This is a genomic window from Aquimarina sp. 433 (assembly GCF_054054605.1).
Map to the genome: position 1 here is coordinate 1 of NZ_JBSWZK010000012.1, position 115,343 is coordinate 115,343.

111 protein-coding genes and 2 pseudogenes (1 of these 113 running past the window's edge) are annotated in these 115,343 nt (G+C 31.8%); 87 read left to right on the top strand and 26 right to left on the bottom strand.

From position 1 onward, the window contains the following. The 4 genes and pseudogenes from ACWNT5_RS20510 to ACWNT5_RS20525 all read left to right on the top strand — a co-directional run. Positions 1-243 (top strand): annotated as a pseudogene (locus ACWNT5_RS20510) (integrase core domain-containing protein); the annotation flags it as partial. Positions 244-454: 211 nt separating this feature from the next. Beyond that, the gene (locus ACWNT5_RS20515) at positions 455-835 is read left to right on the top strand and encodes a hypothetical protein (protein ID WP_456518435.1); all 381 of its coding nucleotides are present in this window, start codon (positions 455-457) and stop codon (positions 833-835) included. A gap of 48 nt (positions 836-883) precedes the next feature. Further along, a complete protein-coding gene (locus ACWNT5_RS20520; RefSeq protein ID WP_456518436.1) occupies positions 884-1,711 on the top strand; it encodes a thioredoxin family protein in 828 nt (275 codons plus the stop codon). Positions 1,712-1,938: 227 nt separating this feature from the next. Beyond that, positions 1,939-4,065 (top strand): Tex family protein, encoded by a 2,127-nt coding sequence (locus tag ACWNT5_RS20525; RefSeq protein ID WP_456518437.1) that lies wholly within the window; start codon positions 1,939-1,941, stop codon positions 4,063-4,065. Between the two features lie 75 nt (positions 4,066-4,140). Here ACWNT5_RS20525 and ACWNT5_RS20530 read toward each other — a convergent pair whose 3' ends face one another. Together ACWNT5_RS20530 and ACWNT5_RS20535 are read right to left on the bottom strand one after the other, a co-directional pair. After that, positions 4,141-4,482 (bottom strand): hypothetical protein, encoded by a 342-nt coding sequence (locus tag ACWNT5_RS20530; protein ID WP_299609153.1) that lies wholly within the window; start codon positions 4,480-4,482, stop codon positions 4,141-4,143. Between the two features lie 498 nt (positions 4,483-4,980). Then, entirely contained in the window at positions 4,981-5,172 is a 192-nt protein-coding gene (locus ACWNT5_RS20535; RefSeq protein WP_299609150.1) for a twin-arginine translocase TatA/TatE family subunit, read from the bottom strand. A gap of 211 nt (positions 5,173-5,383) precedes the next feature. Between ACWNT5_RS20535 and ACWNT5_RS20540 the strand changes: the two genes are divergently transcribed. From ACWNT5_RS20540 to ACWNT5_RS20670, 27 genes are all read left to right on the top strand, one after another. Next, positions 5,384-6,253, top strand: a complete 870-nt coding sequence (locus ACWNT5_RS20540) for a M23 family metallopeptidase (RefSeq protein ID WP_299900374.1) — start codon at positions 5,384-5,386, stop codon at positions 6,251-6,253. A 9-nt stretch (positions 6,254-6,262) separates the two neighbouring features. Continuing rightward, a complete protein-coding gene (locus ACWNT5_RS20545) occupies positions 6,263-7,762 on the top strand; it encodes a GH3 auxin-responsive promoter family protein (protein WP_456518438.1) in 1,500 nt (499 codons plus the stop codon). Positions 7,763-7,788: 26 nt separating this feature from the next. Then, positions 7,789-9,483: a DUF6909 family protein gene (locus ACWNT5_RS20550; protein ID WP_456518439.1), complete on the top strand. Its 1,695-nt coding sequence runs from the start codon at positions 7,789-7,791 to the stop codon at positions 9,481-9,483. Then, positions 9,484-10,470, top strand: coding sequence for a hypothetical protein (locus ACWNT5_RS20555; RefSeq protein ID WP_299609139.1), 987 nt, complete (start codon positions 9,484-9,486; stop codon positions 10,468-10,470). A gap of 14 nt (positions 10,471-10,484) precedes the next feature. After that, positions 10,485-11,498 carry a dTDP-glucose 4,6-dehydratase gene (gene rfbB, locus ACWNT5_RS20560; protein WP_299609136.1) on the top strand — a complete coding sequence of 338 codons (1,014 nt, stop codon included), beginning with the start codon at positions 10,485-10,487 and terminating at the stop codon, positions 11,496-11,498. Between the two features lie 56 nt (positions 11,499-11,554). Continuing rightward, complete coding sequence (gene rfbA / locus ACWNT5_RS20565) at positions 11,555-12,412, top strand: glucose-1-phosphate thymidylyltransferase RfbA (protein WP_299609133.1); 858 nt, start codon at positions 11,555-11,557, stop codon at positions 12,410-12,412. 2 nt (positions 12,413-12,414) lie between these two features. After that, positions 12,415-12,957 (top strand): dTDP-4-dehydrorhamnose 3,5-epimerase, encoded by a 543-nt coding sequence (gene rfbC / locus ACWNT5_RS20570; protein WP_299609131.1) that lies wholly within the window; start codon positions 12,415-12,417, stop codon positions 12,955-12,957. 62 nt (positions 12,958-13,019) lie between these two features. Further along, entirely contained in the window at positions 13,020-14,066 is a 1,047-nt protein-coding gene (locus ACWNT5_RS20575) for a hypothetical protein (RefSeq protein WP_299609129.1), read from the top strand. 14 nt (positions 14,067-14,080) lie between these two features. After that, complete coding sequence (gene rfbD, locus ACWNT5_RS20580) at positions 14,081-14,926, top strand: dTDP-4-dehydrorhamnose reductase (protein ID WP_299609126.1); 846 nt, start codon at positions 14,081-14,083, stop codon at positions 14,924-14,926. A 294-nt stretch (positions 14,927-15,220) separates the two neighbouring features. After that, positions 15,221-16,408 carry a UDP-N-acetylglucosamine 4,6-dehydratase gene (locus tag ACWNT5_RS20585; protein WP_456518440.1) on the top strand — a complete coding sequence of 396 codons (1,188 nt, stop codon included), beginning with the start codon at positions 15,221-15,223 and terminating at the stop codon, positions 16,406-16,408. A gap of 4 nt (positions 16,409-16,412) precedes the next feature. Then, positions 16,413-17,552, top strand: coding sequence for a LegC family aminotransferase (locus ACWNT5_RS20590; RefSeq protein WP_299609120.1), 1,140 nt, complete (start codon positions 16,413-16,415; stop codon positions 17,550-17,552). Beyond that, a complete protein-coding gene (locus ACWNT5_RS20595) occupies positions 17,549-18,190 on the top strand; it encodes an acetyltransferase (RefSeq protein WP_299609117.1) in 642 nt (213 codons plus the stop codon). The genes ACWNT5_RS20590 and ACWNT5_RS20595 overlap by 4 nt, the downstream gene beginning before the upstream one ends. Next, complete coding sequence (gene neuB / locus ACWNT5_RS20600; protein ID WP_299609114.1) at positions 18,190-19,191, top strand: N-acetylneuraminate synthase; 1,002 nt, start codon at positions 18,190-18,192, stop codon at positions 19,189-19,191. Before ACWNT5_RS20595 ends, neuB begins: the two co-directional genes overlap by 1 nt. Before the next feature lie 50 nt (positions 19,192-19,241). Continuing rightward, entirely contained in the window at positions 19,242-20,414 is a 1,173-nt protein-coding gene (gene neuC / locus ACWNT5_RS20605; RefSeq protein WP_299609111.1) for a UDP-N-acetylglucosamine 2-epimerase, read from the top strand. Continuing rightward, a complete protein-coding gene (locus ACWNT5_RS20610) occupies positions 20,415-21,296 on the top strand; it encodes a methionyl-tRNA formyltransferase (RefSeq protein ID WP_299609108.1) in 882 nt (293 codons plus the stop codon). A 3-nt stretch (positions 21,297-21,299) separates the two neighbouring features. After that, positions 21,300-21,971 carry a PIG-L deacetylase family protein gene (locus ACWNT5_RS20615; protein ID WP_299609106.1) on the top strand — a complete coding sequence of 224 codons (672 nt, stop codon included), beginning with the start codon at positions 21,300-21,302 and terminating at the stop codon, positions 21,969-21,971. Between the two features lie 45 nt (positions 21,972-22,016). Next, positions 22,017-23,063, top strand: a complete 1,047-nt coding sequence (locus tag ACWNT5_RS20620) for a nucleotidyltransferase family protein (RefSeq protein ID WP_299609103.1) — start codon at positions 22,017-22,019, stop codon at positions 23,061-23,063. A 2-nt stretch (positions 23,064-23,065) separates the two neighbouring features. Then, positions 23,066-23,782, top strand: coding sequence for an acylneuraminate cytidylyltransferase family protein (locus ACWNT5_RS20625; protein ID WP_299609100.1), 717 nt, complete (start codon positions 23,066-23,068; stop codon positions 23,780-23,782). Then, the gene (locus ACWNT5_RS20630; RefSeq protein ID WP_299609097.1) at positions 23,779-24,696 is read left to right on the top strand and encodes a Gfo/Idh/MocA family protein; all 918 of its coding nucleotides are present in this window, start codon (positions 23,779-23,781) and stop codon (positions 24,694-24,696) included. Before ACWNT5_RS20625 ends, ACWNT5_RS20630 begins: the two co-directional genes overlap by 4 nt. Next, positions 24,678-25,424, top strand: a complete 747-nt coding sequence (locus tag ACWNT5_RS20635; RefSeq protein WP_299609095.1) for an oxidoreductase — start codon at positions 24,678-24,680, stop codon at positions 25,422-25,424. The genes ACWNT5_RS20630 and ACWNT5_RS20635 overlap by 19 nt, the downstream gene beginning before the upstream one ends. 111 nt (positions 25,425-25,535) lie before the next feature. Continuing rightward, positions 25,536-25,715: a hypothetical protein gene (locus tag ACWNT5_RS20640; protein ID WP_299609093.1), complete on the top strand. Its 180-nt coding sequence runs from the start codon at positions 25,536-25,538 to the stop codon at positions 25,713-25,715. A gap of 171 nt (positions 25,716-25,886) precedes the next feature. Further along, positions 25,887-26,444 carry a hypothetical protein gene (locus ACWNT5_RS20645; RefSeq protein WP_299609091.1) on the top strand — a complete coding sequence of 186 codons (558 nt, stop codon included), beginning with the start codon at positions 25,887-25,889 and terminating at the stop codon, positions 26,442-26,444. A 15-nt stretch (positions 26,445-26,459) separates the two neighbouring features. Beyond that, on the top strand, positions 26,460-27,017 hold the full coding sequence (locus ACWNT5_RS20650; RefSeq protein WP_299609089.1) for an acyltransferase: 558 nt from the start codon (positions 26,460-26,462) through the stop codon (positions 27,015-27,017). Beyond that, positions 27,010-28,260: an oligosaccharide flippase family protein gene (locus ACWNT5_RS20655; protein ID WP_299609086.1), complete on the top strand. Its 1,251-nt coding sequence runs from the start codon at positions 27,010-27,012 to the stop codon at positions 28,258-28,260. The genes ACWNT5_RS20650 and ACWNT5_RS20655 overlap by 8 nt, the downstream gene beginning before the upstream one ends. Then, positions 28,230-29,198, top strand: coding sequence for a polysialyltransferase family glycosyltransferase (locus ACWNT5_RS20660; RefSeq protein ID WP_299609083.1), 969 nt, complete (start codon positions 28,230-28,232; stop codon positions 29,196-29,198). Before ACWNT5_RS20655 ends, ACWNT5_RS20660 begins: the two co-directional genes overlap by 31 nt. A 16-nt stretch (positions 29,199-29,214) precedes the next feature. Next, the gene (locus ACWNT5_RS20665) at positions 29,215-30,375 is read left to right on the top strand and encodes an O-antigen ligase family protein (RefSeq protein WP_456518441.1); all 1,161 of its coding nucleotides are present in this window, start codon (positions 29,215-29,217) and stop codon (positions 30,373-30,375) included. A gap of 50 nt (positions 30,376-30,425) precedes the next feature. Beyond that, a complete protein-coding gene (locus tag ACWNT5_RS20670; RefSeq protein WP_299609077.1) occupies positions 30,426-31,664 on the top strand; it encodes an O-antigen ligase family protein in 1,239 nt (412 codons plus the stop codon). On the opposite strand, the gene ACWNT5_RS20675 is transcribed toward ACWNT5_RS20670, so the two are convergent. Continuing rightward, positions 31,661-32,479 carry an alpha/beta fold hydrolase gene (locus ACWNT5_RS20675; protein ID WP_299609074.1) on the bottom strand — a complete coding sequence of 273 codons (819 nt, stop codon included), beginning with the start codon at positions 32,477-32,479 and terminating at the stop codon, positions 31,661-31,663. The genes ACWNT5_RS20670 and ACWNT5_RS20675 overlap by 4 nt on opposite strands. A gap of 261 nt (positions 32,480-32,740) precedes the next feature. On the opposite strand from ACWNT5_RS20675, the gene ACWNT5_RS20680 reads away from it, so the two are divergent. The 5 genes from ACWNT5_RS20680 (at position 32,741) to ACWNT5_RS20700 (ending at position 38,259) form a co-directional block, all read left to right on the top strand. Beyond that, positions 32,741-33,739: an NAD-dependent epimerase/dehydratase family protein gene (locus ACWNT5_RS20680; protein ID WP_299609071.1), complete on the top strand. Its 999-nt coding sequence runs from the start codon at positions 32,741-32,743 to the stop codon at positions 33,737-33,739. Beyond that, positions 33,739-34,881, top strand: a complete 1,143-nt coding sequence (locus tag ACWNT5_RS20685) for a glycosyltransferase (protein ID WP_299609069.1) — start codon at positions 33,739-33,741, stop codon at positions 34,879-34,881. Before ACWNT5_RS20680 ends, ACWNT5_RS20685 begins: the two co-directional genes overlap by 1 nt. Continuing rightward, complete coding sequence (gene gmd / locus ACWNT5_RS20690; protein WP_299609066.1) at positions 34,878-35,912, top strand: GDP-mannose 4,6-dehydratase; 1,035 nt, start codon at positions 34,878-34,880, stop codon at positions 35,910-35,912. Before ACWNT5_RS20685 ends, gmd begins: the two co-directional genes overlap by 4 nt. Then, positions 35,896-36,795: an NAD-dependent epimerase/dehydratase family protein gene (locus ACWNT5_RS20695; protein WP_456518442.1), complete on the top strand. Its 900-nt coding sequence runs from the start codon at positions 35,896-35,898 to the stop codon at positions 36,793-36,795. The genes gmd and ACWNT5_RS20695 overlap by 17 nt, the downstream gene beginning before the upstream one ends. Positions 36,796-36,912: 117 nt before the next feature. Next, entirely contained in the window at positions 36,913-38,259 is a 1,347-nt protein-coding gene (locus tag ACWNT5_RS20700; RefSeq protein ID WP_299609062.1) for an exopolysaccharide biosynthesis polyprenyl glycosylphosphotransferase, read from the top strand. A 7-nt stretch (positions 38,260-38,266) separates the two neighbouring features. Here ACWNT5_RS20700 and ACWNT5_RS20705 read toward each other — a convergent pair whose 3' ends face one another. The 3 genes from ACWNT5_RS20705 to ACWNT5_RS20715 all read right to left on the bottom strand — a co-directional run bounded on the left by ACWNT5_RS20705 (position 38,267) and on the right by ACWNT5_RS20715 (position 41,427). Continuing rightward, positions 38,267-39,286 carry a glycosyltransferase family 2 protein gene (locus tag ACWNT5_RS20705; protein WP_299609059.1) on the bottom strand — a complete coding sequence of 340 codons (1,020 nt, stop codon included), beginning with the start codon at positions 39,284-39,286 and terminating at the stop codon, positions 38,267-38,269. Between the two features lie 109 nt (positions 39,287-39,395). After that, positions 39,396-40,100 carry a polyamine aminopropyltransferase gene (locus ACWNT5_RS20710; RefSeq protein WP_299609057.1) on the bottom strand — a complete coding sequence of 235 codons (705 nt, stop codon included), beginning with the start codon at positions 40,098-40,100 and terminating at the stop codon, positions 39,396-39,398. Further along, positions 40,093-41,427 (bottom strand): flippase, encoded by a 1,335-nt coding sequence (locus ACWNT5_RS20715; protein WP_299609055.1) that lies wholly within the window; start codon positions 41,425-41,427, stop codon positions 40,093-40,095. Before ACWNT5_RS20715 ends, ACWNT5_RS20710 begins: the two co-directional genes overlap by 8 nt. A gap of 795 nt (positions 41,428-42,222) precedes the next feature. Between ACWNT5_RS20715 and ACWNT5_RS20720 the strand changes: the two genes are divergently transcribed. From ACWNT5_RS20720 to purD, 10 genes and pseudogenes are all read left to right on the top strand, one after another. Next, positions 42,223-43,152 (top strand): O-antigen ligase family protein, encoded by a 930-nt coding sequence (locus tag ACWNT5_RS20720; RefSeq protein WP_299609053.1) that lies wholly within the window; start codon positions 42,223-42,225, stop codon positions 43,150-43,152. Next, complete coding sequence (locus ACWNT5_RS20725) at positions 43,142-43,942, top strand: glycosyltransferase (RefSeq protein ID WP_299609051.1); 801 nt, start codon at positions 43,142-43,144, stop codon at positions 43,940-43,942. Before ACWNT5_RS20720 ends, ACWNT5_RS20725 begins: the two co-directional genes overlap by 11 nt. Before the next feature lie 11 nt (positions 43,943-43,953). Continuing rightward, complete coding sequence (locus tag ACWNT5_RS20730; protein ID WP_299609049.1) at positions 43,954-45,132, top strand: O-antigen ligase family protein; 1,179 nt, start codon at positions 43,954-43,956, stop codon at positions 45,130-45,132. A 10-nt stretch (positions 45,133-45,142) separates the two neighbouring features. Next, the gene (locus tag ACWNT5_RS20735) at positions 45,143-46,276 is read left to right on the top strand and encodes a glycosyltransferase (protein ID WP_299609047.1); all 1,134 of its coding nucleotides are present in this window, start codon (positions 45,143-45,145) and stop codon (positions 46,274-46,276) included. A gap of 76 nt (positions 46,277-46,352) precedes the next feature. After that, on the top strand, positions 46,353-47,693 hold the full coding sequence (locus tag ACWNT5_RS20740) for an undecaprenyl-phosphate glucose phosphotransferase (protein ID WP_299609044.1): 1,341 nt from the start codon (positions 46,353-46,355) through the stop codon (positions 47,691-47,693). Positions 47,694-47,772: 79 nt separating this feature from the next. Continuing rightward, the gene (locus ACWNT5_RS20745; protein WP_456518443.1) at positions 47,773-49,089 is read left to right on the top strand and encodes a UDP-glucose dehydrogenase family protein; all 1,317 of its coding nucleotides are present in this window, start codon (positions 47,773-47,775) and stop codon (positions 49,087-49,089) included. Continuing rightward, positions 49,089-50,069 carry a UDP-glucuronic acid decarboxylase family protein gene (locus ACWNT5_RS20750; RefSeq protein WP_299609038.1) on the top strand — a complete coding sequence of 327 codons (981 nt, stop codon included), beginning with the start codon at positions 49,089-49,091 and terminating at the stop codon, positions 50,067-50,069. Before ACWNT5_RS20745 ends, ACWNT5_RS20750 begins: the two co-directional genes overlap by 1 nt. A 150-nt stretch (positions 50,070-50,219) precedes the next feature. Next, positions 50,220-50,360: pseudogene (locus tag ACWNT5_RS20755) on the top strand (sugar transferase); the annotation flags it as partial. Between the two features lie 80 nt (positions 50,361-50,440). Further along, positions 50,441-51,712, top strand: coding sequence for an O-antigen ligase family protein (locus tag ACWNT5_RS20760; RefSeq protein WP_456518444.1), 1,272 nt, complete (start codon positions 50,441-50,443; stop codon positions 51,710-51,712). A 95-nt stretch (positions 51,713-51,807) separates the two neighbouring features. Continuing rightward, positions 51,808-53,079: a phosphoribosylamine--glycine ligase gene (purD, locus tag ACWNT5_RS20765; protein WP_456518445.1), complete on the top strand. Its 1,272-nt coding sequence runs from the start codon at positions 51,808-51,810 to the stop codon at positions 53,077-53,079. Between the two features lie 76 nt (positions 53,080-53,155). On the opposite strand, the gene ACWNT5_RS20770 is transcribed toward purD, so the two are convergent. After that, entirely contained in the window at positions 53,156-53,386 is a 231-nt protein-coding gene (locus ACWNT5_RS20770) for a DUF6341 family protein (protein WP_456518446.1), read from the bottom strand. A gap of 113 nt (positions 53,387-53,499) precedes the next feature. Here ACWNT5_RS20770 and ACWNT5_RS20775 point away from each other — a divergent pair, with 113 nt between their 5' ends. The 4 genes from ACWNT5_RS20775 (at position 53,500) to ACWNT5_RS20790 (ending at position 56,632) form a co-directional block, all read left to right on the top strand. Then, the gene (locus tag ACWNT5_RS20775) at positions 53,500-54,420 is read left to right on the top strand and encodes a DUF6427 family protein (protein WP_456518447.1); all 921 of its coding nucleotides are present in this window, start codon (positions 53,500-53,502) and stop codon (positions 54,418-54,420) included. Positions 54,421-54,548: 128 nt separating this feature from the next. Continuing rightward, on the top strand, positions 54,549-54,731 hold the full coding sequence (locus tag ACWNT5_RS20780) for a DNA adenine methylase (protein WP_456518448.1): 183 nt from the start codon (positions 54,549-54,551) through the stop codon (positions 54,729-54,731). Between the two features lie 202 nt (positions 54,732-54,933). Continuing rightward, positions 54,934-55,542: a DUF4254 domain-containing protein gene (locus tag ACWNT5_RS20785; RefSeq protein ID WP_299900488.1), complete on the top strand. Its 609-nt coding sequence runs from the start codon at positions 54,934-54,936 to the stop codon at positions 55,540-55,542. Between the two features lie 10 nt (positions 55,543-55,552). Further along, the gene (locus ACWNT5_RS20790) at positions 55,553-56,632 is read left to right on the top strand and encodes a glycosyltransferase family 9 protein (RefSeq protein WP_456518449.1); all 1,080 of its coding nucleotides are present in this window, start codon (positions 55,553-55,555) and stop codon (positions 56,630-56,632) included. 16 nt (positions 56,633-56,648) lie between these two features. Here the strand turns inward: ACWNT5_RS20790 and ACWNT5_RS20795 are convergent, their stop codons facing one another. The 4 genes from ACWNT5_RS20795 to ACWNT5_RS20810 are packed head-to-tail and all read right to left on the bottom strand — an operon-like array spanning position 56,649 to position 60,380. Further along, positions 56,649-57,218, bottom strand: coding sequence for a biliverdin-producing heme oxygenase (locus tag ACWNT5_RS20795; RefSeq protein ID WP_456518450.1), 570 nt, complete (start codon positions 57,216-57,218; stop codon positions 56,649-56,651). After that, positions 57,218-57,757: a response regulator gene (locus ACWNT5_RS20800; protein WP_456518451.1), complete on the bottom strand. Its 540-nt coding sequence runs from the start codon at positions 57,755-57,757 to the stop codon at positions 57,218-57,220. Before ACWNT5_RS20800 ends, ACWNT5_RS20795 begins: the two co-directional genes overlap by 1 nt. A gap of 12 nt (positions 57,758-57,769) precedes the next feature. Then, positions 57,770-58,171, bottom strand: coding sequence for a response regulator (locus tag ACWNT5_RS20805; protein ID WP_456518452.1), 402 nt, complete (start codon positions 58,169-58,171; stop codon positions 57,770-57,772). After that, on the bottom strand, positions 58,164-60,380 hold the full coding sequence (locus tag ACWNT5_RS20810) for an ATP-binding protein (protein ID WP_456518453.1): 2,217 nt from the start codon (positions 60,378-60,380) through the stop codon (positions 58,164-58,166). Before ACWNT5_RS20810 ends, ACWNT5_RS20805 begins: the two co-directional genes overlap by 8 nt. 310 nt (positions 60,381-60,690) lie before the next feature. Here ACWNT5_RS20810 and ACWNT5_RS20815 point away from each other — a divergent pair, with 310 nt between their 5' ends. Together ACWNT5_RS20815 and ACWNT5_RS20820 are read left to right on the top strand one after the other, a co-directional pair. After that, positions 60,691-64,716, top strand: a complete 4,026-nt coding sequence (locus ACWNT5_RS20815) for a CheR family methyltransferase (protein ID WP_456518454.1) — start codon at positions 60,691-60,693, stop codon at positions 64,714-64,716. Further along, complete coding sequence (locus ACWNT5_RS20820; protein WP_456518455.1) at positions 64,688-65,128, top strand: response regulator; 441 nt, start codon at positions 64,688-64,690, stop codon at positions 65,126-65,128. Before ACWNT5_RS20815 ends, ACWNT5_RS20820 begins: the two co-directional genes overlap by 29 nt. A 4-nt stretch (positions 65,129-65,132) precedes the next feature. On the opposite strand, the gene ACWNT5_RS20825 is transcribed toward ACWNT5_RS20820, so the two are convergent. The 3 genes from ACWNT5_RS20825 to ACWNT5_RS20835 all read right to left on the bottom strand — a co-directional run bounded on the left by ACWNT5_RS20825 (position 65,133) and on the right by ACWNT5_RS20835 (position 67,233). Then, positions 65,133-65,540 carry a hypothetical protein gene (locus ACWNT5_RS20825; protein WP_456518456.1) on the bottom strand — a complete coding sequence of 136 codons (408 nt, stop codon included), beginning with the start codon at positions 65,538-65,540 and terminating at the stop codon, positions 65,133-65,135. 120 nt (positions 65,541-65,660) lie between these two features. Beyond that, the gene (locus ACWNT5_RS20830) at positions 65,661-66,110 is read right to left on the bottom strand and encodes a BLUF domain-containing protein (RefSeq protein WP_456518457.1); all 450 of its coding nucleotides are present in this window, start codon (positions 66,108-66,110) and stop codon (positions 65,661-65,663) included. Between the two features lie 70 nt (positions 66,111-66,180). Next, positions 66,181-67,233, bottom strand: coding sequence for a ferredoxin--NADP reductase (locus tag ACWNT5_RS20835; RefSeq protein ID WP_299609005.1), 1,053 nt, complete (start codon positions 67,231-67,233; stop codon positions 66,181-66,183). Positions 67,234-67,434: 201 nt separating this feature from the next. On the opposite strand from ACWNT5_RS20835, the gene ACWNT5_RS20840 reads away from it, so the two are divergent. The 6 genes from ACWNT5_RS20840 (at position 67,435) to ACWNT5_RS20865 (ending at position 72,129) form a co-directional block, all read left to right on the top strand. Further along, positions 67,435-67,773, top strand: a complete 339-nt coding sequence (locus ACWNT5_RS20840) for a PadR family transcriptional regulator (protein ID WP_456518458.1) — start codon at positions 67,435-67,437, stop codon at positions 67,771-67,773. Continuing rightward, positions 67,758-68,507, top strand: coding sequence for a hypothetical protein (locus tag ACWNT5_RS20845; RefSeq protein WP_456518459.1), 750 nt, complete (start codon positions 67,758-67,760; stop codon positions 68,505-68,507). The genes ACWNT5_RS20840 and ACWNT5_RS20845 overlap by 16 nt, the downstream gene beginning before the upstream one ends. Positions 68,508-68,545: 38 nt before the next feature. Next, positions 68,546-69,166 (top strand): hypothetical protein, encoded by a 621-nt coding sequence (locus ACWNT5_RS20850; protein WP_456518460.1) that lies wholly within the window; start codon positions 68,546-68,548, stop codon positions 69,164-69,166. Positions 69,167-69,194: 28 nt separating this feature from the next. Beyond that, positions 69,195-69,860, top strand: a complete 666-nt coding sequence (locus tag ACWNT5_RS20855; RefSeq protein ID WP_456518461.1) for a hypothetical protein — start codon at positions 69,195-69,197, stop codon at positions 69,858-69,860. Positions 69,861-69,952: 92 nt separating this feature from the next. Next, a complete protein-coding gene (locus ACWNT5_RS20860) occupies positions 69,953-71,428 on the top strand; it encodes a DUF5687 family protein (protein ID WP_456518462.1) in 1,476 nt (491 codons plus the stop codon). A gap of 5 nt (positions 71,429-71,433) precedes the next feature. Next, complete coding sequence (locus ACWNT5_RS20865; protein ID WP_456518463.1) at positions 71,434-72,129, top strand: ABC transporter ATP-binding protein; 696 nt, start codon at positions 71,434-71,436, stop codon at positions 72,127-72,129. 69 nt (positions 72,130-72,198) lie between these two features. On the opposite strand, the gene ACWNT5_RS20870 is transcribed toward ACWNT5_RS20865, so the two are convergent. Both ACWNT5_RS20870 and ACWNT5_RS20875 read right to left on the bottom strand, forming a co-directional pair. Continuing rightward, complete coding sequence (locus ACWNT5_RS20870) at positions 72,199-74,838, bottom strand: carbohydrate-binding protein (protein ID WP_456518464.1); 2,640 nt, start codon at positions 74,836-74,838, stop codon at positions 72,199-72,201. 163 nt (positions 74,839-75,001) lie between these two features. Beyond that, entirely contained in the window at positions 75,002-76,492 is a 1,491-nt protein-coding gene (locus ACWNT5_RS20875) for a T9SS type A sorting domain-containing protein (RefSeq protein ID WP_456518465.1), read from the bottom strand. Between the two features lie 261 nt (positions 76,493-76,753). On the opposite strand from ACWNT5_RS20875, the gene porW reads away from it, so the two are divergent. The 20 genes from porW (at position 76,754) to ACWNT5_RS20975 (ending at position 96,087) form a co-directional block, all read left to right on the top strand. Continuing rightward, a complete protein-coding gene (gene porW, locus ACWNT5_RS20880) occupies positions 76,754-79,393 on the top strand; it encodes a type IX secretion system periplasmic lipoprotein PorW/SprE (RefSeq protein WP_456518466.1) in 2,640 nt (879 codons plus the stop codon). A 25-nt stretch (positions 79,394-79,418) separates the two neighbouring features. Beyond that, positions 79,419-79,835 carry a bactofilin family protein gene (locus ACWNT5_RS20885; RefSeq protein ID WP_299608981.1) on the top strand — a complete coding sequence of 139 codons (417 nt, stop codon included), beginning with the start codon at positions 79,419-79,421 and terminating at the stop codon, positions 79,833-79,835. Beyond that, positions 79,807-80,034: an AtpZ/AtpI family protein gene (locus tag ACWNT5_RS20890; protein ID WP_299900514.1), complete on the top strand. Its 228-nt coding sequence runs from the start codon at positions 79,807-79,809 to the stop codon at positions 80,032-80,034. Before ACWNT5_RS20885 ends, ACWNT5_RS20890 begins: the two co-directional genes overlap by 29 nt. Positions 80,035-80,059: 25 nt before the next feature. Beyond that, positions 80,060-80,437 carry a DUF6168 family protein gene (locus ACWNT5_RS20895; protein ID WP_366141476.1) on the top strand — a complete coding sequence of 126 codons (378 nt, stop codon included), beginning with the start codon at positions 80,060-80,062 and terminating at the stop codon, positions 80,435-80,437. Between the two features lie 122 nt (positions 80,438-80,559). Further along, complete coding sequence (atpB, locus tag ACWNT5_RS20900; RefSeq protein ID WP_456518467.1) at positions 80,560-81,633, top strand: F0F1 ATP synthase subunit A; 1,074 nt, start codon at positions 80,560-80,562, stop codon at positions 81,631-81,633. 36 nt (positions 81,634-81,669) lie between these two features. Further along, entirely contained in the window at positions 81,670-81,858 is a 189-nt protein-coding gene (atpE, locus tag ACWNT5_RS20905) for an ATP synthase F0 subunit C (RefSeq protein WP_299608973.1), read from the top strand. Positions 81,859-81,949: 91 nt separating this feature from the next. After that, the gene (locus tag ACWNT5_RS20910) at positions 81,950-82,450 is read left to right on the top strand and encodes a F0F1 ATP synthase subunit B (RefSeq protein ID WP_299608969.1); all 501 of its coding nucleotides are present in this window, start codon (positions 81,950-81,952) and stop codon (positions 82,448-82,450) included. 8 nt (positions 82,451-82,458) lie between these two features. Further along, the gene (gene atpH / locus ACWNT5_RS20915; RefSeq protein WP_299608966.1) at positions 82,459-82,986 is read left to right on the top strand and encodes an ATP synthase F1 subunit delta; all 528 of its coding nucleotides are present in this window, start codon (positions 82,459-82,461) and stop codon (positions 82,984-82,986) included. A gap of 77 nt (positions 82,987-83,063) precedes the next feature. Then, positions 83,064-84,641: a F0F1 ATP synthase subunit alpha gene (gene atpA / locus ACWNT5_RS20920; protein WP_299608963.1), complete on the top strand. Its 1,578-nt coding sequence runs from the start codon at positions 83,064-83,066 to the stop codon at positions 84,639-84,641. Positions 84,642-84,678: 37 nt separating this feature from the next. Further along, entirely contained in the window at positions 84,679-85,539 is an 861-nt protein-coding gene (gene atpG, locus ACWNT5_RS20925) for an ATP synthase F1 subunit gamma (RefSeq protein WP_299608960.1), read from the top strand. Between the two features lie 188 nt (positions 85,540-85,727). Beyond that, on the top strand, positions 85,728-87,665 hold the full coding sequence (locus tag ACWNT5_RS20930; RefSeq protein ID WP_456518468.1) for a hypothetical protein: 1,938 nt from the start codon (positions 85,728-85,730) through the stop codon (positions 87,663-87,665). 105 nt (positions 87,666-87,770) lie between these two features. After that, positions 87,771-88,424 carry a hypothetical protein gene (locus tag ACWNT5_RS20935; protein ID WP_299608955.1) on the top strand — a complete coding sequence of 218 codons (654 nt, stop codon included), beginning with the start codon at positions 87,771-87,773 and terminating at the stop codon, positions 88,422-88,424. Positions 88,425-88,426: 2 nt separating this feature from the next. Beyond that, entirely contained in the window at positions 88,427-88,927 is a 501-nt protein-coding gene (locus ACWNT5_RS20940) for a hypothetical protein (protein ID WP_456518469.1), read from the top strand. A gap of 31 nt (positions 88,928-88,958) precedes the next feature. Then, positions 88,959-90,410, top strand: coding sequence for a lipopolysaccharide biosynthesis protein (locus tag ACWNT5_RS20945; protein ID WP_456518470.1), 1,452 nt, complete (start codon positions 88,959-88,961; stop codon positions 90,408-90,410). A 30-nt stretch (positions 90,411-90,440) separates the two neighbouring features. Further along, a complete protein-coding gene (gene dut, locus ACWNT5_RS20950) occupies positions 90,441-90,875 on the top strand; it encodes a dUTP diphosphatase (protein ID WP_456518471.1) in 435 nt (144 codons plus the stop codon). Positions 90,876-90,901: 26 nt separating this feature from the next. After that, on the top strand, positions 90,902-91,918 hold the full coding sequence (locus ACWNT5_RS20955; protein ID WP_456518472.1) for a sugar phosphate nucleotidyltransferase: 1,017 nt from the start codon (positions 90,902-90,904) through the stop codon (positions 91,916-91,918). Positions 91,919-91,923: 5 nt separating this feature from the next. Further along, positions 91,924-93,300, top strand: coding sequence for a tetratricopeptide repeat protein (locus tag ACWNT5_RS20960; RefSeq protein WP_456518473.1), 1,377 nt, complete (start codon positions 91,924-91,926; stop codon positions 93,298-93,300). Between the two features lie 6 nt (positions 93,301-93,306). Next, positions 93,307-94,080: a DUF4292 domain-containing protein gene (locus ACWNT5_RS20965; protein ID WP_456518474.1), complete on the top strand. Its 774-nt coding sequence runs from the start codon at positions 93,307-93,309 to the stop codon at positions 94,078-94,080. Beyond that, positions 94,077-95,306, top strand: coding sequence for a murein hydrolase activator EnvC family protein (locus tag ACWNT5_RS20970; RefSeq protein WP_299900544.1), 1,230 nt, complete (start codon positions 94,077-94,079; stop codon positions 95,304-95,306). The genes ACWNT5_RS20965 and ACWNT5_RS20970 overlap by 4 nt, the downstream gene beginning before the upstream one ends. Before the next feature lie 7 nt (positions 95,307-95,313). Beyond that, complete coding sequence (locus ACWNT5_RS20975; RefSeq protein ID WP_456518475.1) at positions 95,314-96,087, top strand: TSUP family transporter; 774 nt, start codon at positions 95,314-95,316, stop codon at positions 96,085-96,087. A 3-nt stretch (positions 96,088-96,090) separates the two neighbouring features. On the opposite strand, the gene ACWNT5_RS20980 is transcribed toward ACWNT5_RS20975, so the two are convergent. Both ACWNT5_RS20980 and ACWNT5_RS20985 read right to left on the bottom strand, forming a co-directional pair. After that, a complete protein-coding gene (locus tag ACWNT5_RS20980) occupies positions 96,091-96,600 on the bottom strand; it encodes an acyl-CoA thioesterase (protein ID WP_456518476.1) in 510 nt (169 codons plus the stop codon). A 204-nt stretch (positions 96,601-96,804) separates the two neighbouring features. Further along, on the bottom strand, positions 96,805-97,848 hold the full coding sequence (locus tag ACWNT5_RS20985) for an HU domain-containing protein (RefSeq protein WP_456518477.1): 1,044 nt from the start codon (positions 97,846-97,848) through the stop codon (positions 96,805-96,807). 197 nt (positions 97,849-98,045) lie between these two features. Between ACWNT5_RS20985 and dprA the strand changes: the two genes are divergently transcribed. Both dprA and ACWNT5_RS20995 read left to right on the top strand, forming a co-directional pair. After that, the gene (dprA, locus tag ACWNT5_RS20990) at positions 98,046-99,149 is read left to right on the top strand and encodes a DNA-processing protein DprA (protein WP_299900558.1); all 1,104 of its coding nucleotides are present in this window, start codon (positions 98,046-98,048) and stop codon (positions 99,147-99,149) included. A gap of 15 nt (positions 99,150-99,164) precedes the next feature. Then, positions 99,165-100,115 (top strand): hypothetical protein, encoded by a 951-nt coding sequence (locus ACWNT5_RS20995; RefSeq protein ID WP_456518478.1) that lies wholly within the window; start codon positions 99,165-99,167, stop codon positions 100,113-100,115. On the opposite strand, the gene ACWNT5_RS21000 is transcribed toward ACWNT5_RS20995, so the two are convergent. From ACWNT5_RS21000 to ACWNT5_RS21025, 6 genes are read right to left on the bottom strand one after another with little or no spacing between them, the layout of a single operon-like run. Further along, positions 100,112-100,822 carry an SGNH/GDSL hydrolase family protein gene (locus tag ACWNT5_RS21000; RefSeq protein ID WP_456518479.1) on the bottom strand — a complete coding sequence of 237 codons (711 nt, stop codon included), beginning with the start codon at positions 100,820-100,822 and terminating at the stop codon, positions 100,112-100,114. The genes ACWNT5_RS20995 and ACWNT5_RS21000 overlap by 4 nt on opposite strands. Before the next feature lie 60 nt (positions 100,823-100,882). After that, the gene (locus tag ACWNT5_RS21005; RefSeq protein ID WP_456518480.1) at positions 100,883-101,587 is read right to left on the bottom strand and encodes a hypothetical protein; all 705 of its coding nucleotides are present in this window, start codon (positions 101,585-101,587) and stop codon (positions 100,883-100,885) included. Between the two features lie 28 nt (positions 101,588-101,615). Then, positions 101,616-102,713, bottom strand: a complete 1,098-nt coding sequence (locus ACWNT5_RS21010; RefSeq protein ID WP_456518481.1) for a glycoside hydrolase family 3 N-terminal domain-containing protein — start codon at positions 102,711-102,713, stop codon at positions 101,616-101,618. 20 nt (positions 102,714-102,733) lie between these two features. Beyond that, positions 102,734-103,582 (bottom strand): sulfurtransferase, encoded by an 849-nt coding sequence (locus ACWNT5_RS21015; protein WP_456518482.1) that lies wholly within the window; start codon positions 103,580-103,582, stop codon positions 102,734-102,736. Between the two features lie 3 nt (positions 103,583-103,585). Continuing rightward, positions 103,586-104,047: a nuclear transport factor 2 family protein gene (locus tag ACWNT5_RS21020; RefSeq protein ID WP_299900572.1), complete on the bottom strand. Its 462-nt coding sequence runs from the start codon at positions 104,045-104,047 to the stop codon at positions 103,586-103,588. Positions 104,048-104,063: 16 nt separating this feature from the next. Beyond that, complete coding sequence (locus ACWNT5_RS21025) at positions 104,064-105,059, bottom strand: NAD(P)H-dependent glycerol-3-phosphate dehydrogenase (protein ID WP_299900575.1); 996 nt, start codon at positions 105,057-105,059, stop codon at positions 104,064-104,066. Positions 105,060-105,184: 125 nt separating this feature from the next. On the opposite strand from ACWNT5_RS21025, the gene ACWNT5_RS21030 reads away from it, so the two are divergent. From ACWNT5_RS21030 to ACWNT5_RS21060, 7 genes are all read left to right on the top strand, one after another. Further along, positions 105,185-106,108 (top strand): nicotinic acid mononucleotide adenyltransferase, encoded by a 924-nt coding sequence (locus ACWNT5_RS21030; protein WP_299900577.1) that lies wholly within the window; start codon positions 105,185-105,187, stop codon positions 106,106-106,108. Positions 106,109-106,449: 341 nt separating this feature from the next. Further along, positions 106,450-106,662: a hypothetical protein gene (locus tag ACWNT5_RS21035; RefSeq protein WP_456518483.1), complete on the top strand. Its 213-nt coding sequence runs from the start codon at positions 106,450-106,452 to the stop codon at positions 106,660-106,662. Positions 106,663-106,786: 124 nt separating this feature from the next. After that, positions 106,787-107,323, top strand: a complete 537-nt coding sequence (locus ACWNT5_RS21040; RefSeq protein ID WP_456518484.1) for a 3-hydroxyanthranilate 3,4-dioxygenase — start codon at positions 106,787-106,789, stop codon at positions 107,321-107,323. A 161-nt stretch (positions 107,324-107,484) separates the two neighbouring features. Continuing rightward, the gene (gene amaB / locus ACWNT5_RS21045; protein ID WP_456518485.1) at positions 107,485-109,038 is read left to right on the top strand and encodes an L-piperidine-6-carboxylate dehydrogenase; all 1,554 of its coding nucleotides are present in this window, start codon (positions 107,485-107,487) and stop codon (positions 109,036-109,038) included. 182 nt (positions 109,039-109,220) lie between these two features. After that, positions 109,221-109,595: a hypothetical protein gene (locus tag ACWNT5_RS21050; RefSeq protein WP_299608903.1), complete on the top strand. Its 375-nt coding sequence runs from the start codon at positions 109,221-109,223 to the stop codon at positions 109,593-109,595. Positions 109,596-109,683: 88 nt separating this feature from the next. Continuing rightward, entirely contained in the window at positions 109,684-113,370 is a 3,687-nt protein-coding gene (locus ACWNT5_RS21055; protein WP_456518486.1) for a T9SS type A sorting domain-containing protein, read from the top strand. 80 nt (positions 113,371-113,450) lie between these two features. Next, the gene (locus tag ACWNT5_RS21060; RefSeq protein WP_456518487.1) at positions 113,451-113,942 is read left to right on the top strand and encodes a hypothetical protein; all 492 of its coding nucleotides are present in this window, start codon (positions 113,451-113,453) and stop codon (positions 113,940-113,942) included. On the opposite strand, the gene ACWNT5_RS21065 is transcribed toward ACWNT5_RS21060, so the two are convergent. Further along, a complete protein-coding gene (locus ACWNT5_RS21065; protein WP_456518488.1) occupies positions 113,939-115,066 on the bottom strand; it encodes a DNA helicase PriA in 1,128 nt (375 codons plus the stop codon). The two genes, ACWNT5_RS21060 and ACWNT5_RS21065, sit on opposite strands and share 4 nt — an antisense overlap. Positions 115,067-115,158: 92 nt before the next feature. After that, a protein-coding gene (locus ACWNT5_RS21070; RefSeq protein ID WP_456518489.1) for an SPFH domain-containing protein crosses the window boundary here: on the bottom strand, positions 115,159-115,343 show its 3' end. Its footprint extends 952 nt past the window's final position; 185 of the gene's 1,137 nt are visible here — the last part of the coding sequence; its start codon lies beyond the right edge, outside the window; the stop codon is at positions 115,159-115,161.

Consider the following 115,343-nt stretch of genomic DNA (forward strand, 5'->3'; position numbering starts at 1 on the left):
ATGACTGATGGATATGATTGTTATCAAAATGCAATTGCTGAACGAATCAATGGCATATTGAAAGGTGAGTTTTTGATTAACATTTGCAATAATGGAAAAGAACTAACAAAATTAATTGAACAATCCATAGAAACTTAAAATAACAAAAGACCACACTGGAGTCTTAACTTAAAAACACCTAACTTTATACATAACAAAAAATCCCTTGAAGCTAGCTTCAAGGGATTAAATAAAATCTTGTAAAATTGTCAACCTATTTTAGGACGACTCACCTTATATCCTGTTTTAAAAATTAACAAAATATTGAGGGAAAATTACGTTTTTCCGTAAAACAACGGTTTTACTACGCTTTATTTTTGCTGAGTTTCATAATTACGGAAAAGAGATTTAAGAGAAACTACTATAAACATCATTAACAATCAATTAAATCTGTCATTATAAATATTAATATAAAATGAATACACTAATCAACATTGGTAAAGATAGAACTATATTGATTTCATTATTGGTACTAATTGTTTCAGTAATTTCGGTATACCTTTATTCCTTTGGGATGTTAGGTTTCGAGTCTACTCGATTTGTAGCAACTGCTTTTCTTTTAATTATGATCTATAAAGGAAAAAATTGGGCAAAAATAACTGCAATCATACTATTTTCTTTAACGATTTTAGGTATCCTTGTTGCTCTTAGTAGTTCACAAATGATAATAATCCCTCTTATAGATAAAATAGTATCCGGTATAATAGCTTTGGTGTACGCAATGGCTATTTATTATTTTGGTTTTGCAAAAAGTTTTAAAACTTTTGTTAGACACCAGAATAGTAAAGAAAGTTAATGACTCCTTTATTAAACATAAGAAAATACGTTGGCTGTATTAAAAACAATGAAAAATATAAACAAGGCAGGATCTAGTATCTTATTCATAATCCTATTGAATACTACAAAAACAACAGCTCAAGTTCACTGGCTTTATGACTTTGATCTTGCTCGTACCGTAGCCATGGAACAAAAAAAATGGATAGTCGTTGATTTTTGGGCTACGTGGTGTGTACCCTGTAAAAAAATGGATAGTAGACTTTGGCAAACAGCAGCTGTTAATCCAATAGAAAATAATTTTGTATTTGTAAAAGTAGATTTTGATAAAAAAAGAAAATTCGCACGAAAACTTAACGTTCGGTCTTTACCTAGCGTTTTGATAATGGATCCTAATCAAGGTGTGGTGGCTAGAAAAATAGGATATATTAATAATAAAAAATATATCAATTGGTTTAAAAAAATGTCTGACATCAATCTTAATGATTTATATAGTGCCATGACCCCAATAATTCAGGATAGAAAAGGTAGTATTGCATATCTTAAACTTGGTTTGGCGTACCAAAATCTAGCTATGGATCCAACAAATGTCATGATAAAAAATCCATTAATAAAGTATAGTAACCTGCAGTTAAATATGATTCTGAAAAACAGTAAAGATGAAACCTTATTACGAAAGGTTGAATTATATAAATTGCTTAACAAGGCGATTGTTGGTAAAACAAAAAGTGTTCTCAAAAAACTAAATCAAAAGCCTCTTGAGAATGATATACCAGAACTTATAGAATTAAGACATTTTATAAAAGGTTATTGTTACCTGAAAGAAGGAGATAAAAAAGCCCTTGCTATTGAAAGGCAATTGGTAAAAGATCCTGAAAAGTTAGTACTCTTGCAATGATTATCATTGGCAAACATACCAGATCTAATTTCAAATAAAATGTTTTGTAAAAGAAGTGTTATTATAGGTGTTTTAAAATGTAGTTTAGTTGATATTATGGATTTTAAAAGAGAATATTGTTTATAGTACGGTGTGATATGTTCGAGCTAGAAGCTATTATTAAGAGCATAAAATTTGAGTAGAAATAGGTAATTTTATAATATATTTAGCGGTTCAAAATGTAACCCATGAATATTGTTTCTTATATCTCTAAGCAGATACCTGTTTCTGAAAAGCAAATTTCTAAAACCATCGAATTATTAAATGATGGAGCTACAATTCCTTTTATTTCCAGATATCGTAAAGAGGCGACAGGAAATCTCGATGAGGTAGCGATTGGAGAAATTGTTAAGCATAAAACCGCATTTGAAGCGCTTCAAAAAAGAAAAGAAAGTGTTTTAGCATCTATAAAAGAACAAGATGCACTTACTGCAGAATTACAAAAAAGGATAGAAGTTGCCCAAACGCTTTCGGAATTAGAAGATTTATACCTTCCTTATAAGAAAAAGAGAAAGACAAAAGCTTCTGTGGCAAAGGAACAAGGGCTAGAACCTTTAGCAAAAGTGATCATGAAACAACGAGAAGAAGAAATCCTCTATGTTGCTTCACAATATCTAAATGATACTATTGTAAATGAAGAATTAGCCTTACAAGGAGCTAGGGATATTATAGCAGAATGGGTTAATGAAGATTCAACCGTGAGAAATAGATTAAGAAGACTATTTCAACGTAAAGCTACGATCTCTTCAGCGGTGATTAAAACAAAGAAAGAGGAGGAAGAGTCCCAAAAGTATCAGCAATATTTTGATTGGGAAGAACCTCTTCATAAATGCCCTTCGCATCGATTACTAGCAATATTAAGAGCCGAAAATGAAAAAATAGTAAGAGTAAAAATTACTGTTCCAGAGAATGATGCCTTGGATATTATCGATGATGTTATGATAAAATCTAATGTAGAAGCATGTACGGACCAGATGTTTTTGGCAATAGCAGATGCTTATAAAAGATTATTAACTCCTGCGATTTCTACAGAAGTATTGAATCAGTCTAAGGAAAAAGCAGACGACAATGCGATTAAAGTGTTTGCTCAAAACTTAAAGCAATTATTATTAGCTTCTCCATTAGGACAGAAAAGAATATTAGCGTTAGATCCTGGATTTAAGTCAGGATGTAAGGTGGTTTGCTTGGATCAGCAAGGTGATTTATTACACAATGAGAACATATATCCACATCCTCCACAACGAGAAACTACCAGTGCAATAAAGAAGATAAAATCACTGGTGAACGCTTATAAGGTTGAAGCAATTGCTATAGGAAATGGTACTGCAGCAAGAGAAACAGAGGCGTTTATTAAGAAAATACCTTTCGAAAACCAAATTCAGGTATTTATGGTAAATGAGAGTGGAGCTTCAGTATATTCAGCTTCTAAAATTGCCAGAGCAGAGTTTCCTAATTACGATGTTACTGTTAGAGGAGCAGTATCTATCGGAAGACGTTTAGCCGATCCACTAGCAGAATTGGTAAAGATTGATCCGAAGGCGATAGGAGTTGGGCAATATCAGCACGATGTAGATCAAACAAAACTCAAAAATGAATTGGATACTGTAGTTATGAGTTGTGTAAACAGTGTCGGGATCAATGTAAATACTGCTAGCGCACCCTTATTAAGTTACGTATCTGGAATAGGAGAGAAACTTGCTGAGAATATCGTGAGCTACCGATCAGAAAATGGAGCATTACAATCTAGGGAAGAATTAAAAAAAGTTCCTAGACTAGGAGGAAAGGCATATGAACAAGCAGCAGCTTTTTTAAGAATAACAGAACCGAGTCACCCATTAGATAATTCCGCTGTGCATCCAGAGCGATACAAGTTGGTTTCCAAAATGGCCAAAGATGTTGGAATACCGCTAAAAGAATTGATTGGTAATAAAACAGCAATTGCCAAAATTCAATTAAACAAATATACATCAGAAAATGTGGGTCTTCCAACATTAACCGATATTATTAAGGAATTAGAGAAACCTGGAGTGGATCCTCGAAAAAAGGCAACAATTTTTGAGTTTGATCCTAATGTAAAAACAATTAATGATCTCAAAACTGGAATGAAAGTACCTGGAATAGTAAATAACATTACTAATTTTGGATGTTTTGTAGATATTGGAATCAAGGAAAGTGGCTTAATTCATATTTCTAAATTGGCCAATGAATATATAAGTGATGTAAATGCCGTTGTACAGTTAAATCAGCAACTGATGGTAACTGTATTGGATGTGGACTTAAATAGAAAGAGAATTCAATTGTCACTGGTAGATTAAATGGATCTAGAATTAAAGCAAAAAAAACTCCTTTCGTTAAAAAGGAGTATCAACTATATTTTTTATATATCTTTATTATGGTAACAAGCCCACAGTTGCGTTAGTAACAGTGCTTCTTGTGTTTTGTTCTTTGTTGATTACGTTAGTTAATCTTGTTGTCTTTTTAGTATCAGTATTAAAACCGTTTTTTTCTAATAAAAGGTTATAAAATTCTGTCTTAGTAGTATTAGTAACTTCTTTTTTATCTTCTTTTATAGTAATGTCAAAGTTATTCGCTTTAATTAATGCTTTGTAAAAATCTGTTTTAGAAGATTTTACTGTTAAAGCAGTATTAGTAGTTTCTATTTGAGCAGTCTCTTGTGCAGAAACAGTAGCGAAAGAAAATAAAATTGCGATTGTAAAAAATATAGTTTTCATAGTTTGGGGCTTTATGAAGTTACTTGTTTGATATACTCAAAGTTAAGACGAAAAAACAGCGTCACAAAACATATGAGAAACTTTTAGATAAAGTGGTTTTTAAACTCGATGAAATACACAAATTTTATGGTTTTACCGTAAAAATAAAACACTTTTTGCCTTAATTTTCTGATTATCAAAGTACAATTATCTAATAAATAAGCACTTTTATTTCGCTAAAAAGCAGGTTATTATAGACATACCGTTTTTTTAGATAAAATTAAGAACTGTAATTTTTGGATTACTTAAAATATTTATAACTGCTTTAATTCTTAAATTGTAGATTCATCCTCAACTAAGAGGTAAAGGATTACAAAACTCAGTTCAAATGGTATATGTAATAAATGAATAAGAACAGATCAGGAAAGTTTGATTAGAACAGTTTATAAATTTAGAGCATAAAAAATGCCCAACTATTTTTTAGCTGGGCATTTCATATAATAGATAGTATGATACTATTTATTTCTTTTCTTCAATCTTGTTAGGATCTTCATCTTCTTTAGAAGCATCTTTAAATTCTTTAATACCGCTTCCCAGACCTCTCATCAATTCTGGAATCTTCTTTCCTCCAAATAAAAGTAAAACTGCAGCAACAATTAGCGCAATTTGCCAAGGACCTAACATTCCTAAAAATATACTTAATGACACCATGTTCTTTAATTTAGATTACAAAGTTAACAAGATTTACCTAAAAATGACCTTTTTAAAGCACGAAAAGATAGTTTTAAGATAATATTCACAGCTTATCTCAGTACTATTCGCTTCTTGATAACGTTTTAATATAAACTTTAGCATTTTTATCCGTTAAGAGAATATGTATATTTGCGTAACTAATGGAACTGCGGAGATAGCAGACTAATCTATGGCTAAAAAGAAAAAAGAACAAAAGAGAATTACCAAGAAGTTACTAAACAAATATAGATTAGTAATTCTTAATGAGGATACTTTTGAAGAACGAATATCTTTTAAACTTACCCGGTTAAATGTTTTTGTATTGTCGAGTATAACATCGATTATTTTAATTTCATGTACGACTATTTTGATTGCATTTACGCCATTAAGAGAATATATACCAGGATATTCTTCCACGTCTCTTAATCAAAAAGCCACCAGATTAGTATCTACAGCAGATTCCTTAGAAACGGTACTAGCGGTAAATCAAGAATACTACAATTCGATTAAGAAGGTACTAACAGGAGATGTAAAAACGGTTGAATTTGATATTGATTCTGCAGTACAATCACAAAAACTAAATCCTGATGAGGTAGATTTAAACCCTTCTGAACAGGATATGCAATTACGAGAAGAAGTTTCTAGAGAAGATAAATATAGTCTTTTTGAAAGTGAAAAATCTAGTACTGATTTTTCACTATTTCCTCCAGTAAAAGGTAGTGTGACATCTGGTTATAATGTAAACGAAAGACATTATGCAATTGATGTAGCTGTGCCAAAAGATACCCCGATCAAAGCTGCTGCTGCCGGAACTGTTATTTTTGCTGAATGGACTTCAGAAACGGGACACGTTATTATTTTAGAACATGGAAATGGTTTACTTACCGTTTATAAACATAATGCGTCATTAACGAAACAACAAGGTGAATTAGTAAAAGCTGGAGAGGTAATCGCAACAGCAGGGTCAACAGGAGAACTTACTACAGGTCCTCACCTGCATTTCGAATTATGGAGAGATGGATATCCTACAGATCCGTCGAAATTTATTGATTTTGAATAAAAACATACAATGTCTATTAAATCATTTGGGGCAAAGATTTTTGCAAAACGTATTCGTAAAAAGATAGATAAATGGGCTAATAATCCAGTAGAAACTCAAAAAAGAGTATTCGAAGAGTTATTAAAATCAGCAAGTAATACAGCTTTTGGTATAGATCATAACTTTACTAAAATTCATACACATGATGACTTCGTAAAAGAAGTCCCAATCAGAGATTATGAGCAGTTACGTCCTTATGTGGATAGAGTGGTAGCTGGTGAAGATGATATCTTATGGCCTGGAAAGCCTATTTATTTTGCAAAAACTTCGGGTACGACTAGTGGAGTAAAATATATTCCGTTGACTTCTGATTCCATGCCAACGCATATTAAGGCTGCACGGAATGCCATTTTATGTTATATCGCAGAAAGTGGAAAAGCTTCTTTTGTAGATGGAAAAATGATATTTCTTCAAGGAAGTCCTGAGTTGATAGAGAAAAACGGAATTAATTTAGGACGCCTATCAGGAATAGTAGCGCATTATGTTCCAAAATATCTTCAGAAGAATAGACTTCCAAGTTGGGAAACAAATTGTATTGATGATTGGGAATCAAAAGTTGATGCTATCGCAGAAGAGACAGCTAATGAGAATATGACAATCATTAGCGGAATTCCGCCTTGGGTACAGATGTATTTCGAAAAGTTGCAAAAGAAAACAGGAAAATCAATAGGAGAGCTGTTTAAAAACTTCGAATTGTTTATTTATGGAGGAGTTAATTTTGAGCCCTATAGAGCTACTTTTGAAAAATTAATAGGAAGAAAGGTGGCAAGTATCGAGTTATATCCTGCCTCAGAAGGTTTTTTTGCTTTTCAGGATGTTCAAGACGAGAAGGGAATGTTACTTCAATTAGATTCAGGAATGTTTTATGAGTTTGTAAAGGCAGATGAGTTTTTCGAAGATAATCCAAAAAGAATTACCATAGCAGATGTAGAGAAAGATATAAATTATGTGATGCTTATTTCTTCTAATGCAGGTTTATGGGCTTATAATATCGGCGATACAGTAATGTTTACTAGTACTTCACCGTACAGAGTTATCGTGTCTGGTAGAATTAAACATTTTATTTCGGCTTTTGGAGAACACGTGATCGGAAAAGAAGTAGAGCAAGCTATGAAAGAAGCTACTGAAGTTACAGGGGCTGTAATTAAAGAGTTTACGGTAGCGCCTCAGATTAATCCAAAGGATTCCGAATTACCTTATCATGAATGGTTTATAGAATTTCAGGAAAGTCCAAAAGACATAGCAGGGCTAGAAATCCAAATAGACAATGCTTTACGAAAACAAAATACCTATTATGATGATTTAATTACTGGAAATGTACTGAGAACATTAAAAGTTCGATCCGTACCAAAAGGTGGTTTTAATGAGTATATGAAATCTATTGGAAAACTTGGTGGTCAGAACAAGTTACCTAGACTTTCTAACGATAGAAAGATTGCGGATTCCTTGATGACGGGTATAGGTAAATAAATTATATATTTGTTAGGAAAAATTTTATGACAAATCTCAAATTAAAAGGAAGAACAAGAGCACAAGAAAGTTCAAGTGCCATAGAACGCATGTATATCACAATGCGACATCTATTTAATAGAGGTTTTTATAAACCAATGGGAGTTTCTGGTGATACCTTAAGAGAAGGACTACTAACACTTCGACCAGAAATTTACGGTTCAGTTGCCGAAGAAAAGGTAGAATTAGATGGATTATTATACGTTATTGATCGCTTACCTATAGGAATCGAAGAATGCCGCTACATTAACCTTACAAGTGAAGAAGGATATAAAAATTCTCATTTTAAACCAATTGTTCCACCAAAACGAAGAAGAAATTGCTACAGGATTGACGAGGAACAAATGAATATTGAGATCACTAGAGGAAGATCAGAAATTTATGATATTCTTACGCATCTTACTTTTCTATTCATAGAATCGCATAAAATCATGAATCGTGTAGTGATTAATGAAGAAGGAAATGTAACCAGAGATTGGGATAAATTAGAAAAAGCAGTTACTTCTAAAAAAGACCTTACGAAATCTGAACGTGAGGTAGTGCTCACCCATACAGCCAATATATTGGGAAGAACTTTTCAGGAAGTTACTTCGATATATGGTAGCTTTTCTTGTCCAGAAAACAAAGAAAGATTTATACACATTATTTACTGGTTAGGGAAGTTAGCTATTGAAGAATCAGTAAATGAAAACAAAAGATTGGTAACATTTAGTCCTGTTTTAAGAGAACGTTTAGGGCATCATATTCATGGAGAACGATGGGCGAATACCATAAAAGGTAAATTACAAGAACTAAACTTGATAGATCGCCCTATACATATTATAAGTGCGAACATGCATAGTGTTATGAATACTATGTACGCTCCTTTAGCACTTAAAACAGAATTAAAAAACAAAGACACTTTTGATATCTACGAATTATTAAGTCAGGATAAGAACCATAAGCTTAGAGCTAAGGTCGAAAAACTGGCACTTCAGAAAGGAATGACTTTTCTGGAAGACGAAAGTGGAACGAATATCGATGTGCAAATTTTCGATACTTCGAAATATACAAATGGTGTTTTTGAAACAAACGTTTCAGAAAAAGATATCAATAGTATGCCGGTTATCATTGTTATGGATTACGCATTTGGAGAACAAGCATATGAAACAATGGATGAGCTTCTAAAACCCTTTGAACAATCGGATAATAGAAGAAAATATTTAAATGTCAAATCCGTTTCCCTAATGGGTAAAGCTGGTATTTTGGAAGGTGGTAAAGGAGATATTATGATTCCATCTGCACATGTATTCGAAGGGACAGCTGACAATTATCCTTTTGACAATGGACTAAGAAAAGAAGATTTAGAAGGTCATGGTATAGATATCTACGAAGGAGCAATGATTACCGTTTTAGGAACCTCATTGCAAAATAGAGATATCCTGAAATTTTTCCATGAATCTACCTGGAACGTGATTGGTTTAGAAATGGAAGGGGCTCATTACCAAAAAGCCATACAATCTGCTTCCAAATTAAGAGGAAGTATCAGTTCTGATGTAAAAGTGAATTATGCATATTATGCATCTGATAATCCTTTAGAAACAGGAAGTACATTAGCATCTGGTGGATTAGGTACAACAGGAGTAAAACCTACATATCTAATTACCGAGAAAATTTTAGAGCAAATATTTAATAATCAATAAATGAATATAGAATCTACAGAGGAAGTTAATCTTAAATATATATTTAGGAAATTAGAGAAAGCCTTTAAAGCATTTCTAAGAATTTGTGTTTCTATTTTTCAGTTTTATAAAAAGAAATGGGCATTATTTCTGGGGATACTAATTATTGGTTTTATTAGTGGATATATTCTGGATAGCAAATACGGGTTTTCTAAAAAATATACCCAAGAAATTATAATAGAACCAAAATACGAATCGAAAAAATATATTTATGATTTTGTAAATTCTTTAAAAGACAATCTTAAAGAACCCTCTTTCCTGAAAAGGGTAAATTTAGACAGTAATTTGGTGAAAAATCTATATGATGTAAAAGTCAACCCCATAATAAAAGCAACGGATGTTTTAGATAATCTGCATCGCAAATATGGCAGTAAGGAGGATTTTCATGAAATTATCGAGAGTTACGATCCTAGGGTATTGGAAAAGGAAAAATATAGAGATTTTTATAGATATGATAGATTGGTTTTTGTCTATAGGACTAATCATACTGATAATCTCAAACTTTCAAAAAATATACTAGAACATATTGATTCTAATAGTTATTTTCAGAAGATTCTTGACCAGAATATTACTCAGACGGAGAAGAACCTGAAAGAAAATAAAAAAACATTAAAATATTTAGATGACTATCTGGAAAAATTAAATAAAGCCCCAATAGAAACAGATAAAGATCTTATTATGATCGGGGATGAATCTGAACTACCAACAATTTCGAGTTTATTGACTAGAAAACAAACGTTATTAAATACTATAACTAATCAAGAAAATATTTTAGTATTAAACAATAAGTTGTTCGATGTGGTGGATAGAGGTGAGATTGTTTTGTTAAGAACAGGTATATCAAAAAAGATGATAATAAAAATGCCTTTATTGTTATTCTTAATGGTATCCTTTCTTTTCGCAATCAAAAAAATGCCTAGTAGGATAATACGATATATTAATAGCTAAAATTCTCAATAAAATTGCTAAAAGAAGTCATTTTAATAACTGGAGGAGCAGGATTTATAGGCTCCAATTACTTAAATCATAAATCTAATGAAAATGATATTGAGGTTATCAATTTAGATAAACTAACATACGCAGCTGATTTGAATAATATCGATGTTGATGATAATTGTGACTATACCTTTATCAAAGGTGATATTTGTGATTTGAATTTGTTGGAGAGAATTTTCGAAGAATATAATATTAATAAGGTAGTTCATTTTGCTGCAGAATCTCATGTTGATAATTCGATTGCTAGTCCAGATGAATTCATACAAACAAATATTATAGGCACCTTCAATTTATTACAGGTAGCATTTAAGAACTGGATGCGCGCACCTAATGTTTTTAAAAAAGGAAAAGAAAGCTGTAGGTTTTTACACGTTTCTACGGATGAAGTATATGGAACTCTAGGAGAAACAGGTTTTTTTACCGAAAAAACCCCTTATGCTCCTAATAGTCCGTATAGTGCTTCAAAAGCATCTTCAGACATGTTAGTAAGAAGCTATTTTCATACCTATGGTTTGCCAGTTGTTACAACAAACTGTTCCAATAACTACGGACCTAGACAACATAAAGAAAAACTAATACCTACAATTATAAGAAAAGCATTAGCCGAGGAGAATATTCCAATATATGGGGACGGAAAGAATGTTAGAGATTGGTTATATGTTCTAGATCATTGTAAAGGAATTGATTTGGCCTTGGAAAAAGGTGAGTTAGGAGAAACCTATAATATAGGAGGAAAAAATGAACGAGAGAATATTTATATAGCAAAAACAATATGTAAAACTCTTGATAAGATAAAACCCCTAAAAAACAACAAGTCATATTTGGATCTTATAGCTTTTGTAAAAGATAGACCAGGACATGATTTTAGATATGCTATCGATGCATCAAAAATTGAAAATGAACTAGGTTGGAATGCAGAAGAAAATTTCGAATCTGGAATTGAAAAGACTATAAATTGGTATTTAGAAAAGTATAAATAGAAAAAACACTTCAAAACTTCTTTATTACTAAGTTTTTGAAAACAAATAGATTAAAGATGAAAGGAATTATATTAGCAGGAGGTTCTGGAACAAGGTTACATCCTCTTACATTAGCAATAAGCAAGCAGTTAATGCCAGTGTACGATAAACCTATGATCTATTATCCGCTTGCTACCTTGATGTCTGCTGGAATAAGAGAAATCCTCATTATCTCTACTCCGTTAGATCTACCTTTATTCAAGAAGTTATTAGGTGATGGTAAAAAATATGGGTGTGTTTTTGAGTACGCTGTACAGGAAAAGCCTAACGGATTAGCAGAAGCGTTCGTTATAGGTGAAAAGTTTATCGGTAATGAAAAGGTAGCCTTAATTTTAGGAGATAATATTTTTTATGGATCTGGTTTAGAAGAACTTTTAGAAAGTAATAATAATCCGGATGGAGGAATTATTTATGCTTATCACGTGCAAGACCCTGAAAGATATGGTGTCGTAGATTTTGATAAAGAAGGAAATGCAATTTCGATAGAAGAAAAACCAGAGATTCCAAAATCTAACTATGCCGTTCCTGGGATTTATTTTTATGATAATGATGTAGTATCTATTGCAAAAAAGATAAAACCAAGTGAACGAGGAGAATTGGAAATTACGGATGTCAATAATGCCTATTTGAAAAAAGGAAAGCTTAAAGTAAGTATTTTGGATAAAGGTACAGCTTGGTTAGACACAGGAACTTTTAACTCACTAATGCAGGCTTCTCAGTTTGTTCAAGTAATAGAAGAGCGGCAAGGGTTAAAAATAGGTGCTATAGAAGAAATAGCATACAATAAAGGATTCATAACCAAAGCTCAGTTAGAAAAGTTAGCGACGCCATTAATTAAGAGTGGTTACGGAAAACATTTATTACAATTAGATTAGTTATGGAGATTGAGAAGACCCCTTTGGAAGGATGTTTTGTCTTAAAACCAAAGGTTTTTAATGATGATAGAGGTTCTTTTTTCGAAAGTTTTAATTTAAAAACGTTTAAAAGGGTTACTGGGTTGGAGATAGATTTTGTTCAGGATAATCAATCAATTTCTTCAAAAGGAGTTCTAAGAGGGTTGCATTTTCAAAAAGGAGATTATGCACAAGCGAAGTTAGTTAGGGTAACAAAGGGTAGGGTTTTAGATGTTGCAGTGGATCTTAGAAAGGATTCTCCTAGTTTTGGAAATTATTTTTCTATAGAATTGAATGATCAAAACAATTATCAATTATTTATCCCTCGAGAATTTGCTCATGGATTTGTTGTTTTAAGTAATGAAGCAGTTTTTAACTATAAATGCGACAATTTCTACAATAAGGACTCTGAATCCGGAATTAGATACGATGATCCAGACTTAAATATTAATTGGAATTTAGATACCGAAAATATTCTTTTATCGGAAAAAGATATAATTTTACCATTTTTTAAAGATCTTTTTTAGATATAATTTTTACATAACATAAAAGCACTTACATTTGCTTGGATTTTATTTTTATACACTAGATGAGTACCAAAGAAAACCCTTCAGAAGAAATAGACTTAGGAAAATTATTTAAGTTAATTGGTAATGTGTTTAATAAATTATTTTTGTTGATAAAAAGGCTTTCTACTGAAATATTTCACATAACCATAAGGACTCTTTTATTTATTCAAAAACACTTTTTAAAAATTTTAATTGCAGGTGTTATAGGGGTAGTTGTTGGATGGATATTAGATACTACAGAAAAACCAATTTATCAATCTTCAATGATAGTTGAACCAATTTTTAATAGTACTCAGCAACTTTACAATAATATTGAATTTTACAATGAACTTGCGGAAGAAAAAGACTTTAATAACTTGGCGGCTGCTTTAAAAATTTCAAATCAGGAAGCAAGTAGCATTAAAAAAGTAATTATCGAAGCTTCAACAGATGAGAATCAAAAATTGAAACAGTTTAGTGATTTTGTTTCAACGCTTGACAGTATTTCAAGAGCTAATTTGAGTTATAAAGATTATTTAAGAAATTTTAATAACATCAATGCTAAATTTCATAAAATCACTATTAGAGCCCTTGATCCAAAAGTCGCTAAAAAGTCCCAAAATGCTATCGTGAGGTCTATATCAAATAATGAATATTTTAAATTACAAAAGAATACAAATGATCTAAATTTAAAATTAGATGATTCCATTATCCGTAAACAATTAGCAGAAGTTGATTCTCTGAAATCTTTCTACCAAAAATTAAAAATGTTAGATATTCAAAGGGAACCATCATCTTCCAATACAAGCATTAATTTAAGTTCGGAAAATAAGGAACTGGATAAATCAGAGATAACCTTACTAAAACAAGCAAAAAACTTAAGTAAAGAAATTTTAGAGATAAATAAAAGAAAGGCAAATACGAAAGAAATTATTAATGTTATTTCAAATTTTCCGGAAAGAGGAGCCTTATTAAATGATCTTTTGACTCAAAAAAAAGTATTATTGCCAATCATTCTCATTGGCTTAATGTTTGTAGTTTTAATTTTACTAGGATTGAATAGGTATTTGAAAAATTATAATCCGTAGATTTTGGTCGATTTATGAAAATTTTAGTAACAGGTTCAGATGGGCAGTTGGGGAGATGTATCCATTTGTTAGCAAAAAAAAAATCGAATATTGACTTTTTTTTTACCAATTCACTAACGTTAGATATTACCGATAAAAACAGTATAGAATATTATTTTCTAAAAAATAACATTGACTACGTTATTAATTGTGCGGCATATACAAACGTGGAAGAAGCGGAAAAAGAACCAAAAAAAGCTTTATTAGTTAATGCCGAAGGCGTCAAAAATATAGCTGAGATATGCAAAAAACATGATGTTACATTACTTCATATTTCCACAGACTATGTGTTTGATGGAAAAAAAAATACCCATTATACAGAGGAGGACGAACCGAAACCTATTAATAAGTATGGAAAATCTAAGTTATTCGGCGAAATGTATGTTCAAGAAATATTAGATAAGCATTTTATAATTAGAACCTCTTGGTTGTACTCTCAGTTCGGTAAAAATTTCTTCAAAACAATATCTGAGAAGTCAAATGTGCAAGATGAATTTACAATTACAACAGCTGAAAAGGGAACCCCTACGAATGCAAATGATTTAGCATTGTTTTTACTGGAAATTATAGAGCAAAGAAGTTCGAATTATGGTGTTTATCATTTTAGTAATTTAGGTAGCGCAACATGGTATGATTTTGCTAAGGAAATTTTAATTTTATCTGGTAAACTTGGAGAAATAAGGCTTAAAAAAACGGATAATTACCCTACTTTTGCAAAACGTCCAGTTTATAGTGTTTTAAGCAAACGTAAGATAATTGAAAATTTTGATTTCGATATTTTAAACTGGAAGGAATCTCTAAAAAAGCTTATCAATACATAGTTTATGTTGTGTTCTTTATAGTTTCCTAAAAAAATTAATAAAGAAACGTGAAAGAAAGTAATATTAGAAAAGGGGAGATTAACTGATGATGTATAAGAGTTTGTATGATATTGACTTATGTATTAAACTTCTATTTGAATTAAATAGATATGGATTATAAATAATGTTGAATAACAAAAAGCTAAAATTTTCTTTAAAAAGGTTTACCTTTTTGTTACAAGAATTAATTCTCAGATAACTTTTGATATTTTATTGCTTCATAGCAATATTTCTTAAGCATAATTTTGATAACACATGAATATATTAAAGCTAATTGGCAGAACGGAAGAATTATTTACCTCAGATATTACTCAGAAAGAGTTAGAATTAAAAAAGATAGTTTCTTCGTCTTCTTTTTTAGTGATAGGAGGAGCTGGTTCTATTGGGCAGGCGGTAACCAAAGAAATTTTTAAACGGAACCCACAAAAATTACATGTTGTAGACATAAGCGAAAATAACTTGGTAGAACTAGTAAGAGATATCAGAAGTTCTTTTGGGTATATTGATGGTGATTTCAAAACATTTGCATTAGATATAGGATCTGTTGAGTATGATGCATTTATTGAAGCTGACGGAAAATATGATTATGTATTGAATTTATCAGCTCTTAAACATGTACGCAGTGAAAAAGATCCTTTTACATTAATGAGAATGGTTGATGTAAATGTATTTAATACAGAGAAAACTTTACTTCAATCTATTAAAAAAGGAACCAGAAAATATTTTTGCGTTTCAACAGATAAAGCTGCTAATCCAGTAAATATGATGGGAGCTTCCAAACGAATTATGGAAATGTATTTAATGAGACGAAGCAAGGATATTAAAATTTCTACTGCGCGTTTTGCTAATGTTGCTTTTTCAGATGGGTCATTACTTTATGGCTTTGATCAAAGAATAAAGAAAAGACAACCTATTGTAGCTCCTAATGATATTAAACGATATTTTGTAATTCCTAAAGAATCAGGAGAACTGTGTTTAATGTCATGCATTTTTGGTGAGAATAGAGACATATTTTTTCCAAAATTAAGCGAAAACCTTCATCTTATTTCCTTTGCCGATATAGCGATCAAGTATTTAGAAGAATTAGGATATGAACCCTATTTGTGCAAAGATGAAGAAGAGGCCAGAGCATTAGTGAATACGCTTCCAGAGCAAGGAAAATGGCCGTGCTTATTTTCATCTAGTGATACTACAGGAGAAAAAGATTTTGAAGAATTTTTTACCGACAAAGAAACGCTCGATATGAATAGGTTTCAAAATTTGGGTATCATAAAAAATGACTTAAATTTTGATGAGGTAGCATTGAATTATTTTACAGAAAAGATTCAGTCGTTTAAGAAGAATAAAAAATGGGAAAAGGAAGATATTGTAGATCTTTTCTTCAAAATGATTCCTGATTTCGGACACAAAGAAACTGGTAAATATTTGGATAGCAAAATGTAGTCTTATGTATAAAGAATTTATAGCATTTACCAGAAACACCTTTAATACTGAAGCTTTTATTCCATTACATGCCCCGGTATTTATGGGTAATGAAAAAAAATATCTTAACGAATGTATAGATTCTACATTTGTTTCGAGTGTTGGAAAATTTGTCGATCGTTTTGAAGAAGAAGTAGCAAAATTTACAGGAGCCAAGTATGCCATTGCGACATCGAATGGAACAGCGGCACTTCATATAGCATTATTAATGGCGGGTGTTTCCGAAAATGATGAAGTTATTACACAGCCCTTAACATTTATAGCTACCGCAAATGCAATAAGCTATATTAAGGCTCACCCCGTTTTTGTAGATGTGGATAAAGATACATTAAGTCTTTCTGCAGAAAAACTAGAGTATTTTTTGATCCAAAATACAGAGCTACAGAATGGAGTCTGCGTAAATAAGGTCACTAAAAGAAAAATAAAGGCTGTAGTTCCGATGCATACTTTTGGGTTTCCAGCAAAAATAGATGATATTATCGCCGTTTGTGATAAATTTAAAATTGCGGTGGTAGAAGATGCTGCAGAGTCTTTGGGAAGCTACTATAAAAACAAACACACAGGAACTTTTGGCCTTTTAGGAGCTTTTAGTTTTAATGGAAATAAGACAATAACAACCGGAGGAGGAGGAATGTTGGTAACAAATGATGCAGATATTGCTAAGAGAGCGAAACATATTACAACCACAGCAAAAATTCCACATGCTTGGGATTATGAACATGATATGATTGGTTATAATTACCGCTTGCCTAACATTAATGCCGCATTAGGTTGTGCTCAAATGGAAGAATTATCATTAATTTTAGAAAAGAAAAGAATCTTATCGGATAAATATGCAGCGTTTTTTAGTAACAAGTCTTTACAATATCTCAAAGAACCGAAAGATTCTATTTCTAATTATTGGCTTAATGCTGTTCTGTTAGAAAATATAGAAGAAAGAAATGATTTTCTAAAAGAAACAAACGATAACGGGGTAATGACTAGACCTATTTGGAAGCTTATGAATAGTTTATCTATGTTTAAAACCGCCCAAATAGGTAATCTTGAAAACTCAAAGTGGTTCGAAGAACGTGTAGTTAATATTCCAAGTAGTGTTATAATATGAAACCGTTATATATAATAGGAGCTGGAGGAGCTGCAAAAGAAATTTATTTATTAGTTAAAGAACTCAATAAGGTTGATCACATTTACGAATTTAAAGGATTTGTAGATATAACTACAGAACGATTTTTACAAATAGGAGGTGCTCAGCATGATATTATTAACGAATCTGTTTTATTACATGAATCTGATGAAAAAGTGGCAATTGTTTTTGGTTTAGGAGATATAAACAAACTAAAAAAGATAGTGGTACAATATACAGACAAGGATATTTTTGAATTTCCAAATATAATACATCCCAGTGTTCAAATTGATGAAAGTATATCTTTGGGTATGGGTAATGTAATCACCACTCATAGTGTCTTTACCGTCGACACGGTTCTAGGTTCTTTCAATTATATTAACCGAGGTGTTCATTTAGGGCATGATTGTAAAATAGGTTCTTATAATGTAATAAACCCATGTTCCGTTATATCTGGAGGGGTAACAATAGGTGATGAAAATTTAATAGGTACTAATGCTACAATACTTCAGTATTTAGAAATTGGTTCAAAAAACAAAATTGGGGCAGGAGCGGTTGTTACAAAAGATATTTTGGATAATAGTTGTATGATAGGGATTCCCGCAAAAAATATAGAGTAATGAGAAAAACCTTAATTATTGCAGAAGCCGGTGTTAATCATAATGGAGATATTAATTTGGCGAAAAAATTAATAGATGCCGCAGCCATTGCTGGGGTGGATTATGTGAAATTTCAAACATTTAATTCTAAAAAATTAGTGAGCAAAAATGCTCAAAAAGCAGCATATCAAAAAGAAAACACTGGTAATGCTTCGGAATCTCAATTAGCAATGCTTCAAAAGTTAGAGCTTAGTAAAGAAATGCACCTTGAATTGATAAAGTATTGTGATTCAAAAAACATAAAATTTTTATCTACAGGTTTTGATTTAGAGAGTATAGATTTTTTGAATCAATTAGATATAGATTTATTTAAAGTTCCCTCAGGTGAAATAACCAATTTGCCTTATTTACGAAAAATAGGGGCCTTAGGTAAGCCTATCATCATTTCAACTGGGATGGCAGATCTAAGTGAAATTGAGGAAGCTGTAAATGTAATGCTTAATGCCGGAGCTGATAAATCCAAAATTTCGGTATTACACTGTAATACCGAATATCCTACACCAATGCGAGATGTTAACCTGAGTGCTATGAATACCATTAAAGAACAGCTAGAGGTTTCTATTGGATATTCTGATCATACCTTAGGTATTGAAATACCAATTGCTGCCGTAGCTCTTGGTGCAACTGTTATTGAAAAGCATTTTACTTTAGACAAAACCATGGAAGGACCTGATCATAAGGCTTCTTTGGAACCGAATGAGTTAAAAGCTATGGTCGAAGGAATAAGAAACATAGAAAAAGCAATGGGTCATGGCAGAAAAGAACCTAGTTCTAGTGAAATAAAGAATAAAACTATAGTTAGAAAAAGCATAGTTGCAGGTAGAGATATAAAAAAAGGGGAAATCTTAACCGAAAATAATATTACGGTAAAAAGGCCAGGAAATGGTATTTCTCCTATGAGATGGGATTCGATAATTGGCACTACAGCATCTAGAGACTATAGTGAAGACGAATTAATTTAATATAAAATTTCGAAAATGATCGATCTTGGAATGAAAAGATGGTTAACAATATGAAAAAGAAAGTATGTGTAATTACTGGTACTAGAGCAGAATTTGGTTTGATGTACTGGTTGCTAAAGTTTTTAGAGGAAGATACTGAGGTTCAATTACAACTAATTGCTACGGGAATGCACCTTTCTCCAGAATTTGGGCTTACCTACCAACAAATTGAGAAATCGGGTTTTATGATCGATAAAAAGATAGAAATTCTTCTATCATCTGATACCCCAGTTGGTGTATCAAAATCAATGGGGTTAGCTCAAATCAGTTTTTCAGAAGCCTATCAAGAGTTAAACCCCGATGTTATTATAGTGTTGGGAGATAGATTTGAAATTTTTTCTGCGGTTTCCGCGGCAATGATTGCTAAAGTTCCAGTAGCCCATTTGCATGGAGGTGAAGCTACTGAAGGACTTATAGATGAACCAATAAGACATTCAATTACAAAAATGTCTCAAATTCATTTTACGGCTACAGAAGAGTATCGCAAAAGGGTGATACAACTTGGTGAGCGTCCAGAAAAAGTATTTAACGTAGGAACACCAGGTTTAGATAACATTTATTATTTAGACCTTTTAACAAGAGAAGAGTTTGAAAAGTCGATAGATTTTAAGTTAAACACTAATAATATTTTAATTACGTTTCACCCTGTAACTCTTGAAAATAATACAGCAGAAACACAGTTTTTAGACCTTTTGGCTGCCTTGGATCAATTAGAAAGCACAAATTTTATTTTTACAAAGCCTAATGCTGATACGGATGGAAGAATTATCATAAAACTTATTGATGATTACGTAGCCAAGAATCCAGAAAAGGCGTGCTCATTTATTTCGTTGGGTCAACTAAGATATTTATCTGCACTAAAATATATGGATGCGGTATTAGGAAACTCTTCCAGCGGTTTAACAGAAGCACCAAGTTTCGGAATACCAACCATTAATGTAGGAGATCGACAAAATGGAAGAATAAAAGCTGAAAGTGTTATTGATTGCAAACCAGATGTGAAAAGTATTAAGGAAGCATTAAAAAAATCACTTTCTAAGGAATTTAAGGATATAGCCGCAAAAACTGTAAACCCTTATGGAGAAGGAGGAGCATCAAAAAAAATTGTTGAGAAATTAAAAGAAGTAGATTTGCAAAATATTCTTAAAAAATCATTTTATGATATTGACTTTAAAATGGAATAGATGAAAATATTTTTTATAGGAACCGTAGAATTTTCTAAAATAACATTAGAAAAGTTAATTGAATTAAGAGCTGATATAGTTGGTGTAGCTACAAGATCAGAATCAAAGTTTAATGCCGATTTTGCAGATTTGATTTCGGTCTGTAAGGAGCATAACATAAATTATAGAACTATAAAAAATGTAAATTCTCCCGAGGCACTTTCATGGATTAGAAGTTTGGGGCCAGATATCATATTTTGTTTTGGTTGGTCTAATCTATTAAAAAGAGATTTACTAAATCTAGCCCCTATGGGCGTGGTAGGTTATCACCCAGCAGAATTGCCAATGAATAGAGGTAGACATCCTATTATCTGGGCATTAGTATTAGGCTTACAGCAAACGGCATCAACATTCTTTTTTATGGAAGAAGGGGCCGATGATGGAGATATATTGTCTCAAAAAAGGGTTTCAATAGATATAACTGATGATGCTCAGTCACTATATGATAAGTTAACTGCAACAGCATTAAATCAAATAGAAGAATTTCATACTAAATTAGAGGCTAACACCTATGAAAGAATAAAACAAGATCATTCTAAGGCTAATTTATGGAGAAAAAGAGGGAGATCAGATGGCATGATTGATTTTAGAATGTCCAGTGAGGCTATTTATAATTTAGTGCGAGGACTTACTAAACCATATGTAGGTGCGCACATCGAAATAGGTGATGAAGAAACCAAGGTGTGGAAGACTGAGATAGGTGACGGATATAAGAAAAACATAGAACCCGGAAAGGTTTTAAAAGTAGACAATCAGAAAATTTTGGTAAAAACAGGCGACGGAACAATTTGGCTTACAAAACATGATTTTGCTCAATTACCCGAATTAAATTCATATTTATAAAAAATGAAGAAAGTTATCGTTGTTTCTGCTCATCCAGATGATGAAATTTTAGGGTGTGGAGGAACATTATTAAAACATATCGAAAAAGGAGATCAGGTTGATTGGCTAATTACAACCAGTGTGTTTACATCTCAAGGATTTACAAAAGAAAGAGTGGATAGTAGGGAAGAAGAAATCCAAAAAGTAAAGGAAGAATTAGGTATAAATACCATTTATAGATTGGATTACCCAACCATGAGTCTTACCGATGAATCTTTGATAAAAATGATACCTAAGGTGAGTAAGATATTTAATGAAGCTGAACCGGAGATTATTTATCTGTTAAATCGCTCTGATGCACACTCTGATCATAACATTACTTTTAGATCTGTAATGGCATGCACTAAATCGTTTAGATATCCTTTTGTAAAAAGAGTATTGATGTATGAATGTATATCGGAAACTGAATTTGGACCTACATTGCCTGAAAACGTCTTTATGCCTACATATTTTGTTGATATAAGTAAGTATAGAGACAAAAAAAATGAACTGATGAAAATTTATAGTTCAGAACTGGGAGAACACCCATTCCCTAGAAGTTTAAGAAATATGGATGCCTTATCCACTTTTAGAGGAGCTACTATAGGTGTAGAGTTTGCGGAAGCATTTCAAGTCTTAAAATGGATTGATAAATAAGAAAGTTGTGAAATTTAATATTACAAGATTATATTGACAAACTCTATGAGAAATTATAAAGAACACTTACTATTAACAAAGAGCACGATTAAGCAAGCATTAGTAAGATTGGATAAACTAGCTGGAGATGCAATTTTATTTGTAGTAGATGAAGATGAAACACTTATTGGATCTTTGACAGATGGAGATGTGCGTAGAGGTCTTTTAAAAGGTGTAACTATAGAGGATAAAGTAAATAGTATTATCCAGGAGAATCCTCGTTTTATTAAAAAGGGAGAAGAGAATATCCAGAAAATTATAGAATATAGAGAAGGTAATTTCAAAATACTTCCTGTTCTTAATAAAAAGAATAAAGTAGTCAATGTTATTAATTTTAGACAATTACGTTCTTATTTACCGATAGACGCAGTTATTATGGCTGGCGGAAAAGGGACAAGATTAAGACCACTAACCGAAACTACTCCTAAACCGCTGTTAAAAGTCGGAGATAAACCTATTATGGAACATAATTTAGATCGGTTGGCTCTTTATGGTATAGATGATTTTTGGGTATCGGTTAAATATCTAGGAGAACAAATAGAGGAGTATTTCGGGAACGGTAATTCTAAAAATACTAAAATCGATTATGTTTGGGAAGACGAACCTTTAGGAACTGTAGGCGCGGTGTCAAAAATTCAAAATTTTGAACATGATTATATTTTGATTACAAATTCTGATATTCTTACAAATTTAGATTATGAGAGCTTCTTTTTAGACTTTATTGATCAAGATGCGGATCTTTCTGTAGTTACAATACCATATCAGGTTAATATTCCATATGCAGTTTTAGAAACTAGTAATGGGCATGTCATCAGCTTTAAAGAAAAACCCACTTATACCTATTATTCTAACGGAGGAATATACTTGATGAAACGCTCAGTTTTAAAACATTTACCGCATAACACATTTTTTAATGCTACTGACCTAATGGAGAAACTGATTGAAGAAGATTCGAAAGTAATCTCCTATCCCTTGGCTGGATATTGGCTAGATGTTGGAAAACACGAAGATTTTGAAAAAGCACAACAGGATATTAAAAAAATCAAATTTTAGAAATGAATATTTTAATCACTATCTGCGCTAGAGGAGGGTCTAAAGGAATACCTGGCAAAAACATTAAGCACTTAAATGGAAAATATCTTATCGATTATTCTATAAAGCACGCTGAGAAATTTGCAAGTTTACATGATAATGTTGATATAACATTGTCAACAGATAGTCATGAAATTAAGGATGTGGCTTCAATATGTGGGCTAAATACAGAATATATAAGACCTGAATATTTAGGAGGAGATACAATTGGTAAAATGGACGTATTACATCATGTGTTGCAGTATGAGGAAAGCAATCGTCAAAAAAAGTATGATTTTCTTTTAGATCTTGATGTAACTTCACCATTAAGAACTATAGAAGATTTGGAGGAGGCTTTTATAACTATTATCAATAGAACTGATGCACTAAATATCTTTTCGGTTTCAAAACCAAATAAGAATCCCTATTATAATGTAGTCGAACTACAAGACGATGGTTATTGCAAATTAGTTAAATATAGCGATAGTAAATCCAGACAATCAGCACCAATTGTTTACGATATGAATGCTTCTTTCTATTTTTATCGTAGATCTTTTTTTGAACAAGGATTGAAATCTGCTATTACAGACAAAAGTTTATTATTTTTAATGGATCATATTTGCTTTGATTTAGATGAGCCGTTGGATTTCGAAATAATGGAGTTTTTGCTTTCACATAATAAATTAGACTTTGAAATATGAAAATTTTGATCATAGGATTAGGCTCTATTGCTCAAAAACATATTCGCGCTCTTAGAAAATTACGGCCTGATGCTGAGTTGTATGCATTGCGATCATTAAAAACGGCTCAAAAACAGGAAGGAATAAATGATGTTTATGATATCAACGAATTAGAAATAGGAATTATAGATTTTGCAATTATTTCGAACCCCACCTCTATACATCTCAAAACTATAAAAAGCCTTATTCCTTTCAATACTCCATTATTTATTGAAAAACCACTTTTTTCTGAAATAGGAAAGGACGCCGATCAAATTATTGAAGAAATTAATAACAAGGGAATTATAACCTATGTGGCTTGTAATCTTAGGTTTTTGGGCTGCTTACAGTTTATTAAAGAATATCTTAAAAACAAAAGAATTAACGAGGTCAATATATATTGTGGCTCCTATCTACCAGACTGGAGAGTCGGGAGAGATTATAAAACTACCTACAGTGCTAACAAAGAGTTGGGAGGGGGTGTACATATAGATTTGATTCATGAAATTGATTATGTGTATTGGATGTTTGGAAAACCCCAGAGAGTTTCTAAAGTGTTTTCGAATCATTCTTCTTTAGAAATAAGCGCATATGATTATGCCAATTATATATTAGGGTACGATAATTTTAACACTAGTGTTATTTTAAATTATTTTAGAAGAGACCCTAAAAGAACTTTAGAAATTGTTTTTGAAGACGAAACCATTTTAGTTGATATCTATAAAAATAAAGTTTATAAAAACAGTGATATTATTTTTGATTCAGAAAAAACTATAATGGACACGTATGAATATCAATTACAATTCTTTATGGATCATGTCCTTGCTACAAAAAAACAATTCAATACAGTAAATGAAGCTTATGAAATATTAAAAATATGTTTGGAGGAAGATTAAAAGAAAAAATAATTATTGTTACTGGAGGTAGTGGTTTAATAGGCAAGCCTGTTTTAGAACATTTAAAAAATAATGAAGCAATCGTTATTAACGCAGATATCAATGTGATAACAAATGAAAAAACTGATGATTATGCATGCGATATTACTTCTGAAACATCAATTTTAGAACTTATAGATACTGTAATTAAAAAATATGGTAGAATTGATGGTTTGGTTAATAATGCATATCCAAGAACCAAAGATTGGGGTAATAGGTTTGAAGAAGTATCCCTGGACTCCTGGAGACAAAATGTAGATATGCAAATGAATAGTGTGTTTTTTATTTGCCAGGCAGTTTTAAAGGTAATGAAAAAACAGAAATCAGGATCTATAGTCAATATATCTTCAATTTATGGTGTAGTGGGTAATGATTTTACTATTTACGAAGGATACGGAGGCACTTCTCCTGCGGCTTATTCAGCTATAAAAGGGGGAATTGTTAATTTTACTAGGTATTTGGCTTCCTATTATGGGAAGCATAATGTAAGAGTAAACTGTGTATCCCCAGGAGGTATCAAAGACAATCAACATCCATCTTTTATAGAAAGATACGAAAACAAGTCTCCGTTAAAACGTATGGGTCAGCCAGATGAGATAGCTCCAGCAATTACTTTTTTACTATCAGAAGAAGCTTCATTTATAACAGGCCATAATTTGATGGTCGATGGGGGCTGGACTGCAATTTAGGTATATGTAGTTTTAATTCTAAAAAAAGATGTTATATGGAGTAACATTTTTAGTCTTAATGACACAAACTAGTATAATTTAAAATCAAAGAAATGAAAAATTTATTATATTTTGGCAATAACACTTTTTTTAGGTTATACAGAAGATAATATTATTGATTGTCCGGCAAACATAAATATCGGGGTGGAGGCGATAGGAAGAGATTTTGTAGTGCTAAAATGGGTTGATACGCAAGGTTTTGAATCCAATTATGAATATGGAGAAGAAGGTTTTGTAAATGGACAACTATAGTTACTCAACCAGGAATCGGTGAATATAAATTACCTATATCTTCATTAGAGAGTGGAAAAGTTTATGAATTTACAGTGAGAGCTTTATGTAATAATAATAGTTTTGGTAACTATTCAGAAAAAATATCGGTAATTATACCCTAATAGAATATAATCTAGAAATCAAAATATTATGAAAATAAAGTTAAGTATTTGTTTTTCACTTATCCTGATGATCAGCATATTTCTTTTTAATGGTTGCAAAGAAATAGATAAAGAAGAAAAACGAGAAAAAGAAGTTGTAAAACCTAAACTATCACCTTATGTAAAGCTATTAGAAAAAACCCCAATTTATAATGATAGTATTTATAGTATTTATATTACTTCTATAAATAATAAAGATAAAATTTATTATGTAAAAAAAGGAGAATTGAGTGAAGTTCAGAAAAATAGTAAATTTTTCCTACATGTTTACCCGGTTGACAAGAGTTTACTAAAAGAAAAGACTAGTAATTTAGCTTTTGATTTTAAGAACAATGCAGTAAAATTTATGTTCAATAATGAAGTTTACTATGTTTCACAAACTGATGTGCCAGATTTATATATTGATAAAATAAATACTGGTCAATATGGGTATAATGGAGATCCAGCAATTAATTGGAGAATTAAATCAATATTAAGGTCGAAAAAAATACTTCCCATAATTAAACAAAATGGCGATCGCATATATTTATTAGATTATGATTTTTAAGTTTAATTTTTTTAGATGATTCAAATAATAAATAAAATAAGATTTGATATTAAAGCTGATAGATTAGGACCAGACTGTCCTTTTACACATTGGAAACTATATTTTAAAAGCAAGATGATTAAATTATGTAAGAATAAATTTGATTATTTTGGAAATGGTGCTGAATTTAGAGCTGGAGCATATGCAATTACTTGTTCTAAAATTAGTATAGGAGACAAAGTTGTTATTCGACCTGGAACAATGTTATTTGCTGACCCGCGCAAAAGTGATCAAGGTAAGATCACTATCGAAAATGGCGTTTTAATTGGTTCAGATGTTCATATTTATGTAGCAAATCATCGTTACGGTAAAGAAAATACACCTGTCATTGAGCAGGGACATTTTGAAGCTCAAAGTGTAACACTTAAAAGAGGTTGTTGGGTGGGTGCAAAAAGTATAATTCTTCCCGGAGTTACTATAGGAGAAAATTCAATAATTGGAGCAGGAAGTATTGTAACCAAAAATATTCCTTCTAATGTTATAGCAATTGGAAGTCCAGCCAAAGTTATTAAAAATACATATTCTGGTGAATAAGAGTTTAGAAAGTATATTAACTCGTTTGATTTCAATTGCAACGAAGTTTATATTAGTGACCTTTTTAGCAAAAACACTTACGTTATCAGAGTACGGAATTTACCAATTGGTTACATATTTTACACTTATCTCTGTATATGTTTTTGGAATGGAATACTATATGTATGGAAATCGAGAGGTTGCAAAAGGTGAAAATAATCTCGAAAAAATTAGTACCCATGTTAATTTTTTTATGACTTTATTACCCATAACTTTTTCTGTTCAATTTATTGGGCTTTTTATTTTATTACCACATGAAATATTAAATCCATTGAATATTTTGATTATTCTTTTTATTAATTTCTGTGATTATTTTAATCAAGAAGTCTATCGATATTTGATTATGATTCAAAGAATTGGAAAGGCAAACCTTTTGTTGGTCATAAAGTCGTTGACCCTTATGCTACTTATTGTTTTTTATTATTTATCTACAGGTACTTTAACAATCGAGATTACTTTACTATTAATGTTTGTTTCCTATTTTATTTTATTAATTTCTACATCTTTTCTTTTTTACAAGTTTATTCTTTTAAAAAGAAAGATTAAGATAGTCCGATTGTCTAGAAATAATTTTAAAGAGATTTTTCGTTTTTTAAAACCTTTTATTGGTTTGATGATTTGTACAAAAGGACTTGAGTTTTTTGATAAGTTTGCTATAGAATACTATTTAGGGACCACAGAAGTAGGAATTTATGGATTTTTATTTTCTATCGCATCACTAATACATGTTTTTGTCGTTAGCGGTTTTTATATAGTATATCTGCCGGAATTAGTTAAATTACACGAGAATAAAAATAAAGTACTGCTAAACAAGATGTATAAATTTAGTTTATTAACTTTTGTATCTTCAATAATTCTTTCAATTGGAGAAGTCCTTTCAATAGGTATTATATTAAATATAATTAATAAAAACGATATTGTAGATAATTTGAATGTTTTATACATTTTGTTGGGTGCTTTCTTTTTTCTTAATCTAACACTGATTCCTAGACTTGTGCTTTATGTTTCAGGTGAGGATAATTTATTGATGGTTGTTACAGCTGCAACTTTTGTTTTGAATGTCATATTAAATTTGATATTAATAAGGTTCTTTTCAATAGAAGGTGCAGCAGTTGCATTATTATTAACTTATTTTGTTGGTTTTCTAATTATTACATTTAAAGGAAATAAAGTTTGGAGTCAAATAAAAACAGAGTTTTTATAGTAATAGAAGAACATATGCAAGAGCGATATACTCATTTAATTAATAAGTATGGGTATAAGAATTTTTGTTTAAAGGATTTTCAAGGCTTGAATCTTGGGGCTTCTTTTTCTCATGTTTTTAAAAGAATATACTATAGAGAAATTCTAAATAAAGAGTACAATAAGCTTAGATTTTGGATTGAGAAGGTAAATACGGAAGTTAATATCGAAGTTGTGTACTTATCTAATTCAGAGGGTTATATTGCTCACAATATTGCGAGAAGATTGAGATATGATTTCCCAGAGATAACTTTAATAGCTTTACAACATGGTATTTTTGATATGTCTAGAATTCCTAAAAGATTTTCTAGGCTATTAATAAATAAATTTTGTTGGTTCTTTTTTAAAATTTGCCCACTAGGGGTTGGCTTTGGAGGTAAAATAGTGGATCAATATATAGTATATAACGAAGCTTATAAAGATTTTTTGATGACTGAATATAAATGGAAGGATCACGAAGTCAAAGTTGATTTAAGCTTTCTTAAGTCAGAATTATTTGAAAAAAAAGTAACTTCAAAGAAGGAAGATGATACCGCTATTTTTCTTTTACAGTGCCTCGCAAAAGCAAAATTGTGTAGCGCTGAACAAGAGCATTACTTGAACACTAAAACTCTTACTTACTTATCGAAAAAATACACAAAAGTTTTAATTAAAGAACACCCTGCAGCTACCGAAAATCATAGAGTAGAACTTATGCAAAATTGTGAATATATTGATAATCTAATTGAAGGTTTTAACAGAAGTTCCTTTGCATATAGCTATTCATCTACGGCGTTGTTGGATGCAGAAATTTTTGACATAGAGACATTTGCAATTAAGTCTGAAAAACTGAAATGGAGTAAGGATATATATAAATTATTTAAGAACACTATAAATTTTGAAAACGAAATCGATATCTAGAGTATTAACATCAATAATGATGTTAAGCATTCCGTTGAATTTCATCGTGTTAAATGGGGTCGGTAATTTATATATATCCACGACTCTATTATTTATAAACTTTTTTCTTTTATTATTTTTGACTGATGCAAATATCCTAAAAAAACCAAATACACTTCTAGCCCTTGGGTTTGGCTTATTCTTTATTTTTACCACTATAGTTAATATTTTTTTTGATAATCAGGAAATTATTAAAATGCAGTCAGTATACATTATATTGTACCTTCAAAATATACTGGCGTTTATAATATTCTATTATTTTTTTGACAGAATAAGTTTGGACTTCTTTTTAAAGTTGTTCTTGTTAATAATTGTTTTATCTGTATTCCGAATATTTATAGAAGAACCTAATCATATTTTTAGTTTTAGCACAATAAAAGGAGAAAGGATAGAAGCTTATTTTATTAGTGGAGTTAATAATTTTGCAATATTCATTGGAGTTGCCTTAATAATAAGTTTTTTTTATATAAAGAAAAGATTTCTGAAATTAATCCTATGTCTATTTTGGCTATTAGTTATTACCCTTACATTGTCAAGAGGAGCACTTTTGGGTGTGATAGTTACGTTATTTGCAGTAGCTTTCTACGATACAGACCGAAAGACTTTAAAGGCGTTAACAAAGTTTACTATATTTCTTTTGTTAGTTGGTGTCTTTGCCATATTTTATTTTGATAAAGTTGAAGTTCTTGTTGAACAATTTAACGATAGGTTTTTAAGCTTTTTTACAGGAGAAAAAAGTATTGAAACTTTTTCTTCGGGTCGAATTGATGTTTGGGGAAATATGATTGAGCGTATAGGAAATTCTAATTTTTCACAAATTCTATTCGGACATGGTGTAGGGAGTATTAATTTTGTCATATTAGGGGAATTAGATTTTGAATCTTCTCATAATGTATTTATTGATTTGGCATATCGGAATGGAATTATAGTATGCATATTGTATCTCATGATGGTAGTGCATTTATTTTGGCTTTTTATTAAAAACAGGAACAGGAATAAATTAACCTTGTTTGGCATTTTTTTCTTTATACATTTGGAACTAATGGTAAACCCAATGTTATTTGCCGCTCAAACGGGTTGGATTTATGCAATGATGCTTGTAATGTTTATTAAACAGAATAAATTAACAAGTGAATAAATGAAATAATGATCAATTAAAATGGATTTAATAGTAATAAAGGAAGGTTAATGGTTGTAAGATTAAATTTAAAGAAAACATACTATACCCGTTATTTTTTACCACTTGTATTAGGTTTAATTCCTATAGTTGCTGTTTTTGTTGGTGAAAATATTGTTCCATTATTTATAATACTTTCTGGGATATTATTCCTTTTTGAAAAGAGTAAAAAAGAGAATGTTCATAAGACAAAAAGTCTTTTATTACCTTACTTGATCTATATACTAGTTTATATATTTTATACAATAATATCGAGTGATATCTCTTTAGCACTAAAACAAATTGAAAGACAGATAGCAATTATGTTAATTCCTATTATTATCTTCTTTTCTTCGTGGAATATTAGAAGAATAAATTTTTTTTTAGAAACTTATTTGATTGCTCTTATATTGGTTTGTGTTTTCTCATTAATTAAATTATCTCATTTTTATTTTATTTGGTCTGATTGGGTGGAGATATCAAAGCCTAGTTATTTTCAATATAAATTCCCACATTTGTTAAATGCACACCCAACATATTGGTCATATCTTTTAATATTTGGTAATGCCATTTTGCTAAGTAATTCTTATTTTAAAATTGAGGTTAACAAGTATTTTTCGATATTCACCATAATTTTGTTTAATTGTATTTTATTATTGTTGTCAGCAAGAACACCGTTGTTGATTAATTTATTAGTTCATATTTTCGCGTTGGTTATTTATTTCCATCGTTTTAGGAATCAAACAAATCTTAAAATTAAGATCTTTTTCATTGTTATTGGTAGTGGATTAGGTCTTTTACTTTTCATTAATAATTCCTCTTTTTTTGTTACAAAAGTCCAGTCTATATCAGAAGATGAAAGGTTTTTTCTTTGGCCAAAAGCAATGGAAGAAATAAAAAATAATTACTTTATTTGGGGAGAAGGTGTTGGACAAGGTAATGAAGTGTTAAAACTCTATTTAGAAAAAATCGAGGATACTAGGATAAATTACAAGCAACATGATCTTCATAATCAATTTCTGAAAAATTATTTGGATATGGGAATTTTAGGTTTTTTATCATTGCTTTTTTTAATAGTATATCCAATTTTTAATATAAAAAAATATTTCGAATTTAATTATTTATTAGTATACTCTCATTGTTTAATTTTTCTCGTGGGAACTAATACTGAGTCTGTTTTGTATGTTTTAAAAGGGATTATTTTATTTGCTGTATTTTCTCCTTTTGTGATTCTTATATCTAGAAGTGAAGAGTACTTACTTAATAGTTAGTCCAATTTTCTAGTAGAATTTCTTTCTATTTGTCCACGAATTCCTGCAGATAAAAATGAAGGTTTTTCATATTGTGGATAGTGACCGGATTCTTTTAAAGTACCATATATGGAATTTGGAATAATTTCATGATATTTCTTCGCATCTTCCACAGGTAATAACTTATCCTGTGGACTGTGTAATATCAACACTGGAGTCCTTAATGAGGAAAGTATGGATTTAGGTAAAATAAAAATATTTTTTATTATATTTTTTCGTGTTAGAAATTCTAAATCCTTTCGAAGTTGTTTTTGTAGTCTATTAGTAATCGGCCAAGAAAATTTTGGGCGCTTATAGAACACTAAATCTAAACAGGAAATTATGTTTAAGTTTTCACCTATTTCTTCTAGGAATTTATTAAAAAACGGATTAGATGAATCGTTTATAAAAGGTGTATTTACTATTGTTAAGGACTTAACCTGTTTAGGATATAATGATGAAAAATAGATGCCAAATAATCCTCCAGTTGATATACCACAAATGTGATATTTATCTAATTTTAACTGATCAAATAAATCTTTGAGATAATAGATTTGATTTTGTATGCGATAATCTAAAGTTTCATCTTTAATGTTATCACCATGACCTGGAAGATCTGGAATTATAATGTGATAGTCTTTGGATAAATATTTTACCATTTTCAAAAATCCTTCTTTTCGATCAGCCAATCCGTGTAATAAAATTAAAGTGTCTTTTTTAGATGCTGAGATGCTAGAATAAAATGTAATGTTATATCCCTTTATAGTCTTTTGTCCTTTTATAAGATTTGATGCCATAGCCCTTTGCTGTGAAGCAATTTTGAACGTGGTATCGGGAAAGAAAAAATATAAAATAGTTCCAACACTCATTGAAACACTCAAAAGGAATATAAGTACTTTAGGTAATGATTTCATATAGTTAATAAATGCATTTTTGTGACATGTATTTTACAAAAGCTATTTTCAAAAGATTTATAACATATAGCTAATTAATAAAAACTTTATTAATTATGATCAAAGAATGTTCAATTAAAATATATTTGCATATAAAAGTTTTTCATGAGTGCAGTTGCAATTATCTTTGGAGGTTCTGGTTACATAGGAACTCATTTGCTTCGCGAATTAATAAAACAAAACAAATTTGGCAGATATATTGTTGCGGATATTAAGAAGTTAAAAGGCTTTGATAAAGAAATAGATGCGAAACTTGTAGAATTTCGTCATATTGATGTGCGGGATAATGTAGATGTTGAGTTTTTAGGGATAAATAAAGATCAAAGTTGGATCTTCAATTTCGCAGCTGTGCATAGAGAACCTGGGCACGAATTTCAAGAATATTTCGACACGAATATCCCAGGTGCGGAAAATATAAATAGATTTGCGCGAGAAACAGGTATAAAAAACATTTTCTTTACCAGTAGTATAGCCCCTTATGGTAAATCCTTAGATCAAAGAATAGAATCATCTCCATTATATCCTGAAACAGCTTACGGAATTTCAAAAGGATTTGCAGAGAAAATACATAAAGAATGGCTAGCAGAAGATGATTCACGAAGATTGATCATTGTTAGACCTAGTGTTATCTTTGGCCCAAAAGATCCAGGCAACGTGTTTAGAATGATAAAAGCACTTAAAAAAGGAACTTTTGTATTACCAAATGGAGGAAAGGTGATTAAGGCATATGGTTATGTATATGGATTGATAGAAAGTATGATATTTACCATTCAAAAAAATGAAAAATTCATTGTTTATAATTACGCAGAAAACCCTGTGGTACCATTAAATGAAATGGTTACTATTGCAAAAGAAGAACTAAAGATCAAAAAACCAACAATTAAATTATCAGTTGGTATTTTGACTATAATTGCTTTTTTTGTGCAAATATTATTTAAGTTAATAGGGAAAAAATCGGATATTCATCCTGTTAGAGTTAGAAAAGCAGGATTTCCAACAAACATTAAACCACAATATTTAATTGATAATGGTTTTAAATTTAAGTATGATTTTAAAAATGCCATAAAGCATTGGAAATCCATGTCACCTGAAGATTTTAAATAATGAAAGTAGCAATAGTACATGAATGGATAACTGTTATTGCAGGATCCGAAAGTTGTTTTAAAGTATTTACAGAGATTTATCCAGATGCGGATATTTTTGTCTTGGTTTCTGATGAAAACAGCGTTAAAAAATTAGGGATAAATCCTGATAGAGTAACTAATTCGTTTATTCAAAAATTACCAAAAGCCAAAACTAAATGGAAGAATTATCTTCCGTTATTTCCATATGCAGTAGAACAATTTGATTTATCAGAGTATGATTTAATTATCTCTTCTTCACACGCAGTTGCTAAAGGAGTTATAACCAATGCAAACCAAACGCATATTTGTTATATATATTCTCCTATAAGGTATGCTTGGGACCTGTATCATCAATATCTTAAAGAAGCAAATCTTACCAAAGGAATCAAAGCGTTTTTTGCTAAATCAGTTTTACACTATATTAGAAGATGGGATTTAGGAACAGCTAATAGAGTAGATGCCTTTATCCCAATTTCAAAATATATTGAAAAAAGAGTATGGAGAACTTATCGTAGACAATCTTATAAGGTTATATATCCACCTGTAAATGTAGATGAGTTTAAGCTAAAAAAAGAAAAGGAAGACTTCTATCTTACAGCGTCTAGAATTGTTCCTTATAAAAAAATAGATCTTATTGTTGAAGCGTTTGCCAAGATTCCCGAGAAAAAGTTGGTTGTAATAGGGGATGGACCAGAATTTAAAAAAGTAAAAGAGAAAGCAGGGGATAATGTTTCAATACTTGGTTATCAAGAGTTTGAAGTTCTAAAAGATCATATGCAAAGAGCCAAAGCATTTATTTTTGCGGCTGAAGAAGATTTTGGGATTATACCAGTAGAGGCTCAAGCCTGTGGTACACCAGTATTAGCTTTTGGTAAAGGAGGCTCATTAGAAACAATAAAGGGAAAGTTTATAGATCAAGAGTTAACAAGTGAAGATACCGGAGTCTATTTCAAAAGTCAAACTGTAGACTCTGTAGTAGATGCTTTGAATTTTTTAGAAGAAAATTATGATGTTTTTGACCCTATAAATATAAGGGATTTTGCCCTTAAATTTGATAAAACATTGTTTAGAAAAAATATTGAAGAAACATTTAATCAAATCATTAAAGAAAGAAGGGAATGAAAAAAGCATTAATTACAGGAATAACTGGACAAGATGCGGCGTATTTAGCAGAGCTTTTATTAAATAAAGATTATGTAGTATATGGAACATATAGAAGGACTAGTTCTACCAATTTTTGGAGAATTGAAGAATTGGGAATAGATAATCATCCAAATCTTCATTTAATCGAGTATGATTTGATAGATTTATCAAGTGCCTATAGAATTATAGCAGATGTAGAACCAGATGAAATTTATAACCTTGCTGCTCAGAGTTTTGTGGGAGTTTCGTTTACGCAGCCAATTGCTACTGCTAACATAACTGGCATCGGAGCAATGAATTTACTGGAAGCTATAAGAACAATTAATCCAAAGATCAAGTTTTATCAGGCTTCAACTTCCGAAATGTTTGGTAAAGTACATGCTATTCCACAAAACGAAGAAACACCTTTTCACCCAAGGAGTCCATATGGAGTAGCAAAAGTTTTTGCTCATTGGGCTACTTTAAATTATAAAGAATCTTATAATTTATTTGCTACTAGCGGAATATTGTTCAACCACGAGTCTCCATTAAGAGGAAAAGAATTTGTAACAAGAAAAATAACAGATTCTGTAGCCAAAATACATTTGAATATGCAGGATGTACTGGAACTTGGAAATCTTAATGCAAAAAGAGATTGGGGATATGCTAAAGAATATGTAGATGGAATGTATAGAATGTTGCAGGCACCAGAAGCAGACACTTATGTATTAGCGACTAATCAAACCCAAACTGTTAGAGACTTTGTAACTTTAGCTTTTAATACAGTGGATATAGATATTGAGTGGACTGGTAAAGAAGAAAATGAAAAAGGGATTGATATAAAAACTGGAAAAACCTTAATAAGAGTAAACCCACAGTTTTACAGACCGGCAGAAGTAGATTTGTTAATTGGAGATGCTTCTAAAGCTGAGAAAAATTTAGGATGGAAACCTAAAACTACACTCGAAGAACTTGCGAAAATGATGGTTGAAAGTGATATCAAAAGAAATAAAGATGGAGGGTCTTTCTAATAACAGAATTTTAATTACTGGAATAACAGGTTTTACTGGTAAACATTTAGAAGAGTTTTATAAAAAAAATGGCTATGATGTATATGGTACTACTTTTTCCAAAAGTAATGATTCAAATCATTTTTTTTGTGATATAACAAAGAAAGAAGAAATAAACGCTATAATTACAGATGTAAGACCTGATTATATTATTCACACAGCAGCTATATCTTTTGTCGCTGGTGAGAATCAGAATGAAATGTATAAAGTAAACGTTTTTGGAACTCTAAATCTTCTAGAGTCAGTACTAGAAGCTAAAATTTTTCCTAAAAAAATAATTATAGCAAGTAGTGCAGCTGTTTATGGAAGTATAGCTCCTATTCTTTCAGAAGATCTCTGTCCTAAACCAGTAAATCATTATGGAAATAGCAAATTAGCTATGGAAAATATGGTACAGAATTATTTTCATAGTCTTAACATAATTATTACAAGACCTTTTAATTATACCGGCGTGGGTCAGGCGGAAAATTTTTTGATCCCAAAGATTATTAGGCATTTTAAAAATAAGGCCAAGATTATTGAGTTAGGGAATATTAATGTATATAGAGAGTTTAATGACGTAAATTACTTGATAAAATGTTATCATCAATTGTTATTGTCAAAAGAATCATCAATTATTATAAATGTTTGCTCCTCCAAAACATATACCATACAAGAAATAATTAACTGTTTAGAGGAAATTACGAATCACAAAATCGAGGTAAAAATAAACGAAAAATATATTCGTAAAAATGAAATAGAAAGTTTAAGAGGTTCTACGAAAATGCTTAATGATTTCATTGTTAACAACACTTCCAGTGATTACAGTTTGAAAGAAACCTTAAAAAAGATGTATTTATCATAATTATTTTGATATGTAATTCTTAATAGGAATTGTATATCTCAAAAATCGAATCAAATAATATTATATTAGTTAATAAAATAATCTAATTACCTTATCAATTATTAAGATCTATATTTAATGAAATCGTCAAAAAAGGGCTTTTCTGTTTTTATAAAACCATTATTTTTATTAGTTGACATATTTATTCTTAACTTATTGATTCTGTTAATTGGAATTAATTCTAAACCACTATTTTTCTTCCATGTATATGTTTTAGTCTGTTGGGTTATTTTATCCTTTGCAACCGGTTTTTATGAAACAAAACGATTTTCTAAGGTAATTCATACATTCGCTTCATTAATAAGACAATTCTTAATTTTTACTTTGGTACTTTATGCTTTTATAGGTTTTTTTAAACAGCCTGGAATAAGTAGATTGGATTTAGGAAAGTACTTTCTAATATCCTTTATTACAATCGCTTTTGTCAAATACCTTTTGTTGTTCTTGTTAAATAAGTATAGGAAAGTTTTAGGAGGTAATTTTAGAAACGTTGTTGTTATAGGAAATAATAAAAAAACCCATCAACTAATAGAGACTTTTGAACAAAGAAGTGATTTTGGCTATAAGTTTCAAAAGAAATTTTGTGTTAGGGATAAAGGTTTTAAACTCGATGATTGTTTTAATTACATTTTAGATAATCAAATAGATGAAATATATTGTTCTGTTGCAGAACTTACTAACAAACAATTAAGGCAAATAGTTGGTTTTACTGATAATAATTTAAAAGTATTAAAATTTATTCCAGATAACAAGGATATATTTACTAAGAAATTGAGTTTTGATTATTATGGATATGTTCCCGTGCTTTCCTTTCGTGAGATACCTTTGGATGATCCAATCAATAAATTTGCAAAAAGAGGTTTTGATATTCTTTTGTCATTAGCAGTCTTAATCTTTATTCTATCATGGTTGACACCATTGATATTTTTATTAATTCAATTGGAGTCTAAAGGACCAGTCTTTTTTATGCAAAAAAGAAATGGATTGGATTATCGAGAATTTTATTGCTATAAGTATAGATCCATGAAACCAAGTACAAGTGGAAAGCAGACAACAAAAGGAGATGCTAGAGTAACAAGAATAGGAAAGTTTATAAGAAAGACTAGTATAGATGAATTACCACAGTTTATCAACGTCCTAAAAGGTGATATGTCAGTAGTTGGTCCAAGACCACATATGGTAAAACATAATGAGGACTTTTCCAGGAAAGTGGATAAATTTATGGTGCGTCATTTTGTAAAACCTGGAATTTCTGGTTTAGCTCAGGTAAGCGGTTTTAGAGGAGAAATAGAAACAGATAAAGATATCGTAAATCGAGTTAAATATGATATTTTTTATATTGAAAATTGGTCTTTATTATTGGATATAAAGATTATTTTTCTCACTGTGTTTAATGCTGTTAAAGGTGAAGAAAAAGCATATTAATAAAAATTTATATAAATCTGTGAATTAGTGTAAATAACAACCTATTAAGATAATCCTTAATTCTGGAGGTATTTATAAAAAGAATCTCAAATAAGTGTTTTTGTCTGAAAACATTTCTTTTACTAATATGTTTAAAAAGTTCTATTCTTTTTTTTTCAAAAAAATTAAAACATAGATTTCTTTCAATTTCATTAACTTTATTTTGAATATTAGTTTGGATAGTAACATCACTAATTTCTAATAAGAGTAGATAAAACATTTTTTTTAGAAACTGTTTATGTTTTTTGGTTTTAATAAGTACTAGCATTTTTTCTAGGTATAGAATAAAACCTGAAATTTGTCTTTCTTTTTTGTTTTGAGAAACACTCTCATTGTTGTTTTCTATTATATAAAAGGAATCTACTTTTGTAAATGGAAAATACCTATATTTAAAGTCTTTATTTAACAAAGCCCTGGCGTGTAGTTCTACATCTTGAAGTCTAGGAAAATTTTCGTCGAATCCTTTTATAGAAACCAGAAAGTCTCTACGCCATATAGGGCTCATAGTTTGCCAAGGATAACTTCCGCTTAAAAAACCTTTTAAGGGGTTGAAACTATATCGGGTAAACAACATGTGTCTTTTCCTTACAATTACTGTATTGAAGATACCCATATCAAGTTTGGTGTTTCGGAGCATTTTTTTAGATCTTTCCCTTATACAATTAGCAGATAAAGTATCATCGGCATCAAGAAAAATCACAAATTTTCCTGTAGAATAATTTAATCCCTCATTTCTACAAGAGTTAGCTCCTTTTTTTGAACTTTTACGCAGAAAAACTGAAAACCTAGTGTCATTTTTAATAAACTCTTTAACAACAGAAATAGTTTGATCGCTAGAATGATCATCGACGATGATACATTCCAAATTAGTATATGTTTGGTTTTTTACAGAATTAAGGGTTCTAAGGATTAAATTTTTGGAATTATACGAAGGAACTATTATGGACACCTTAGCCTCTTTATCAGAAATTTTACTATAAGAGTTCATATAATTTTATACTTGTTCAAATATACTATAGATTACTATATGATTTTCAATATTTTGAAAATGAGGTTTTCAATAAATATGATTTGTTTGTATAAAATAATGGGTGTTTTTACAAGGAAGTTGCGTATTTGTAAAATTTTGTCGCTATAATGGATACCGATTTAGATCCTTTATATTCCTGAGTATATAGAGAAATGCCTTTTTCTTTTAGTTTAGAAATTAGTAATGTAAAAGTTTCTTTTTCCCCTAATCTATTAGTGTCATCAAAAATAATAATGAATTCTTTTTTATCATTTAAATTGTGTACTAATGACAAAATATTATTTCGGGAATATCTTTTAGAACCAAAGGGTCCATCAATAATTATTAAGTCAAAACTTTGTTCTCTAGTTTCTTCTAAAAAATTTTGATAAACATTTGTAGTATGTCCATTAAACTTTTTTTCAACTAAATCTAATTGCATGAATGAAGTATTGATAGGAATATTATTATTTTCTTTAAACAAGGCAATCCAGTTAGGATCATGTTCTATAACTGTATGTTTGGTATCATTTAGAAAGTTAGTTAAACAAGTCATTATGAATTTTGAAGATTCCCCCAGACCTAATTCCAAAATACTTTTAGGCTTAAAATCATGTAGAATTCGATTTAGAATATAAAAAAAGGCATAATTACCGGCCCATCTTCCAATATTTAGGTTTAGGTTTTCTAGATATGTTCTTCCTCTAATACTATCATGGTACACATGCGCCCAGATTATTTCATCTGCTTTTTTTGATTGATCCAGGAATTTGCTGGCTAAGTATTTAATCACGATTTTGAAGTTTGCTAATTATGAAATAATAAGGGTTGAAAATTGAATTTGTAAAAATATAAAAAACCTTTCTTGATTTTTTAAAAAATAGTAGGCCAAAATATGAAATTAATGCATAGGAGAATAAAGAGGTGAACGCGGCACCTGAGATGCCTATATACGGGATTAAAACAATATTTAGTGCTACATTGGTAAGTCCTCCGAATATTTCTAGTAAGAATAATTTGTTGTACATTCCTTCTAATACGAACCACTTATTAACCAAACATCTTAATGAAATAAATATAATAGACCAAGCATGAATTTTTAATATCGGTAAAGAAGCTGTATAATCGTCACCCAATACAAATAGAATTAAATAATAAGATATGCTGTATAAAAATAAAGCAATGAAAAAAGAAGAATAGATAAAATAACTAGCAAATTTCTGAAACTCTATATAATGTTGTTTGATATTTTTATTTTTATTTTCAATAATTTTTGGAAATATAGCATTCGCTATGATCCAGGGAACGAAATAAATTGCCTCGGCAAACCTAACTGCACCAGAATAATAACCAAGCTCATTGTCGTTTAAAATTTCACCAATCATTATTTGATCAATTTTTAAATATATTATTCCCGCAATACTGGATAATAACAGCGGTAAACCATTTTTTAGCAAATCCTTTGTTATTGTTCGATCTATTTTAAAATTAAAAATATTTCTGCCAGATTTTTGATAAGAAATAACTAGAGCTATAGATCGCAATACGATTTCTAATACATATAGATAACATAACGTAACTAATGAAATACCAAGTTTAATTGATAAAATAATAATGAATGCATAAATAAGAAAGAAAATTATTTTTATGATTGAGACTACTTTATTTTCAACTTTAGCTTCGAACCAACATTCAATTACTGAAAATGATTGAAAGACTAGTCCTAAACAAACTATAAAAATTAGCTGACCCTTTATATCATCTTCGAAAAATAAAGGGTACGAACACCATATGAAAATTAAACAGAATAATCCGATTGAGAATTTTATAGCAAAGGCTGATCCTAGATAAAGGTCGTATTTTTGTTCCTCTTTTTGACAGAGGTATTTTACTAAAAGACTATGTATACCATAATTAGCTATAGTAAGTAAAATAACAAAAACCGCTAGAGAATAGTTATAAATACCAAAATTAGAAGGTCCTAAGTATTTAGCTATTTCCGAGAAAATAATAAAATTACCTATTAATCGAATTACTTTCTCTACTAATAAATATATAGCACTATTAGTAAATTTGTTTTTAAAAAAAGTATTTGCTTTATTAAAAATAGCTTTAATCATTGCTTAATTACTTTCCAAAAGTAAATGATATGTTTGAAATATTTTAAAATAGATTTTGCCTAATAAAGTAACAAATATATTCATATAGAAATCACCTGTACTTATTATGAAATTTATTTAGTGAAATATTTTCTTTCTAATTAAAATAACGTAATGAAAATGTAGTTATTTTTAAATCAAATGATACTTAATAAATGAAATTATTCTTATTATTGATCTATAATAAATGATTAGATTAAGTAAAATTGAAATTAAATTAGCTTATCAAGTAAAATTTAACACTAGATTAGGTAGATAATCATCTTTTTTAATTAAAATTTAATGGGTAACAAATAAATGATTCCTAATCTTCAGAAAATACTAATATATTTATTTGTTGCTGGCCTTTTTCTTATTCCTTTTAGTTCTGGTTTTCGATTAAATGTTTTGGGAGAATACAGAAATGATTCTAATTCTGTTTTTTTATTGTTTGGTGTATTTTTTTTAGGGATATATGCGTTAAAAAGTTCATTTAAATTTCCGCAGACGAATTTAACGTATCAATTTTTTTTGATTTTTATAGGATATTTATGTGTGGGATTGGTTATAAATTTCCCTGCAATTAGCGATAACTTTTTTAAACAAACTCCTGGGGTTACTAGATTTTTTAGACAATTTATTTCGTTAATAATCACTAGCGTATTGTTTTTTACATTTTTTTATAATGTAATTCATTTCGTAGGTAAGCATAAAATAATCACTTTAATTAGGGATACTTTTTTTGTTTCTTTAATTTTAGTGTCCACATATAGTTTCTTGGAAATTCTAATTCTTAGAGCTGGATTTACTCAACTAATTTCTGTTATAGCTTTATTCGACTATATTCCCTTCGTTAATCCTCGTTTAGATTATAACAATCATCGTTTAAGCTCTATTACTTATGAACCACCTGCTTTGGCAATGTACTTAATTACGGTTGCAGGCTGGATGTTTTCCTATGTTATAACGCAAAAAGGATTTAAACGATTTATACCTTCCTTTTTAGTTCTTTTTTTAGCGATTGCATCTGGATCTAGGACATCTTTAGTGGTAATTTTATTTCAACTAGTACTTTTTTTAGTTCAAATATTTCACTTAAAGAAGTATCATAATCTCATTATGAATGGTGTAAAAATAACTATAGCTTCGGTATTGATTTTGTCGGTAGTAAATTATAAGACTTTAGAAAAATTTGTGTCTCAAAAAGCAACTTCTTTAGATTTTACGAATGTTAAATATAATTATTCTAATCAATCACGTTTAGGGATACAGTATACATCTTTGTTAATTTATAAAGAAAACCCTGTTTTTGGCATAGGTTATGGACAACAGGCGTATCATGCAAAATATAAATATCCGTATTGGGCAGTAAAAGACAATTGGGAGTTTGATCAAAAATACCTTAATGAAAGAGTGAAATCTTTTCCTCCTGGATATAATTTGTATACAAGGATAATGGCAGAAACGGGAACAATTGGGTTATTACTATTTTTAGGTTTTGTATATTCTTTTTTTTATGAGGCTAGGGGACTTAGAAAAGATCCTAAAAATAAAGTAATTAGTACGATTATAACAGTTTCTTTAGGGGGATATGTTTTAAATTGGTTACAAATCGATTCATTTAGAATGTATGGTTTTTGGTTATGCTTAGCGTTACTTTGCTTTTTTTATAAGTTAAATGAAAAACATAAGATAAATGCCTTCTGAAATAGTTGTTTTGATTCCATATTTCGAAAATCGGTTAGGGTTAATTAGCGCAATTAATTCTATACAAGAATCATTTCCTGTAGATCTTATGATTGTTGATGACGGAAGTGCAAGAGAAGTATTGCCGATTGATGAAGTCCAAAAAACATATGGAGATCGTGGTAAAATTATGTATGATATACTTCCAGAAAATGGTGGTATAGAGATCGCTTTAAACACAGGATTAGAAAAAATTATCGAGCTAGATTATAAATACATAGGGAGATTAGATTGTGGTGATAGATTTCATAAAGACAAACTCAGAAAACAAATAACATATTTAGAAGTTAATAACGAAGTTAAATTGCTGGGTACATGGTCAAATATAATAGATGATCAAGAAAATTTTATATATATAGAAAGACATCCTGTTACTCATGAGGAGATAAAGAAAAAGATGTATTTAAATACTACATTTATTCATCCTTCTGTAATTTTCAGAACTTCTATTTTACATGAAATAGGGTTTTACCCCTTAACTTATCCAGCAGCAGAGGATTATGCTTTTTTTATGAGTATTGTAAAAAAATATAAAGCAGAGAATTATCCTGAGGTTTTGATGGATTATATAGTAGATCCAAACTCAATTTCATCCCTAAAAAGGAAAAAACAAGTAAAAAGTAGGATAAAAGTTATTTTGAGTAATTACTATATTGGTTGGTACTCTAATTATGGGTTATTTAGAAACATTTTATTACTGCTAGTATCCAGAACAGTTAGTAATAGGATAAAATCAATTATAAGAAAGTGAGACAGTCGTCGTTGGTTATTAAAGTATATTTAGGGCTATTCTGTGTTCTTTTGTTTTCGCTTCCTTTTAGCGATGTAGCAACATCGTTGCCGAATATAATTTTAGTTGCATTATCTATTTTATTTCCATTCTGCTTTAATGCAAGTAAAATAGAAGATTTCAAAAACCAAACTGTTTATACGTATTTAATATTAACGCTGTATCTTACTTTTAATTTTTTGGTGTTCGGCAATATTAAATCAGAAATATCCCAACATGGAAAATTTTTCCTTCCAATTGCCCTCTTTATTTTGTCTGTACCATTAAAGAAATACTCAAAAGAACTAAAAATTGCTTTGATACTAGGTGTCTTTTTGGCTGTCATTATTTCGTTAGGGTCTATTTTTATATTTATCCATAATTCAGGAAATTTTAATTTTAGTTCAGGAAAAGAAATTAATGAAGTTTTAATTCTTGAAAGAGTATATATTGCTTTTTTCTGTGTTTTAAGTTTTATACTTTCTCTAGACCTTCTACAATCTTATAAGAAACTAATATTGATTAATATTTCAGTTTTATTGGTATTTGTATTTATGATCGCCGCAAGAATTGCTTTAATCACTATCGTTTTAGTTGCTTTTCTGTATATAGTTAAAACATTGGATAGAAGAAGAATTCTAGTGATATTAAGTTTAGGAGTATTGTTGATTGCTGGTTTCTTTATGGTAAATAAGAATTTACAGAATCGTTTTTTTTATAAAAACCATAACAATTCGTTTATAGAAAGTTTGGCAATTTGGGAGCCTAGAATGGTTATTTGGCCTTGTGTTTATAATATAACTAAGAAAGACAGCTACAATTACATCAGTGGATTGGCATCGTTTGACTCACAAGAGAAGCAATTATTACAGTGCTATGAAAGAAGTATAAACCATGAAGAAAAGAGAAAGTGGTTTTTGTTTATAAAATACAATACACATAATCAATTTCTAGATTTTTTGTTAGTCTCAGGAGTTTTAGGCTTAATATTTTTTGTTTTAGTTTTTGGAATCACTTTGTGGAAAAACAAACGTGATTTTTTTTCAATTTCGTTAGTAATTGCGTTTGTTTTTCTAGGGTTAGTGGAAAATTATTTACATCGGCAAGTAGGAGTATATTGTTTTGGCATTTTTCTGATTTTGCTTTTGAAAAAGCAGAAGAAAATTATTTAAATTAAAGATTATGAATAAAATAAAAGTTGGTCATGTGTTAAATTCTATTGGAGGAGTAGATGTGTCCTTGCGACTAATTCTTGAAAACTTGAATGTTAAAACTTATGACAACTTTGTTATTCACGGTTATAAAGATACTTCTAAAATATACTTAGATGGTGATAAAAAAAAGGTAAAGGATTACAAGATTCCTATTTTAAGAGATATCAGTATCATTAATGATATTAGATCTATTGTTTACACGGTAAAAATTTTTAAACTTGAAAAGCCTGATATAGTTCATGCTCATAGTGCAAAAGGAGGACTAATCGCAAGAATTGCATCTATATTTTATAAAGTAACTATCTTACACACTCCGCAGGCATATTCTTATCTAAGCACAAGTAATAGTTTTAAGCGATGGATGATTTTATCAATCGAAAAATTTTTAAAAAACATAAACTCGGTTTTAGTGGCATCTTCCAATTCCGAATTGGAAAGAGGTCTACAAGAAGTAGGTTATAAAAAAAATAAGACAGAATTGTTTAGCAATTCTATACACCCTATTAGAAATCTAGAAAACGATGTTAAGTATTCAGTAAGTTGGCCAGATGATTATATATGTACTGTTGGTCGTCCATCATATCAAAAGAATATAGAAATGATGATTGAGGTTATCAAAGAATTAAGAAATGATATGCCTTCTATCCACCTGGTTTTGATGGGAGTTGGAGAGTATTATCCTAATTTGGATAAAGTAGAAAGATTGATCAAAGAATATAACCTAGAGAATAATATTACTCTTGTAAAATGGATAGAGAGGCAAGAGATTTTTAAAATAATTTCTAAATCTAAATTGTATATTTCTACAGCTAGATATGAAGGTTTGCCATATTCAATTATAGAGAGTTTAGCGTTATCAAAGGCATGTGTTGTTACTGATTGTGATGGAAACAGAGACTTAGTAATAGATGGGTATAATGGATATATAATTAAAAATAATGATATTGTTGAAATGTCAAAAAAGATTCACCTTTTGTATACAAATGAAAATTTGAGAAGTGAAATGGAACAGAGCTCTAAAGAATTGTTTCAAAAAGGATATAATTTACAAGAGAATATTGGCTTAATCGAAGAGATATACCAAAAATATGCACGTATTTAATCGTAATTAGATAATTCTATTTACTTTTATTCGTTTGAAGAATTAATAGCACGTTAATAGCTATATATATTATTCCATGAATAAAAATCGATATTCTAAATACATCCGCCCTATACTATACTGTGTTGATTTATTGATTATATATTTATTGTCATTTTTCCTTTTAACTAAGAGTATTAGAGATCTGGTTTTTTTTATCTTATTTTGGATATTGCTGTCATTTTTCCTTTCGTTTTATAAGGTGTATCGTTTTACCAAAATTATTGATATTATAGCTCTGTTATTTAAGCAAACAGTAATTTTAGTTTTGTTAATAACAAGTTATTTATACCTTTCTAAATCTGATATCCCTTGGATTAGTATTTTAAGCTTTTTTATATGGCTTTTTGTTACATTAAATGTTTGGCGAATTTTTCTTTATGAAATTTTTAAAAAGTATAGAATAATTACAGGAAGTAATTACAGAAACGTCGTCGTAATAGGAGCAAATGAATCTACAAAAAAACTAACTAATTTTTTTAATACGATGCCAGGATATGGTTATCGATACAAAGGTTTTTTCACAAACCAAGAGATAAAAAATAAAATAGGTACTATTGAACAAAGTTTTGATTATATAATTAACAGGGAGATTGATGAAATCTATTGTTCATTAGATGAGTTAAATGATGAGATGGTAAAAAGGTACATTGACTTTTGTGATGTTCAAATGAAAAACTTGAAGTTTATTCCAGATACTAAAGAGATTTTTTCAAAAAATTTACATCTCAATTACTATGATTTAGTTCCAATAATTTCATTAAGAGAAATTCCACTTGATGATCCAGTAAAAAGTTGGGTAAAAAGACTTTTTGACTTTGTTCTAGCTTTATTAGTAATGATTGGTGTTCTTTCTTGGTTGATTCCAGTTTTAGCAATCATTATTAAACTAGAAAGTAAAGGTCCAGTATTTTTTAAACAAAATAGGCCTGGAATAAAAGAAAAGGGTTTTTTTTGTTATAAGTTTAGATCAATGCATTTAAATTCAATTTCTGAAGATTCTGCTACCAGAAATGATCCTCGCACTACTAGAGTTGGAAAATTTATTAGAAGAACCAGTATAGATGAATTACCTCAGTTTATTAATGTATTGTTCGGAGATATGTCTGTTGTTGGTCCTAGACCACATTTATGGAAGCAAAATGAATTGTATGGTACAACAATTTCGAAATATATGGTTAGACATTTAGTAAAACCAGGGATAACTGGATTAGCTCAAGTGAAAGGTTATAGAGGAGGTATAGAAACTAAAGAAGATATTGTTAACAGAACGAAATATGATATATTTTATATAGAAAACTGGTCCATACTACTAGATATTTATATAATCGTACAAACAATTATCAATATTTTTCGAGGAGAGGAAAAAGCATATTAGAATTATTAAATAATATTTTATTTAAAAGGCTTGAAAAATCATTGGAAAACACGATTTTTGATCCTAATTTTATTCATACATGAAAATATCAGTAATAGGCACGGGTTATGTTGGTTTAGTAACGGGCACGTGTTTAGCAGAGACGGGTAATGAGGTAGTTTGTGTAGACATAGACCAAAACAAAGTAGAAAGGATGCGTAATGGCGAGGTTCCAATCTATGAGCCTCACCTAGATGTACTTTTTGAGCGCAATATAAAGGCGAATAGATTGCAGTTTAGCACCTCACTTAAAGAAGGTATTGATCACGGAGATATTATCTTTTTAGCGTTACCTACACCAGAGGATGAAGATGGTTCTGCAGATTTATCTTATGTACTTGGGGTATCTAATGAGATAGGTAAGCTCATTTCAGAGTATAAGGTCATAGTGGATAAGAGTACAGTTCCAGTAGGTACAGCAGAGAAAGTTAGAGCAGCTATATTAGAAAACTCCAAGTGTGATTTTGATGTAGTATCCAATCCTGAGTTTTTAAGAGAGGGGTTTGCGGTGGATGATTTTCTAAAGCCAGAGCGCATAGTAGTAGGATCCTCTTCGGAGAGAGCTACGGATCTTATGAAGAAATTATATAAACCGTATGTACGGTCAGGGAATCCTATCATAGTTATGGATGAGAAGTCTGCAGAGCTTACAAAGTATGCTGCGAATTCATTTTTGGCAACTAAGATTACCTTCATGAACGAGATAGCTAATTATTGCGAAAAGGTGGGTGCAGATGTAGATAAAGTTCGTATAGGTATGGGTACTGATTCTAGGATCGGAAAGCGATTTTTATTTCCTGGTATTGGTTATGGAGGTTCTTGTTTTCCAAAAGATGTAAAGGCCTTGCATAAATCGGGGAAAGAGGATGGCTATGATTTTAAGATTTTGGAATCTGTTATTGATGTTAATCAAAAGCAGAAGTTGTCCTTACTTCCAAAGATTGAATCCTATTTTGATGGTGATTTAAAAGGGAAGACCTTTGCTATTTGGGGTCTTGCTTTTAAGCCAGAAACGGATGATATTCGAGAAGCCCCTTCATTAGATATTATATCAAGTTTATTGGATAGTGGTGCAAATGTAAGAGCCTTTGATCCAGAAGCTATGGATAATGTCGCTCGTAAATATGGAGATAAGATTACTTTTTCGAGATCTATGTATGATGCATTGGAAGGAGCGGATGTTTTAGTGATATGTACAGAGTGGAGTATATTTAGAACTCCGGATTTTGATAGGATAAAGAAGAGCTTACAATATCCTGTTATTTTTGATGGAAGAAATCTATATGATCTTATGGATATGGAAAAAGAAGAAATCACATACTTCTCGATTGGAAGAAGGGATTTAAAAGTTATATAATGAAAAAAATTTTAATAACAGGAGCTGCGGGTTTTTTAGGATCGCACCTTTGTGATCGATTTATAAAAGAAGGTTATCATGTGATTGCTATGGATAACCTAATAACTGGAGATCTAAAAAACATCGAGCATTTATTCAAACTTAAAAATTTCGAGTTTTATAATCATGATGTTTCAAAATTTGTTCATGTTCCTGGTGATTTAGATTATATCTTGCATTTTGCATCTCCTGCAAGCCCCATAGATTATCTTAAAATCCCTATACAAACACTAAAGGTTGGTTCATTAGGAACACATAATCTTTTAGGATTAGCTAAAGAAAAAAATGCTAGAATATTGATTGCTTCTACAAGCGAAGTGTATGGAGATCCACTGGTTCACCCTCAAACTGAAGATTATTATGGTAATGTAAATACCATTGGACCTCGTGGAGTGTATGATGAGGCTAAACGATTTCAGGAATCAATAACAATGGCATATCATACCTATCATAAAATAGAAACAAGAATCGTACGGATTTTTAATACGTATGGTCCTAGAATGAGATTGAATGACGGAAGAGTTGTTCCGGCTTTTATTGGGCAAGCATTGCGCGGAGAAGACTTAACAGTTTTCGGAGATGGCTCCCAAACTCGTTCTTTTTGCTATGTAGATGATTTGATAGAAGGGATTTATAGATTATTATTTAGCGATTATGTATTTCCTGTCAACATTGGTAATCCTAATGAAATTACCATAAAGGATTTTGCCGAAGAGATAATCAGACTAACGGGAACGGACCAAAAGGTGATATATAAACCGCTTCCAGTTAATGACCCTTTGCAAAGACAACCAGATATTTCAAGGGCAAAAGAGATTTTAGATTGGGAACCTAAAATTGATAGATCAGAAGGAATGAAACGTACACTGGGATATTTTAAAAGTCTTTCAGAAGAAGAGCTATATCGAAGTGAGCATAAGGATTTTTCATCTTATTCCTAATATACATGCACCACAAAAGAAGAGGATACTAATATTTAATAAGGCCAATTCTTCTTGTAATTGATCTAATCATCGTATTAACGTTTTCCTTCTTCTTTCTAAATGATATTGTGAATAACTATTATACCTGTTTTTGTCTTTTAAATAGATGAGGTCGAGAATGATGAAGATATTGTGAATCGTATTAAGTACGACATATTTTATATAGAAAATTGGTCCTTATTACTGGATTCTAAAATAATTTTAGACACGATCGCTAATTTAATTAAAGGTCAGGAAAAGGCGTATTAAATAAGTATTAAAAATAGTTGTTGTCATTTGATGAGATTAGAATAATGAGGTTTAGCAAAAAGATAATAGAGCTTTCAGAAATGTTTTATAAACATGATGATGATATTGTACTTACAATTTTCTGGAACAGTCTTTATATAGCATTTTTGTTACTACCTTTAGGAATTAACCTTCCAACTCCTTTTTTTATAGTTTCAATCATACTTGGTGTTGTAAATATATTTAGGTCGAGAAGAAAGTTTGATTTAGATAATAAAATTGTATTACTATTTCCATTGTACTTTATAGTCATGGTGCTAAGTTTGATTTATACAGATAATCTTTCATATGGATTAGACGTATTGCAAAGATCTGTCTCGTTACTCTTATTTCCCTTGATTTTTCTTTTTGTAAAAGAGGATGCTTCCTCAGTCAGAAAATTATTTGATTTTTTACTTTTAGGGTTGATTATTTCATTTTTCCTCAATTTATCGATTGCTTTAAACAACTCTGCATCCATTATCAAAGAAGGCTTAATTGCTAAGGTATCTATAAAGGATCTTACGTCGTTTTTAGATGCAATATTGAACGGATGGAACTATTTGATCAAAAACGAGTTTTCTAAACTAATAAATCCTAGCTATCTTTCCTTATACATATTACTGGTATTGAGTTTTTATTTAAAAAAGAGTTTAGAAACGAGACTTAGAACAACGATCGTAGTAATATTATTTTTATATCTTTTTCTACTAGCTTCCATAGCAGCCTATTTGATATTATTTATGATGTGTTTACTACTTATTTTTAATATTCCTGATAGAAGTAGAAAACATACTATGATCATCATGTTTTTTTTGGGAATAATGGTTTTTCTTAATAACCCTAGAGTATTTGATTTTTATGCAAAGGTTAAAAGTTTTGGTAATTCTATCGTACATTCTAATTCTACTTCCGAGAAAGCAAGGTTATTATCATGGGATGCGAGTTTTAAACTGATAAAAGAAGCACCTTTATTGGGGTATGGTATAGGAGATGCTAATGATGTTTTGATTAAAAAGTATAATGAGCTGAATTATACTTATAATTTAGAAAATAAGTACAATGCTCACAACCAATTTCTTCAAACATTTTTACAAACTGGAATCATTGGAGTCATGGTGCTCTGTGGTATTTTTGTTGTCCTAGCGATTCGAATGAGGAGAAGTCGAAATGAGTTTTCTGTTTTTCTGATTCTTCTTATTTCATTAGTTTTTGAATCTATGCTGGTTAGGTTTAATGGAGTTGTATTTTTTTCGATTGTTATGCCATTGTTACTTAAGAAGAGAAGTATTCTTAGTAGTAGGATCATCCGTAATAATTTGGTAGCGTCATAAATATTTAAATAGCTTTTAAAATAATTAGTAAGACAGTAGTTAATAAACTATTTTTGAGGCCTGTAAAAATTAGCCAAAACAATAACCCATAAACAATGAATATTTTAGTATTAGGATCTGGAGGTAGAGAACACACTTTTGCTTATAAAATTGCTAAGAGTAATTTATGTGAGAAGTTATTTGTAGCACCAGGTAATGCAGGAACTGCAGTTATCGCAACAAATGTATCAATTGCTGTAACTGATTTTGAAGCAATTAAAGAACTGGTATTGAAAGAGAACATAGAAATGGTTGTTGTAGGTCCAGAAGATCCATTAGTACAAGGGATAGCAGATTTTTTTGCAGAAGATGATGATCTTAAAAACATTGCTCTTATTGGTCCTTCTAAAGAAGGAGCAAGATTAGAAGGAAGTAAGGAATATGCCAAGGAATTTTTATTTAGACATAATATTCCAACGGCCGCGTATCAAAGCTTTACAGCGGATACCGTTAACGAAGGAAAGCAATTCTTGGAAACACTACAACCTCCTTATGTTTTAAAAGCTGATGGGCTTGCGGCTGGAAAAGGAGTACTTATTCTTCAGGATATCGAGACAGCTAAAGCAGAGCTGGAAAACATGCTTACAAATAAGAAGTTTGGAGCAGCAAGCGAAAAAGTAGTCATAGAAGAGTTTCTTGATGGAATTGAGTTAAGCGTCTTTGTCTTAACGGATGGTAAAAACTATATCACGCTACCAACTGCAAAGGATTATAAGCGTATAGGAGAAGGAGATACTGGATTAAATACTGGAGGTATGGGAGCTATTTCTCCAGTTCCATTTGCAAATAGTTCTTTTATGAAAAAAATAGAGGAACAAATAGTTAAACCTACTGTAGATGGTCTTGCTAAAGAAGAAATAGATTATAAGGGATTCATATTTATAGGGTTGATAAAAGTTGGAGATGATCCAAAGGTAATCGAGTACAATGTAAGAATGGGAGATCCAGAGACAGAAGTGGTTTTACCAAGAGTAAAAACTGATTTGGTTTCTCTTTTTAATCATGTATCCAACGAAACATTGGATAAAATAGACGTAGAGATCGATCCAAGAAGTGCTACTACGGTGATGACAGTTTCCGGAGGATATCCAGAAGCATATGAAAAAGGAAAAGAAATTACAGGTATTGAGCAAATAAAAGATTCTATTGTTTTTCATGCAGGTACTACCATAGCGGATGATAAAGTAGTAACAAATGGAGGACGAGTAATAGCGATAACCTCTTTTGATGATGATTTTAGAAAAGCTTTGGAAAAATCATATCAAAGTGTTGAAAAACTTAATTTCGAAAAAATGTACTACAGAAAAGATCTAGGATTCGATCTATAAGACAAGTAAAAGAAAATGCACAAAAAAAGCTCAATGTAAATAAACATTGAGCTTTTTTAGTTCGTATGTAAATAATTTAATCCAAAAATGAATGAGCTTTTGGGTCTCTATCTTCTTCATTGTTGTCATTAAATTTTTTCAATTCCTTCATCCAGTAAAGAAAAGCTACAAAACCGATTAGCATAAATAACCAGTTTATAATATTAGCTGCAGTCCAACTTTCTAATTCTAAAGCTCTAAGAGCATCAAGAGGTGCAAAAAGTACGTCTACAAATAAAGATTGTATAGCTTCAAAAAATTCTTTCATAATATGATCTTCATTTTCATTATAAAAAGCTAACAAAAAACTTTTTATAAATTAGTAATATTATAGTTCAAAACAATAATGTATTGTCTGACGCAAAAATATAAAAAATAGTAGTGTTATCAAGCTTTTTTAGTAAATCAAAACCGATAAATTTTATAATAGTAGGCTTATATATGTTTTTGCTATACGTAGCAGCGTATTATAAAACAGATTTTAGTCTAGATTATATCAGTATTCTAATGTTCTTAGGTGGTTGTGTCGTCTATATTTTGGCAATGCTTGTATTAAATTTAGTTACTCAGAAAAACGATTTAACCCAAAAAAGTACAAATACCATATTACTTTTTGCTTTTCTAACAGCTTTATTACCTAATTCGCTGATCGATCCTTATATCTTATTAGCTAATTTATTGGTAATTCTGGGTATCAGAAGTACGCTTAATCTTAGAAATGGGAAACATATAAAATCTAAAATTTTAGATGCTTCTCTCTTTATAAGTTTAGCATCTGTGGCTTATTTTTGGAGTATTGGTTTTATGATTTTTGTGTTTTTAGGGATTTTGTTTTTTGAACCCAAAAATTACCGGAATTGGCTTATTCCTGGAATTTCTTTAATAGCTACTTATGTACTTTCTAATTGCTTTACTTTATTAGTTTATGACAATGTTTTTACGATTTTCGATTATGTGGATCCAATATCATTTTCCTTTAGCAATTATGTCAATCAACAAAGCGTTTTTTCTGTAGGAGTTATTACTATATGTGCCTTGTTTTTCTTTACCATATATTTTTTAAGATTTAACAGAAAGTCGACAAAACTGAAACCCATTTTAAGATTAATTATATCACAATGGATAATTGCTTTGACGATTATAGCAATCGCTCCAAATAAAAACACTTCAGAAATAGTATTCGTGACAGCTCCATTGGCAATTATAGGTACTACTTATCTGGAGATGGATCAAGGTAAACTTGTAAAAGAAATTAATATTTGGATATTTCTTCTGTTGCCATTTGTTATACTATTGTTTTGAGTGATGCTTATTAAATTTTTATCCTATATAATTCTATACTAGCATAAGCTTACAAAAAAGGAACATTTCAAGTTTCTATAATTAAAAAGTTTATCTGGGAGGATGATGCTAAATTTCAGGATAGTAGTATGCTTATTAAATTTATCAGAGGAGATATTTTATATCTTGATTCACCTTATAATTTTAAGCAATATGGATCAAATTATCATATTTTAAATACTATCGCAAAATATGATACCTTTGTGCCCGTTGGAAAAACGTGTTTACCATCATATCAAAGATCCAACTATTGTAAAAAGGGAAAGTATTAGCAGTTTATGAATAGCTAATTAAAAATGCTAAATTCGACTATATTTTCCTTAGTTATAATAATCAAGGGTTATTGATGGTGGCACCGAAAAATAAGACAAATAATGAAGCGTTATGGGGAATGTGATTTAATAATAACGAAAACAAAAATCATAAAACCTCGATAATTAAAGAATATTTACACATCTAAGAAAAAAGAACAGCATGTTTACAGATAAAGCAAATAAGATTTTTAAAGAAGTTATAGAAAAGTATCATGTGGAGGATCGTGTGGATCAAGAATTCTCTAATCCTTACGATAGCAAATCAGAACAAATAGAGCATTTGTTATATCGCAAATGTTGGATCGATACTGTGCAATGGCATTATGAAGATATTATCAGAGATCCAGAAATTGATCCAGTAGCAGCTTTAAAGCTAAAAAGACAGATTGATGCTTCTAATCAGGATAGAACTGATATGGTGGAGTATATCGATAGTTATTTTTTAGAAAAATATAAAGAAGTGGTTGCTAAAGAAGATGCTACTATTAATACTGAAAGTCCAGCTTGGGGAATAGATCGTTTATCAATTCTGGCACTAAAGGTATATCATATGCATGAGGAAACAGTAAGAGAAGGAGCCTCTGATTCACATAAAGAAGCGTGTCAGAAAAAGTATGATGTGTTATTAGAACAACAAGTAGATCTTTCGACTGCAATCGATACTTTACTAAGTGATATTGAAAATGGTGATAAGTATATGAAAGTATACAAGCAGATGAAAATGTATAATGACGATGAGCTAAATCCTGTATTACGAGGAGAAAAATAACATCCTTTTTTTGAGTAAAAAAAAGAACATACAAGAAAATAACAAAGCCCTTTCTAAGAAGGGCTTTGATGCACATATTCTTGTGATTCGATTGTCTGCTATGGGAGATGTAGCTATGACAGTTCCTGTATTACGAGCTTTCTGTGCGGCATATCCTAATGTTAAAATTACAGTACTTACAAGAAAATTTTTCGAACCTATTTTTTCAGATATAGAAAATGTAGACGTATATCATGCAGATGTTACTGGAAAACACAAAGGAATTTTCGGGTTATCAAAGCTTTCTAAAGAACTTAGAAAAACAGGCATTACAGCAGTAGCGGATTTACATAATGTATTACGATCTAATGTGTTAAAAAACTTCTTTGCGTTAAGAGGAATCAAAGTAGTACAGATAGATAAGGGAAGAGCTGAGAAAAAAGCGTTGACCAGATCTGAAAACAAAGAGTTCAAGCAACTAAAAACAACCCATCAACGATATGCAGACGTTTTTGAAAAGTTGGGATATCCCATCGATTTAGATCATCATTCGTTTCCAGAAAAAGCTGCGTTAACCCCAGAAATAGTTGAGCTCACAAAGAATTCTGGCAAAAAATGGCTTGGGATAGCACCGTTTGCCCAATACCAAAGTAAGGTATATCCATTAGAACTACTGATTGAAGTAATAGAAAAACTGGATAGTGAAAATACCTATGAGATTCTAATGTTTGGAGGTGGTAAAAAGGAAATCGCAATTTTAAATAATATCGAAAGTAAGTACCAAAATGTAATCAATGTGGCGGGTAAGTTGTCCTTTGAGGATGAATTAAAACTTATCGGTAATCTGGATGGAATGCTATCTATGGATAGTGGTAATGCACATCTAGCAGCTATGTTTGGAATTCCTACCATCACACTTTGGGGAGTAACACATCCTTTTGCTGGTTTTATGCCTTTTGGGCAACCTATGGAAAATGCAATACTGCCTAATCTTGCCAAATACGATAAAATCCCTACTTCTATCTATGGCAATAAGTTCCCTCTAGGGTATGAAAAGGTAATGTATTCTATCCAACCAGAAACGGTGGTTGAAGCCATCAAAAACTTGTAATTGTTGTTGACGGTGCTTAATCCACATTTTGATATTTTTTAAAACACATAAATGCATTTTTAGCAGCTAATGCACCTTGTTGTTGCTGTTCTTCAGAGAATGATAATTCTTCTACTACTTTCGTAAAGGTTTTCCAACGGGTTAACGATTGTTCTGGATTTTTTCCAAAAAAATGAAACTCTTTTACCTCGTCTAAATGGTTGCAATTTTTCAAGCGTTTAGCAATTAATAAACCTCCTAGCATAGAACCTTCAATCACATATAGCGCTCCAATAAGCGCCGCAGTCGAGGACACAGAAAATGAAAATTCTTCATCACTAAGTAGATCATGATCCGATAAATAAACTATGTCTTTGTGCAAAGCATCGCTTTTTTCATTAGAAATAAAAGATAACAATGTATCAGGAGCTAATTGCTTATTTGCTATTAGCTGTTGTTCTATTTCCAGATAACTGTAATAATTCTGTAGTAAAAAATGAGTATACTTTTCTACAGTAATGGATTGATCTAATATAAATCGGGCCAAACTATTTTTTTCTACTTCTTTATGAAGCTGATCGGTTTCTTTTTTTAAAAATGACAGCATTAATCTTTTAGGTAATTATATTTCTCTAATGTTTTTTTCATTTCTAGATATCCTTGCATAATGGCTTCGTTATCTCGTTTAGCATTTTCGATAAACATTTGCATGGCTTCTAATGTTTTTTCATGACCAGCAGGCAAGGTTTCGGCTTTTTTACTGTTCGCAATCTTTTGAAAATAAGGCAAAAGCTTTGTAGAGAGGGATTTTATGTGTTTTTTTAGGATATAACCTGTAGCTCCGCTAAGAATAGTTTCTGCGGCTAACTCCTCGTCATAAATAGTTCCAGTTACAAATATAAAGTGGCGTATAGTCGTTTCTTTATTTACATAATCCAATACTTCCATACCAGTAAAACCATTTAGTTTGTAGTCAGAAATAATCACATCCGGATCAAAAAAATGTACCGCTTGTGTAAATTTTTCGAATGTATCGACTTTGCGAATATCAGGTTTTTCTAAAATCCTATTTAGATGGTATTCTATAAGCGAAGCATCGTTGATATTGTCTTCTACAACTAATATTTTAAACTTTTCTTTGATCATCCGTGTGTATTTTTAACTCCATTTATTGACTATTTTTGGCAATTCCTCATTCAATTTTAGGTATGTTCTAGGTTTTTCTACGTAATCATCACAGCCATATGCTCTTGCCTTTTGCTTATCATCTTCTCTATCCGAAGAACTTAACATTACGACAGGTATATGCTGGTATCTACTATCTTTTTTTAAATCATGTAATAAATCCAATCCGTTACCTTTTATGAGTTTAATATCTAACAAAATGAGCTTAGGCAGATTTTTCTCTTGATACTTAGATGCTAAATAATCTAAGGCTTCATCAGAACTAGGAGTAAAATGTACCTTATGGTCAGGAGTATTTTTTTCAAAAACTCTTTTCATAAGCATAACGTCATTAGGATTATCTTCTACCGAAAGTATATGATGTTGTTTATTCATGAGACTTTAAATTAAAATAAAACGTAGTTCCTTCATTTAATTTACTTTCTACCCAAATTCTACCTTTATGCTTATCCACTACTCGTTTAGCAATGGCTAAGCCAATACCCGAACCACTATATTCATCATTTACTAATCTATTAAATACACCAAAAATGGTTTTCTGATGTTTCATGTCGAAACCAATTCCATTATCTTTTATATAATAAATAGTATCTTTTAAGTGGCCAATATTTACCAAAGGCTTTTCCTTCTTAGAGGAATATTTCATGGCATTTTCTAATAAATTTTTGATTAATAGGGTAGTAATTGTTTTATCACCTTTTAATTCAGGCATCGTATCTTGTATCTCAACCTGAACATTTGGATATATATTTTTGAGATCTACTAACAGGTCTTTGGAAAGTTTTATAAGCGAAAAATATCTATATTCTACAGGCTTTTTTCCAAGACCAGAGTACTCTAGAATATCATCGATTAAAGCGTTCATCTTTTCCACGGAATCGATAATAGTTTTAATAGAGTTTTTTCCAAAATCATCCAAACTATCAAAATATTCTTCTTTGATGATGTGGGCAAAACCGTCAATACCTCTTAAGGGAGCACGCAAATCATGGGATACGCTATAACTAAAGGATTCTAATTCATCATACGCCATTTTTAGGCGAGCATTTAACTCTTTAACCTCATTATATTTTTCAATAATAATATCAGAGATACTTTTGTTAAGACTTTTCACTGCCGCTATTTCGTTATCGGTCCATGGTTCTGAGATCCCTTCTTGTTCTATAGACCATTTTTCAAAAGATTTTCTAGGCGATAAGCGAACATCGTCATCAATAGAAACAGCTTTATCTGGATTACCAGCCCAATCTACATTCTGAATAACTTCTGGCTTAAACCAAATGAGTGCATCTTTTTTGGCTTTAGATATAAATTGACATAGTACTCCAGAGGCAATATTTTTATACGCTTTAGCTGTTTCAAACGCTCTACTAATTGAATTGGTTTGATAAAAATTTTCAGTCGTTTGTTCACTAATAAAATTGATAAGATCTTTTATTTGTTCAATTTCAGGACAAGTGCCAATTACCGTAATATCATCATCTATATAAATAGCTGCTCCTGTAGCATCTGTTAAATCATTTAAAGTAATTTCGAATCTTGACAATCCTAATACGATATCTTTTTCTCTGGTAATCTGATCTAAAAGGATATTCCTAGTGATCGAACTCTTTTGTATTTGATCCAGAACATTGTTTTTAGAGTCTAATTGAAGACTCGTGGAGAAAATCTGTGCTAAAAATTTACAGCTTAGACGTTGGTAGAAATTGATGAACTTTGGACTGTAATGATGACAAGCAATAAGTCCCCATAAGGTGTTATTAAATACAATGGCAGCTGTTAGAGTAGCACCAACTTTCATGTTTTGGAGATACTCAATGTGTATGGGAGACACTGCTCTTAGTTCTGATTTGGATAAATCTAAAGCAGGCAGATCAGTATTCTTCTCATTTGTGATAATTGGAGTAGGAACTGAATTTACGTCATCAATCATTCGTACTCCTTGCTTTAGAAATAATTTACGCGCTTGTTGTGGTATATCTGTTGATGGATAATGCAATCCTAACCAACTTTCCAGATGTTCTTCTTTGCTTTCGGCAATAATGCTTCCATTCCAATCTGCATCAAACTGATAGATCATAATACGATCATATCCAAGGTACTGTTTGATCAACCTAGCTGCTGAGTTACATTTTTCAGAGATATTCTTCTCTGTATTAATTTTCGAAGTTATTTCTGATAGTTGAAGTTGATATTCAAAAGGATTTAATGCAATCGAATTTGGTTCTAGTTCAACGATATATTCAGTAGCATTTTTATGAGTAATCAGAGTTATCGGCGCTTTATTAATATGAACTTCTTGGTATACAACATCCTTTGTTTCTAATTTGTTTAGTATAGCATGGATATCGATATTGTGAGTTTCGAATAAAGATTCAATGGGTTCATTAAAAATAGCGTCTACACCAATCGAAAATAAATCGACTATATTCTGACTATAACGTAACAATTTCCTTTCTTCGAAACTACAAGTCAGGAGAAACCCTCTTTTTTGTATGTTTCCTATAATATGAATAGGTTCCTTATCACAATTGGTAAGGTCAATTTTTTTAGGATAAAGTTGTGAAGGAGAAAAAGTTGACATTTTTGATAAATTATTTTTAAAAGTATGAATAATCTTGAAATAAAAAAACAAATTATGTTGACGGAAAATTCCCTTATGATTCTGTTTTCCTGCTTTAGAAAATAAATGATTTAATTCTCTATAAACGCTTATCCATCAATAATAGTAAGGTTTATCCGTAAATTTTAAAATGTTAATAAAAATTTAGGATAAAAGTTAGTATCTTAGGGTAAGATCTCTGATCTAAATTACTATACTTACCCCGATTTTTTGAACATTAATTTTTGTCGATTTATTTTCTATGGTAAAATCTGAGAATAAAGGAAATGAGATGAGTACTAATCAATCATTTCCTATTATAGGTATTGGAAGTTCTGCCGGTGGTTTAAAAGCATTAGAAGAATTTTTTGATCATTGTCCGTCCGACACTGGTTTTGCCTTTGTGATTGTACAACATTTATCTCCAGATTACAAAAGTTTGATGCCCGAACTCCTTTCGCGACATACTAAAATGAAGGTGGCAGAAGCTCAGAGAAATGAGAAAGTGAAACCGGATCATGTGTATCTCATTCCAGGAAATAAAAACATTATCATTAGAGATGGTTATTTGGTACTTACGAAAAGACCACCAAACAATCAGATGAATTTTTCGGTAGATATTTTCTTTAAATCACTAGCTGTAGAAAAAAGGGATAAGGCAATTTGTTTTATTTTATCGGGTACAGGTTCGGACGGTACCAAAGGAGCAAAGTCGATTAAAGAGGTAGGAGGAACCTTGTTTGTACAAAGTCCTGAAAGTGCCAGATTTGATGGAATGCCAAGAAGTGCCATTTCTCAAGGGTTAGCAGATTTTGTTTTATCGCCAGGAGAAATGCCAGCAGAATTGGTGGATTTTGTAGCTCATGATAGCTTTAATATCAGTTCTGTCGATGATCATATAGAAGGTGCTCAATCTTTAGAACGAATTCTTAAAATGATCAAAAGTTATGTAGGGTATGACTTTCTCTCCTATAAAAAGCCAACCTTGTTTAGAAGGACGGCAAAAAGAATGAGTATTACTAAAAATAAGACAGTTGCAGACTATATTAATTATCTCTACGAGTATCCTGAGGAGAAATTTATCTTAGCAAAAGAATTTTTAATAGGAGTGACTAAGTTTTTTAGGGATCAAGAGGCATTTGATGAACTGAAACAAAAGGTGATCCCTAATATTGTTAGAGCGAAACAGGGTAGCGATGAACCTATTAAGGTTTGGGTAGTGGCTTGTTCTACAGGAGAAGAAGCCTATTCTATAGCGATACTATTAGAAGAGTATTTTTATCTAACAAAACAAAAAGGCTCGTATAAGATATTTGCTACGGATATTAATGAAAAAGCGGTAGATATTGCTTCTAAAGGAGTATATAAGGAAAGTATCGCTTCTGAGATTCCTCAAACACTATTAAATAAGTATTTCACAGTAACAGAGAACTCTTATCAAATTAACCCTGCGATACGAAGTAACATCATATTCTCTAAACATGATATATTACAAAATCCTCCTTTTAATAAAATGGATTTGGTGTCTTGTCGTAATATGTTGATTTACATGAATAGCGAAATTCAGCTAAAAGTGTTAACCAGTATTCATTTTGCTTTAAATGAAAAGGGATATCTGTTCATAGGAAATTCTGAAAATATTGGATTACTAGATAAAAACTTTGATGAGGTTAGTTCGAAATGGAAAATATATAGAAACCTAAAACCAGGCAGACTCGTAAGTCAGTACAATAATGATATTTGGAAAATAGGTGTCAATGCTATCGACTCACGTAATGCTGGTAAAAAGGAAAAGGTGTTTGATAAAATGATCAAGTCCATTAATTCTATGTTAATGGAAGATTTAGGTGTGGTTTGTGCCTGCGTTGATGAAGGTTTTGAAATTATACAAGCCTCTGGAAGATTAAAGAAATATATCGAATTTCCAGAGGAAGGATTTACCAATAATTTGATGAAAATGTTACCAGATGAATTGGCAATCCCTCTAACCACTATGATCAGAAAAATAGGGAAGAGTGATAATAATTCCAACTCTATAGAACGAATCGTAAAAATTTTGCAAGAGGATATCCTAAAAGAAATTAAACTTGTTGTTAAGGAGTTAAGCTTAGGTTCGGTATATAAAAAAAGCTATCTGATCTTATTTTTTGAACAGAAAGGAATAGAATTAAACGATTTAGGAGAAAATGTAGTACCATCGGTTTTTGCTAAAACAGCAGAGGTAGAAGAGTTAAAAGAGGCATTGACAGAAACCAGAGAGAATCTTCAGTCCACCATAGAAGAACTCGAAACTACGAATGAAGAGATGCAGGCAACCAATGAGGAGTTGATGGCGTCGAATGAAGAGTTACAAAGCACCAATGAAGAATTACAATCTTTAAATGAAGAATTACATACTGTAAATGCTGAACTACAAGAAAAGAATACGCAGTTATTGGAATCTAATTCTGATATCGAAAACCTGATTAAAAATGTAAATATCGGAACAGTGTTTCTGGATCGTAATTTTAATATCAGGAAGTTTACGCCAGCGATTCATCAACATTTTCAACTAAGGGTAGAAGATATTGGTAGACCTATCCATCATTTTTCTGGTACATTAGGAGGACAAGATTTAATGGAATTGTCTAAGACGGTTATAAACACGCTGCAATCTTATAAAAGAGAAGTACAAAGTGCCGATGGCACCTGGTTTTCTATGCAGATTTTCCCGTATAGAAATCAAGAACACGTTATTAGAGGTGTAGTGATTAATTTTATAAATATCCATGAAACCAAAACTGCATTAAAGGAAACAGCAAGAGCCAATGAGTTTTTAACACACCTGATAGATACCAATCCAGGGATTATCTATATCTATGACCTAGTAAAAAAGCAAAATATATTCTCAAGCGATAGTATTGCTAAGATTGCCGGATATACTGAAGATGAAATTAGAAAATTGGGTGCGAATCTAGCGGAAAAATTATTTCATCCAGATGATTTAAAAGCGATTGAAAAGCACCATAAAAGGCTAAAGTCACTAAATGATGGTGAGATTTTGGAAGTTGAGTATAGGATAAAACATAAGATTTCTAAGGAACCTATATGGATTTATGCTACTGATAAGGTCAACGAACGTGATGAAAATGGCGATGTAATATCTGTATTAGGATTAGCTCAGAATATTAATAAGGTAAAAAGTTTGCAATCGAAGCTGATGGTCAGTGAATCCAGATTACAGTTAGCGATAAAAGGGAATCGCGCAGCCTTATGGGAATGGAGCGATTTTATAAAAAATAAGGCTTGGTGGTCCAAAGAATTCTACCAGCTATTAGGATATGATGCTAAATCATTAAAACCATCTTTTTCTTCTTTTATTAATATCATTCACCCAGAAGATATTACTAAGTTTAGAAAGAGTCTGGAGGAACAGGTAGAGGAGCAAGAAGGATTAGACGAGGATGTTCGAATTAAAACGAAAAATGATGGATATCGATGGTATAGAGTAAATGCGCGAGCGCAAAAAGAAATTAACGGAGATATACAAAAGATTGTAGGAACTCTTATCGATATACATAGCAAGAAACAGTCCGAAAACAAAATGAAACAGCTTAATGTAGAGCTGGAACGTTTTGCGTATTTAGCAAGTCATGATCTTAAAGAACCGCTTAGAACGGTGACTAGTTTTACAAAATTATTTAAGCAAGAGTATAGTGAGGTTCTGGATGAAAATGGTCACACCTATTTAGATTTTATAGAAAATGCTTCTGGTAGGATGATCACACTTACCAATGATCTGTTACAGTACTCCCAGTTAGATGACAAATCCCTAAGTTTTGAAACAGTAGATTTGAATCAAATCGTAAAAGAAATTGTGCAGGATTTACAAAAAACAATTGATGATAATAAAGCAAAAATTTTGGTAGAAAAACTCCCCGAAATTACGTGTGATGCTATTCAGATTCGGCAATTGTTTCAGAACTTAATTTCGAACAGTCTAAAATATAGAAAACCTGATGTAGCCCCTATCATTCAGATAGGTTCTGAGCTCAAAAGAAGAGATTATCAGTTTTTTGTAAAGGATAACGGAATTGGAATTAAAAAAGAATATCACGAAAAGATATTCGAAGTTTTTAAACGTTTACACAGCCAGGAAGAGTATGAAGGTACTGGCATCGGATTAGCAAATTGCAAAAGGATAGTAGATAATCATAATGGACGAATATGGGTGAAGTCATCTACAGATAAAGGTTCTTCCTTTTATTTTTCCATTGCTAAGTTAACTTTAGATAATAAATATGAAAAAGATGAATTGCATACTGCTGGTAGACGATAGTAAATCCACTAATTTTTATAATAAAAAACTGATAGAAATTAGTGGAGTTGCTAATCAGGTTTTTGAAGCTTATAATGGTTTGGAAGCTCTGGATTATTTAAATAGAACTGGAAAATTCAAGGGTAGTGAAGATGAGTTTCCTCGACCCAACGTTATTTTTTTGGATATCAATATGCCTAAGATGGATGGCTTTGAGTTTTTAGAAGAATATGCTAAATTACCTAAAGAAAAGAGAGGAGATATACTATTGGCATTTCTTACAACTTCTAATTGGGAAAAAGATCGAATAAAGGCTTTCGAGAAAGAAGAATTGGTGCATGATTTTATTGAGAAACCGTTGGAGGAAAGTACATTAAAAAGAGTTTATGATTTTTATATTAATAACCCAGATTTCCATACTGTAGATGCGTAGAAAATTACACTGTTTTTAATAAAAATGATTTATGCATTTTGCTAACAAAATCATCTATAAATAGATTGTCGATTTCAGAAATGTTCCTTGCTATAACGTTAGGATAGTTATTTATTTTTATCTCTTCTTCAATGTCAAGTTCATTCTTTGTCATTAAAACAATATGAATATTGTAGTTGTTATTTTCTACGAAAGCATATCTTTCTAGAAACTCCCAACCATTAATATGGGGCATATCCTTATTAATAAAAATATACACAGGCTTTGAAATAATAGTGTGTAGAGGAGTTAGATAATCACAAGCATCCTCGGTGTTTTCAAAAAACAACCCTTTTGATATATTTTGGGATTTTTCTATATGTTGAGCTAGAAAAAAGTTGGATATTTTATTGTTGTTAATTACGATAAACATCTGTACTACTTTTATTATCAGAAAGATAGTTTTTGTATCCTTTTTTCAAGAAAGGGAAAATATAAGAAACACAAAATACCGATAAAAAACAAATATTACCGATAAAATGCAATTATACCATTATTGCAGATCCGAATTTTGAAAGAAAGCTAAATTATCAATCAGCTTCCAAAGATTATGGTTTTCAATCGCAATTGGAGAATTGTTACGGACCTTTCTGTACAGTAAGTTTTCGATGATTAGATCTTCAAACTTGATTTGCATTAACTGATTGGTTTTTAGATCGCCCATATTCCAATTCGGAAACCTTCTTGTATGAAGTTGATCATCATAAATACACTCTAAAATTTTATGTCGTGTATCTTTTTTTAGACTGTTTAATAAATTATTAACATCCAATTGATTCCCTTCTACATACTGAAAAAAGTGATTTTGTTTGTAGTAGAGAAATCCCGTGACACCGTGATTTTTATTCTCTTCTTGCGCTTTGTAAACTAATTGATGTAAAGAGGTCTCATTAAAAGATTCGTTTTCAATACTTAAATATAGGACACAAGCCAATGGAGCCATAAAAAGATAATGTAATTTGTGGTTTAATGTTATAAAAAGACCGAGTAAAGATCTTTATATAAAGATACTCTTAAACATCATCAAAATCAACTTTTATCGTGGATGATGTTGGATATGCCTGGCATGCCAATACTAATCCTTCTTCTAGTTCAGCATCGGTAAGTATACTGTTTTTACCCATTACCGCTTTACCTTCGGTTATTTTGCATATACAAGAACTACAAACTCCTCCCTGACACGAATACGGAGCATCGATATCTTCTTCTAAGGCAGCATCTAATATGGTTTTTTTCTGATCCATCACGAAAGAAGATTCTTCATCATCAACCAATATCGTAATTTTAGTTTGACCGTCTAGATCAGCTTCGATTTCTGTTGTTTCTGTACTGCTGGTAAATAATTCGAAATGTATATCTTCTTTGGCAATATTATTTTCAGTTAAAACCTCAGTAACTGTGTTGATCATAGCTTCTGGACCGCAGAGGTAAAAACTTTTAAAAGTAGTGTCCTTAAACTTATTTTTAGTGATAAAATTGATCGTAGACTTTTCTATTCTTCCAAAACGAGCACCATCTTCCTGGCTTCTGCTATAAAAGAACTCTACAAACAACCGATCAGGATAGTTGACTTGTAAGGCTAAAAGTTCTTTATGAAAAATAGTTTCCGTTGGATTTTGGTTACCATATACTAATACAAAGCTACTATTAGGCTCTTCTTCCAGAACACATTTGATCATACTCATGATTGGAGTGATTCCACTTCCTGCTGCAAAAGCTGCATAATGATTTTGAGCAGTTGGATTAGATTCCAATAGAAAAGAACCTTCTGGAGTATGCACATCCAGAGTATCACCAATTTTTAGTTTGTTATTAGCGATCGAAGAAAAAGTACCTCCTTCAATTTCTTTTACTGCTACACGAAGAGATCCACTTTTGGGTGCCGAACATATAGAATAAGCTCTTCTTATCTCATTCCCATCTACAACAGTCTTAATAGTAATATACTGTCCTGCGATAAAATTATAGGCATCGGACAGTGTGCTGGGAATATCAAATTCAATAGAAACGGCTTTAGGAGTTTCGCGAGTAATATCTTTAATAGTTAATGTGTGAAAATCTGACATAGCAATAAAGTAAATAGTAAGTCGAAAACTTTTTAAGGTTTTTCATATGAGCATATTAGAATTCTAATTTCTCAATATTAATTTTTGCGCAAAAATACTAAATGCAAAACACCATAGAGTGGTTTTGGGATAAATTTATATACCTAAAAAACTTATGCATAAGAAAATTATGTATATATTTGATGCCTAATGAATAGTGTTATGGGCAATTCTAAATTATATAAAGGTAGTTTAAACACCATTATTTTAAAGCTTTTGGAAGAAAGTGATAAGATGTATGGCTATGAGATTACACAAAAAGTAAAAGAAATTACTAAGGGAGAATTAAACATCACCGAAGGTGCATTATATCCAGCATTACATAAGTTAGAAGCAGAAGGTTTACTAGATGTAGAAATGCAAAAAGTAGATAATCGATTGCGCAAATATTACAAATTAACCGAAAAAGGATCCAAAGAAACGGCGAATCGGTTAACAGAGTTAGAAGAGTACATTCGTACGATGCAAACAATTATTAACCCAAAGTGGAGTATAAGCTAAGTATGGGAGGATTAACAAAAAATCAAATTCAGTTTATAGAGAATTATCTTGTACATCATAAAATTAAATATTGGGATGTACAGATAGAGTTATTGGATCATATTGTTTGCGAAGCAGAAAAGAAAATGAAAGAAGGTATTTCTTTCGAAACTGCAATGGAACAAGTACATAAGAGTTTTGGGAATAAAGTGTCTTTTTACGCTTGGGATATAGGAGCGAACAAATCTGGGAAATCTATCTATGAAGATAGTCGAGGTTATAAAAAGTTGCTAATTGAAAAAAGAAAGCATATCACAAAAAAAATAAGAAGAACAACTTTAGAAACGGTAAAAGATGTGCTAAGAAACTATAAGATTGTATTGCCATTCTTACTTTGTACGGGAATACTTTTTTCTTTCTCAGAATACTTTGAAATAAAGTGGATCATGTTGGGTGGAGTGATATTAACTTTAATCCCTTGTATTTATGTTTGGATACAACAATATAAAAGAAGAAAGAATACATCACTTGCCTTGGTTGTTTATTCTTCTTGGATAGGATTGATGTTATATTTTCCTAACATTTTAACCATAGTAGAACAACTTGATGAAGATTTTGTCAAAACATTACTATATCAACGTATATATCTTGGTTTAACACTAGTGGCTGTGTTTTACACTTGGATCAGTCTTGTAGGGTATCGAAGATTCATAAAACAATATGACAAACAATATCAAATGTTAACAGCAGCGTAAGAAAACTAATTGTATTTGGGGAATAAAAACCGACAAACATGGGAAAACTAACATTAGAAGATATACAATTTATTGATACATATTTGTGGAATTCGGATATCCATTATGAGGATGTAAGAATTGAAATGGTCGATCACGTCGCTTCGGAAATTGAGCATAGAATGAATGAGGGAGATACCAGAGATTTCTATCACATTTTTAAAGAATATATGGTAGAAAATAAGGCGTCGTTGGTAAAAGAAGGAAGCAAACCATTTAATTGGAAGATATTTAAAAGTGTCTCTGTAAAACTCCTAAAGAATTTAGTGACCTGGCAGGTACTTTTAGGTAGTATAGGTTGTTTTTGGATTTTTAATGAGATTTACTCGTATTTTTATATAGATAGTGTTTGGGGTTCTTTATTTCCGACATTTTTATTAGTATTAGTAGCATTTATACCGCTGATAGTATTTGGGAAAAAGAAGTTTTCATTTATTGGAAATTTTGGAGTTTTAATAACGATATTCTTCTCTTTTAATTATCAATTTATTCCTCATCTAAAAGAACCTTCGACATTCTACTACATTTATCTTGGAGTGCTAACACTATTCTTTGTTGGAAGTTTAAAAACAATGATTTCACTAGTAATTTTTTATAAAAAACGTATGCAATTGGCATAGATAGTAGAAAGGACTAAAACATAAGTGTATGAAATTGGAAGAGTATCATATAAAAGAATTGTATCGTATTATAAAAAAGAATGGGGTCAAATACTACGATGTGCAGACAGAGTTAGTTGATCATTTCGCTATTGCTTTGGAGGAAGAAAACGTTGTTTCTTTTAAGGAAAAAACAAAAGAAATTCTTGAAGGTTTTGATGGTAAAAAGGGATTAAAACAGATTACCTCTCAAAAGAAGAAAGTGTTGTTAAGAAAGTTTTTTCGGATCTATACGGATGGATTAAAAAACTATTTTTCATTTCCGAAAGTACTTCTTACCATTTGTATTTTTATTGGATTTGTGGTTACGTTTCAAACTTTTGAGGTGGAACAGAGCACCTATAGCCTGATTGCACAACTACTAAATATCTCTTTAATATTTCAAGGTTCATACAATACTAATAGATATTTAAAAAAGATGTATAATAAAGGTTATAGTTTTTTAACTATCAAAATATTAGAATATCTTCAAATGATCATGGTGATTCCGATTGCATCTCTTTTTGCTATAACCACATTTTTTAAAGAATATGATAATGTTCTAGTGTTGAGCAGTATCATTACGTTTTCTGTAGTAACAATTTTGGCATACGCCAAGCTTAAGAAACACCTTGTTAATGAGGTGATTTCTTCCTATCCAATGGTAAAAGCTTAAGGATTTTTCTTTCAAAATTGTAACAAAATTTACTTTTTGTTTACTAAATAATGTAAGAAGTATTTCTTACTTCTTCTAAAACTAATACAACTATGTTTAAACACTTTATATCCTTACAGTGGAAATCCTTCTGGAGATCTGCCTCTGCTTCATCTGGAGTTTGGATGAAAATCTTTATGGGATTTTGGGCAGTATACTTTATCCTTATGATGATGGGTGGAAGTTTTTTGGTATACAAATATGCCGAAAAGGAATTATGCCAAAATCCTCTTACGGTAGTAAATAAATTTTTGATCTATTGGTGGGCATTTGATCTTATTTTTAGGTATGCATTACAAAAAATGCCAGTAATAAATATTAAACCGCTACTTATTTTGCCGTTTAATAAAAGTAAAATTGTGTCTTTTGGAATGGGCAAGACGATGCTATCTTTTTTTAATATCATTCATGCATTCTTTTTTGTTCCATTTTCCATACTACTAATTTCTAAAGGAGATGCTCCTGTGCTTAATGTACTACTCTGGAATCTAGGGTTAATTGGACTTGTTTACGCTAATAACTTTCTAAATATCTTATTAAATAATAAAGATAATTTGATCTATGGGATAGGAAGCGTTATGGCGATTTTAGGAGGGTTGCATTATTTTGGATATTTTGATATCACTGTATATACAGCGCCATTTTTCCAAGGGTTATCTGATACTTTATACCTGTTTATATTGCCAATAGTTGCTGCAATCGTTCTTTATATAATAGCATTCAAGTCTTTTGTAAGTGGTTTATATTTAGATGAAGGTTTGGCTACAAAATCTAAAGATGTAAAGACAGAAAATCTGGATTGGTTAGATCGTTTTGGGAAAACAGCTATATTTCTTAAAAATGACATTAAATTGATCAAAAGGAATAAAAGAGCGCGATCTACTGTAATTGTTAGTGTGCTATTTCTTTTTTACGGGCTATTATTTTTTACAGGAGCCGTAGAAGCATACGATGGTCCAGTATGGAGAATATTTGCAGGAATATTTGTGTCTGGTGGATTTTTATTGAGTTTTGGTCAATTTGTTCCAAGTTGGGATAGTTCTTATTATCCGTTGATGATGAGCCAGAATATTAAATATAGAGAATATTTATCTTCCAAATGGTGGCTGATGGTAATGGCAACATTTGTTTCTGTTATTTTGGCTTCGGGTTACCTGTATTTTGGATGGGAAGCCTATTTGGCGGTTATTGTTGGTGGAATTTATAATATGGGATTGAATGCTCATGTAGTATTGTTGGCTGGAGCTTATGTAAAAACACCTATAGATCTTACCAGTAACAAGAAGGCGTTTGGAGATAAACAATCTTTTAATATGAAAACATTGATGCTTTCATTACCAAAGTTGGCATTACCTGTAGTACTGTATGCAATAGGTCATTATGCTTATAATCCTTATGCGGGTTATGCATTAGTAGCCGTAGCAGGGATAGCAGGTTTTGCTTTTAGAAATATGGTTTTTGACAAAATCGAAAAAATTTACAAAACAGAAAAATACGCAACCATTTGGGCGTATAAACAAAAAAAATAAGGAAGATGATAGGAGTACATAATATAACAAAAACATACGGAGCGAATACCGTATTGAATATCGAAAATTTAGAAATACCTAAAGGTGACAGTTTTGGATTAGTAGGAAATAATGGAGCCGGAAAAACTACCTTGTTTAGTGCTTTATTGGATCTTATCAGACCCACAACGGGATATATAGAAAATAGCGGAATTAAAGTAAGTGAGAGCGAAGAATGGAAATCTAACACTTCTGCTTTTATCGACGAAACTTTTTTAATAGGATATCTTACTGCCGAAGAATATTTTTATTTCATAGGAGAATTGAGAGGTCAAAATAAAGCAGATGTAGATGCTTTACTGGCTAATTTTGAAGACTTTTTTCACGGAGAAATTCTAGGTCAAAAGAAATATTTGAGAGACCTATCCAAAGGTAATCAAAAGAAGGCAGGAATTGTTGCTGCGCTTATTGGGAATCCAGAAGTAGTTATTTTGGATGAACCATTTGCGAATCTAGATCCTACCACCCAGATTCGTTTAAAGAAAATAATTAAAGACTTGGCGGCAGATCCTAATGTAACGGTGCTAGTTTCTAGTCACGATTTAATCCATGTTACAGAGGTATGCGAACGCATTGTTGTGTTAGATAAAGGAGAAGTAGTAAAAGACTTGGTGACATCTGAAGCAACATTAAAAGAATTAGAAGAGCATTTTAATAAATAAAAAGCCTCATATATAAGATCCGTTTGGTTTAATATCTATATAAACCAAACGGATCTTTTGTTTAAAAGTTTAGTTTTTTATGATAGTTGATTTGGCAAGTAATGTGCCTTTATTTATGTCAACAACATGTATGTGGTAATAACCAGAAGGTAATCCATATAAGTCTATTATTCTTCGATCTTCTCTAAGTACAACTTCTTTAGCAATCTTACCAGACATACTATATATTTTAATAAGCTTGTTTGTTTTACCACCCGAAATTGTAAGCATATCTCGTGTGGGGTTAGGAAATACCTCGATTTCTGTATTCCCTTTTTGGTCTTCTTCTGAAATAGTATTGGAATGATTTGTGGATGTTTTGATATACGTGATTAACAGTTCTGGCTTGCCTTTGGTTTGATTTTCTTTAGAAGCAAAGGCAAAATCGTTCCCTGAATCTAATAGTAAAATCAATGAAATAGGACCTTTGTCAAAAGCTCCAGGATCTAACGAAATGGTATGAGAGGTATTGATATCAAAAGTTCCAGTAATACTACCAAGTGGGTCTGACAGCTTTGGTTTATTAGTGTTAGAAATTGTTTCTTCGCTCCACTGATTAGAGGTTCCTTTGTATATTCTTAGATTTCCTTTACCGCTATCTTCTGATACATTAAATTTTAATTTTACATTTTTAATGTTTCCACCAATACTAGAAAGATTAAATTTAAGATAACCAATTCTTTTTCCTTTTTCGATTCTGATAATATTGTTATTAAAGCGCGAAGTGTATTGTAAATAGGCGTCATCAACAGGAGATAAGGCAATTGTTGTTTCTAAAGGTTCTAAGAATGTAGTATTTATTTTATCAACATTAAATAGATATCCATTAGTTCCTTTAAATAATAATTTCAGTTTTTTAGTGCCTTTTTGAAGGTTTATTTGTGTCGATTGTTTTTTATAAGAGTGCCAATCACCACTAAAAGGAACAGTTATACTTCCAACTAATTTATTTGCTTCATATATCTGTATTTCTCCACCTCTACCATTACTCGAAGTATAGGTATCGATATTGTACTCTCCAGATGCTGTAACATTTACGTTGTATTCGACATAATCATTGTTTCTTATGAATCCAATATTTTGACCATCTGATGCAGGTGTGTTTTCTATTTTAACACTTCCAGATTTAGTATCATAGTTTTCTGCTTCAAATGCTCCAGGAATTGTTATTTCAGGACTTTCTGTTACAGTAATTTTAATAGCATCAGAAGTTGTCATTAAACCATCATTATCTGTAGCTTTTGCAGTCAATGTATATGTTCCGGAAACAGATAAAACTTTTTCGATCTGAAATGGAGCTTTATTTTTGCTTCCAATTGCATTTCCATTCACATAAAATTCTACTCCTTCTATCTTTTTATCATCAGAAGCTGTTGCAGTTATAGTAATTTTCTCATTTTTTCTAAAGACTGTATTATTAGATGGTGATATAATTTCAACATCAGGAGCTTCATTTTCATCTCCTAAGATAATTGGATATAACGTTTTACCTTTTGGATTAAGTGAAGGATTTACTGATGGAAAGTTGTTAATCCTTTCATTAATAGATAACCCTAGTTTTTTAGGACCTTTATAAAGAACTCCTCTCTCTGACCAAGGAGTGGAAGATCCATAATTATGGTTTCGTTGTTCGCAGGAATTATTGATAATATAATTAGGCTTCTTAGAATTATCATGTTGAGTAGACCAAGGTCCCATAATAGCAAAATAAACAGGTTTATTAGTCGCAATTTCCCTAGGATCATTAGGTTGCAGTTCATCTCGGCTTACTGGGGACATGTCACTAGGAAGTATAATTCTGTTGTTTTCGATAAGGTTATTTCCAGCATCACCACTATGAAAGCTTACTTCTTGTCTAAAGTCATTATCATAAACCACATTGTATTCTACATTACTTCCTTGAAGCGATATATGTCTCAGGTGCGTTACTTTACAACCTGTGATTAAATTATAAGCTCCTTGAATAAAGAAATATCCTTGTGCACCTCCAGCTTTTTTATGAGAACCTTTAACATCTAAATCTCTTAAGGTTATATGGTTCGAAGGAACTCTAATAGGATCTCTACCAGAATTGTAGATGTTTACTCCATCTACCCAGCAGTCTTCTGATCGTACAATTTTAATTGAAATATTGTCTACATTTCTGAGTTCATCATTTTTAGAAATACCATAGTTCCATTTATATTTTGGTATTCCCCAACCTCCTTCAATAGTTAGACGATAGATCCCTGAATTTTTAACGCGATCGAATCTAAATCCGTTTTTGTTATTGATTTTGATAACGCATTTCACTCCGTTTCTACTTTCTCCAATGAGTGCTACATTAGATTTCATCCTGATCTCTTCGTTAATGGTATAAGTACCATTTTTAAGAAGAATACCTACAAGTTTATTCTGTTTTGAAGCATCACTAATAGCCCGATTTATTTGATTACTCGATGCTCCCGCATTAAGTGTTTTAACAATGGTAATATCTTCTAAAAATGGAATTCCTCCTCGTACACCAGCTTTCTGCCATTCTTTTATTTGTGGGTATCTACTGTCGTATTTAGTATTATCAAATTTGATGCCCGGATCACCAACTTTAAGTTGTCCGTAAATAGGTAAGTAAATAATTAAAATAAGTAGCCGTAAGCGACGTATGCCGCTTTTTAAATTAAAATTGTTCATGTTGAGTTTGTTTGTTATGAATAGTTAATCACAAGACTAAGAATTTATAACAGACTGAAGACCCACTAAATAGTATACGTACCTTCTGGTTGAGTATATGTTTTTTTTATAAAGAAATATAAGGCATATCGAAAATAAGGATTGAGATTATCAAGTGATATTATTATTTGATAATTAGTTTTTTAGTAGATGTTTGATTGTTCTTGTAATCAGTAAACTGCACTAGGTATATTCCCGATGATAAGTTATCTACTTGTATAGGATTTAATTGACCTGTATATATGCCTTTTTTTGATTTTACGAGCTTTCCAAAAATGTCTCTAATTTCAACGTTAACTTTAGTTTCTGAAGTATTATTAAGATTGATAAAAAACGTTTTTTTTGTTGGATTAGGATATAAAGTAACATCTAAATCGGTTATAAATTGATCATCTGTAGATAATACCATTGCATTATCTATGGGATATAAAGTTTCTCCGCTGGGATGTAAGTTAGAAGATACTTCTGGAAAGTTTTGTATCCTTTCGTTTATGGTTAGTCCTAATTTAAGAGGTCCCTTATATAAGATGCCAGGTTGAGACCAAGGTGTTGCAGATCCATAACTATGATTTAATTGGAGACAGCTGTTATTGATTATGAAATTAGGTTTTTCAGAATTATCGTGTTGTGTAGACCAAGGCCCCATAATAGCAAAATATACAGGTTTGTTAGTAGCTATTTCTCTTGGATCATCGGGTAAAAGTTCATCTTCGCTTACAGGAGACATGTCTGCTGGCAGTGTAATTTTGTTGTTTTCTATAAGGTTGTTTCCAGCATCGCCACTATGAAAGCTTACTTCTTGTCTAAAGTCATTATCATAAACCACATTGTATTCTACATTCCCTCCTTGAAGTGAAATATGACGTAGGTGAGTTACCTTACAACCTGTGATTAAATTATAAGCACCTTGAATAAAAAAATATCCTTGTGCACCACCAGCTTTTTTATGAGCGCCTTTCACATCCAAATCACGCAGTGTAATGTGATTAGAAGGAACTCTGATAGGATCTCTTGCTGAATTATAAATGTTTACCTTGTCTAACCAGCAGTCTTCAGATCGTACGATTTTTACGGATATATTATCTATATTTCTAAGTTCGTCATTTTGTGATAGACTATAATTCCATTTATATTTCGGAGTCCCCCAACTACCTTCAATAGTTAATCTATAAATTCCAGCATTTTTTACATTATCAAATCTAAATCCGTTACCACTATCCATATTAATGATACATCGAACACCATTTCGACTTTCTCCAATAAGCGCTACGTTGGATTTCATTTTTACAGCATTATCGATAGTGTATGTGCCATTTTTTAACAAAACTCCTACTAATTCATTTTCTTTAGCGGCATCGTTAATTGCTTGATTTATCTGAGAACTATTACTATCGCTATTGAGGGTTGTAAAAATTCTTATGTCGTCTAAATATGGTATTCCACCTCTTACTCCAGCTTTTTGCCATTCCAGTATTTGAGGATATCTATTGTCGTATTTACTATCATCGAAGGTTACACCTGGATCACCAACCCTTTTTTGGGCATTGGTTTGAGTGCAAATAAGAAAAAGGAATAATAATTTGAGGAATTTGTGAGTAAGTAGTAAGTTTTTCATGAGATGACTGTAAAAGGGTAATATCTATATCTTTCTTGTCTCGAAAATCTTTAAAATAGAATTTGACAAGGTCAAATTAGTATTCGTTTTTTTATGATATCGCATAAAAGGTAGTATAGTACCCCAAATAGATAAAAAAATAGAAGGTTAAAGTGTTTTTTACAGAAAGAAATGTATTTTTACATTTCACACCGTATTTTGTGCCGCTCTGATGTACTAAAACGTAAGTTTTTTAGTTATCAGCGTATAAATTATTCAGATTTGAGCAAAAATTTATCACAGATCATCGTTATACTTTTCCTGATTGTTGTTGGGTTTAGTTGTTCGCGTAAAAAGGACAAATGGACCAACAGAGCTTGGCATGATGTAACCACCAAGAATAATACGCTGTATAATGGAAGAGTAGCTTTTGACAAAGGAAAGCAAGATATTGTTCAGACATATAAAGATAATTTTTGGGAACTTCTGCCCGTAGAAAGACTGATAGTTAGTGAAGATGTAAGGCTACCTAATGAAGTTTTAAATCAGAATTTTGATAAAGCTGAGGAAAAAGCTGCGAAAGCAATTCAGAAACATAGTATGCTTATCGATGATAGAGAAAGAAATCCTAAAATCGATGAAGCATTTTTGCTTTTAGGAAAAGCCAGATATAATGAACAAAGATTTATTCCTGCCCTAGAAGCTTTTAATTACATTTTATATAAATATCCTACCAGTAATAATATCAACCATGCTAAAGTATGGAGAGCAAAGGCAAATCTTCGATTGGATAATAACGAAAAAGCAATTGAAGATTTGATGAAAATGGTAGAGGAGGAATATATGGAAGCTCAGGACTATTCTGATGCAGTAGCGATGATAGCGCAAGCATATATTAATCTGGAGCAGAAAGATTCTGCGGTTACTTATATCAGCAAAGCTGCTATACATTCTAAAAATAATGAAGAAAAAGGGAGGTACCTCTATATCAAAGGACAATTATTAAATCAATTAGGTTATAAAGACAGTGCAAACTATGCTTTTGATCAAGTGATTGAGCTTAATAGGAAAACTCCTAGAAGATATATGCTTAATGCCTACATGGCAAAGGCGCGAAACTTCAACTACGAAACAGGAAATAAGCAAGAGTTTCTAGAACTTCTAACTGATTTGGAGGAGAATCGAGAAAATCGACCTTTTCTAGATAAAATCTATAATCAGAAAGCAGTATACTATAATACTTTAGACTCTATAGATCTCGCAGTAGCATTTTACAATAAGTCATTAAGAACAAATACTGACGACAGGCATTTACAATCTTTAAATTATAAGGCACTAGGCGACATTAATTTCGATGACAAAGAATATGCCGTTGCTGGAGCTTATTATGATAGTACGTTAGAACGTATGGTTGTGGACTCTAAAAAGTATCGTGTACTGAAGAAGAAGCGTGTTAATCTAGACGATGTTATATTATACGAATCAATAGCACAGACTAACGATAGTATACTAAAAGCGGTAGCGATGTCTCCAGAAGAGCGTTTAGCATATTACTCTGAGTATACCGAGAAATTAAAAGCTGCTGCTATTGCAGCGCAAGAAGCAGCTGAAATAGAAAGGATAAAAGGAGAATTACCAAATGAGCAAAGGTTTAATCAGCCAAGAACCGCAATAGGCCAACCAGGAGGTCCTAATCCTGAAGCAGGAGGAACGTTTTATTTTTACAACCCTACTACTGTTGCTTACGGTAAAACAGCTTTCAAAAGAATTTTTGGAAATAGAGAACTACAAGATAATTGGAGAATATCGAGTATTACAAACCCAAGTGCAGTTTCTAGTGAAGAACAATCTCAACAGGAAGAATATTCAATAGATACAGATCCAACATTTGATCCACAAACTTATATTACACAACTACCAACAGATCAAAAAATAATTGATAGTCTGCAAACGGATAGGAATTTTGCCTACTATCAGTTAGGAGTTATTTATAAAGAAAAGTTTCAAGAGTATGGATTATCAACTGATAAGTTTGAAAATTTATTAGAAAGTAATCCGGAAGAAAGACTTATAATTCCTTCTAAATATAATTTATACAAGATTTATCTCGTACAAGAGGATGTTGCAAAATCCAACGCGATTAAGCAAGATATAATCAATAATCACGGAGATTCTCGATACGCTAAAATACTTCAAAATCCAGATGAAGCATTGCAAGATGACAAAGATAGTCCAGAATCCATGTATAATAGATTGTATAAAGATTTTAGAGATCAGAAATATGCTCAAGTAATTAAGGAAAGTGATGAGTTAATAACAAAATTTGGAGGAGAAGACTTTGTTCCAAAATTTGAATTGTTAAAAGCTCAAGCTGTTGGTCGTTATCGTGGGTTTGAAGCCTACAAAGAAGCACTTAATTACGTATCTCTAAATTACCCTCAGAGTCCAGAAGGGAAGAAAGCGCAACTGATTTATCAAACTACAATTCCTCAAATACAAAACAGTTCTTTCGTAACAGAAGGAGTAGATCAGGAAAATAATCATAAATTAGTGTACGCTTTTTCGCGATTTGGTGATAATCAAGCACAAGAACTGAAGGAAAGATTAGAAGCTATCATTAAAGATCTTCGTTATGATAAAATGACGGTCTCTTTAGATGTGTATACAGAAGATGAACAATTTGTTGTAGTACATACCAAAAGAGATAAATTGGGAGCAGAAGGTTTAGCGGAACTTTTAATTCTTGGTAAAATAGAGGATACAAGAGGTGTAGATTTGACTAAATGGAATAGAAGGAAAAAGTATTATCCTAAAGTGGATAAGGAGTTCTTTATCATCGCTTCGCCTAATTATAGAATTTTACAAATTCATAAGAATTTAGACAGTTATAGCTATGTACAGGCTAAAATAGAATCAGAATAATAATTTATTTAATCCCCCGATTAGTATGTTTTCAGACAATAAAAAAGGAAAAGACCAAGGTCCAACAGATTTTTCCAGAAACCAGAATAAAATTTCAGAAGGAACTAAAATCGTAGGAGATGTTATTTCCGAAGGTGGTTTTAGAGTAGAAGGGACTATTGAAGGAACTTTCAAAACAACCGGAAAAGTAGTGGTAGGAAAATCAGGCTACATTCAGGGGACTTTAGAGTGTTCTGATGCAGATTTTGAAGGAAAGTTCTCAGGTAATCTTCAAATTTCAGGAACTTTATCACTAAAACCAACGGCACATATCGAAGGAGAAGTTTCTGTTGGTAAGCTTGCTGTAGAACCAGGAGCAACTTTTAACGCTTCTTGTGTGATGAAAGGCGGTGTAAAATCATTAGGTAAAACTGATGGACAAAAACAAGGGAAATCAGCTTAGAAGATATTTAGCACTTACTGGAATAGCTTTTCAAATGGGAGCTATCATATTTTTATGTGCTTATGTCGGTAAAAGGCTCGATGCATATTATCTGTTAGAAAAAAAATGGTTTACAATGGGTTTTATTCTCTTTGGAGTAGCTTCATCACTTTATTTGGTAATTAAGCAATTGAATAAAATTAATAATTCAGAGAAGTAGTATTACCTTATAATCTCAATCATAAATGCCCAAAAGTTTACCAAAGTTTTCGCTTCTGTTTTTACTTGTTCTTACAATTACTTATTTTGTTCATAGTACATTAATAAGCACTGCTACTTTAGAAAATCAGACGAACATTCTAAACTTTTCATATATATTTAACGGGATATATACACTTTGTCTTGTAATCGCTATCATATTGCTGCTGAAAAAGTTAAAGGATCAAATTGGATTTATATTTTTAGCAGGCAGTTTTTTGAAGATTGGTCTTTTTTTAGCGTTTACAAAATTTAATAGTCTCGAAATTGACAAAAGTGTTTTTCTAGACTTTTTTATTCCATATCTGGTCAGTTTGGTTTTAGAGGTGCTTTTTGTTTCCAAAATTTTGAATAATATTAAATAACTGTAAATCAGCAATTTATTTTTTTATTTTTCTTATTTTACTTATTTGTATAAAATAGTTTAAGAATCTAACTTAATTGTGTACATTTGCACCGAAATTTAGGAACCGAAATCTGACTTAGAATGCAAAAAATAAGTGTAGTTAGAATTTTTATGACTTTAGCCTTGATTCTTAGCTCTTTGAATCTGGCAGCAAAAGATACTGAAATAGCAGAAAAAGAAGGAAAAGATGGTTTAAAAGCTGAGATAAAAGAGTTTATCGATCATCACCTTCAAGATTCACACGATTTTACTTTATTTTCTGATAAAGAGTCAGGAAAACATTATGGGTTTCCACTACCAGTTATTCTTTGGGATAATGGATTAAAAGTGTTTTCTTCTTCAAAATTCCACCACGGAGAAACAGTAGCAGAGGTTGATGGTAACTATTACAAGTTATATCACAGCAAAATTTATAAAACAGATGCAGAAGGAACCATCAATTATGATGAAGATCACCATGCTACTAACAAAAAGCCATTAGATTTTTCTATTACAAAAAATGTAGTGAGTATGCTTCTTATAGGATTGCTAATGTTCTTTATGTTTAGAAGTTTAGCAAAGTCTTACAAGAAAAACAACGGAATGCCTTCTGGAGTTGGACGATTCCTAGAACCTTTAGTGCTGTTTGTGAGAGATGAGATTGCAAAGCCAAATATTGGGCATAACTATAAGAAGTACATGAGTTTCTTGTTAACTATCTTCTTTTTTATATGGTTATTAAACCTTTTAGGGATGACACCACTAGGAGTAAATGTTACAGGAAACATTGCAGTTACATTTGGATTAGCATTATTAACATTTTTAATCACCAATTTTACAGCAAATAAAAACTATTGGGGACATATCTTTTGGATGCCTGGAGTGCCAACATTTATGAAAGTTGTCTTAGCTCCAATTGAATTATTGGGGGTTTTTATCAAACCTTTCTCCCTAATGATTCGTTTATATGCGAACATGACGGCAGGACACGTAGTAATCATGAGTATTGTTGGAATGATGTTCTTGTTTAAAAGTTGGATTGGTAGTCCATTATCATTTGGTTTAGCATTTGTGTTGTCGATATTAGAATTATTGGTGGCAGCATTACAAGCATATATTTTTACGATGTTATCAGCGCTATATTTCGGTATGGCTAATGAAGAAGCACATCACTAAAATTTAATTTGAAGTTTAATTTTTAATTATATAGTTATGACAATTCCAGAAATTGTAGGATCAGGTCTAATAGTAATCGGTGTAGGATTAGGTATCGGAAGAATCGGTGGTCAGGCGATGGACGCTATCGCTCGTCAGCCAGAAGCTTCAGGAAAAATCCAAACAGCTATGCTTATTGCAGCTGCACTTATTGAAGGTATTGGATTTGCTGCGTTATTCGCATAATATCCAAATGATGCAAACTAAGATTATAACGGTTGGTTATAATCTTAGTTTACTGATTAAAAATTAACTATAATAGAGTAAAACATTACATATGGAAAAGTTATTAAACGATTTTTCATTCGGTCTTTTTTTCTGGCAGATTTTAATTTTTGTAGGTCTAATCTTCTTATTAAGAAAGTTTGCTTGGAAACCTATATTAGATTCTGTTAATAATCGTGAAGAAGGAATTAAAAATGCATTAGAATCTGCAGAAGCTGCAAGAAAGGAAATGCAAAATCTTCAGGCAGATAATGAGCGTATTTTAAATGAAGCACGTGCTGAGCGTGATGCGATGTTAAAAGAAGCAAGACAGCTTAAAGAAAATATGATTACTGATGCTAAGTCAGAAGCTCAGGCAGAAGCTGATAAAATTGTTGCTCAGGCCCAAGCTACTATAGAAAGTGAAAAGAAAGCTGCACTAGCTGAATTAAAAAATCAGGTAGCTGGTCTTTCTGTGGAGATTGCAGAAAAAGTAGTAAGAAACGAATTATCAAACAAAGACAAGCAATTAGAATTGGTTGATTCTATGCTTGGTGATGTTACTTTAAATTAATAAGCAACATGAGTAGAGCAGCAATACGTTATGCTAAAGCAGTGTTGAGTTTAGCTCAGGACAAAAAGGCTACCGAAGACGTTCAGAAAGATATGCTAACTATCATCGATACTGTGGATAACAGTAAAGATTTGAAAATGCTTTTGAATAGTCCTTTAATAAAGAGTGAGGTGAAATTATCTTCTTTACGTGAAGTATTTAAGAATGCAGGGGATCTTACTCAAAAGCTTTTTGATGTGTTAATAGAAAATAAAAGAGTTGATTTGTTAGATAACGTAGCTAAGCAATATTCGATTTTATTTGATCAGTTAAAGAACACTCAGATCGCAAAAGTAACAACTGCAGTTCCTTTAAGTAAAGATTTGGAAGCAAAAGTACTTGCAAAAGTAAAGGAGTTGACAGGTAACGAAGCGACTATAGAAAATATCATCGATGAGAATATTATTGGTGGTTTTATTTTAAGAGTTGGAGACTTGCAGTATAATGCAAGTATTTTACATAAACTAACAAGTTTAAAAAGAGAATTGAGTAATTAATATTTAATTATTTCAATAATTTATATTTAATAATAAGGAAATGAGAATGTAGTCTCATTTTTACAAACTATTATAAAATGGCAGAAGTGAATCCTGCTGAAGTATCAGCAATATTAAAACAACAATTATCTGGTTTTGAAGCTACAGCTTCTTTAGAAGAAGTAGGTACAGTATTACAGGTTGGTGATGGTATCGCCAGAGTATACGGATTGTCTAACGCTCAGTATGGAGAATTAGTGGAATTCGATTCTGGATTAGAAGGAATTGTACTGAATCTTGAAGAAGATAATGTTGGGGTAGTACTTTTAGGAGCTTCAACAGAGGTAAAAGAAGGTGCAACTGTAAAACGTACACAAAGAATTGCTTCTATAAATGTAGGAGAAGGAATTGTTGGACGTGTAGTTGACACTTTGGGAAATCCAATTGATGGAAAAGGAGCTATTGATGGTGAAACTTTTGAGATGCCATTGGAGCGTAAAGCACCTGGTGTAGTTTTCCGTCAGCCAGTAAATGAGCCATTACAAACAGGTATCAAATCAATTGATGCGATGGTGCCAATCGGAAGAGGACAGCGTGAGTTGGTAATTGGTGACCGTCAAACAGGTAAAACAACAGTATGTATTGATACAATTCTTAATCAGAAAGAATTTTATGATGCTGGTGAGCCTGTTTACTGTATTTATGTTGCAATAGGACAAAAAGCATCTACTGTAGCGAATATTGCAAAAGTATTAGAAGATAAAGGAGCGTTAGCATACACAACAATTGTTGCTGCAAATGCTTCAGATCCTGCTCCAATGCAGGTATATGCTCCATTTGCTGGAGCGGCAATCGGTGAGTATTTCCGTGATACTGGTCGTCCTGCTTTGATCATCTATGATGATTTATCAAAACAAGCGGTAGCATATCGTGAGGTATCATTATTATTACGTCGTCCACCAGGTCGTGAAGCATATCCAGGGGATGTATTCTATCTTCACTCTAGATTATTAGAGCGTGCTGCAAAAGTTATTGCAGATGATGGTATCGCTAAAGATATGAATGATCTTCCAGATTCATTAAAGGATAAAGTTAAAGGTGGTGGTTCACTAACAGCGTTACCAATTATTGAAACGCAAGCAGGTGACGTTTCGGCGTATATTCCAACAAACGTAATCTCTATTACAGACGGTCAGATATTCTTAACTTCTGATTTATTTAACTCTGGTGTTCGTCCAGCAATTAACGTAGGTATTTCTGTATCTCGTGTAGGAGGATCGGCTCAGATTAAATCAATGAAGAAAGTAGCGGGTACATTAAAATTAGATCAAGCACAGTTCCGTGAATTAGAAGCATTCGCGAAGTTTGGTTCTGATTTAGATGCTGCTACCTTGAATGTAATTGAAAAAGGTAAGCGTAATGTTGAGATTCTAAAGCAAGGGCAAAATGATCCTTACACAGTGGAAGATCAAATTGCTATTATTTACGCTGGATCTAAGAACTTATTAAAGGATGTTCCTGTAAATAAGGTTAAAGAATTCGAAAGCGATTATATCGAGTATTTAAATGCTAAGCACAGAGATGCTTTGGATACTTTAAAAGCTGGAAAACTTACGGATGAAGTAACTGATGTATTACTTTCTGCTTGTAAAGAAATTTCAGCAAAATATAAATAATTCATAATTCTGAATTCAGAATTCATAATTATACAAGATGGCAAATTTAAAAGAATTACGTAGTAGAATTACCTCTGTATCTTCAACGATGCAAATTACCAGTGCTATGAAAATGGTATCTGCAGCAAAGTTGAATAAGGCACAGATGGCAATCACCGCTATGCGTCCTTATGCAGATAAACTTACTGAGTTATTACAAAGTTTAAGTGCTTCTTTAGAAGGAGATAGTAGCAGTGCATATTCTGAACAACGTGAAGTAAATAAAGTCTTAGTTGTAGCGATAGCTTCTAACCGTGGTTTGGCAGGAGCTTTTAACTCTAATATCATTAAAGCTTCTAAAGATTTGTACGAAAATGTATATGCGGGTAAGCAGGTAGATTTCGTAGCAATTGGAAAAAAGGTAAATGATATTGTATCTAAAACGCATACCGTTGTTTCCAATAAAAGTGAAGTTTTTGATGATCTTACTTTTGCCAACGTAGCAGATATTGCACAAGAGTTAATGGAAATGTTTACCAATGGTTCTTATGACAAGGTAGTTTTAGTATATAACAAGTTTAAAAACGCTGCTACTCAAATTGTAACAACAGAACAGTTTTTGCCAATCAAACCGATCGAAGGAGAGAGCAATAACAATGTGGATTACATTTTTGAGCCGTCAAAAGAAGAAATTGTAGAGCAATTAATTCCTAAGTCTCTTAAGACGCAATTGTATAAAGCAATACGTGACTCTTTTGCTTCAGAACATGGTGCGCGTATGACAGCCATGCATAAAGCAACAGACAATGCTACAGAATTAAGAGATAGCCTTAAATTACAATATAACAAGGCAAGACAGGCAGCAATTACTAATGAGATCCTTGAAATCGTTGGTGGAGCTGAAGCATTGAATAATTAAAAATAAATTTCTCAATAAGAAATTTAAAAATATAGAATTTTGGAAAAAACCTGACATGATTTTGTCAGGTTTTTTTATTTCCTGTGATTTCAAAAAAATATTCATAAAAGTGTGTTTTTTGGGGTAACATTTTCCCTGATTATGGTACTTACCATAAAGTACTAAACATTAATTTTAAAACCGCTTTTATGAGAAAAATTGTAAACCTTTTTTACCTATGTCTTATTGTTCTAATAGTATCATGTGGGGATGATGATGACGCTATTGGGAACCTTCCTCCGATGGAAGTGACGAATATTGAAGCTCAAGTCACCGAAGGAACTTTGGTGAGAATAAGCTGGAATGAATCTGAGGATATTAATAACGATGAGCTATCCTACGATGTAGTTGTTAACGGTCGAGTTGCAGCCGACAGAACTACAGATTTATCACTAATATATGATGTGTCAGACCTTATAGATGATAACTCAAAAAATTCACAAAAAGGATTAAGCTTAGAATTAACAATAAACATCAAAGCTTATGATACCAATGGAGGTGTTTCTGAAGAATCCGAAGTGAAACGAAATGTCTTTGTGAATAGAAATCCGGGAGAATTTGAATTTTCTACTATTAATTTTGATTTTTCAAACTACAATTGGTTAGAAGTAAGTTGGTATCCTGCTATTGACGAAGATGATGATATCTTGTCGTATGATGTCTATCTAAACGATTTAATTATCAAAGAGGATTATATTATTGGCTCTGATGATTATGATGGTTTGGGTTCTGTATACTATAATAATAACTACGCTCAGTATATTGATGAAGAAATTATTATTAAAGTTGTAGCAAATGATAGAGATGGTGGAATAACTGAGATTTCCAAAAGTTTTGATTTTAGAGGAACAGATGTTGAGCTAGGAACGCTTGCATTACCTTATAGTAATGCTTTAGATTATACTATTAATGAAGATGAAGTGGATAGAAAAATCGGATATGTTTTCGAAATAGATGAAAATATTGGATATGTAATTAGATCTGATGAGTATGCACAGCTTAGATTATCTGATGATCAAGGAAATTATATCGCTGGAAGCTCACAGAGAATTTCAGGAGAATCATTAAGTCCTGGAACATATTACCTCGAAGTAGGAGATTATTATAGCAATACTACCTTATCTGGTACGGTAACATTTATTCTAAAGGACCCTAAAGAATCAGACGTAAATCTTAATACACTATCGGTTCCTTATGAAGAAGTAATAAACTTTGATATACAAAATAATGAACCAGATAATAGAATTGGATATACTTTTGAGATCACTGAAGATACTGGTTTTTCAGTTTTCTCTGATATCGATGTTAGTTTTGAGCTTAAGGATGCGAATGGCTATTTTATAACCTCAGGATATAGAAGAGCTTCATTAGAAACTATTCAAGCAGGTACTTATTATTTAGAAGTATATCATTACTATTATAACAATGTAGAACCTGGCTCTTTTACTTTGGTTTTAAACGACCCAAATGAAACAGACATTGATTTAGGAGTATTAAACACACCATACAGTAATTCTACAGATTTTACAGTGGCTAGAAACGAGCCAGATGGTAAGATTAGACTCTTATTCGAGATTAATGAATCTGTTGGTTATTACTTCGATACGCAAATAGGAACATATATGAATTTGTACGATAGCAATAATAATTATATTAATAGTGGTTATCGTGATATCTATGGTGAGAATCTGAATCCAGGAACATACTATCTAGAAATTGAGAATCAGAATTATAATGATATTTCAGGAACAATCAGTATGATTCTTAGTAACTCTAACGAATCGGATGTGGATCTTGGTATTTTATCTACTCCTTATGATCAATCATTTGATTTTAACACAACAAACGAAGTGGATAGAAAAATCAGATATCAATTTACCGTAGAAGCTCAAGTGGCTTATGCTTTCCAAATTGTAAATGAAAGCTATGATGATTATATCTATTTATATGATAGTAACGGAAACTATTTGAATGGTAGCGATTATTATGAAATTAATGGATCTTTGGCTCCTGGCAGCTATTATGTAGAAGTAGCTGGCTATAGTAATCAAACAGGATCTGGAAGATTATTGTTTAACCTTCAATAGTTTTTTTATTAGAATACTAGCCCCTTACTTGAACAGTAAGGGGTTTTTTATTTTTTTTATGATAAAGACAATATGCATTGTTTATCTTTAGAGGAAAAAAGAAAAATGAAAAGATTTAAACTTTGTACGTTATTACTTATTTTACTAGGTATTGGCACTATAGATGCTCAGGAGTCAGAAACCTTATATGAAGCTGGTGATATAAAAATGGGAATTGCGGCTGTTCCACTTATGGATTTGAGTAATGGATTTAGTGGTGTTGCAGCTAGACCAAGTCTTTCTTATTATTTATCAGAACGTTTTGCTATAAATACTTCAGCTTTTGTATTACTACCACAGGATATTGAACAAGAAAATGGAAGAGATGCAGAGGTTCAGGCATATGGTTTTATACCTTCTTTTAGAAAGCATGCAATTAATAGTGGGAAATTTAGTTTTTATTTAGAGTCTGGTATTGGTCTTGGAGCGATTAGATATGAAGCAAATGATCCTGCAGATGTTGCAATAGAAGATAATAACGGAGGTTTGTTATTATTTACTGCTGGTGCCGGAATAAATTATAAATTTGCAAAATGTCTAGAGTTAGAATTTGGGCTTCCTTATATGTATGGACTTAATATTACAAATGGAGAAGATACCAAGTTGTTTTCTGGAGTGGCATTTAATCTTGGAATGAATTTTGTTTTCAATACCAGGGATATTAAAAGAATGAAAGAAAAACATCGAGAACGATTAAAAGAAAAATGGAACAAAGAATAAATTTGAAAAAACTGCTTACAAAGATTAGCCTTTTAGGAATTTTACTGACTTTTACACAGTGTGCAACAAGTCAAAAAATTGATAAAACAGCTCCTGTTGAATTAAGCTCTCCTTACTTTCAGAAATGGGTTTCTGGAGTTAGAGGTGGCGGATATGGCTTTATACTTTACTTTCCTGTTAAGAGTAAAACAGATATGGTTTTGAATACAGCTTATTTCAAGGGAAAAAAGGTAGAACTTCGTTTCGATGAAAACAAGTCTTTGTATAGTGGTAAATATAAGGATCCTCAAAGTGAAGAAAGAGATTTGATTATGAATGGGGATTCTAAAAAAGAATATGGTAATAAAGCTCCTCAAACAGAAGAAAAAATACCGTTTGCTCTTAAAGAAGGGGAATGTATTGTAGCCTATACTAAGGCCGGTAAAGAAGGGTACTTTAGATTAGATGAATTACCAGAAAAGGAATTGAAAGCATATCCAATGCAAGCAAGACCAAGGCAATAAAATCGTATTTTAGAGCCTTAATAATTTGCAATTGGGAATTTTTCAGAAACTTTTTAAACAAACTTTTATATATGGAATGGCAACAGTGCTTCCGCGCATGTTGTCATTTCTTTTAGTACCCTTATATACAAATCAACTCCCAACAGAAGAATACGGAAAGGTTTCCATTATTTTCTCATATTTTGTCCTATTTAATGTGATTCTTGCTTACGGAATGGAAACCGCTTTTTTTAGGTTTTTTAATAAGGAAAAGAACAAGGAAAATGTAATTAGCACATCGGCAATATCTATTGCCATTTCATCCATAGTATTTTTAATAATAGCGCTATTGCTAAAACATCAAATTGCTGCTTGGACTGATATCGATCTTAAGTATATCAACCTAGTTATTTGGATACTTCTATTAGATGCCTTAGTAATTATTCCTTTTTCTTGGTTACGGGCCAAAGAGCGTCCGATTAGATACGCTGTTGTTAAAATTACCAATGTGGCGATTAATTTTGGACTTAACATATTTTTCTTACTCTATCTTAAAGAACTTTCTTTTCATTTTTCAATATTTAATTGGATATGTAAAGATGATTATGAAATCAGCTATATTTTTATTTCAAATCTCATAGCCAGTGGTTTTGCATTAGTGGTATTGTTGCCATTTTATACTAAAATATCGTATCGTTTTGATATGGCATTGTGGAAAAAAATGATGAAATATGCCATGCCTATTCTTTTAGCGGGTATTGCATATTCTATAAATGAAACATTCGATAGAATTCTTTTGGATTTTTTATTACCAGAAGATGTAGCTGAACATATGGTTGGGGTATATTCTGCCTGCTATAAGCTGGCCTTGTTTATGACCTTGTTTTCTACGGCTTTTAGATTAGGAATAGAACCATTCTTTTTTAATTATGCGGCTAATAAAAATGCTCCCGAAACCTATGCCAAAATAACTAAGTACTTTGTAATCTTAGGGTCCTTTATATTTCTGTTTGTAATAGTTTTTGTTCATATTTTAAAAAGTCAGTTTTTAAGAGATCCGTCTTACTGGGAAGCAGTAAAGATTGTACCATTCATTTTATTGGCTAATTTTTGTTTAGGTATTTATCATAATCTTTCGGTTTGGTATAAAGTTACGGATAGAACCAAATTTGGAGCGTATATTTCTGTTTTCGGAGCGTTAATTACATTAGTCCTTAACTTTTTATTAATTCCAGAATACACGTACGTTGGTTCAGCTATTGCTACCTTAGCAGCTTATGGTACCATGATGATGATATCTTGGTATTTAGGAAGGAAATATTATCCGATCCCATATGATCTAAAAAAGATAGGAGGGTATATGATATTATCAATTAGTTTTTCGATAATTTCATTTTACGTATTTGATAGTAATTATATAATTTCTGTCCCGCTCTTACTCGTGTTTTTAGTAATTTTGTATGCTTCGGAAAAAAATGAAATAAAGCAATTATTAAAAAGATAACAACGCTTATAGAAGTGTAAAAAAATAGATATGCAAATAAATATCATCAACAAATCATCTCATAAATTACCTCATTACGAGACCATAGCTTCTGCTGGAATGGATTTGAGAGCTAATATAATTGAGCCTATCACGCTTAAGCCTTTAGAAAGGACAATTGTTAAGACAGGATTATTTATAGAGCTTCCTGTAGGTTTTGAAGCTCAAGTGCGCCCAAGAAGTGGGTTAGCAGCTAAAAAAGGAATCACAGTATTAAACGCACCTGGAACTATAGACGCAGATTATAGAGGTGAAATAGGAGTGATTTTGGTAAACCTATCCAATGAAGATTTTGTAATAGAAAATGGAGAGCGAGTGGCGCAGTTAGTAATTGCAAAACATGAGAGAGCCGAGTGGAATGAAGTAAATGAATTATCCGAAACTACTAGGGGAGAAGGTGGTTTTGGAAGCACGGGAGTTAAATAATCAACCAATCAAAAAATACGTAAATAATGAAAATTATTGTGCCAATGGCAGGAAGAGGCTCTAGATTAAGACCTCATACATTAACTGTTCCTAAACCTTTAATCCCTGTAGCAGGAAAACCAATAGTACATCGATTAGTTTCGGATATAGCAAAAGTGTTGGGAGAACCCGTAGACGAAATAGCTTTCGTATTAGGAGATCCTGCTTTTTTTGGAGATGATGTTGTTAAAAGTTTGACAGCACTGGCAGAAGAATTAGGAGCAAAGGCTTCGATATATAGGCAAGATCAACCGTTAGGAACAGGTCATGCTATTATGTGTGCAAAAGATTCTTTATCAGGTCCAGCAGTAGTTGCTTATGCAGATACATTAATACGAGCAGATTTTAATCTGGATAAAGATGCAGATGCGGTAATTTGGGTAAAACAAGTAGATCAACCAGAAGCATATGGAGTTGTTAAACTAAATGAGAAGAAAGAAATTGTAGAATTAGTAGAAAAGCCAAAAGAGTTTGTTTCGGATTTAGCGGTGATAGGAATCTATTATTTTAAGGATATTGGAGTGCTAAAAAATGAATTACAACACGTATTAGATAATAATATTATTAATGGTGGAGAATATCAGATCAATGATGGAATTAAACGAATGATGGCTGATGGTAAGGTTTTTGTTACAGGTCAGGTAGATGAATGGATGGATTGTGGAAACAAAAATGTTACTGTAGAAACCAATACTAGAATGCTAGGTTTTTTGGAAAAAGATGGCGAAAATTTGGTAAGTAGTGATGTTATTTTAGAAAATGCTTTTATCATACCTCCTTGTTGTATTGGTAAAGGTGTTACCATTGCAAATGGATCGGTAGGGCCTAACGTTTCTATTGGTGATGGTTGTACCATCGAAAATAGTGAAATTAAAAATAGCTTAATACAGAACCAAACTGTCATAAAAAATGCTAACTTAGACAATGCTATGATTGGTAATCACGTTTATTATGATGGTAAATATACTACGATTAGCATTGGTGACTATTCTACATTAGAATAATTTGAATGATTAAACTATATCGACATATCGGATTGAGCATTGTATTCGCTATTGCCATGGCGAACAATGCTGTTTCCCAAGAAATAGAATCACTTAAAAAGATAGAGATTTTAGATGACTTGGGAGACGTGTCAGATGTGTTCAGAGAAAGTTTTTTTGAAGCCTTAAAACAAAGGGCAATTACAAATTATGAAAAAGCAATTGATGCATTGGACAGGTGTATAGAAGCAAATCCAAAACCAGTTGTTTTATATTATGAGTTAGGAAGTAATTATTTAGGGTTAAAGCAATACGATAAAGCAGCAGATAATTTTAAAAAAGTATTAGAAGAAAGACCAAACGACAGGTATGTGTTAGAGTTACTTTTCGAGGTGTATTTTACGCAGAGAAAATACACAGAATCAGTGGAAGTAGTCGAAAAATTAGTTGATTTTGATACTATGTATAAAGAACAACTAGCAAATCTTTACTTTTTAGAATCTAGATATGATGATGCGTTACGAGTAGTGGATGAGTTGATAGAGGAACTTGGATTAGATGCTTATCGGGACAAATTGCGAAAGAAAATATCTTTAAAAATTAGTAATCCTAATTCACAGATAACAAGATTACAAGAAAAGATTGCAACGAATCCAAAAGAAGAACAAAATTACTTGAATCTAATTTATCTCTATAGTCAGGATAATCAAGTGGAAAAAGCATTTGGTACGGCTCAATTACTTTTAGAACAACGGCCAAAATCGGAACTGGCCCATCTAGCACTGTATAAGTTCTATTTGGATGATCAAATGCCTGATGAAGCTATTAAATCAATGAAGATCGTTTTATCAAGCGATAAAGTTGATGAAGAATCAAAGTATAAGGTGATCAATGATTTTCTGATTTATGTGGATAAAAATCCGGTATATGAGGCCAAATTGGTTGAAGTAACCAAGGTTTTTTCTGAGGATACAGGGAATAGTAAAGTGTTTACAGAGATTGGAAACTATTTCTTCGATAAGGATCGAAAGGAGTTGGCATTAAACTATTACGAAAGAGGGATTAAAGATAACGCCAGTAACTTTGGAATTTTAAGAAAAATGTTGTTGTTGCAATTAGATCTTAAGAGATATGAAAAAGCAAAAGCAGGAAGTGAATTAGCTATAGAATTATATCCATCACAACCCATCCTTTATTTAGTAAGTGGTGTTTCTCTGATAAATTTAAATGATTACGAAGAAGCAATCGATATTTTAAGTATTGGGATGGATTATATTATAGATGATTTCAAAATGGAATCGGATTTTTATGATCAAATTGGAGAGGCCTATCTGAAGATGGGTAATGAAACCAAAGCCAAAGAGTATAAAGACCGATCAATTCAACTTAAAAAAAAATCTTAGAGAATAATGAATAGACTATTTTATCTATTATGCTTTTCTATGGTTATATTAACTTCTTGTAAAGGAACAAAAGCGGTTTCTGGAACTTCTATTAAGAAATTAAAAGCAGATAAGATTATTTCCAATCATTATTCTAATGATTTTAATTTTTCCACACTTAATGCTAGGGTTAAAGTTAGATATAATGATGGGAAACAGTCATTTAGCCCTAATGTAACCATACGCCTAGAGAAAGACAAGAAGATATGGGTAAGCGCTAAGCTTTTAGGGATTACTCTGGCCAAAGCATTAATTACTCCAGAGAAAGTGAGCTATTACGAAAAGGTGAATAACACTTTTTTTGAAGGTGATTTTAAACTCTTAAGCGATTGGCTAGGGACGGATCTGGACTATCAAAAAGTACAGCAATTATTATTGGGTCAGGCGTTATTCGATTTAAAAGATGAAAAATATACTTCTTCTATAGAAAATCAAAAATATAGATTACAACCTAAAAAGGAACTAGAACTGTTTGAACGGTTATTCATTCTAAATCCTGATAATTTTAAAATGTCTTCGCAGCAGCTCAGGCAACCGTTGGAAAACCGGAATTTACTGATTAATTATAAAAGTTATCAAAAAGTAGGAAACCAAGACTTTCCAAAAGAAATTCATATCATGGCTACCGAAGGAATTGCGAAAACCATCATTGAAATTGAATATCGAAGCGTAGATTACAATGCGAAAGTAAGTTTTCCGTTTAAAATACCATCAGGATACGAGGAAGTAACTATAGAATGAGGTTAAAACAGTTGATATATATTATTGGAGCACTATTGATAAGTGTTTCATCTTTTTCCCAAAGCACAAAACAGCAGCAGTTAGAGGAGCAACGACGTCGTCTTAAAGCGCAAATCGAAGAAATGAAAGCGCTACTTGCGGATACTAAGCTCAAAGAAAGATCTGTGTTAGATGAAGTAGAGACCCTAAATTCTCAAATAAGTACAAGGCAAAATCTTATAAAAATTACAAATCAACAGGCTAACCTTCTTACCAGAGAGATTAATGCGAATCTCAAGAAAATGGGGTCTTATCGGGATGAATTGAAAGTCTTAAAAGAGGATTATGCGAAGATGATTATAAAATCTTATAAAAGTAAGTCTCAGAACAGTAAGATCATGTTTTTATTGTCTTCTACGGACTTTATGCAGGCTTATAAGCGATTGCAATATATGAAACAGTATAATGAACATCGTAAGGAACAAGCCGAACAAATACAAACAAGAACAGAAGAGCTTCAGACCTTAAATAAAACCTTACTAGAACGAAAGAAGAACAAGGAACAGCTAATTACAGAAAATAGAGATGCTCAAGAACAGCTTAAAGAAGAAAAAAAGCAGCAGCAGAGCTTAATGGCAACTATTCGTAAAAAGGAAGGGACCTATAAAAAAGAAATAAAGAAAAAGCAAGAACAAGCTAGTGCTATCGATAGAGCGATTGAAAAACTAATACGCGAAGCAATAGCAAAGGCGAATAAAAAAGCGGGTAAGAAGGCTTCCAAAAAGGGTTCGGCAACAACATTCGCGCTAACTCCTGAAGATAAAAAGCTTGCAGATAATTTTACTGCGAATAAAGGAAAGTTTCCTTGGCCAGTTGGTACAGGAAAACTTACCAAGAAATATGGGCGCCAACCACATCCTACACTTCCAAATATTCAGATAAATAGCAGTGGAGTTGAGTTAGAAACCAGACCAGGAGAAAAAGCAAGAGCAATTTTTCAAGGAGAGGTAATGGCGATTCAACAACTTAAAAACGCAGGGAAGCTGGTACATGTAAGACATGGTAATTATATTACTGTTTATTACAACTTAGAGAATATTTCTGTAAAGGAAGGTCAAAAAATTTCTACAAAACAAAGTATTGGTGAGGTACGTGTGAATCCCAGAACAGGTCGGGCAATTATGAAATTTTTGATTTTTAAGGACACAAAAAAATTAAATCCTCAATCCTGGATTTATAAAATGTAATAACACCATGGAAATAATCATTGTTTCGATTGTGGCTTTTTTAGTTTCAATCCTAACCTTCTTTTCTGGTTTTGGATTAGGAACGATACTTACACCAGTTTTGATGATTTTCTTTCCGGTAGAAATTGCCATCGCTTTGACTGGGATAGTACATTTTTTCAATAATGTATTTAAGTTGTTTTTGGTAGGAAAGAATGCCAATAAGTCCGTTTTAGTACGTTTTGGAATACCCGCAGTAATAGCAGCATTTTTAGGAGCTTGGGTATTGCTTCGAATTCCCGATGTAAAACCTCTTTTTATATATACACTATTTGGCAATACATTTGAAGTATATCCTGTAAAATTTGTGATTTCCATCTTGCTCATCATTTTTGCTAGTATGGATTTAGTTCCCTTTTTCTCTAAGTTAAAATTTGGTGAGGAGAAATTGCCATTAGGAGGTTTTCTCAGTGGGTTTTTTGGAGGTCTTTCTGGCAATCAAGGTGCTTTGCGAACTGCGTTTCTTATCAAAGCAGGTCTCTCCAAAGAAGCCTTCATAGGAACTGCTGTAGTAGTTTCTACTTTTGTAGATTTTACCAGATTAAGTGTATACGCCACTAATGTATCACAATCTGGTATCGGTGATAACATTCAATTAGTCGTTTGTGCTACAGTATCTGCCATTGCTGGTGCTTTTCTAGGGAATAAACTACTTAAAAAAGTCACTTTAAAATTCCTGCAGGTTGTAGTAGCAATTATGCTAATCTTAATTTCGGTAGCTTTAGGCGCTGGCTTTCTTTAAAGTTTAGATAAATAAAGCTTTTAACTCAGTAGCATCATCAGGTTTCATCTTGCCCGCAAGAACTAAACTAAGCTGTTTACGACGTAGTGCCGCATCGTAACGTTGTTGTTCTAATTCCGTTTCAGGTTTGATGGGAGGGATAGGTACAGGAGCCCCACTTTCATTTACAGCTACAAAAGTATATATCGCTTCATTAGCCTTCGTTTTATCACCACTTTGTCTATCTTCTATCCAAACATCAATAACGACTTCCATAGACGATTTAAAAGCACGAGAAACTTTTGCTTCCACCGTTACCACACTTCCTAGTGGGATAGCTTTACTAAAAGCGACGTGATTTACAGATGCAGTGACTACGATTCTTCTAGAATGTCTTCCTGCGGCGATACCTGCAGCGCGATCCATACGAGCTAGTAATTCTCCTCCAAATAGATTATTTAAAGGATTCGTTTCTCCTGGTAAAACAAGATCAGTTAATACAGTTCGAGATTCTGAAGGGTATCTAGCTTCCATGAAATTTGGTAATTTTTGACAAAGATAGCTAGGTAAGATTAACTTATGGTTATATCGATCTATAAAACTAATACTTTGAGATCCTATAAGGATTGACAAAATTTCAAAGTTTTTCTAAAAATAAATGTACTTTATAAAAATAATCCGGTATTCAATCGCTATATATGCAATGGATTATTAGGAAAAGTGAAAACTAAAGAAAAATTATAAGTCTTGAACAAGCAACCAGGCACGGCGATCTTCCTGTTTTTTGATGTTTCGAAGGGCTTTTAATGCCTCTAAACGATTTTCGAAGCTATAATACACTACTTGATGAAGACCATACTTGTTTACACCGATCAAACGAGCATCAAAACCTTTTGATTTTAACTTGTTTACCTTTTTAGTAGCATTGGCCTTTATTCTATATGCACCAGCAACAATATGATATTTTGATGAAGAACTCGAAGTAGTTTCTTTAGCAATTAAATCTTTAACGTCAGTATCTTCTTCAGCTTTTGTAATATTTAAATTAATAGCAGGTAGTGGACTAGCAATTTCGAAAGTAGCTTCTTGAATTCTATTTTCAATCTCCTTTTCAGCATTAACAATAACACGATCATTTTCTAAATTGGTCTGGGTGTTAACCTGCTGTAACGCTAAAGAACCGATAACTGCACCAAAAACTAAAATAGCGGCGTATTTTAAATATGGGCGTTGACGTCTTTTTTCTGGTGTAAACGCAATAGGAGTAGTTTCTTCAATAGCTTCAACTTGCTCTTTATAAGTTTCTCTTACAACCTCAATAGTTGATGTTTCAGGAAGCGCAGCCTTGATTTTCTCTTCTCTAATAATCGAAGGAGATATGAAAGAATTTAAACCAAAAGCTTCTGCCAGATAATTTGTTTCTTGTGAAGGCTCAAATTGAACCGTATTTTCTACAGAAGTGTAAAAAGAACCGATTCCTTCTAAATCAATACGATTACCAGCGGACATTTTATCGTTTAACCATAAAACATAACGCTGAATTTTTGCTACAGCATCTGTATAGGATATGTTTTCGGCTGTAGCCATATAATTAGCTAAAAGACCGTCATTATTTCGTAATTGGCTATTAAAAGAAATTATTTTTTGAGGAGGAAAAAAAGCATGAGTAGCTTCTTGTATCATAGCAGGTTGACGCTTTGTTAAAAACGCACCAAAACCTGGTAAGATCACACATTCGTATCTATATAATAATTCACTTATGTATTTTGCCGTATTATTCATTATCCCCTCTCGTAAATGCTATCTATTTATTTTTGATAAATCCTATTCCGAAATTATTAGGAATTGAATCTTCAAAATTTGGTTGTTTTTGAGTATATCAAAATTAAAAAAAATAGACGTTACTAATAAGTAGAAGCTTTGATTTTATTAACATTTTTGATTTTTTTCGTTTCTTGTACTGACTTATAATAAATTAGATGACCGAAGAAAAAATTATTGCCTTATTAACGCTTAAGAAAACACCTAATCTTGGAGATAGTTCGATTAAAAAATTGATTAGAGAGATCGGTTCCGCTGAAGAAGTACTGAAAGAAAAGCGAACTAATTTGTTGAAGATTGATGGTATTGGAAGTGTAAAAATTAAGGAGATAAACAATAAAGAAAATAGAATAGCCGCAGAGAATGAATTACAGTTTATGCTGGATAATGACATTCGATACACCGCTTATGATGAAATTGAATATCCGGAAAAACTGAAGTATTGTTTAGATGGACCAGTAGTGCTTTTTAGCAGAGGTACTATTGATATTAACAATAGAAAAATTATCAGTATTGTCGGAACAAGAAAGGTGACAAGTTATGGAGTTCGTTTTTGTGAGGAGTTAATTGAAACACTCGTTCCGTTAAATCCAGTAATTATATCTGGTTTTGCTTATGGTGTGGATATTACAGCTCATAAGGCAGCGGTAAAGCATGGTTTACAAACAATAGGTTGCCTAGCTCATGGATTAAATCAGATATATCCCAAAGCACATAAAAAGTATGTGAAGCAAGTTGAAGAAAACGGTGGTTTTTATACTGATTTTTGGAGCACAGATACCTTTGACAGAAAGAATTTCTTAGGTCGTAATCGGGTGATAGCGGGTGTAAGTGAAGCTACTATTGTGATCGAAAGTGCTAATAAAGGCGGTTCTTTGGTAACAGCAGAAATTGCTAATTCTTATAATAGAGATGTTTTTGCAGTACCAGGACGAGCGGGAGATCCATTAAGTGAAGGATGTAATACGCTTATTAAAACACAAAGAGCGCATATGTTAACCAGTGCTGCGGATTTAATTTATATGCTTAATTGGGAATTAGAAGAGAAAGTACAACCAGCTATACAAAGACAATTGTTTGTAGAACTAGAGGAAGATGAAAAGAAAATATATAATCTCTTAAAAAATAATGGGAAAGAGCTATTGGATGTGATTGCGTTACAGTGTGAAATTCCAACGTTTAAAGTAGCTTCTACCTTGTTAAATATGGAACTTAAAGGAGTAATCAGACCATTGCCAGGAAAATTGTTTGAAGCTGTTTGATTAAAATAACAAGAAATGAAGAAAAAATTAAGAGTAAATAAATCGACGATTCTTTATTCTTTGAGATTGATTTGTAGATACTTTGTTGCATTGATGATGTTTTCGTATGCTTCTGCAAAAATCTGGGGAACTCAGTTTTCTTCGGATTTGAGTATAGGAGAGAGTACAGTTGATAGTCTTAATGGATTTAGATTAACTTGGTACTTTTATGGATTTTCTAAAACATATGGAATGCTAATAGCTGCAGCCCAGATTATTGCAGCAATTCTATTGTTATTTAGGAAAACTGTCAGGATGGGAACAGTACTTTTATTGTCATTTATGGTTAATATCCTAATGTTGGATATTTTCTATGGAATAGATGCGGCAACACCGATGGCAATGCTATTAACTGCAATGGGAATATTTCTTTTACTAAGTGATTGGAGGGCTTTTAAGGCCTATTTTCTGAAAGAGGAATTAGAAGTTAATGCCTATAAAGAAGAGCTTCCTAAAAAACTTACAAGAATTCATTGGTTTAAATATATTTTAATCCCGATAATGTTTTTGACTATGTTTTTTGGGATATATGCATTAAAAGAAAACTTCATGAAAAAGAATGAATTTTTTGGAGAATGGAAAGTTGAGCATTCTTGGTCAACTCATAAGATCGACAAAATATATTTTGAATTAAATGATAAACTGGTAGTGGTTGATACACTGGGAAATGTATATAGAGGTAAAATAAATAAAGAAGAGAATGAAATAAACTTAAAGGCAACTCATTATTCTAAATCTCTAAACAATTTTATCAAAAGAAATACTAAGGTTGAAAACAGTAAGGAAGAGAGAAGTAGATTAACCAAACTGTTCCATAAATATAACAATACCGAACGTTTCAAGATGAATTTGACGTATCAATTTATTGAAGATACACTTTACATAAAAAATAGGGATATGAAACTAAAACTGGTTAAAGTCCATTAATTCATTTCCAAAATTCTTCGAACTACGGGAAGTATTTCTTCTACCCATAAACGATATTGATTGGCACTTGGATGTAAATTATCTGGGGCCAAAGCACCTTCAGAATCACCAAGGTTTCTAGAAATTGAAGTAACATCTATAAAGGGTATTTCCTGAGCCTCGCATTGCTGTTGAATGTATGTATTATAGATATCTATTTCTTCTGCAATGATATCGCTATTATTAGATCCAAAAGGAGTTACTCCATAATCTGGTATAGATACAACAAAAACCTTTTTTTCATTTTCATTGGCTAATGATATAGCTTTATCTATTAGCAGATTAAATTCTGATTCAAATACGGAAAAATCTATTCCTTGGAACTGATTATTCACTCCGATAAGCAGAGAAACAATATCATAATTTTCTGGATCTTGTGTTTCTAAGGCAGAGAGTAAATTGCGAGTCGTCCATCCAGTTTGTGCAATGACCTTTACCTCTTCAATTTGTTGGGTTTCTGAGGTAGTAACATTTTGTAACTGAAAAGGCCAACTTTCACTTTCCGTAACTCCTTGTCCAATAGTATAAGAATCTCCGAGTGCTAAAAAAGAAAATTTCTTGATTTCTTCAGGTTGCTCTTCTTCCTCTATCATCATCTGCAAAGTTTCATCAGAGGAACAACTAAAAATAAGCATGAACAGTAACAATAGGAGAATATATTTATTCATAGAGAATTACTTTTTATTAAAGTTACCAATTCTCGGACTCTTTTAGGAATGTTTAAAATTTTATTTACTTATGAGTACTAGAATAAATGGAACCATGTAGAATAGTATATATGAAAAAAATACTGAGAAAAACGCCGCTACAAATATCTCAAATCGTTCGCCTTTTTTCTGAAATATCAAAAAATTAATAATGATGAGATAAAGAAAAACAAACGGATCATAAACTACTGGTAATCTGAAAGGGATAAAAGTGAGAATCCCTAATAAAGTAGCGTGACCATGGATAAAGCAATTCATAGCTAGATGTTCTAAAAAACTAAACTTCTTAAAAAACAATCTCGAAAAAATACTAAGAAACAAAATGTTAAGTAACCAAAAGAATTTTGTGTAGGTACCAATAATTTTACCTGCTTCGTAACTATTATTGTACATTGCTCCTTTAAATTTCTCCAAGTCCACTTCTTGTACCCAGTGCATTTCGAACTGAGATGTGATTAACAAATACAAGGAGGTAGCAATTAACGCATAACTTACAGGGTTAAGTACATTTTTCCTTTTACCCAATAAATAATTGAAAACAGTTTTTTTAGGATGTAGGGTAAGATGTTTGAGATTAAACAACATTCCTTTGTCAATATCCATAAATCTGGAAAGGAAATCATTAATCAAGAAAGGTAATGTAATTTTATCTACAGTTCCTTTTTGTCCACAGTGTGGGCAAAAGTTACCTTCATATTCTGTTCCACAGTTTAAACAACGAATCAATTTTACCTTTTTTATTTTAAAAATTCAATTAAATAATCCCAGCGCACACTTTTAAACGCAATACTTTTTTTACAGATTGTGCTATTTGTTTCTTGTAAGCTGGATCTTGTTTCATAGCTGCAATAATAGCATTTATAGTAGCATTTTCATTTTGTGGCATTAATATTAAATCACATCCTGCCTTAGAGGCCAATAGTGGAGCATTGTCTAAAATAGTAACGGCTTTCATAATATTCAACGCATCAGAAATAATAACCCCTTTAAAACCCATTTCTTCTTTAAGCAATCCTGTAATTATTTTTCGGGAACAGCTAGACGGTAAACCGTCTGTTCCGTATTTTTCATTATTTTGAATAGTAATATGGGCAATCATAATTGATAATACACCATCTTCTATGATCTTTTTGTAATTGGCAACTTCCTGTAATGGACCATCGATATAAACGCTTTGCTTATGAGTGTCGCCCTTCACTAAACCATGACCAGGAAAATGCTTAGCAGTAGCAATAATTCCACCTTCTTGTGTGCATTTAATAAATTGATTGGCTAAAGTGATAACAGAATCTTTATTGCTACCATAACTTCTGGATTTTATGGCTTCATTACTAGCACTAATATCCAAAACAGGAGCATAATTGTGATGCACACCAATGGCTCTAAGTTCGGTATTAATAGTATTTACAACCTTGTCCGATTGTGCTTCAGTTTTAATATCTATCGTTTTTCCAACATCTTTTGCTCCTTTTATTCTGCTAGCAAACAAACTTGGTTCTGCATCCATGCTAAATAACAGTGGAATTGATTTGTTTTTAGTAGAAATTGCATTTAAGGTGTTTATACTTTCGGTATGTGTTTTCTTACTTCCTTTTAGAAACACGACACCTCCTATCGAATTACTTTCGGCAAGTTTCTTAACTTTTGCCATAGGTTTGCCTAATTCTCCTGCCGAAGAAATAATCATTTGCGCTACCTGTTGTCGCTGCGAAAGAGAGCGGTATATAGAATCTACTTTATACTCTAATTCAGAATTATAAGAATAGAAGTCTTGTAGACTAAACTTTTTAGATTGGGCATTTGTTGTATTAAAAAATAATGTAGAAAAAAAGAGTAGGATAAGATATCGCATAGTATAAGTTTGGGTTGTGATTAAAATTCAATAGGAACGTCTGTGAGTTGTCCCCATTCTGTCCAGGAACCGTCATAAATCCATAGATTAGTATACCCAGCTAATTGAGCAGCCAGCAAAATGATACAGGCAGTAATTCCGGAACCGCAGCTAAAAATGAGTTTTTTATTGGCAATATCAAAACCATCAAATATGTTTTTAAGTTGCTCAACTGGAAGCATTTTTTCTTGCTCAAGAACTTTGGTGTACGGTAGGTTTAGGGAATTGGGAATATGACCGCCTTTAAGATCAGATCTTGGTTCTGGTTCTATACCTAAATACCTTCCGGAAGAACGCGCATCCAATATCAATGTATCTGGATCGTTCATTTCAGATAGGATTTCTTTTGCGTTAACGGTACATTTGGAACGATCGTTTATTTCGAAATCTCCGATGTTAAACACAGTGTTAGTTGTCTTGTTTTCAGTGGGTAGTTGATTTTTGTTCCATTCTGGGAAACCACCATTTAAAACTGCAACATTCGTGTGACCCATTCTAGAAAACATCCACCAAGCTCTTGGGCTAGAGTAGATACCAATTGTATCATAAATGATGATTTTAGAATTAGCATTGATGCCTAGTTCTTGACAATTTTTTTCAAAAACTTCTGCAGATGGAAGCATATTTGGCAAATGAGAAGCTTGATCAGAAAAAGACTTTTTTATATCAAAGAATCTGGTTCCTGGTATCTGGAGATCTTGTGTCAAAGATTCTTTGGATGAAGTTACTTTTTTAATACTTGCATCCAGAATTACCAAATCAGGATGGTCTAAATGTTCATGTAACCATTCTACAGATACTATGAGTCCAGGAAGTTGTAATGTTTCCATACGTTAAGGTTGAAACTTATCTAATAATTTGTTGGTTTGTTGATGTAGTTTTTTCTTAAAGAAATTGGTACCACCTAACAATTTTCCTTTCCATCCGATAGCTTGTGATGCCCAACGATGCAGATTAAAATCATCAGTATGTTTTACGATTTTACCGTCTTTAAATTCAAATTTAGCATCTATGCTATTATGAACTTTTCTGCCTGTTTGACTAAAGGTATACCATGCTTCCCAATGTGCAGATCCACTTTCGTTATCAACTTGAATATTAGAAAATTCCACTTTTAGATCTTTACCATTCTTGCATAGCATTTGCCACATTTTTTTGGCGCGATCTCCATGAAGTTGTCCAAAACCAGGATCTTCAAAAACAATGTCAGGGTGATAACAAGATACCATCATATCAGCATTTTGCTGACTTAAACCAGTATAAAAAGTTTCAATAAGTTCTTTATAGTCTGCCATTGTTTCTTTAATTTGGTTAATCCAGTTTTTCGGCTAATTTCTTAAATACTTTTTTGGGATTCTTATTCTCATATAAGATTCCATGTACAGCATCAATGATTGGTGTTCGAGTATTTTTATTAGCATCCAGTTCATAGGCGGTTTTTGCAGCATAATATCCTTCGGCAACCATATTCATTTCCATTTGGGCACTTTTTACCGTATAGCCTTTTCCAATCATATTTCCGAACATTCGATTACGAGAAAAAATGGAGTAACCAGTTACTAACAAATCCCCTAAATAAGCAGAATCATTGATATTCCGCTTCATTTTGTGAACCTTTTTAATAAATCGCTTCATTTCGCGAATCGCGTTACTCATTAAAACACTCTGAAAATTATCACCATAACCTAATCCATGTGCAATACCTGCAGCAACAGAATAAATATTTTTAAGAACTGCTGCATATTCAGTACCAATAATATCATCACTAACTTTGCATTTGATATATTCACTACTTAGGTTTTTCGCAACAATTTTTGCTTTTTCCTCGTCGTTAGAAGCGATTGTTAAATAAGAAAGTCTTTCTAGTGCTACCTCTTCGGCATGACAAGGTCCTGTAATAACTCCAATATCATCAAATGGGATTTGATATTTATCATGAAAATGTTCTCCTACAATTAATCCAGATTCAGGAACAATTCCTTTAATAGCAGAAAATATGACTTTGCCTTCCAGTGAAACTGTTAGTTTTTGTAATTCTGTATGTAAAAATGCAGAAGGAATAGCAAAAATCAAGTAATCAGCATATGCTACTGCTTCATTTATATCATTGGTAAGTTTAAGTTGATCCAGTTTGAATTCTACAGAACTAAGGTAATTTGGATTGTGTTGTTGGCGTTTTAGATGTTCTAATGCATATACACTTCGCATATACCAACCAACCTGAGGTAAGTTCTCAGTAAGCATTTTTACAATAGCAGTAGCCCAACTACCACCACCGATCACAGCAAATTTTAAATCTTTATCCATGTAAAATGATTGTGAGTTCAAAAATAAGGAAAATACAAGTCAAATTAAATATCTGATAATCAATTACCTGTGTTTTTGGCACATGTTTTGGTTCTGTTATTATAGAATTGAAAAAGACATAGCTTATGAAGACTTTAAAATTACTTTCGGTTTTTATGTTAGGTTCCATCCTTCTAACTTCTTGTGTAGCAGAAGTAGTGGTAGAGGAAGATGTTTTTATAGAAGAGCCTACAATCTCATTAAATCAGTTACTTAATTCTTATGAAATCTGGTATGTAGATATAGAGCGTACACAAGGTAATGGAGAAATCCCGTTTCTTCAAAAGGCATTTACAGTGTCATTTAAAAATGGAACTTTTTATGCTAATAATAACTTGGTAGGTATAGGAAGTAATGGGAATGGTTTTGGATTAGATGTAGGATTTTATAACACTTTTGGTATGGAGGTAGATGTTAGTCATGATATTGATGGAACTTATAGCCTTGATGTAATACAATTGTCAAATAATGAAATACGATTGTATGATGGTGTAACCAATACGAGTTATTATCTCATCGGATATCAGAGAAGCACTTTTGATTACGATAAAGTGTTTTATGATAACATTCACTACTTTTTACATGAGTATACCGTATGGGAAAAGGTCTATACAAGTGAAATTGGGGCTTTGAATGAGTTTGATAATGAAAATTATTTGCAGTTTTTATACTATGGTTCTGGGGATAACTTTAGAAGTTCAGAAGATGTTAATGTGTCTAATATCAACGATATATACTATGATTACAATGGATATTATGCTGTAGATGATGTGCCTAATAATTTCTATATGAAAAATTTAACACTTGATTACGATTATTTGGGCAATGAATATTTCGAATTAACCGTTATAAATGATAGTAGAATAGAATTATTACACCCTTCTTCTGGTACAATTTATGAATTTGTTGGTAGAGGATATCTACAATTTAAATCTTCTAAGGATGGTAAGCCATCGCAGAATGATAAAAAAAGATTAAAGAAAGCTGATTTTATGAAGCTTACAAAATAGAAAAGTCGCACTAGACGATATAAATTTTTTTGGTTGGTTATTTAGTTGGAAATCGCTCTACAAGAGAAATCTTGTCTGGGCGATTTCTTTTTTGTGAGAAAGTATTTTACAATAGCAAAATGCGTAATCGAACTAATCCCGATGTAAATCGGGATCCAATTAGTTTCTAATTCTTTACAAATAGAGGTTATTTCCCCAGTTTTACTATTTAATTTAGATTTTGTAATTAACTGATAATAAGAACTCAATTTGGATAAAATGAGGTTCTATTTTGATGGTAAATTGTGGAAAAGAAACAATATTTCCTAAATTTAAAATTCAACAAGTTAAATTATTTAGGTATGCTTAAGAAAATTTTAGACATTGATAACAGTAAAAAACTGAGTAAAACTGCACAAAAAGCAATACAAGGAGGAGGTTTTCCTTTTTTTGATGAATGTTGTGCTTGTGTCTTTAGACCTGCGAATAGACCGTTCCCTATTTTGATTACACAATCTTGTTCTGACCCTTGTCCGATAGACGGAAGTACCGAATATGAAGATACAGGATGCTAAAACTCACAAAGCGAACTTCGGTTCGCTTTTTTTATACCAGAGATGGTATTACATAATAGATTTTCTGGTTTTAGAAAAGATATGCCATCATTTCCGTAATTTTATAATCAAAATTTATTGAAATATGGCAATTCAAAAACCTTTTAATCTTACCCAATGGATAGAAGAAAACCGTAATCTTTTAAAACCTCCTGTAGGCAATAAGAATCTTTACAAAGATGCAGGTGATTATATTGTAATGATTGTTGCTGGGCCAAATGCTAGAAAAGACTATCACTATAACGAAACTGAGGAACTGTTTTACCAGTTAGAAGGAGAAATAGAAGTTCATATACAAGAGGAGGGTAAGAAGAAAACAATGAAATTAGGACCAGGAGATATGTATTTGCACCCCGCTAAAGTTCCGCACTCTCCAGTTAGGCATAAAGACTCAATAGGTCTTGTTATAGAAAGGAAAAGAGCCGACTTAGAAGCAGAAGACGGGTTATTATGGTTCTGTGATAATTGTAATAATAAGTTACACGAGGTATATTTTAAACTAAATAATATTGAGAAGGATTTCTTAAAACATTTTAAAGATTTCTATGGTAGTAAATCGCTAAGAACCTGTAATAAATGTGGTACTGAGATGGCAGTAGATAAAAGATTTGTCGCTGATTAAGTAAGATCAATTTAGCTTAAAAAAGTTTATGAAAATGTGATTTTGGTTTTTTTGAAGATGTTTTTATGAGATTTTGTTTAAAATTAACAATATATCAAGTCAAAATTTAATATATCTTCAAAACGCAGTATCTTTACAACTCAAAAAATAATTTGTAATACATGGCAACTATAGCAACAGATTTTGGAATAGAAGAAGCCCTAAAGCAATTAGGTGTTTCTGATCTAAATAAAGGAACCTCTACAGGATCAGATTGGTTTTCTAATGGAGAAGAAATTTCATCTTTCTCACCAGTGGATGGCAATTTGATCGGAAAAGTTACTACAACCACGACAGAAGATTATGAGAAAGTAATTACCGCTGCACAAACTGCATTTAAGTCTTGGAAATTAATGCCTGCTCCTCAACGAGGAGAAATTGTGAGACAATTTGGAGAAGAACTAAGACGGTTAAAAGAACCACTCGGTAAATTGGTTTCTTATGAAATGGGTAAGTCGTATCAAGAAGGTTTGGGAGAGGTACAAGAAATGATAGATATCTGTGATTTTGCTGTTGGTTTATCAAGACAATTACACGGACTTACTATGCATTCCGAAAGACCTGGTCATAGAATGTATGAACAGTATCATCCTTTAGGAATCGTTGGAATTATTTCTGCTTTTAATTTTCCGGTTGCGGTTTGGTCGTGGAATACTGCTTTAGCATGGGTTTGTGGAGATGTATGTGTTTGGAAACCAAGTGAAAAAACACCACTTTGTGGAGTAGCTTGCCAAAATATTATAGCCAAAGTTTTAAAAGATAATAACCTTCCGGAAGGAATATCTTGTTTAGTTAATGGCGATTATAAGGTAGGAGAGTTTATGACGACGGACAAACGTATTCCATTAATTTCTGCTACAGGATCTACCAGAATGGGTAAAATTGTAGCGGCTACAGTGGGACAACGTTTAGGGAAATCTTTGTTAGAACTGGGAGGTAATAATGCAATTATTGTTACACCTGATGCGGATATTAAAATGACAGTAATTGGAGCGGTTTTTGGAGCTGTAGGTACAGCGGGACAAAGATGTACATCAACCAGAAGATTGATAATACATGAATCAATTTATGATAAAGTAAAAAATGCTGTGGTAGATGCCTATAAACAATTAAGAATTGGAAATCCGTTAGATGAAAATAATCACGTTGGACCGTTAATTGATACTGATGCAGTAAAAGGATATCAGCAAGCGCTAGAAAAAGTAGTGCAGGAAGGTGGTAGTATCGTTGTAGAAGGAGGCGTTCTTTCTGGAGAAGGATATGAAAGTGGATGTTATGTAAAACCTGCAATTGCTGAGGCTGATAACTCATTTGAAATAGTTCAACACGAAACTTTTGCGCCAGTTTTATATCTATTAAAATATAGTGGAGATGTAGAGAATGCCATTGAAGTACAAAATGGAGTAGCACAAGGTTTATCTTCAGCGATAATGACTAATAATCTTCGAGAAGCTGAACGATTTTTATCACATGCTGGTTCTGATTGCGGTATAGCGAATGTAAATATCGGTACTTCCGGAGCTGAAATCGGTGGTGCTTTCGGTGGTGAGAAAGAAACAGGAGGAGGAAGAGAATCCGGTTCTGATGCTTGGAAAGTATATATGAGAAGGCAAACTAATACTATAAATTACACAACTGAATTGCCTTTAGCACAGGGAATTAAATTTGATTTATAAAAAAAATATTTTTTAAAAAAGCACCTAATTTTTAGGTGCTTTTTTGATTAGTGTTAAGTTAATAATCTTTGTTAAGTCTCTTATTAAACGTATAAGAATACATTAGAATGTATATCTTCGCAGAAATAAAGACGCAACCATATACTTCTAAGCGCATCTTTATTACAAATATGAAAAGGATTATGAAGAAATTATTACTTATATTTTTAGTTGTCTGTTCTGCTTGTAATCTGGATGAACAAGAAACATTAGATCCAATTTTTTGCACAGATGAACTTAGGCCGGGATTAGAGATTACAGTTTTAAGCTCTGTCGATAATACTATTGTAACCTCTGGAATTACTGTAATTGCGAAGGATGGGGATTATACGGAGACATTAGTTAATTTTAATGAAACAGCTACTTTTGTAGGAGCTTTCGAAAGAACAGGAACATATCTTATAACAATTAATGGAGATAGTTTTCAAGAGTTTTCTTCCTCAATTCCAATTATGGTTGATAAAGACATATGTCATGTGATTACTGAAAGCCGTGAAATAGTAATTCAGTCAAATTAACAAGATAGTACCATATTTTGATAATATTTTAACAAATGTTTTGCATACATTAAGTTAGCTTTGGGACTCACACAAAATTAACTTAAATATGAATTCAACTCTACAACACCTCACTCGAGGTATTTGTGCTTGTGGATTAATGTTATCAACACTTACGATAACAGCACAAGTACAACAACTCAAAACTACTCCAGATGAAAAACCAGGCAAGGGTCATCAGTTGTACAAGCAAACAAAGATGTTTGATAGTAAAAAAGGACCTACGGATCCTAGAACACCTATTCAAAGACAAGCGGATAATGCCATAGAAAGATCTCAATTTGATTTATTGAGATTGCAAGATCCAGCGACAGGAAGAATACCAGAAGGTATTAGAAAAGCCGAATTAAAATACTCAGGAAAGATTAGTCTTAGTGATGATTCACAAAAATCATTACAAACAGCTGCTAAATCAGGAAGGTTCTCTTTTTGGAAAAATAGAGGTCCTTTCAATGTTGGAGGTAGAACACGTGCATTAGCGATAGACAGAAGAAACGAGAATGTTATTTTAGCCGGAGGAGTTTCTGGTGGATTATGGAGAACAGAAAATGGAGGAGAAACTTGGAGAAAAATAACAAGATCTTTCCAAAATCCTAGTATTACTGGAATAATTCAAGATCCAAGACCTAGACATAGCTTTACTTGGTATTATATTTCTGGTGAGCGTTGGGGTAACTCTGCTAGTGCAGGAGGAGCATTTTATCAAGGTAGTGGAGTGTATAAATCTAGAGATGGAGGACGTACATTCGAGCAGTTAAGAGCTACTGTAAATCCTAATGTTGGTATATTTAATACTAACGAGCCTTTTGATTTAATCAACTCTATAGCGATCGATCCTAGAAACGGAGATATTTATTTAGGTACAATTACTGGGATACAAAGATCTCAAGATGGTGGAAACTCTTTTACAGAAGTTTTAGCTGGTGGTTTCGATGCGAAAGCTGAGGTAGCGATTACTTCTACTGGACAGATATATGCTACCATAGATTCTGATAATGATCCAACAGCAGGTTTCTTTGCATCTACAGATGGTGATACTTGGACGAATATTACTCCAGAAGGATTTGTACCAGCTTATGGTAGAACTGTGATGGGTATCGATCCTTCAAATGAAAATACGGTGTATTTCTTTACTCAAAATAATAGTGGAGGAACTCCTGCTTTATTAAACCGATATGATGCGACAGCTGGAACTTGGACTGATTTAAGTGTTAATCTACCTTTCGGTATTGGTGGACCAGTAGGAAACTTAAACTTACAAGGAGAATATAATATGGTAGTTAAAGTACACCCTACAAATAGCAATATGGTATTTGTTGGTGGAACTAATATCTACAGATCAATGGATGGATTTACAACACCAACAGGACAAGAAAGTTGGATCGCTGGATATTCTCCAATAAACAACGTAAGCTTATATACTAATCAGCATCCTGATCAGCACGTACTTACATTTTTCCCATCGAATCCTAATAGAGCATTATCAGGAAATGATGGAGGTGTGTATGTAACAGAGGATATTACTGCTACTAATGATGGAGTTGAGCCTGTTGCTTGGACTTCTCTAAACAATGGATACATTACAACACAGCCATATCATGTTGCTTTCGATCCAGAACCAAATACTGATGATCTAGTTGCTGGATTCCAGGATAACGGAACTTGGTTTACTAATTCTACGGATTCTAATGCTATATGGGAATCAGATTTTGGAGGAGATGGTGCGTACAGTGCAATCGCTGATAACGGAAGAACTCGTTATGTTTCTTCGCAAAGAGGAAATGTATTCAGATTCAATTTTGATGAAGAAGGAGTTTTTGAATCTTTCTCCGCTGTAGAGCCAGCAGGTGCTTCAGGTTTTGCTTTTGTGAATCCATTTATTCTGGATCCTAATAATGACAATATTATGTATATGCCAGCAGGAAGCACAATTTGGAGAAATAATGATCTTGATGGATTACCATTATTTACCAATACAAATGCAACTGAAAACTGGGTTAATTTAACAAATACTGCGACACCAGACGGATCTACAATTACAGCGCTAGAAGCTTCTACATTCCCAGTAGCAAATAGATTATACTACGGTACTAATTCTGGAATAATTTTCAGAATGGATAACGCAAATATCGACAATCAGACAGTAGTAGATATTTCTACTGGTAAAGGTTTACCTGTAGGTTTTGTAAATGATATTAATATCGATCCATCTAATGCAGATCGAGTGATTGCAACATTTTCAAATTACGGAATACCAAGTGTTTTCATTACTGAAGATGGTGGAGATACATGGACTAACATTAGTGGTAATTTAGAAGAAAATGCTGATGGTACAGGAAATGGACCTTCAGTAAGAAGTACTGCATTCTTAGGAAGTAGTTCAGGTAGATTTGGAGCACGTTTACAAAGAGTATTCGCTGCTACTAGTACAGGTTTATACTCTACTAGAAGACTTAATGGTCAAAATACTGTTTGGAGAAAAGAAAACTTTGCTATCGGTAATTCTGTTGCTGATGAGGTAGTTACTAGAAAAGATGGGTTTATCGCAGTAGCAGCTCACGGAAGCGGTTTATTTAGTGCACGTTTCCCAATCACAGCAAATCCATTACCAGAAGCTACGCTAACGACAGCGTTTTTACTTGAAGATTTCGGAGTAAGTGAGAACAGTGAAGACACTACTATAGATATCGCTGGATTGTTTGTACAATCACAAGGATTACCAATTGATATTGAATTAACGAATTCTAATCCAGAGTTAGTGACAGCAGTGTTAACAGGAAATACATTAACGTTATCGTATGCTCCAGATAGTCTTGGATCAGCATCAATCGGACTGATTGCTACTTCTGGTGATGAGCAGGTGGCAGAAGGTTTTACAGTTACTGTTTCAGAGCCAACTATTTATGAGCAAACAAATACTCAGGTGTCTACAATACCATCACAAAACTTTTTAGATTTTGGTGGATTAGCACAAGCTGCTGATGATTTTACGGTTCCTAGTGGTACTTCTTGGAATATAGATAGAATTGTTGCTTTTGGTGCTGTGAATGGAAGCCCAGCACTTACTAATGTAAGTATTGTGATTTATGAGAACGAAGGTGGAGTTCCAGGAGCAGAAGTATATAATAGCGGTGATATTACACCAATTTCAGATCCTAATATTTCTAATTTGAATATTGCCCTTCCAGAAGTAGTTACTTTAGAAAGCGGTGAATATTGGATTTCAGTTTATACTAATTTAGCATTTAATGGAGGAAATCAGTGGTTCTGGGCATCTCAAGAAAATGTGGTAGGAGAAGTAACTCAATTTAGAGATCCAGTAAATCTTTTTGGAACTGGAGCAATAGATTGGACAGCTACTACAGTGGCATTAGGAAGAGATCCTTTGGATCAGATTTTCCAAATTTATGGAGATATCATTAGTTCTGGTGATGGACCAGTAGAACCAGAAGTGGAGACTCCTTTGGTAACATTAGATTTAGTAAATGAGATTGCGGTATATCCTAACCCATCAAACAATACTTTCTTTTTTAACTTCGGTGATACTATTGCTAAATCAAGCAGCAAAGTAAATATTGATATTTTTAATAGTACAGGAAACCTTGTACATACGATGTCTGATGTGAATTCAAATGCAAGTGTAAATTGGGATGCTTCTCGCTTAGCTTCTGGTTTATATTATGCAAAGATTTCTGGTATAGGAACAAGTAAAGTAGTTAAGTTACTTAAGCAATAGTCATAATTTGACTTTTAAATAACAATTAATTATGAAAAGGGGAGTTGATATAATCAACTCCTTTTTTTATTTTCAACATTATGAATAAGTTAGTATATATAATATTATTAGCAATTTTAGTTTCTTGTAAATCTACTAGTATTGCTCAGGAAAATGACAAGAAAAGTAGTAACCCTGAAAATAAGGTAAAAGTTCAGAAACCCCGATTTGGAGATTCTAACAATGGAACGGTTAGACCGAATGTAGTCACACAAAGTCAAATCGCTCCAAATACAATACATCTTAAAGTAGTTGTGTTAGAAGTTTCGGGAAACAATAATATTTGTGATAAGCCCTATAATAATACAGGTAGGATGCTAGTAAAAAAGATTAAAGGTTATGGATCTGGAATTGTAAATATGATTTCACAAAATCAGGAATTAATCATTGCATTACGCAAGGGAATTGCCAAAGACATTTCTAGTTTACAGAAGAATATAGACAAAGAAATTTCTATAGTGGTACGAGAAAAACCATGTGCAGATTTTAATCAAACTATGTATGAAATAGTTACTATTTCTAATATAGATTAGATATTTCCCTGTTGATTTTGATAAGTATCTACCAACCAAAGAATCAATACAATTACAGCAATACTCAATACAACTGTGAAGAATATTTTCCAAAACGAATAAGGTCTTTTTCCAGATATTCGACCGGTTTGACCATTCACAAAGAAATTATATTTTTTGCCATTATATTGATAGGCACTTATATAAACTGGAAGTAAAATATGTTTAAAGGTTTCTTCAGATAAGCTCATATTAATAGAATGTACTCTTTGCGTATCTCCACCAATATCATGTCTAGACCATGATCGAGCAATTTTTTCTGCTTCTTTTGTAGACTCTAGATGACCGTCTTTTAGAGGAATCGTATATTTTTCTGTTACAAATCCTGCCAAAAAACTAGTATTAAATGGAACCAAAGCTTTTAGATTCCAGTGGGCTATTTTGTTAGGGATGGCGTTTTTGCGTTGATGAGAAGCCTTTATCAAAGTGTCATCGACAAAACCACTTACACTTCCACTGGCAGGTGTCCAACGCGTTCTGCGTTCTTGTCTCGTTCTTTGAACTGTTTTGCCATTTACCGTGGTAGTGTATGGAACACTTACGTAATAATAATCTCCTCTTTGTCCTGTATACGTAGCATACAATTGAGCATCGAATGTCCAATAGGGTAAGTACAAACCTTTTGTATATTGAGGATCTAAAGCTGCTTTTTTAAGATTATTAGGAGCAAACCATAATCCTTGTACCCATTTAGAAAATATTTGATGCGATTTTTTCTGATCAAATTGAAAAGGTAAAACGGCACCAGGAAGAATCCAATCTTCTTTATAAGCATCTTCTATGATCAGAGGCATCGTACAATATACACAATGCAATGATTTGTAATTCTCTTCGATATGCTGATTTGCGCCGCAATTTTTACATTGCAGCATTAGTATCTCCTCAGAATGAGAAAGTGATCCCATCTCTTCCAAGTAGGGTTTTAGCTCTAGCTCTTTAAATCCATCTTCATTCTGAACAATTGTTTCTTCATGACCACAGTAATCACATTTAATTTCTGTAGTTCCTGGTTTATATGTCAATTCTGCACCACAATTGACACACGATTTTTTTTGTTCAGAAAATGCTCTTTTTTCTTCTTCCATTGAGGAGTTACAATACTAAAGGTTGTACAAAATAGATACCTTCTTCCATAGATAAAATGGAAGAAGGATAAATTTTATGTTATAAATTGTTCTTATGCACCAGGTAATGGAGGAGGAGTGCTACCACCTAAAAAAGGTTTTAGCTCTTCTACATCTTTTATTGCAGTCCAGTTTGCCATTCCTTGCTTCCAAACTAGAGAATCTTTATTTACAGTTCTATTCGCAAATAGTGCTTTGAGCTGATCAAAAGATACAGGTCCAGCTTGTTGTCCATTCA

What these genes read in the sequence shown, in the direction of transcription:
- ACWNT5_RS21030 (WP_299900577.1), top strand. Translation starts at nt 105,185, where the DNA reads ATGAAGACTTTAAAATTACTTTCGGTTTTTATGTTAGGTTCCATCCTT.
- ACWNT5_RS20935 (WP_299608955.1), top strand. Translation starts at nt 87,771, where the DNA reads ATGAAAAGATTTAAACTTTGTACGTTATTACTTATTTTACTAGGTATT.
- ACWNT5_RS20820 (WP_456518455.1), top strand. Translation starts at nt 64,688, where the DNA reads ATGAATTGCATACTGCTGGTAGACGATAGTAAATCCACTAATTTTTAT.
- ACWNT5_RS20850 (WP_456518460.1), top strand. Translation starts at nt 68,546, where the DNA reads ATGGGAAAACTAACATTAGAAGATATACAATTTATTGATACATATTTG.
- ACWNT5_RS20650 (WP_299609089.1), top strand. Translation starts at nt 26,460, where the DNA reads ATGATTCAAATAATAAATAAAATAAGATTTGATATTAAAGCTGATAGA.
- ACWNT5_RS20890 (WP_299900514.1), top strand. Translation starts at nt 79,807, where the DNA reads ATGGACAAAAACAAGGGAAATCAGCTTAGAAGATATTTAGCACTTACT.
- ACWNT5_RS20675 (WP_299609074.1), bottom strand. Translation starts at nt 32,479, where the DNA reads ATGGCATCAAATCTTATAAAAGGACAAAAGACTATAAAGGGATATAAC.
- ACWNT5_RS21015 (WP_456518482.1), bottom strand. Translation starts at nt 103,582, where the DNA reads ATGGAAACATTACAACTTCCTGGACTCATAGTATCTGTAGAATGGTTA.
- ACWNT5_RS20830 (WP_456518457.1), bottom strand. Translation starts at nt 66,110, where the DNA reads ATGGCTCCATTGGCTTGTGTCCTATATTTAAGTATTGAAAACGAATCT.
- ACWNT5_RS20910 (WP_299608969.1), top strand. Translation starts at nt 81,950, where the DNA reads ATGGAAAAGTTATTAAACGATTTTTCATTCGGTCTTTTTTTCTGGCAG.
- dut (WP_456518471.1), top strand. Translation starts at nt 90,441, where the DNA reads ATGCAAATAAATATCATCAACAAATCATCTCATAAATTACCTCATTAC.
- ACWNT5_RS20535 (WP_299609150.1), bottom strand. Translation starts at nt 5,172, where the DNA reads ATGGTGTCATTAAGTATATTTTTAGGAATGTTAGGTCCTTGGCAAATT.
- ACWNT5_RS20840 (WP_456518458.1), top strand. Translation starts at nt 67,435, where the DNA reads ATGGGCAATTCTAAATTATATAAAGGTAGTTTAAACACCATTATTTTA.
- ACWNT5_RS20770 (WP_456518446.1), bottom strand. Translation starts at nt 53,386, where the DNA reads ATGAAAGAATTTTTTGAAGCTATACAATCTTTATTTGTAGACGTACTT.
- ACWNT5_RS20595 (WP_299609117.1), top strand. Translation starts at nt 17,549, where the DNA reads ATGAAACCGTTATATATAATAGGAGCTGGAGGAGCTGCAAAAGAAATT.
- ACWNT5_RS20620 (WP_299609103.1), top strand. Translation starts at nt 22,017, where the DNA reads ATGAGAAATTATAAAGAACACTTACTATTAACAAAGAGCACGATTAAG.
- ACWNT5_RS20800 (WP_456518451.1), bottom strand. Translation starts at nt 57,757, where the DNA reads ATGATCAAAGAAAAGTTTAAAATATTAGTTGTAGAAGACAATATCAAC.
- ACWNT5_RS20805 (WP_456518452.1), bottom strand. Translation starts at nt 58,171, where the DNA reads ATGAATAAACAACATCATATACTTTCGGTAGAAGATAATCCTAATGAC.
- ACWNT5_RS20780 (WP_456518448.1), top strand. Translation starts at nt 54,549, where the DNA reads ATGCTTATTAAATTTATCAGAGGAGATATTTTATATCTTGATTCACCT.
- ACWNT5_RS20865 (WP_456518463.1), top strand. Translation starts at nt 71,434, where the DNA reads ATGATAGGAGTACATAATATAACAAAAACATACGGAGCGAATACCGTA.
- ACWNT5_RS20970 (WP_299900544.1), top strand. Translation starts at nt 94,077, where the DNA reads ATGAGGTTAAAACAGTTGATATATATTATTGGAGCACTATTGATAAGT.
- ACWNT5_RS20870 (WP_456518464.1), bottom strand. Translation starts at nt 74,838, where the DNA reads ATGAACAATTTTAATTTAAAAAGCGGCATACGTCGCTTACGGCTACTT.
- ACWNT5_RS20825 (WP_456518456.1), bottom strand. Translation starts at nt 65,540, where the DNA reads ATGTTTATCGTAATTAACAACAATAAAATATCCAACTTTTTTCTAGCT.
- atpH (WP_299608966.1), top strand. Translation starts at nt 82,459, where the DNA reads ATGAGTAGAGCAGCAATACGTTATGCTAAAGCAGTGTTGAGTTTAGCT.
- ACWNT5_RS20930 (WP_456518468.1), top strand. Translation starts at nt 85,728, where the DNA reads ATGAGAAAAATTGTAAACCTTTTTTACCTATGTCTTATTGTTCTAATA.
- purD (WP_456518445.1), top strand. Translation starts at nt 51,808, where the DNA reads ATGAATATTTTAGTATTAGGATCTGGAGGTAGAGAACACACTTTTGCT.
- ACWNT5_RS20740 (WP_299609044.1), top strand. Translation starts at nt 46,353, where the DNA reads ATGAATAAAAATCGATATTCTAAATACATCCGCCCTATACTATACTGT.
- ACWNT5_RS20715 (WP_299609055.1), bottom strand. Translation starts at nt 41,427, where the DNA reads ATGATTAAAGCTATTTTTAATAAAGCAAATACTTTTTTTAAAAACAAA.
- dprA (WP_299900558.1), top strand. Translation starts at nt 98,046, where the DNA reads ATGACCGAAGAAAAAATTATTGCCTTATTAACGCTTAAGAAAACACCT.
- ACWNT5_RS20705 (WP_299609059.1), bottom strand. Translation starts at nt 39,286, where the DNA reads ATGAACTCTTATAGTAAAATTTCTGATAAAGAGGCTAAGGTGTCCATA.
- ACWNT5_RS20995 (WP_456518478.1), top strand. Translation starts at nt 99,165, where the DNA reads ATGAAGAAAAAATTAAGAGTAAATAAATCGACGATTCTTTATTCTTTG.
- ACWNT5_RS20895 (WP_366141476.1), top strand. Translation starts at nt 80,060, where the DNA reads ATGCCCAAAAGTTTACCAAAGTTTTCGCTTCTGTTTTTACTTGTTCTT.
- rfbD (WP_299609126.1), top strand. Translation starts at nt 14,081, where the DNA reads ATGAAAATTTTAGTAACAGGTTCAGATGGGCAGTTGGGGAGATGTATC.
- ACWNT5_RS20875 (WP_456518465.1), bottom strand. Translation starts at nt 76,492, where the DNA reads ATGAAAAACTTACTACTTACTCACAAATTCCTCAAATTATTATTCCTT.
- ACWNT5_RS20610 (WP_299609108.1), top strand. Translation starts at nt 20,415, where the DNA reads ATGAAAATATTTTTTATAGGAACCGTAGAATTTTCTAAAATAACATTA.
- ACWNT5_RS20670 (WP_299609077.1), top strand. Translation starts at nt 30,426, where the DNA reads ATGGTTGTAAGATTAAATTTAAAGAAAACATACTATACCCGTTATTTT.
- ACWNT5_RS20530 (WP_299609153.1), bottom strand. Translation starts at nt 4,482, where the DNA reads ATGAAAACTATATTTTTTACAATCGCAATTTTATTTTCTTTCGCTACT.
- ACWNT5_RS21050 (WP_299608903.1), top strand. Translation starts at nt 109,221, where the DNA reads ATGAAGAAATTATTACTTATATTTTTAGTTGTCTGTTCTGCTTGTAAT.
- neuB (WP_299609114.1), top strand. Translation starts at nt 18,190, where the DNA reads ATGAGAAAAACCTTAATTATTGCAGAAGCCGGTGTTAATCATAATGGA.
- ACWNT5_RS21010 (WP_456518481.1), bottom strand. Translation starts at nt 102,713, where the DNA reads ATGCGATATCTTATCCTACTCTTTTTTTCTACATTATTTTTTAATACA.
- ACWNT5_RS20515 (WP_456518435.1), top strand. Translation starts at nt 455, where the DNA reads ATGAATACACTAATCAACATTGGTAAAGATAGAACTATATTGATTTCA.
- ACWNT5_RS20955 (WP_456518472.1), top strand. Translation starts at nt 90,902, where the DNA reads ATGAAAATTATTGTGCCAATGGCAGGAAGAGGCTCTAGATTAAGACCT.
- ACWNT5_RS21040 (WP_456518484.1), top strand. Translation starts at nt 106,787, where the DNA reads ATGGCAATTCAAAAACCTTTTAATCTTACCCAATGGATAGAAGAAAAC.
- ACWNT5_RS20735 (WP_299609047.1), top strand. Translation starts at nt 45,143, where the DNA reads ATGAATAAAATAAAAGTTGGTCATGTGTTAAATTCTATTGGAGGAGTA.
- ACWNT5_RS20795 (WP_456518450.1), bottom strand. Translation starts at nt 57,218, where the DNA reads ATGCTGTCATTTTTAAAAAAAGAAACCGATCAGCTTCATAAAGAAGTA.
- ACWNT5_RS20545 (WP_456518438.1), top strand. Translation starts at nt 6,263, where the DNA reads ATGTCTATTAAATCATTTGGGGCAAAGATTTTTGCAAAACGTATTCGT.
- amaB (WP_456518485.1), top strand. Translation starts at nt 107,485, where the DNA reads ATGGCAACTATAGCAACAGATTTTGGAATAGAAGAAGCCCTAAAGCAA.
- ACWNT5_RS20525 (WP_456518437.1), top strand. Translation starts at nt 1,939, where the DNA reads ATGAATATTGTTTCTTATATCTCTAAGCAGATACCTGTTTCTGAAAAG.
- ACWNT5_RS20725 (WP_299609051.1), top strand. Translation starts at nt 43,142, where the DNA reads ATGCCTTCTGAAATAGTTGTTTTGATTCCATATTTCGAAAATCGGTTA.
- ACWNT5_RS20960 (WP_456518473.1), top strand. Translation starts at nt 91,924, where the DNA reads ATGATTAAACTATATCGACATATCGGATTGAGCATTGTATTCGCTATT.
- ACWNT5_RS20630 (WP_299609097.1), top strand. Translation starts at nt 23,779, where the DNA reads ATGAAAATTTTGATCATAGGATTAGGCTCTATTGCTCAAAAACATATT.
- atpB (WP_456518467.1), top strand. Translation starts at nt 80,560, where the DNA reads ATGCAAAAAATAAGTGTAGTTAGAATTTTTATGACTTTAGCCTTGATT.
- ACWNT5_RS20885 (WP_299608981.1), top strand. Translation starts at nt 79,419, where the DNA reads ATGTTTTCAGACAATAAAAAAGGAAAAGACCAAGGTCCAACAGATTTT.
- ACWNT5_RS20785 (WP_299900488.1), top strand. Translation starts at nt 54,934, where the DNA reads ATGTTTACAGATAAAGCAAATAAGATTTTTAAAGAAGTTATAGAAAAG.
- ACWNT5_RS20680 (WP_299609071.1), top strand. Translation starts at nt 32,741, where the DNA reads ATGAGTGCAGTTGCAATTATCTTTGGAGGTTCTGGTTACATAGGAACT.
- ACWNT5_RS21055 (WP_456518486.1), top strand. Translation starts at nt 109,684, where the DNA reads ATGAATTCAACTCTACAACACCTCACTCGAGGTATTTGTGCTTGTGGA.
- ACWNT5_RS20975 (WP_456518475.1), top strand. Translation starts at nt 95,314, where the DNA reads ATGGAAATAATCATTGTTTCGATTGTGGCTTTTTTAGTTTCAATCCTA.
- ACWNT5_RS20575 (WP_299609129.1), top strand. Translation starts at nt 13,020, where the DNA reads ATGAGTACCAAAGAAAACCCTTCAGAAGAAATAGACTTAGGAAAATTA.
- ACWNT5_RS20835 (WP_299609005.1), bottom strand. Translation starts at nt 67,233, where the DNA reads ATGTCAGATTTTCACACATTAACTATTAAAGATATTACTCGCGAAACT.
- ACWNT5_RS20585 (WP_456518440.1), top strand. Translation starts at nt 15,221, where the DNA reads ATGAATATATTAAAGCTAATTGGCAGAACGGAAGAATTATTTACCTCA.
- ACWNT5_RS21035 (WP_456518483.1), top strand. Translation starts at nt 106,450, where the DNA reads ATGCTTAAGAAAATTTTAGACATTGATAACAGTAAAAAACTGAGTAAA.
- ACWNT5_RS20855 (WP_456518461.1), top strand. Translation starts at nt 69,195, where the DNA reads ATGAAATTGGAAGAGTATCATATAAAAGAATTGTATCGTATTATAAAA.
- ACWNT5_RS21000 (WP_456518479.1), bottom strand. Translation starts at nt 100,822, where the DNA reads ATGAATAAATATATTCTCCTATTGTTACTGTTCATGCTTATTTTTAGT.
- ACWNT5_RS20635 (WP_299609095.1), top strand. Translation starts at nt 24,678, where the DNA reads ATGTTTGGAGGAAGATTAAAAGAAAAAATAATTATTGTTACTGGAGGT.
- ACWNT5_RS20700 (WP_299609062.1), top strand. Translation starts at nt 36,913, where the DNA reads ATGAAATCGTCAAAAAAGGGCTTTTCTGTTTTTATAAAACCATTATTT.
- ACWNT5_RS20810 (WP_456518453.1), bottom strand. Translation starts at nt 60,380, where the DNA reads ATGTCAACTTTTTCTCCTTCACAACTTTATCCTAAAAAAATTGACCTT.
- ACWNT5_RS20540 (WP_299900374.1), top strand. Translation starts at nt 5,384, where the DNA reads ATGGCTAAAAAGAAAAAAGAACAAAAGAGAATTACCAAGAAGTTACTA.
- atpG (WP_299608960.1), top strand. Translation starts at nt 84,679, where the DNA reads ATGGCAAATTTAAAAGAATTACGTAGTAGAATTACCTCTGTATCTTCA.
- ACWNT5_RS21065 (WP_456518488.1), bottom strand. Translation starts at nt 115,066, where the DNA reads ATGGAAGAAGAAAAAAGAGCATTTTCTGAACAAAAAAAATCGTGTGTC.
- ACWNT5_RS20745 (WP_456518443.1), top strand. Translation starts at nt 47,773, where the DNA reads ATGAAAATATCAGTAATAGGCACGGGTTATGTTGGTTTAGTAACGGGC.
- rfbC (WP_299609131.1), top strand. Translation starts at nt 12,415, where the DNA reads ATGGAGATTGAGAAGACCCCTTTGGAAGGATGTTTTGTCTTAAAACCA.
- ACWNT5_RS20615 (WP_299609106.1), top strand. Translation starts at nt 21,300, where the DNA reads ATGAAGAAAGTTATCGTTGTTTCTGCTCATCCAGATGATGAAATTTTA.
- ACWNT5_RS20555 (WP_299609139.1), top strand. Translation starts at nt 9,484, where the DNA reads ATGAATATAGAATCTACAGAGGAAGTTAATCTTAAATATATATTTAGG.
- ACWNT5_RS20625 (WP_299609100.1), top strand. Translation starts at nt 23,066, where the DNA reads ATGAATATTTTAATCACTATCTGCGCTAGAGGAGGGTCTAAAGGAATA.
- ACWNT5_RS20520 (WP_456518436.1), top strand. Translation starts at nt 884, where the DNA reads ATGAAAAATATAAACAAGGCAGGATCTAGTATCTTATTCATAATCCTA.
- rfbA (WP_299609133.1), top strand. Translation starts at nt 11,555, where the DNA reads ATGAAAGGAATTATATTAGCAGGAGGTTCTGGAACAAGGTTACATCCT.
- atpE (WP_299608973.1), top strand. Translation starts at nt 81,670, where the DNA reads ATGACAATTCCAGAAATTGTAGGATCAGGTCTAATAGTAATCGGTGTA.
- ACWNT5_RS20665 (WP_456518441.1), top strand. Translation starts at nt 29,215, where the DNA reads ATGATGTTAAGCATTCCGTTGAATTTCATCGTGTTAAATGGGGTCGGT.
- ACWNT5_RS20590 (WP_299609120.1), top strand. Translation starts at nt 16,413, where the DNA reads ATGTATAAAGAATTTATAGCATTTACCAGAAACACCTTTAATACTGAA.
- ACWNT5_RS20550 (WP_456518439.1), top strand. Translation starts at nt 7,789, where the DNA reads ATGACAAATCTCAAATTAAAAGGAAGAACAAGAGCACAAGAAAGTTCA.
- ACWNT5_RS20645 (WP_299609091.1), top strand. Translation starts at nt 25,887, where the DNA reads ATGAAAATAAAGTTAAGTATTTGTTTTTCACTTATCCTGATGATCAGC.
- ACWNT5_RS20760 (WP_456518444.1), top strand. Translation starts at nt 50,441, where the DNA reads ATGTTTTATAAACATGATGATGATATTGTACTTACAATTTTCTGGAAC.
- ACWNT5_RS20860 (WP_456518462.1), top strand. Translation starts at nt 69,953, where the DNA reads ATGTTTAAACACTTTATATCCTTACAGTGGAAATCCTTCTGGAGATCT.
- ACWNT5_RS21025 (WP_299900575.1), bottom strand. Translation starts at nt 105,059, where the DNA reads ATGGATAAAGATTTAAAATTTGCTGTGATCGGTGGTGGTAGTTGGGCT.
- ACWNT5_RS20980 (WP_456518476.1), bottom strand. Translation starts at nt 96,600, where the DNA reads ATGGAAGCTAGATACCCTTCAGAATCTCGAACTGTATTAACTGATCTT.
- neuC (WP_299609111.1), top strand. Translation starts at nt 19,242, where the DNA reads ATGAAAAAGAAAGTATGTGTAATTACTGGTACTAGAGCAGAATTTGGT.
- ACWNT5_RS20965 (WP_456518474.1), top strand. Translation starts at nt 93,307, where the DNA reads ATGAATAGACTATTTTATCTATTATGCTTTTCTATGGTTATATTAACT.
- ACWNT5_RS20985 (WP_456518477.1), bottom strand. Translation starts at nt 97,848, where the DNA reads ATGAATAATACGGCAAAATACATAAGTGAATTATTATATAGATACGAA.
- ACWNT5_RS20750 (WP_299609038.1), top strand. Translation starts at nt 49,089, where the DNA reads ATGAAAAAAATTTTAATAACAGGAGCTGCGGGTTTTTTAGGATCGCAC.
- ACWNT5_RS20815 (WP_456518454.1), top strand. Translation starts at nt 60,691, where the DNA reads ATGAGTACTAATCAATCATTTCCTATTATAGGTATTGGAAGTTCTGCC.
- gmd (WP_299609066.1), top strand. Translation starts at nt 34,878, where the DNA reads ATGAAAAAAGCATTAATTACAGGAATAACTGGACAAGATGCGGCGTAT.
- ACWNT5_RS21020 (WP_299900572.1), bottom strand. Translation starts at nt 104,047, where the DNA reads ATGGCAGACTATAAAGAACTTATTGAAACTTTTTATACTGGTTTAAGT.
- ACWNT5_RS20695 (WP_456518442.1), top strand. Translation starts at nt 35,896, where the DNA reads ATGGAGGGTCTTTCTAATAACAGAATTTTAATTACTGGAATAACAGGT.
- atpA (WP_299608963.1), top strand. Translation starts at nt 83,064, where the DNA reads ATGGCAGAAGTGAATCCTGCTGAAGTATCAGCAATATTAAAACAACAA.
- ACWNT5_RS20685 (WP_299609069.1), top strand. Translation starts at nt 33,739, where the DNA reads ATGAAAGTAGCAATAGTACATGAATGGATAACTGTTATTGCAGGATCC.
- ACWNT5_RS21060 (WP_456518487.1), top strand. Translation starts at nt 113,451, where the DNA reads ATGAATAAGTTAGTATATATAATATTATTAGCAATTTTAGTTTCTTGT.